This is a genomic window from Stenotrophomonas sp. GD04054, from assembly GCF_029836955.1.
Lineage (GTDB): Bacteria > Pseudomonadota > Gammaproteobacteria > Xanthomonadales > Xanthomonadaceae > Stenotrophomonas > Stenotrophomonas maltophilia_A.
Genome location: NZ_JAOECR010000007.1, coordinates 1 through 101,455 on the forward strand (window position 1 = coordinate 1; position 101,455 = coordinate 101,455).

At 67.1% G+C, this 101,455-nt stretch carries 85 protein-coding genes and 1 pseudogene; 37 read left to right on the top strand and 49 right to left on the bottom strand.

Annotated elements, in window-relative coordinates; translation table 11 throughout:
• On the bottom strand, nt 1-1,171 hold a 1,171-nt coding region (locus tag N7573_RS05730; protein WP_279943100.1), incomplete at its 3' end, for a DUF4785 domain-containing protein.
• Nucleotides 1,172-1,182: 11 nt separating this feature from the next.
• Nucleotides 1,183-2,061, bottom strand: coding sequence for a hypothetical protein (locus tag N7573_RS05735; RefSeq protein WP_134951576.1), 879 nt, complete (start codon nt 2,059-2,061; stop codon nt 1,183-1,185).
• Between the two features lie 262 nt (nt 2,062-2,323).
• Between N7573_RS05735 and N7573_RS05740 the strand changes: the two genes are divergently transcribed.
• Nucleotides 2,324-3,163 (top strand): phosphatase PAP2 family protein, encoded by an 840-nt coding sequence (locus N7573_RS05740; RefSeq protein ID WP_197617061.1) that lies wholly within the window; start codon nt 2,324-2,326, stop codon nt 3,161-3,163.
• A 112-nt stretch (nt 3,164-3,275) separates the two neighbouring features.
• Here the strand turns inward: N7573_RS05740 and N7573_RS05745 are convergent, their stop codons facing one another.
• Nucleotides 3,276-5,549 carry a TonB-dependent receptor gene (locus N7573_RS05745; RefSeq protein ID WP_071228650.1) on the bottom strand — a complete coding sequence of 758 codons (2,274 nt, stop codon included), beginning with the start codon at nt 5,547-5,549 and terminating at the stop codon, nt 3,276-3,278.
• Between the two features lie 159 nt (nt 5,550-5,708).
• Between N7573_RS05745 and N7573_RS05750 the strand changes: the two genes are divergently transcribed.
• Together N7573_RS05750 and N7573_RS05755 are read left to right on the top strand one after the other, a co-directional pair.
• Nucleotides 5,709-6,725, top strand: coding sequence for a TIGR00266 family protein (locus tag N7573_RS05750; protein ID WP_279913442.1), 1,017 nt, complete (start codon nt 5,709-5,711; stop codon nt 6,723-6,725).
• A gap of 233 nt (nt 6,726-6,958) precedes the next feature.
• On the top strand, nt 6,959-7,951 hold the full coding sequence (locus N7573_RS05755; RefSeq protein ID WP_049399033.1) for a patatin-like phospholipase family protein: 993 nt from the start codon (nt 6,959-6,961) through the stop codon (nt 7,949-7,951).
• A gap of 40 nt (nt 7,952-7,991) precedes the next feature.
• Here N7573_RS05755 and N7573_RS05760 read toward each other — a convergent pair whose 3' ends face one another.
• Together N7573_RS05760 and N7573_RS05765 are read right to left on the bottom strand one after the other, a co-directional pair.
• The gene (locus N7573_RS05760) at nt 7,992-9,992 is read right to left on the bottom strand and encodes a hypothetical protein (RefSeq protein ID WP_279913441.1); all 2,001 of its coding nucleotides are present in this window, start codon (nt 9,990-9,992) and stop codon (nt 7,992-7,994) included.
• 87 nt (nt 9,993-10,079) lie between these two features.
• The gene (locus N7573_RS05765; RefSeq protein ID WP_004153377.1) at nt 10,080-10,562 is read right to left on the bottom strand and encodes an Lrp/AsnC family transcriptional regulator; all 483 of its coding nucleotides are present in this window, start codon (nt 10,560-10,562) and stop codon (nt 10,080-10,082) included.
• 125 nt (nt 10,563-10,687) lie between these two features.
• Between N7573_RS05765 and phhA the strand changes: the two genes are divergently transcribed.
• On the top strand, nt 10,688-11,581 hold the full coding sequence (gene phhA, locus N7573_RS05770) for a phenylalanine 4-monooxygenase (RefSeq protein ID WP_049462434.1): 894 nt from the start codon (nt 10,688-10,690) through the stop codon (nt 11,579-11,581).
• A 105-nt stretch (nt 11,582-11,686) separates the two neighbouring features.
• Here phhA and N7573_RS05775 read toward each other — a convergent pair whose 3' ends face one another.
• Complete coding sequence (locus N7573_RS05775; protein WP_032129266.1) at nt 11,687-12,742, bottom strand: LacI family DNA-binding transcriptional regulator; 1,056 nt, start codon at nt 12,740-12,742, stop codon at nt 11,687-11,689.
• A gap of 239 nt (nt 12,743-12,981) precedes the next feature.
• Between N7573_RS05775 and N7573_RS05780 the strand changes: the two genes are divergently transcribed.
• The 4 genes from N7573_RS05780 (at nt 12,982) to N7573_RS05795 (ending at nt 16,009) form a co-directional block, all read left to right on the top strand.
• A complete protein-coding gene (locus tag N7573_RS05780) occupies nt 12,982-13,572 on the top strand; it encodes a cysteine dioxygenase family protein (protein WP_279913440.1) in 591 nt (196 codons plus the stop codon).
• Between the two features lie 115 nt (nt 13,573-13,687).
• Nucleotides 13,688-14,326, top strand: coding sequence for a bifunctional 4-hydroxy-2-oxoglutarate aldolase/2-dehydro-3-deoxy-phosphogluconate aldolase (eda, locus tag N7573_RS05785; protein WP_132808674.1), 639 nt, complete (start codon nt 13,688-13,690; stop codon nt 14,324-14,326).
• Nucleotides 14,327-14,421: 95 nt separating this feature from the next.
• The gene (gene adhP / locus N7573_RS05790; RefSeq protein WP_279913439.1) at nt 14,422-15,450 is read left to right on the top strand and encodes an alcohol dehydrogenase AdhP; all 1,029 of its coding nucleotides are present in this window, start codon (nt 14,422-14,424) and stop codon (nt 15,448-15,450) included.
• A gap of 166 nt (nt 15,451-15,616) precedes the next feature.
• Entirely contained in the window at nt 15,617-16,009 is a 393-nt protein-coding gene (locus N7573_RS05795) for a hypothetical protein (protein ID WP_032129269.1), read from the top strand.
• A 71-nt stretch (nt 16,010-16,080) separates the two neighbouring features.
• On the opposite strand, the gene ligD is transcribed toward N7573_RS05795, so the two are convergent.
• From ligD to N7573_RS05810, 3 genes are all read right to left on the bottom strand, one after another.
• Nucleotides 16,081-18,567, bottom strand: coding sequence for a DNA ligase D (ligD, locus tag N7573_RS05800; protein ID WP_279913903.1), 2,487 nt, complete (start codon nt 18,565-18,567; stop codon nt 16,081-16,083).
• A gap of 3 nt (nt 18,568-18,570) precedes the next feature.
• Nucleotides 18,571-19,491: a Ku protein gene (locus N7573_RS05805; protein WP_062606457.1), complete on the bottom strand. Its 921-nt coding sequence runs from the start codon at nt 19,489-19,491 to the stop codon at nt 18,571-18,573.
• A 157-nt stretch (nt 19,492-19,648) separates the two neighbouring features.
• A complete protein-coding gene (locus N7573_RS05810) occupies nt 19,649-20,047 on the bottom strand; it encodes a hypothetical protein (RefSeq protein ID WP_032129272.1) in 399 nt (132 codons plus the stop codon).
• Between the two features lie 146 nt (nt 20,048-20,193).
• Here N7573_RS05810 and N7573_RS05815 point away from each other — a divergent pair, with 146 nt between their 5' ends.
• Nucleotides 20,194-20,538, top strand: coding sequence for a hypothetical protein (locus N7573_RS05815; protein WP_032129273.1), 345 nt, complete (start codon nt 20,194-20,196; stop codon nt 20,536-20,538).
• 153 nt (nt 20,539-20,691) lie between these two features.
• Here the strand turns inward: N7573_RS05815 and N7573_RS05820 are convergent, their stop codons facing one another.
• A complete protein-coding gene (locus N7573_RS05820; RefSeq protein ID WP_279943101.1) occupies nt 20,692-22,782 on the bottom strand; it encodes a TonB-dependent receptor in 2,091 nt (696 codons plus the stop codon).
• 171 nt (nt 22,783-22,953) lie between these two features.
• Here N7573_RS05820 and N7573_RS05825 point away from each other — a divergent pair, with 171 nt between their 5' ends.
• The 3 genes from N7573_RS05825 (at nt 22,954) to N7573_RS05835 (ending at nt 26,409) form a co-directional block, all read left to right on the top strand.
• Nucleotides 22,954-24,156 (top strand): aspartate/tyrosine/aromatic aminotransferase, encoded by a 1,203-nt coding sequence (locus N7573_RS05825; RefSeq protein ID WP_279913868.1) that lies wholly within the window; start codon nt 22,954-22,956, stop codon nt 24,154-24,156.
• Nucleotides 24,157-24,576: 420 nt separating this feature from the next.
• Nucleotides 24,577-25,593, top strand: a complete 1,017-nt coding sequence (locus tag N7573_RS05830) for a class 1 fructose-bisphosphatase (protein WP_014035428.1) — start codon at nt 24,577-24,579, stop codon at nt 25,591-25,593.
• A 108-nt stretch (nt 25,594-25,701) separates the two neighbouring features.
• A complete protein-coding gene (locus N7573_RS05835; RefSeq protein ID WP_065724008.1) occupies nt 25,702-26,409 on the top strand; it encodes a 2OG-Fe(II) oxygenase in 708 nt (235 codons plus the stop codon).
• A 54-nt stretch (nt 26,410-26,463) separates the two neighbouring features.
• On the opposite strand, the gene N7573_RS05840 is transcribed toward N7573_RS05835, so the two are convergent.
• The 15 genes from N7573_RS05840 to dnaA form a co-directional block, all read right to left on the bottom strand.
• Nucleotides 26,464-27,555, bottom strand: a complete 1,092-nt coding sequence (locus N7573_RS05840; RefSeq protein ID WP_279943102.1) for a PA0069 family radical SAM protein — start codon at nt 27,553-27,555, stop codon at nt 26,464-26,466.
• A 101-nt stretch (nt 27,556-27,656) separates the two neighbouring features.
• The gene (locus N7573_RS05845; RefSeq protein WP_279912603.1) at nt 27,657-28,400 is read right to left on the bottom strand and encodes a pyridoxine 5'-phosphate synthase; all 744 of its coding nucleotides are present in this window, start codon (nt 28,398-28,400) and stop codon (nt 27,657-27,659) included.
• 9 nt (nt 28,401-28,409) lie between these two features.
• Nucleotides 28,410-28,679: a hypothetical protein gene (locus tag N7573_RS05850; protein ID WP_032129280.1), complete on the bottom strand. Its 270-nt coding sequence runs from the start codon at nt 28,677-28,679 to the stop codon at nt 28,410-28,412.
• Between the two features lie 40 nt (nt 28,680-28,719).
• On the bottom strand, nt 28,720-30,180 hold the full coding sequence (gene cls / locus N7573_RS05855; RefSeq protein ID WP_032129285.1) for a cardiolipin synthase: 1,461 nt from the start codon (nt 30,178-30,180) through the stop codon (nt 28,720-28,722).
• Between the two features lie 101 nt (nt 30,181-30,281).
• On the bottom strand, nt 30,282-30,695 hold the full coding sequence (locus N7573_RS05860) for a biopolymer transporter ExbD (RefSeq protein WP_005411740.1): 414 nt from the start codon (nt 30,693-30,695) through the stop codon (nt 30,282-30,284).
• Nucleotides 30,696-30,698: 3 nt separating this feature from the next.
• Nucleotides 30,699-31,124 (bottom strand): biopolymer transporter ExbD, encoded by a 426-nt coding sequence (locus N7573_RS05865; RefSeq protein WP_005411739.1) that lies wholly within the window; start codon nt 31,122-31,124, stop codon nt 30,699-30,701.
• Nucleotides 31,125-31,186: 62 nt separating this feature from the next.
• The gene (gene exbB / locus N7573_RS05870) at nt 31,187-31,948 is read right to left on the bottom strand and encodes a TonB-system energizer ExbB (RefSeq protein WP_004132614.1); all 762 of its coding nucleotides are present in this window, start codon (nt 31,946-31,948) and stop codon (nt 31,187-31,189) included.
• Between the two features lie 94 nt (nt 31,949-32,042).
• Nucleotides 32,043-32,600 carry an energy transducer TonB gene (locus N7573_RS05875; RefSeq protein WP_177179516.1) on the bottom strand — a complete coding sequence of 186 codons (558 nt, stop codon included), beginning with the start codon at nt 32,598-32,600 and terminating at the stop codon, nt 32,043-32,045.
• Nucleotides 32,601-32,854: 254 nt separating this feature from the next.
• Nucleotides 32,855-34,042: a tetratricopeptide repeat protein gene (locus tag N7573_RS05880; protein WP_049462891.1), complete on the bottom strand. Its 1,188-nt coding sequence runs from the start codon at nt 34,040-34,042 to the stop codon at nt 32,855-32,857.
• 132 nt (nt 34,043-34,174) lie between these two features.
• On the bottom strand, nt 34,175-34,981 hold the full coding sequence (locus N7573_RS05885) for a M48 family metallopeptidase (RefSeq protein WP_032128510.1): 807 nt from the start codon (nt 34,979-34,981) through the stop codon (nt 34,175-34,177).
• Nucleotides 34,982-35,052: 71 nt separating this feature from the next.
• Complete coding sequence (locus N7573_RS05890; protein WP_049399023.1) at nt 35,053-35,898, bottom strand: CPBP family intramembrane glutamic endopeptidase; 846 nt, start codon at nt 35,896-35,898, stop codon at nt 35,053-35,055.
• Between the two features lie 67 nt (nt 35,899-35,965).
• Nucleotides 35,966-38,425: a DNA topoisomerase (ATP-hydrolyzing) subunit B gene (gene gyrB / locus N7573_RS05895; RefSeq protein WP_032128508.1), complete on the bottom strand. Its 2,460-nt coding sequence runs from the start codon at nt 38,423-38,425 to the stop codon at nt 35,966-35,968.
• Between the two features lie 112 nt (nt 38,426-38,537).
• Nucleotides 38,538-39,632, bottom strand: a complete 1,095-nt coding sequence (gene recF / locus N7573_RS05900) for a DNA replication/repair protein RecF (protein ID WP_032128507.1) — start codon at nt 39,630-39,632, stop codon at nt 38,538-38,540.
• A 990-nt stretch (nt 39,633-40,622) separates the two neighbouring features.
• On the bottom strand, nt 40,623-41,723 hold the full coding sequence (gene dnaN, locus N7573_RS05905; protein ID WP_005411731.1) for a DNA polymerase III subunit beta: 1,101 nt from the start codon (nt 41,721-41,723) through the stop codon (nt 40,623-40,625).
• A 275-nt stretch (nt 41,724-41,998) separates the two neighbouring features.
• Nucleotides 41,999-43,330, bottom strand: coding sequence for a chromosomal replication initiator protein DnaA (dnaA, locus tag N7573_RS05910; RefSeq protein ID WP_005411730.1), 1,332 nt, complete (start codon nt 43,328-43,330; stop codon nt 41,999-42,001).
• Between the two features lie 255 nt (nt 43,331-43,585).
• On the opposite strand from dnaA, the gene rpmH reads away from it, so the two are divergent.
• The 6 genes from rpmH (at nt 43,586) to N7573_RS05940 (ending at nt 51,503) form a co-directional block, all read left to right on the top strand.
• Entirely contained in the window at nt 43,586-43,726 is a 141-nt protein-coding gene (gene rpmH / locus N7573_RS05915; protein WP_005411729.1) for a 50S ribosomal protein L34, read from the top strand.
• 5 nt (nt 43,727-43,731) lie between these two features.
• Nucleotides 43,732-44,226 carry a ribonuclease P protein component gene (gene rnpA, locus N7573_RS05920; protein WP_021203275.1) on the top strand — a complete coding sequence of 165 codons (495 nt, stop codon included), beginning with the start codon at nt 43,732-43,734 and terminating at the stop codon, nt 44,224-44,226.
• Nucleotides 44,226-45,941: a membrane protein insertase YidC gene (gene yidC / locus N7573_RS05925; protein WP_279912605.1), complete on the top strand. Its 1,716-nt coding sequence runs from the start codon at nt 44,226-44,228 to the stop codon at nt 45,939-45,941. The genes rnpA and yidC overlap by 1 nt, the downstream gene beginning before the upstream one ends.
• Nucleotides 45,942-46,091: 150 nt before the next feature.
• Complete coding sequence (locus N7573_RS05930) at nt 46,092-48,764, top strand: polysaccharide deacetylase family protein (RefSeq protein ID WP_279912606.1); 2,673 nt, start codon at nt 46,092-46,094, stop codon at nt 48,762-48,764.
• 3 nt (nt 48,765-48,767) lie between these two features.
• Nucleotides 48,768-50,117 (top strand): tRNA uridine-5-carboxymethylaminomethyl(34) synthesis GTPase MnmE, encoded by a 1,350-nt coding sequence (gene mnmE, locus N7573_RS05935; protein WP_049399027.1) that lies wholly within the window; start codon nt 48,768-48,770, stop codon nt 50,115-50,117.
• Between the two features lie 270 nt (nt 50,118-50,387).
• Nucleotides 50,388-51,503: a glycerophosphodiester phosphodiesterase gene (locus N7573_RS05940; protein ID WP_279912607.1), complete on the top strand. Its 1,116-nt coding sequence runs from the start codon at nt 50,388-50,390 to the stop codon at nt 51,501-51,503.
• Nucleotides 51,504-51,648: 145 nt separating this feature from the next.
• Here the strand turns inward: N7573_RS05940 and N7573_RS05945 are convergent, their stop codons facing one another.
• Nucleotides 51,649-52,419 carry a rhomboid family intramembrane serine protease gene (locus N7573_RS05945; protein WP_279912608.1) on the bottom strand — a complete coding sequence of 257 codons (771 nt, stop codon included), beginning with the start codon at nt 52,417-52,419 and terminating at the stop codon, nt 51,649-51,651.
• Between the two features lie 106 nt (nt 52,420-52,525).
• Nucleotides 52,526-53,488 (bottom strand): TerC family protein, encoded by a 963-nt coding sequence (locus N7573_RS05950; RefSeq protein ID WP_164090401.1) that lies wholly within the window; start codon nt 53,486-53,488, stop codon nt 52,526-52,528.
• Between the two features lie 407 nt (nt 53,489-53,895).
• Between N7573_RS05950 and N7573_RS05955 the strand changes: the two genes are divergently transcribed.
• Nucleotides 53,896-55,065, top strand: a complete 1,170-nt coding sequence (locus N7573_RS05955; protein ID WP_049400342.1) for a class I SAM-dependent rRNA methyltransferase — start codon at nt 53,896-53,898, stop codon at nt 55,063-55,065.
• A 124-nt stretch (nt 55,066-55,189) separates the two neighbouring features.
• Nucleotides 55,190-56,431: a dipeptidase gene (locus N7573_RS05960; RefSeq protein ID WP_182266965.1), complete on the top strand. Its 1,242-nt coding sequence runs from the start codon at nt 55,190-55,192 to the stop codon at nt 56,429-56,431.
• A gap of 92 nt (nt 56,432-56,523) precedes the next feature.
• Here N7573_RS05960 and N7573_RS05965 read toward each other — a convergent pair whose 3' ends face one another.
• The 5 genes from N7573_RS05965 to N7573_RS05985 form a co-directional block, all read right to left on the bottom strand.
• Entirely contained in the window at nt 56,524-57,951 is a 1,428-nt protein-coding gene (locus N7573_RS05965) for an amino acid permease (protein WP_032128498.1), read from the bottom strand.
• 177 nt (nt 57,952-58,128) lie between these two features.
• The gene (locus N7573_RS05970; protein ID WP_219629534.1) at nt 58,129-58,818 is read right to left on the bottom strand and encodes a suppressor of fused domain protein; all 690 of its coding nucleotides are present in this window, start codon (nt 58,816-58,818) and stop codon (nt 58,129-58,131) included.
• A 5-nt stretch (nt 58,819-58,823) separates the two neighbouring features.
• Complete coding sequence (locus N7573_RS05975; RefSeq protein ID WP_279913704.1) at nt 58,824-59,252, bottom strand: hypothetical protein; 429 nt, start codon at nt 59,250-59,252, stop codon at nt 58,824-58,826.
• A complete protein-coding gene (gene leuE, locus N7573_RS05980; protein ID WP_005411716.1) occupies nt 59,249-59,878 on the bottom strand; it encodes a leucine efflux protein LeuE in 630 nt (209 codons plus the stop codon). The genes N7573_RS05975 and leuE overlap by 4 nt, the downstream gene beginning before the upstream one ends.
• Nucleotides 59,879-59,893: 15 nt before the next feature.
• The gene (locus tag N7573_RS05985; RefSeq protein ID WP_279913703.1) at nt 59,894-60,865 is read right to left on the bottom strand and encodes a LysR family transcriptional regulator; all 972 of its coding nucleotides are present in this window, start codon (nt 60,863-60,865) and stop codon (nt 59,894-59,896) included.
• 91 nt (nt 60,866-60,956) lie between these two features.
• Between N7573_RS05985 and N7573_RS05990 the strand changes: the two genes are divergently transcribed.
• Nucleotides 60,957-61,964, top strand: coding sequence for a zinc-binding alcohol dehydrogenase family protein (locus N7573_RS05990; RefSeq protein ID WP_049420932.1), 1,008 nt, complete (start codon nt 60,957-60,959; stop codon nt 61,962-61,964).
• 121 nt (nt 61,965-62,085) lie between these two features.
• Here the strand turns inward: N7573_RS05990 and N7573_RS05995 are convergent, their stop codons facing one another.
• The gene (locus N7573_RS05995) at nt 62,086-62,691 is read right to left on the bottom strand and encodes a glutathione S-transferase N-terminal domain-containing protein (RefSeq protein ID WP_071228676.1); all 606 of its coding nucleotides are present in this window, start codon (nt 62,689-62,691) and stop codon (nt 62,086-62,088) included.
• Nucleotides 62,692-62,736: 45 nt separating this feature from the next.
• On the opposite strand from N7573_RS05995, the gene rmuC reads away from it, so the two are divergent.
• The 3 genes from rmuC (at nt 62,737) to N7573_RS06010 (ending at nt 65,425) form a co-directional block, all read left to right on the top strand.
• Nucleotides 62,737-64,272 carry a DNA recombination protein RmuC gene (gene rmuC, locus N7573_RS06000; RefSeq protein WP_049400349.1) on the top strand — a complete coding sequence of 512 codons (1,536 nt, stop codon included), beginning with the start codon at nt 62,737-62,739 and terminating at the stop codon, nt 64,270-64,272.
• Nucleotides 64,273-64,343: 71 nt separating this feature from the next.
• Nucleotides 64,344-64,742, top strand: coding sequence for a hypothetical protein (locus tag N7573_RS06005; protein ID WP_049462906.1), 399 nt, complete (start codon nt 64,344-64,346; stop codon nt 64,740-64,742).
• 137 nt (nt 64,743-64,879) lie between these two features.
• Nucleotides 64,880-65,425 carry a glutathione peroxidase gene (locus N7573_RS06010; RefSeq protein WP_010487473.1) on the top strand — a complete coding sequence of 182 codons (546 nt, stop codon included), beginning with the start codon at nt 64,880-64,882 and terminating at the stop codon, nt 65,423-65,425.
• 84 nt (nt 65,426-65,509) lie between these two features.
• Here N7573_RS06010 and N7573_RS06015 read toward each other — a convergent pair whose 3' ends face one another.
• The 6 genes and pseudogenes from N7573_RS06015 to N7573_RS06040 form a co-directional block, all read right to left on the bottom strand.
• Entirely contained in the window at nt 65,510-66,523 is a 1,014-nt protein-coding gene (locus N7573_RS06015) for a VacJ family lipoprotein (RefSeq protein ID WP_279912946.1), read from the bottom strand.
• A gap of 1 nt (nt 66,524) precedes the next feature.
• Nucleotides 66,525-66,836: an STAS domain-containing protein gene (locus N7573_RS06020; RefSeq protein ID WP_032128488.1), complete on the bottom strand. Its 312-nt coding sequence runs from the start codon at nt 66,834-66,836 to the stop codon at nt 66,525-66,527.
• Nucleotides 66,826-67,488 (bottom strand): ABC transporter substrate-binding protein, encoded by a 663-nt coding sequence (locus N7573_RS06025; RefSeq protein ID WP_010487479.1) that lies wholly within the window; start codon nt 67,486-67,488, stop codon nt 66,826-66,828. Before N7573_RS06025 ends, N7573_RS06020 begins: the two co-directional genes overlap by 11 nt.
• Before the next feature lie 56 nt (nt 67,489-67,544).
• Nucleotides 67,545-68,009 (bottom strand): annotated as a pseudogene (mlaD, locus tag N7573_RS06030) (outer membrane lipid asymmetry maintenance protein MlaD); the annotation flags it as partial.
• Nucleotides 68,010-68,068: 59 nt separating this feature from the next.
• Nucleotides 68,069-68,818 carry an MlaE family lipid ABC transporter permease subunit gene (locus tag N7573_RS06035; RefSeq protein WP_005414955.1) on the bottom strand — a complete coding sequence of 250 codons (750 nt, stop codon included), beginning with the start codon at nt 68,816-68,818 and terminating at the stop codon, nt 68,069-68,071.
• A complete protein-coding gene (locus N7573_RS06040) occupies nt 68,818-69,606 on the bottom strand; it encodes an ATP-binding cassette domain-containing protein (RefSeq protein ID WP_279912945.1) in 789 nt (262 codons plus the stop codon). Before N7573_RS06040 ends, N7573_RS06035 begins: the two co-directional genes overlap by 1 nt.
• 189 nt (nt 69,607-69,795) lie before the next feature.
• Here N7573_RS06040 and recC point away from each other — a divergent pair, with 189 nt between their 5' ends.
• Genes recC through recD form a run of 3 tightly spaced genes read left to right on the top strand, consistent with a single transcriptional unit; the run spans nt 69,796 to nt 78,694 of the window.
• Complete coding sequence (gene recC, locus N7573_RS06045) at nt 69,796-73,143, top strand: exodeoxyribonuclease V subunit gamma (RefSeq protein ID WP_279912944.1); 3,348 nt, start codon at nt 69,796-69,798, stop codon at nt 73,141-73,143.
• A complete protein-coding gene (gene recB, locus N7573_RS06050; protein WP_279912943.1) occupies nt 73,140-76,817 on the top strand; it encodes an exodeoxyribonuclease V subunit beta in 3,678 nt (1,225 codons plus the stop codon). The genes recC and recB overlap by 4 nt, the downstream gene beginning before the upstream one ends.
• A complete protein-coding gene (recD, locus tag N7573_RS06055; RefSeq protein WP_279912942.1) occupies nt 76,814-78,694 on the top strand; it encodes an exodeoxyribonuclease V subunit alpha in 1,881 nt (626 codons plus the stop codon). Before recB ends, recD begins: the two co-directional genes overlap by 4 nt.
• A 128-nt stretch (nt 78,695-78,822) precedes the next feature.
• Here recD and N7573_RS06060 read toward each other — a convergent pair whose 3' ends face one another.
• From N7573_RS06060 to N7573_RS06085, 6 genes are all read right to left on the bottom strand, one after another.
• Entirely contained in the window at nt 78,823-79,221 is a 399-nt protein-coding gene (locus N7573_RS06060) for a hypothetical protein (RefSeq protein ID WP_164115801.1), read from the bottom strand.
• Nucleotides 79,222-79,315: 94 nt separating this feature from the next.
• Nucleotides 79,316-81,355 carry an FUSC family protein gene (locus tag N7573_RS06065; RefSeq protein WP_279912941.1) on the bottom strand — a complete coding sequence of 680 codons (2,040 nt, stop codon included), beginning with the start codon at nt 81,353-81,355 and terminating at the stop codon, nt 79,316-79,318.
• Between the two features lie 3 nt (nt 81,356-81,358).
• Entirely contained in the window at nt 81,359-82,819 is a 1,461-nt protein-coding gene (locus N7573_RS06070; protein ID WP_279912940.1) for an efflux transporter outer membrane subunit, read from the bottom strand.
• Nucleotides 82,816-83,733: an HlyD family secretion protein gene (locus N7573_RS06075; protein ID WP_279912939.1), complete on the bottom strand. Its 918-nt coding sequence runs from the start codon at nt 83,731-83,733 to the stop codon at nt 82,816-82,818. Before N7573_RS06075 ends, N7573_RS06070 begins: the two co-directional genes overlap by 4 nt.
• Nucleotides 83,730-83,939: a DUF1656 domain-containing protein gene (locus N7573_RS06080; protein WP_010487502.1), complete on the bottom strand. Its 210-nt coding sequence runs from the start codon at nt 83,937-83,939 to the stop codon at nt 83,730-83,732. The genes N7573_RS06075 and N7573_RS06080 overlap by 4 nt, the downstream gene beginning before the upstream one ends.
• 102 nt (nt 83,940-84,041) lie before the next feature.
• Nucleotides 84,042-84,497: a MarR family transcriptional regulator gene (locus N7573_RS06085; protein ID WP_012481667.1), complete on the bottom strand. Its 456-nt coding sequence runs from the start codon at nt 84,495-84,497 to the stop codon at nt 84,042-84,044.
• Between the two features lie 766 nt (nt 84,498-85,263).
• Between N7573_RS06085 and folE the strand changes: the two genes are divergently transcribed.
• From folE to N7573_RS06105, 4 genes are all read left to right on the top strand, one after another.
• Nucleotides 85,264-85,875: a GTP cyclohydrolase I FolE gene (folE, locus tag N7573_RS06090; protein ID WP_004141296.1), complete on the top strand. Its 612-nt coding sequence runs from the start codon at nt 85,264-85,266 to the stop codon at nt 85,873-85,875.
• 112 nt (nt 85,876-85,987) lie between these two features.
• Nucleotides 85,988-87,457 carry a DUF3375 domain-containing protein gene (locus N7573_RS06095; RefSeq protein WP_121504949.1) on the top strand — a complete coding sequence of 490 codons (1,470 nt, stop codon included), beginning with the start codon at nt 85,988-85,990 and terminating at the stop codon, nt 87,455-87,457.
• On the top strand, nt 87,444-88,145 hold the full coding sequence (locus N7573_RS06100; protein ID WP_005411692.1) for a DUF4194 domain-containing protein: 702 nt from the start codon (nt 87,444-87,446) through the stop codon (nt 88,143-88,145). The genes N7573_RS06095 and N7573_RS06100 overlap by 14 nt, the downstream gene beginning before the upstream one ends.
• 16 nt (nt 88,146-88,161) lie before the next feature.
• Nucleotides 88,162-91,542 (top strand): SbcC/MukB-like Walker B domain-containing protein, encoded by a 3,381-nt coding sequence (locus N7573_RS06105; RefSeq protein WP_049446864.1) that lies wholly within the window; start codon nt 88,162-88,164, stop codon nt 91,540-91,542.
• A gap of 279 nt (nt 91,543-91,821) precedes the next feature.
• Here the strand turns inward: N7573_RS06105 and N7573_RS06110 are convergent, their stop codons facing one another.
• The gene (locus N7573_RS06110; RefSeq protein ID WP_071229494.1) at nt 91,822-92,601 is read right to left on the bottom strand and encodes a TSUP family transporter; all 780 of its coding nucleotides are present in this window, start codon (nt 92,599-92,601) and stop codon (nt 91,822-91,824) included.
• Nucleotides 92,602-92,703: 102 nt separating this feature from the next.
• Here N7573_RS06110 and N7573_RS06115 point away from each other — a divergent pair, with 102 nt between their 5' ends.
• Nucleotides 92,704-93,096, top strand: coding sequence for a YchJ family protein (locus tag N7573_RS06115; RefSeq protein ID WP_197616442.1), 393 nt, complete (start codon nt 92,704-92,706; stop codon nt 93,094-93,096).
• 3 nt (nt 93,097-93,099) lie between these two features.
• On the opposite strand, the gene N7573_RS06120 is transcribed toward N7573_RS06115, so the two are convergent.
• A complete protein-coding gene (locus N7573_RS06120; RefSeq protein ID WP_279913238.1) occupies nt 93,100-94,380 on the bottom strand; it encodes a GGDEF domain-containing protein in 1,281 nt (426 codons plus the stop codon).
• 150 nt (nt 94,381-94,530) lie between these two features.
• Here N7573_RS06120 and egtB point away from each other — a divergent pair, with 150 nt between their 5' ends.
• From egtB to N7573_RS06145, 5 genes are all read left to right on the top strand, one after another.
• Complete coding sequence (gene egtB / locus N7573_RS06125; RefSeq protein WP_279913240.1) at nt 94,531-95,802, top strand: ergothioneine biosynthesis protein EgtB; 1,272 nt, start codon at nt 94,531-94,533, stop codon at nt 95,800-95,802.
• Nucleotides 95,799-96,773: an L-histidine N(alpha)-methyltransferase gene (gene egtD, locus N7573_RS06130; RefSeq protein WP_279913237.1), complete on the top strand. Its 975-nt coding sequence runs from the start codon at nt 95,799-95,801 to the stop codon at nt 96,771-96,773. Before egtB ends, egtD begins: the two co-directional genes overlap by 4 nt.
• 84 nt (nt 96,774-96,857) lie before the next feature.
• Nucleotides 96,858-98,126 carry a lytic murein transglycosylase gene (locus N7573_RS06135; RefSeq protein WP_279913236.1) on the top strand — a complete coding sequence of 423 codons (1,269 nt, stop codon included), beginning with the start codon at nt 96,858-96,860 and terminating at the stop codon, nt 98,124-98,126.
• A gap of 40 nt (nt 98,127-98,166) precedes the next feature.
• Entirely contained in the window at nt 98,167-99,033 is an 867-nt protein-coding gene (locus N7573_RS06140) for a D-hexose-6-phosphate mutarotase (protein WP_132811064.1), read from the top strand.
• Nucleotides 99,034-99,082: 49 nt separating this feature from the next.
• Nucleotides 99,083-99,856 carry a DUF2628 domain-containing protein gene (locus tag N7573_RS06145; protein ID WP_279913235.1) on the top strand — a complete coding sequence of 258 codons (774 nt, stop codon included), beginning with the start codon at nt 99,083-99,085 and terminating at the stop codon, nt 99,854-99,856.
• A 6-nt stretch (nt 99,857-99,862) separates the two neighbouring features.
• Here the strand turns inward: N7573_RS06145 and N7573_RS06150 are convergent, their stop codons facing one another.
• Nucleotides 99,863-101,050, bottom strand: coding sequence for a benzoate/H(+) symporter BenE family transporter (locus N7573_RS06150; protein ID WP_279913239.1), 1,188 nt, complete (start codon nt 101,048-101,050; stop codon nt 99,863-99,865).
• A gap of 123 nt (nt 101,051-101,173) precedes the next feature.
• Nucleotides 101,174-101,455: hypothetical protein (locus N7573_RS06155; RefSeq protein WP_279943104.1), on the bottom strand; the 282-nt coding region annotated here is incomplete at its 5' end.

The following is a 101,455-nucleotide window of genomic DNA, read 5'->3' on the forward strand; positions in this document are numbered from 1 at the left end:
TCGGTGCCATCCGGCTCTGGTCCTGCAGCTGCAGGTCGCGCAGCTCGTACGGCGCACCGAATCCGGCCGGCAACGCCGCCTGGTCGAACGGCAGCACCAGCTGGCCTGCGCCCGGGCCATCGAACCACGCGGCCGCATGTGCCTGTGCGACCGGCTTCAACTGGCCATCGCGGGCCGTGGCGTACAGCGTGCCCCGCGCCTCATAGCGGCCGGCGGCGGCCACCTGCAGCGGCAGCGCCACCTGCCGACTGGCCGGGTCCGGCGCGGCCTGTCCACTGAAGCGGGCAGTCGGCCGTGCCACCGCAAAGGCGACCTTGCCATCGCGCAGCACACCGTCGGCCTGGGCGAACACCTGCAATTCCCACAGCCCCTGCACGCTGCCGACATCGGCGGGGATCCGCACCTGCGCGCGCAGGCTGCCATCAGTGGTTCGCAGCAACCGCTGCGGCCAGCTGCGGCCATCCGGTGCGACCAGCAGGGCTTCACCGCCCAGCCCACCACGACGCGATGCCAGCTGCGCGGTGGTGGCGCCGTCTTCCAGCAGGCGTGCCTGCAGCTGCATGTTACCGCCGGCCAGCACCTGCGCCTGGTTGGCCTGCACCTCCAGCCGCAGCGGGCTGTTCGGCTCCAGCACCTGCACCACGTAGCGGCCCTGGGCCTGCGCGCTCTGCAGCGTGTAGGCACCGACAGCACTGGTCGCGCCGGTACGCAGCATGCTGCTGCCATCGCTGACCGGCATGCCGGCGTCCTGCAGCGCGCGCGCATCGACACTGCGCGCCACGCTGCTGCGGCCGGCCGGGTCGCGCACCTGTAGCGTGTTGGCCGGCAGCGCGCGGGCACCGTCGGCCGGGCTCAGCTGGATCACCGCATCCGGCGCCGTCAGTGGCAGGTCCAGGCCTCGCTGCAGCTGCGTGCCATCAACCTGCTGCCAGTAGCTGCGGCTGACCGCGGCATACGGTGTGGTCGCCTGCAGCGGCTGTGCCGGGTCCAGCGCCCAGGCAAAGGCCAGTGGCGCGTGTTCGCTCTCATCGGCGGGAAGCGGCGCGGCTACCAGGGCGGCAGGCACCTGATCGCCCGCACGGGCGGCCTGCAGCGGCTGCGCGGCCTGCGCTACGGAAAGGGACAGCACTGCCAGGGTGGCGCCGGCCAGCAGGGTGGATTGAATCGTCATGGTCGTCTCCCTCACTGGGTCAGGTCGTTGCGCAGCAGGGTGCCGAGGCCGAAGCACTCGCGGCGGCTCTGGTTGTGGCTGAGCGGTTCTGCACCCTGGGTACGCGCCTTGTCGGTGAACCAGGTGGTGCCGGCGGCCTTCTGGCTGCTGCACTCCAGGAAGCCATCGGAGCAGGACGACAGCCAGTTCTGGGTGAACTCCAGGCCGACGTTGGCGGCATAGCCACCACAGTAGCTGTTGCTGTCCCATACCGCCGATTCCACATCGCTGCCCACCACCGCACGGAACGGTTTGGGCAGCGCCGGGCGGCCAGCGGTGCCGTAGAGGTTCTGCGCGTTGTAGGTGGCCATGCTCGCCACCTGCTGCTGGCGCACGGCGTCGTTCTTGTAGCCCAGCAGCCAGCCCAGCGAGGTTTCAAAGGTGTTGCCGTTGAGCACCGCATCGGCCAACGGCGTACCGGCCGAAGACGGTGCCAGCGCGTTGACCTTGCGCACCGTGCGGATGATCTTCGGATAGCGGCTGTCATAGGTCGGGTTGGACAGGATCCAGCGCATCACGTTGCCGCCGTTGGAGTGGGTGATCACCACCAGCTGGGTGATGCCACGGCTGTCGATGAAGCCGGTCAGCTGATTGGCCAGGCAGCCGGCCGCTTCCGGCTTCCACATGTACTGGGTGAAGTCACAGTTGATGACGACGTAGTTGCTGCTGTTCGGCAGGCCCTGGCGCACGGTGTTGATGATCGCCGGCTGCCAGTAGTCCTGGGTGGCGTTGGTCTGTGCGCCGGTGCCATGCACGAAGGCCACGCCGACCACGTCGGCCGCCTGTGCCGGCGCGGCTGCCAGCCCGAGGAGCAGGGCCAGGACGGTACTTCCTGTTGCGGTGCTGCGCATCGCTTCTCTCCCTCTGTCAACGGATCCCCCCGACCCGGCTGGAACTGGACGGCCCCTGGTGCTTGCCGTTGTGCCGATGCTCGCGGCGCGGCCGCGTGAAAGTCCGTGCGCTGCGCCCGGATTCAGGAGACTGACGTCACTCGATGACGCTTTTCATATCGCCGGGATGACCATGCCGGGTCTGGCCGTATGACCGATGGCCACTGCGGTGTCGTATACGGGCTGCGATCATGGCGCGATGTTTTTCCTCCGGAGCCTGTCCATGTCGCTGATTTCCCACCCTGCCCGCCCGCTGCTCGGCCTTGCCGTCATCGCGGCCCTGGCCGGTTGTGCCGCCACCGCCGCCAAGCCGACCGCCGTCGAAGCCAACATCACCACCAAGGCGGTGGGCTATCTGGACAAGAGCGCGGTACCGGCCAGCCTCGACCTGGTGCCAGCACCGCCGGTGGCCGGTTCGGCCGCCCTCGCCCTCGACGAACAGGTCAGCCGTGAAGCCCGCGCGCTACGTGGCAGCCCGCGCTTCGCCCAGGCCGGTGTCGATGCGGAACTCGGCTTCCCCGAAGGCGCCAACCACTTCTCCTGCGCCGCCGACATCGACGTCGATGCGGTGAAGACCCCGGCGCTGTACCGCCTGCTGGAGCGCAGCCGGATCGACGCCAGCGCCGCCACCAAGGCCGCCAAGAACCACTACCAGCGCCCGCGCCCGTTCATGGTCAATGGTGAACCGACCTGCTCGCCGAAGGACGAAGAAGGCCTGCGCAAGAACGGCTCGTACCCGTCCGGCCACACCTCGATCGGCTGGGCCTGGGCCCTGATCCTGTCGGAGATCGCACCGGATCGCGCCGATGCCATCCAGGCGCGCGGCCGCAACTACGGCGAGAGCCGCCTGGTGTGCAACGTGCACTGGCAGAGCGACATCCTCGAAGGCCGCTTCATGGGCGCCGCCGCCGTGGCCCGCCTGCATGACAACACCGCGTTCAACAAGGACCTGCTGGCCGCACGCAAGGAGATCGCTGCCGCGCGCAAGGCCGGCCTGCACTCCAGCCGCGACTGCGCGGCCGAGGAAGCGGTGCTGAAGGTGCGCCCGCAAAGCGCGCTGTAAGCGCCTGGCGGTTCAATTGTTGCCGGCCAGCGGCCGGCACTACCGATGGGTGTAAAGCAGAAGGGCCGGCATTGCGCCGGCCCTTCTTCATTGCATCAACGCGGTCACCGCATCAGAACTTCGCGGTGAACTCCACGCCCCAGGTACGCGGCTCGTTGAGGAAGCCGGTCAGGTTGTTGAAGTCGATCGCACCGACCACGCGGGTCTGGTTGGTCAGGTTGCGGCCGAACACCGCCACGTCGTACTGGCCGTAATCCCAGTTGTAGCCCAGGCGCAGGCCGCCTTCCAGCGAACTACGGCCGCGGAATTCCGGCGACTCGTAGATGAAGAAGTTCACCGCGCTGCGGTAGGCCCAGTCGGTGTAGGCATACAGCTCGCTGCCATCGCTGAGCGGGAAGCCGACACGCAGGGTCGCGTTGTGGATCCACTTCGGCGCCTGCGGCAGCGGGTTGCCGTTCACCAGCGCATAGGTGCCACCGTTGATGACGGTGGTCGGGTCGTTGATGGTGCAGCCACCGCCGCAGATCGCTACCGCCAGATCCTTGTCCTTGATCTCGGTGTCGTTGTAGCTGCTGCCGAAGGTCAGCAGCACGTTGTCAGCCAGATAGGCTTCCAGGTCCAGCTCCACGCCCTGGCCGATGGTCTTGTCAGCGTTGAGCAGGGTGGCGGTGTTGTTGGTGCCGCCCACCGCGATCAACTGCTGGCCGTCAACGTTGTAGCGGAACACGCTCAGGCCCAGGCGCGCGCGGCGCTCGAACAGGTCGGCCTTGATGCCGGCTTCGTACGAGATCACCTTCTCCGAATCGGCTTGCGACAGGCCCGGCGCGAAGGCCAGGCGGCCCTGGATCGACGGCGCACGGAAGCCCTTGGCCACGCGGGCGTAGGCATTCACGTTGTCGGTCAGCTTGTACACGCCGCTGACATCCCAGCTGACGTCGTTGACGTCGGTGTTGGCCAGGTACGGGCCACTGACCGGGGTGCCGAACGGAAGGACGGCCTGCAGCACGCTGGCGTTGAAGTCCTTCTTGTCCTGGGTGTAGCGCACGCCGGCGCGCAGCTTGAAGCGGTCGGTGACATCGAAGTCACCCGAGGCGAACACCGCCCAGGCCTTGTTGCGCTGGTTCTGCACCACGTGGCCGGTCTGCGGATTGCCCGGCTTCAACGAGTTGTAGTTGAAGTTGTTGATGGTCACGTCTTCGTCGAAATAGAAGACGCCGGCCTGCCAGTCGAAGCGGCCCCATTCGTTGGATTCAACGCGGAATTCCTGCGTCCACTGGCGATGGTGCGGCAGGCCGTCGGCCGACTCCGACGAGAACGGGATGAAGCCCGGCCCATAGTTGCCAGCGCCCAGCGATGCGTCGCCGTAGCCACCGTCGATGTCACCACGATTGAGCGATTCGGCGGTTTCATAACCGGTGATCGAGTGCAGGGTCACCGAACCGAGGTTCCACTGCAGGCGCGCACTGCCGCCCCAGGTCTCCAGGTCGGAGAAGTTGACGCCATCGTTGGCCACCTTGTCGCGATCGAAGTTCTCGACCAGGCCGTTGCCACCCTTCTGGATGATGTTGGCGCGGAACAGGCGCGCGGTACCGTTGAGCTTGCGCTTGTGCAGGTTGAACAGCGCTTCGAAGTCGTCGCCTTCGTACAGGAACTGCACGCGGCCGGCAGCTTCGTCATAGCCTTCGAAACCGCTGTTGGGCGCGCCGGCACGGGTGTTGTCGACCCAGTCGTCACGGCGCTGGTAGATGGCCGACACGCGTGCCGACCAGCGGTCGGTCAGCGGGCCGCCGTAGGCGCCCTGCACGTTCCAGCTGTTGTAGCTGCCATAGCCCACGCGCACGTAGCCGTCGGCATCCTGCGACGGGCGCGCCGAGTCGAACTTGACCACGCCGGCCGGGGTATTGCGGCCGAACAGCGTGCCCTGCGGGCCGCGCAGCACTTCCACATTGGCCAGGTCGAACAGCGGGAAGCCCTTCAGCAGCGGGCTTTCCTGCACCACGTCGTCGTACACCAGCGACACCGGCTGCGACGCATTGAGGTCGAAATCGGTGTTGCCCAGGCCACGGATGTAGAAGCGCGGGAAGGCACGGCCGTAGGACGACTCGATGTTGAGGCTGGGCACGCGCGCGGCCAGGAAGCGGATGTCATCGCCCGCCGAACCCAGCACATCGAGCTTCTCGCCCTGGATCGCGCTGATCGCGACCGGCACGTCCTTGGCGTTCTCGACGCGGCGCTGCGCGGTCACCTGCAGGGCATCAAGGGCAACCGGATCCTTGGCAGCGGGAGTTTCCTGGGCGGCTGCTACCAGCGGCAACAGGGCGGAAAGAGCGGCAACGAGGGGGCGCGCGACCGGAAGGCGGCCACGGGAAGTGCGGGTCGGAGACATGGCGGTAGGCTGTGTTTGGAGGGGTGGTAAAACGGCGCTACCAGATAATTGTTGCAATACAGCACCTGCCCCGCAAATGCCTGCCGTTCATGGCCGCGTCGCTCCGGCCCCCGCGCCCTCGCTAGACTCGGGGTTTTCCAGCCCTGCAGAGCCGCCGCGATGACCCAGTGGTACTTCCATGCCTCCGCCCAGGCCGAGCGTATCGGCCCGCTTGATGACGAGGCCGCGCGCCGTTATGCGCAGGCCAACCCGCGCGCCCTGGCCTGGTGCCAGGGCATGAGCGGGTGGACCTCGATTGCCGAGGTGCCCGAACTGCAGTCCGCGGCCCCGGGCATGCCGAACACCCCGCCGCCGGTCCCCGCCGCGGCCAGCGGCCGCGCCGACGACATCGAGTTCCGCATCGTCGGCCATGAAATGCAGTTCGTGGAGATCGAGCTCGACCCCGGCGAGAGCGCCATTGCCGAGGCCGGCGCATTGATGTTCAAGGATGCCACCGTGCAGATGGACACAGTGTTCGGCGCCGCCAACGGCGACCAGGGCGGCGGCTTCATGGGCAAGGTGATGGCCGCCGGCAAGCGCGTGCTGACCGGCGAGAGCCTGTTCGCCACCGTCTACACCCAGAGCGGCCACGGCAAGGGCAAGGTCGCCTTCGCCGCGCCCTACCCCGGCACCGTGCTGGCAATGAAGCTGGACCAGCATGGCGGCCGCCTGATCTGCCAGAAGGACAGCTTCCTGGCCGGCGCGCGCGGCGTGCAGATCGGCGTGCAGTTCCAGCGCAAGATCATGACCGGCCTGTTCGGCGGCGAAGGTTTCATCATGCAGAAGCTGGAAGGCGACGGCTGGGTGTTCATCCATGCCGGCGGTTGCGTGGTGGAGCGCGAGCTGGCCGCGGGCGAGCGCCTGGACGTGGATACCGGCTGCGTGGTGGCCTACCACCCGACCGTAGACATGGATGTGCGCCGGGTGGCCGGCATCAAGAGCATGCTGTTCGGTGGCGAAGGCGTGTTCCTGGCCACGCTGACCGGTCCGGGCAAGGTCTGGCTGCAGTCGCTGCCGTTCTCACGCCTGGCCGGCCGCATGTGGATGGCCGCGCCGCAGGGCGTTGGCCAGAACCGCGGCGAAGGCTCGGTGCTGGGCGGCCTGGGCCGGATGCTGGACGGCGACAACCGGTTCTGACCGCCCCCGGTCGTGCCGGCCGCTGGCCGGCAGCCTCATGGACCTTGGCGCGCATCCCGGTAGTGCCGGCCGCTGGCCGGCAGCCCCATGAACCGCTGCCAGGTTCCCAATGATTGCCGGCCAGCGGCCGGCACTACCTTTATGAATGGGCGATGTTTCCTACCCTGCCCGCCCCGCCACGGCTTCGGTATGCTGGCGCCCTTTCCTGAATCCGGCGCCGCGAGCGCACTGCCATGAGCCTGTTCCGCCCCCGCATGCTGCTGTCCGTCGCCCTGATCGGCCTGCTGGCCGGCTGCGGTGGCGACCCGGTCCGCCCCACACCGCCGCCGGCACCGACCGTGGTGCCGCAGGCCAAGCCGGTGAAGATCGGCATCGCCCTCGGTGGCGGCGCAGCCAAGGGCTTCGCGCACATCGGCGTGATCAAGATGCTGGAGGCCAACGGCTTCGAACCGGCCGTGGTGTCCGGCACCAGCGCCGGCAGCGTGGTCGGTGCGCTGTACGCCAGCGGCATGGACGCGTTCCAGATGCAGAGCAAGGCAGTCGCCCTGGACGAAGCCAGCATCCGCGACGTGCGCCTGTTCTCCGGCGGCCTGGTGCAGGGCCAGAAGCTGCAGGACTACGTCAACGAGCAGGTTGCCAACCGTCCTGCCGAGCGCCTGAAGAAGCCGTTCGCCGCCGTCGCCACCCAGCTCGAAACCGGCGAGCGCTCGATCTTCGTGCGCGGCAACGTCGGCCAGGCGGTGCGCGCGTCCAGCAGCATTCCCGGTGTGTTCGAACCGGTGAAGATCGGCGGCCGCAACTACATCGATGGCGGCGTGGTCAGCCCGGTGCCGGTGGATGCCGCGCGCCAGCTCGGCGCCGACTTCGTGATCGCCGTGGACATCTCCAGCAAGGCCAGCGGCAAGGCGCCGACCGACATGCTGGGCATCGTCAACCAGTCCATCTCGATCATGGGCCAGCGCCTGGGCGAGCAGGAACTGGCGCGCGCCGACATCGTCATCCGCCCGAAGGTGCTGGACATCGGCGCCGCCGATTTCAGCCAGCGTGGCACCGCAATCCTGGAAGGCGAAAAGGCCGCGATGGCAGCCATGCCGCAGATCCGCGCGAAGATCCAGCAGCTGCAGCGCGCACGTGCCGCGGCGGCCGCACCGGCACCTGTGGCCGCACCGAAGTGCGAGGAAGCCTCGCGCCTGGGCAAGCTGATGGGCCGCAAGGACAAGTGCTGACCTGAGCCGGCGTGTCGCTGCCAGACAGCGACGCTGCGTGCTAGCGCGCGGGCCGGTAACCGCTGGCCTGCTGCCGCTCGCGCCTGCGCTTCTGGCGTGCCTGCTCCTGCAGTGTCGCCGTGTGCTGCAGTTGTTCCATGCCATCGCCCGGTACGTGCAGCTGGCGTCGCGCACGGGTCAGCGCCAGATAGACCGCGCGCACCGGGTTGTGCCAGATGCGCCCGCCCTGCCCCGCACTGAAGCAACCGGGTGACAGCGAGACCACGTCGAACTGCAGGTTCTTCGCGTGTTCGGCCAGGCACAGCGCCACCCGCCCTTCAGCGGGCGTGTCCTGGTCATCAAGCGCCAGCAGCAGTGACTGCACCCGATCGGCAGACGCAAACAGTTCGACCAGCGCGCCCTGCCCTTCGTCGGCCTGCGTGGCCAGGAAGCGCTCCCATTCCTGGTCCGATGCGCTGTCGCGGCGCCGGCGCCACGCATCCAGTGGCCGCTGCAGCACGCTGCGCAGCGCGCGCAGCGATGCCGGATGCAGGTAGGGCCGCAGCCCGAGTGCGTGCAGCTGTGCCGCGTCCAGGGCCAGATCGGCGACGCTGCCATGGATGCGCAGGCCCTCGCTCGGCACCTGCGCCCAGTCGCGGTAATGCAGCACACCGGTGGCGCGGTCGGTGGCACCGACGAACGGCCCACTTTCCTGGCCCAGTCCATCCAGTGCCAGGGTCTGGTTGACCAGACCCTCGACCTGGTTGCCCTGGCGCACCGACTGGTGCATTTCCAGCACCTTCGACGCGGCCCAGCGCGGCACCGTACCGGTCAGGCACTGGTGCGGATCACCCAGGCTGACCACGCCAGGCGCATGGCCGGCCAGCAACTGCTTCCACGACGGGCTCAGGTCATGCGCCTCGTCCACCAGCAGCATGCCCATGTCCAGCGGCGGGGTGACGCCGCGCAGGGCCAACCACTTGCCGATGTGCGCCGGGCTGAGGCTCAGCAGCGTGCCCCGCTGCAGTTCGGCGTCGAACATGCAGCGCCAGACGTGCTCGGCGGCCGCCATGTACGGCGACACATCGAGCATCGCGGCAGGCACCGAACGGTCGAAATGCTGGAAGGCCATGCGCGGCGCGGACGAGGCGCACCAACGGTTGATGGCCTCGAACGCGGTCAGCAGCACCTGCTCCGGGCTGCGCCCACCGATGCCCTGCAGTCCGATGCGGCCGGCAATCTCGCGCGGCGTACGGGTGCTGCGCCGGTAGCTGGCAACGAAGCCACCGGTCTGGCCGCCGCGCGCGGCGTGCTGGGCCACGCGGTTGGCGAATTCGATCTGGGTCAGTAGGCGCACCGCAGTGCTGGCCGGCACGCGGGCGCGGAAGGCTTCCACCTGCCCACGCGAGGGCGCCACGTAGGTGTAGCGGCCCGGCCGCGCCTCCATCAGCGCCAGCACCAGGTGGCCCTTGCCGGTGCCGGCATAGCCATCGAGGTCGATCAGCTCATCGGGATTCGCGGCGATGGCGCGCAGCACGCGGGCCTGCTCGGAGGTGTACAGGCCATGGTGCTCGGCCGACCGCGCATCCGCGGCGGCGACGTCATCCAGCGTGGCCTCGTCGTCGTCACTGGAAAAGGTGGCGGGAAAGCGGATCTCATGTTCGACCAGGGTTTCCTGACAGGCCTGCTGCAGGGCCAGGCCCGGATACTCCCGTGGCGACTGCGCGATGACGTCCTGCAGGATCTCCGCCGGAGCCAGCAGCACGCCGTGGCCGGCCAATGCGCTCAGCCAGGCATCCAGCTCCGGTTGGCCACCGCCACCGGGCCCGGCCAGCTGTGCAGCCGCGCCTTCGTTGCCGGCAAACAACGCGCAGGCATCATGCAGCAGTCGCTCGATCTCGGCCGCCGGATGCAGGCGCGTCCGGCACAGCTGCGCGGCCATCAGCCCGGCCTGCTCCACTGCGGTCTGCGGTGGCGTGCCATGGGCAACGTAGCGCGCCAGCGACTTGCGCTGCAGCGGCAGGAACGTGGCGGTAAGCACCGGGTGCTGGAGTTCGGGCATGCGTGGAACCGGAAAGGAACGCTGCGACGCGCGCAGGGCGGAGATGCTCGGCTACCCGCCCGGCGCCGTCAAATCGCAGCGGCGCGTTCATTCCAGCTGCGACAGCGGCAATGCCTGGAAGCCCTTCACCGTGCGCAGCACGAAGCTGGAATTGGCATCGGCCACGCCACCGGCATTGAGCAGCCGGTCCAGCAGGAAGTGCGAGAAGTGCTCCAGGTCGCGCACGTAGACGTGCAGCAGGTAGTCCATGTCGCCGGTCAGTGCATGGCAGGCCACCACTTCATCCCAGCCCTGCACGCTGTCGACGAAGTGGCCGATGGCGGCCTGGTCGTGCTTTTCCAGCTGCACGCGCACGAAGGCCTGAAGGCCCAGGCGCAGCTGGCGCGGTTCCAGCCGCGCGCCATAGCCGACGATCACGCCCTCGCTTTCCAGCCGCTGCAGGCGCCGCAGGCAGGCCGAGGGCGAGAGATTCACCCGCGTCGCCAGCTCGGCGTTGGTGGCGCGCCCATCCCGCTGGATTTCAGCCAGCAGACGTATATCCGTGCGATCGAACTGGACTTCTCCGGCCATTGTTGCCCCGCAACATGGTGAGTACGCAAGGATATTGCGCCAACAAGGCCAATCGGCGCAACTTTTGCAACCCTGTTGCGCGCGCCCTGCCCTAGCATCGTGGGTATCCCGTCAAGGAGTGCCCCATGGACCTCGCCCAGCCCCGCCGCGTCGAACACCAGCAGACCGACAAGGGCTACGTGCCGGTGTATACCACCGCGCTCGTCGAGCAGCCGTGGGACACCTACAGCGCCGACGACCACGCCACCTGGAGCACGCTGTACCAGCGCCAGCGCGAACTGCTGGTCGGCCGTGCCTGCCAGGAATTCCTGGATGCGCAGGACGAGATGGGCATGAGCGCGCACATGATTCCGCGCTTCGACCAGCTCAACGAAGTGCTCGGCGCCGCCACCGGCTGGACCCTGGTCGGCGTGGAAGGCCTGCTGCCGGAACTGGACTTCTTCGACCACCTGGCAAACCGTCGTTTCCCGGTGACCTGGTGGATCCGTCGCCCGGACCAGATCGATTACATCGCCGAACCGGACCTGTTCCACGATCTGTTCGGCCATGTGCCGCTGCTGATGAACCCGGTGTTCGCCGACTACATGGAGGCGTACGGCCGTGGCGGCGTCAAAGCCCACGCGATCGGCCCGGATGCGCTGCAGAACCTGACCCGCCTGTACTGGTACACGGTGGAGTTCGGCCTGATCGATACGCCCGACGGCCTGCGCATCTACGGCGCCGGCATCGTGTCGTCGAAGGGCGAATCGCTGTACTCGCTGGAATCGGCCGCGCCCAACCGCATCGGTTTCGACCTGCAGCGGATCATGCGCACGAAGTACCGCATCGACACCTTCCAGAAGACCTACTTCGTCATCGACAGCTTCGAACAGCTGATGCAGGCGACGTCGCCGGACTTCACCCCGATCTACGCGGCGCTGTCTGATCAGGCGCATCTGCCGGCGGGCGATGTGCAGGCCGATGACCGCGTGTTCCAGAAGGGCACCGGCGAAGGCTGGGCCGACGGCGGCGACGTGTAGGCGAACGGCACACACCGCTTCGTACTGAAAACGGCGCACCTGGATGCGCCGTTTTCGTTGCTGCCTGCCTGCACCGTCACGGCAGTGCAGGCGATGGCAGGGCGATCAGGCGTCCACGGCCCGGCAGGAACCGCGCACCATCAGCTGCGGATGCACGCTGGTTGCGGTCGGCGCATCCGGCACGTCGGCCTGCACCAGCATCGCCGCCGCCATGCGCCCGATGTCGGACACATGGCGGCGCACCGAGGTCAGCGGCGGCCACAGCCGCGACGCCAGCGGGCTGTCGTCGTAGCTGACGATCGACAACTGCTGCGGCACCGCGATGCCCGCACGCAACGCCACCTGGTACACGCCGGCAGCCATTTCGTCGTTGCCGGCAAAGATCGCACTGGGCCGCTGTCCGCCCATCAGCAGCCGTTCGGCGGCATGCACGCCCGACTCGAACGTATCGCCCGCTTCCAGCACGCGTTCACCCGGCAGGGTCAGGCCCACCTGCGCCAGCCGATCGAGGAAGCCATGAGTGCGCTCGCGTGCGGTACGGCGGTCACCCGGACCGGCAATCACCGCGATATCGCGGTGGCCGAGCGAGAGCAGGTAGCCCGCTGCCGCGGCTGCACCGTCGCGATCATGGGTGACCACGGCCTGTGCCTCGTCATCCGACACATGCGCGTTGATGCGGACGTAGCGGCATTCAATGCCGTCGAGCATCTCCGTCAACGCAGCCGACTCGGAGGCACGCGGGCCCAGGATCACGCCGTGCAGCTTCTGCTGCTGCACGAAGCGCCGCACGCCGTACGCACAGTCCGGAGCCAGGCTGTCGCAGGGATGCACGACCAGTTCATAGCCGGTGCCGCGCAGCGCTTCCAACGCGCCGTGCTGCAGGTCGACGATGCATTGGGCGCCCGGGTCGTCATACACCAGGCCGATCAGGAAGGAGCGGCGGAACGCGAGGCCGCGCGCCAGGGGGTCGGGCACGTAACCGACCTCGCGCATCAACGCCTCGACCTTGTCGCGGGTGTCTTTGCGCACCAGCGGCGAGTTGTTGATGATTCTTGAAACCGTTTTCTTGGAAACTCCCGACAGTCGTGCGATGTCGTTGATCGTGGCAGCCTTGCCCTTCGATGCCGGCAACGCGGCATCGCTAATAATTCGCACTGACATGTATAGAACCAGGTAAGTCGGAGAATTCTAGCCTTGCGCCCGTGGGGCGCGAAGTTGCGGAATGTCGCAGCGAAGATGGATCGCGTCGTGTTCGACCGCTTCTGCTGCGCGAGGTTCCATTGTGATCGCTCTACTTGATGTCCATCTGAACCGTTCTTCCGCGCGTGTTCACCTTGAATGCGGGCGCGACGCGCGCGAACGCCAACATTCCCTTAACCAGGCTCCGCTACAGTCGGGGCATGGACCTGCAGACTTCTCCGTTTCCGGTGTTCCGTGGCCGCGACCGGTTGATCGCTGCGGTCGACGCAGCGATGACCTCCGGTAACCCCGAGCGCATCACCGCCGACCTGCAGCTGGCGCTGCAGGAAGCCATCGCGGACAGTCGCATCGAATTGCCCGAGTGCGTACACCGTCCGGTCAGTGATCATTACGCGCGACGCCCGCTGTACCACAGCCGCGAACACGGCTACAGCGTGATTGCCATGAGCTGGGGCCCAGGGCAGGGCACGCCGCTGCACGACCACGATGCCATGTGGTGTGTGGAGGGAGTGTGGTCAGGCGAGCTGGAGATCACCCGCTATGAACTGCTGGAGCGCAACGGTGAGCGCTGCCGCTTCCGCCGCCACGCCGTGCTGCGCGGGGGCTGCGGCAGTGCCGGCAGCCTGATTCCGCCGCACGAGTACCACACCCTGCGCAACGCCAGCAACGAAGCGCTGGCGATCTCGGTACACGTGTACGAGGCGCAGATGGAGCGCTCGGCGGTGTTCGATCCGCTCGGTGGCGACTGGTACCAGCGTCGCATCCAGGCATTGCAGGCCGACCCGGCCTGAGCCGGGGGCAGGGCGGGCACCACCAGCACCGTCGTGAGCCACGTGGCATCATGCGCCGCTGCGCTGCCGGATCCGGCGGCGATCCGCGATGCCCGGTCGGGCAAGGAGCAAGACGATGTCCAGCGCTGATCCGCGCCTGCGCGCGCTGTTGAAGCTGGCACCGGTGATTCCGGTGTACACCCCCGAAGATGTGAATGAAGCGGTCGAAGTGGCCCAGGCGCTGTTCCGCGGTGGCCTGCCGGTGATCGAAGTGACGCTGCGCACGCCGCAGGCGCTGGATGCGATCAAGGCGATGGTCGAGGCCGTGCCCGATGCGGTAATCGGTGCCGGCACCGTGCTCAACGCCGCGCAGATGCAGGCAGCCAAGCAGGCCGGTGCGCGTTTCGCGGTGTCCCCCGGTGCCACCCCGACGCTGTATGCCGCCGCGCGTGATGCCGACCTGCCATACCTGCCCGGTGCCGCCACTGCCTCCGACCTGATCCTGGGCCTGGAGCACGGCCACGACACCTTCAAGTTCTTCCCGGCGGTGCAGGCCGGTGGCGCTGCGCTGCTGGCGGCCTGGCACGGCCCGTTCGCCGATGTGCGCTTCTGCCCGACCGGCGGCATCAGCGCGCAGACCGCGCCGCAGTTCCTGCACCTGCCCAACGTGCTGTGCGTGGGCGGCTCGTGGCTGACCACCCCGGCGCTGCTGCAGACCCGCGACTGGGATGCGATCGAGCGTCTGGCCCGCGAGGCCTCGGTACTGGCCGGCTGAACCGCTGCACGAATCGTCAAAGGTTTGATCGTGATCAAAGCGCCGGCCTCGAGCCGGCGTCATTCTGTGGGCAAGCGCACTACGGAGATCCGAACATGAATTCGACCATGAAGGCCGCCGTGGTGCGTGAGTTCGGCAAGCCACTGGTGATCGAGGAAGTCCAGGTACCGCGCCCGGGGGCGGGCGAAGTACTGGTCAAGATCGAGGCCTGTGGCGTCTGCCACACCGACCTGCACGCCGCCGAGGGCGACTGGCCGGTGAAACCGAACCCGCCGTTCATCCCCGGTCACGAGGGCGTGGGGCACATCGTGGCCGTGGGAGGCGGGGTAGGGCACGTCAAGGAAGGCGACAGGGTCGGCATCCCCTGGTTGTACTCGGCCTGTGGCCATTGCGAACACTGCCTGGGGGGCTGGGAAACGCTGTGCGAGACACAGCGCAACACCGGCTACTCGGTCAACGGCGGCTTCGCCGAGTACGCACTGGCCGATGCCAACTATGTCGGCCTGCTTCCGAAGGACGTGGGCTTCGTCGAGATCGCGCCGGTGCTGTGCGCCGGCGTGACCGTCTACAAGGGCCTGAAGGTGACCGACACCAAGCCCGGGGACTGGGTCGCCATCTCCGGCATCGGCGGCTTGGGCCACATGGCGGTGCAGTACGCCCGCGCGATGGGCCTGAACGTGGCCGCGGTGGATGTGGACGACAACAAGCTGGCATTGGCCCGGCAGCTCGGCGCGCAGATCACCGTGAACGCGCGTACCACCGATCCGGCCGCCTTCCTCAGGAAGGAAATCGGCGGCGCGCACGGCGCGCTGGTCACTGCGGTGTCGCCGAAGGCCTTCGAGCAGGCGCTGGGCATGGTCCGCCGTGGCGGTACCGTCTCGCTCAACGGCCTGCCGCCGGGCAACTTCCCGCTGGACATCTTCGGCATGGTGCTCAACGGCATCACCGTGCGCGGCTCGATCGTCGGCACCCGCCTGGACCTGCAGGAGTCGCTGCAGTTCGCCGCCGAAGGCAAGGTCGCGGCCACGGTCAGCACCGACCGCCTGGAAAACATCAACGACGTGTTCGCGCGCATGCATGCGGGCACGATCGAAGGCCGCGTGGTGCTCGACTTCGCCGCCTGACCGCCTGTGCATGGCCGCCGTCGCTCCGTCCCCCTCTCCCACGGACGCGGCGGCCATGCCTATCCCCCGGTGGTGCCGGCCGTTGGCCGGCAAACCCCAGTCGGTTCGGTAGTGCCGGCCGCTGGCCGGCAACCCGGGCACTCTGTGGCAGCCGTACAATGCGCGCATGCCCGGCCTGCTCAAGACCCTGTTCCTGTCCCTCGTCGCCCTGATCGGCGGCGTGCTGTCGCTTGCGCTGGTCAGCAGCGTCGCCAGCTGGCTGCCCCCGCTGGTGGGCATGTCGCCGGACAACAACAGCGTGCAGCTGGGGTGGGACCTGGCCTTCAGCGTGCTCGGCGGCGTCGCTGGCATTTCCTTCGCCACCTACTACGCACCGTGCTGGCCGCGTTCGCATGGTTTTTCGATCTGGTCGTTGATCGCGCTCGGCTGCGCCTACGCAATGTGGACCGCAGGCGCGGATTTCCCGCTCTGGTTCGTCATTTCGCTGCTGGCATCGCTGCCGTTGCAGCTGCTGGCCGGCTGGTGGTTCGGCCGCCGCGCGTCGCGCGATCCGCGCTGAGCGCATCCAGGTAGTGCCGGCCGCTGGCCGGCAACCTCGCCCATGCTACAGGTGCCGGCCAGCGACCGGCACTACCGCTTCAGCGACGGCAGCGTCTGCTTCAATCGCGCGATGCCCTGCCATGGGTCACCCTTCAGCCGCTTGGCACGCGCCAGCGCCTTGGCCATCGGAAACGCGTCGGCCGCGCTCACCCGCGCCAGTTCTTCCCAGCGCAGCGGCACCGCCACGCCGCCAGAATCGCGTGCACGCAGCGACCACGAGCACACGCTGGTGGCGCCTCGGGTGTTGCGCAGCCAGTCGATGAAGATGACGCCATTGCGCTTCGCCTTGCTCATCGTCGTCACGTAGCGGTCCGGCGCCTGCTCCGCCATCGCCTGTGCGAACGCCTCGCAGAATGCCTTGGCTTCGTCCCAGCCAGCCTTGGGCTGCAGTGGCACCACCACGTGCACGCCCTTGCCGCCAGACAGGCGTACGAAGCTCTCCAGACCCACCTGCTGCAGGCAGTCACGCACGTCGCGCGCACCGGCTTTCACCTGTGCCCAGCTGACGCCGTCACCAGGGTCGAGATCGAACACCAGTCGGTCCGGATGCTCCGGGTCGGCCACGGTCGCACCCCAGGGATGCAGCTCCAGCGTGTTCATCTGCACCAGTTGCAGCAGGCCCCGCGCATCGTCGATGTAGACGTAATCCTCGCGGCCGCTCTTCTGCAGGAGGGGCACCGCATGTACCGCATCGCCCAGGCCGGGGCCATGATGCTTCTGGAAGAAGCAGGCCTTGCCGACGCCATCCGGACAGCGCAGCAATGACAGCGGACGTCCGGCGATTTCGGGCAGGATCCAGCGCGCCATGCGCTGGTAGTAGTCGGCCACGTCGCCCTTGCTCAGTTTCTGCTTTGGAAACACCGCCCGCTCAGGATGGGTGATCTGGACCTCACCTCCGGCTTCGGCATCTGCGCTGCTCATTCCCAGGTCCTCCTTCTGCTTGTCGCTGCGCAACCGCTTGAAACTGGCCTGGCGCAGCAGGCCTTCCTTGCCCCAGCCACGGAACGCCACCTCCGCCACCGCCACCGGCTTCACCCAGCGTACGCTGGCAGCGCGGAACGGCACATGCGCCGGCAGCTGCAGCACGGGCGTCTTCACCGCCAACGGCTGCAGTGCCTTGAGCAGCGCGCGCAGGCTTTGGTCGTCGAAACCGGTGCCAACGCGGCCCACATAGCGCAAGCCGCCCTTGTCCGGCGTCGCCAGCAGCAGCGAGCCGAACCCCACCCGTGAACCCTTGGGTGCCGTGTAGCCGACGATCAGGAACTCGTCGGTGTCTTCGTGCTTCACCTTCCCCCAGCTGCGCGCGCGGGTATTCACGTACGGGGCATCCACCTGCTTGCTGACGATGCCTTCGAATCCGGCCTTGCCACTGGCAACGAACACCTGCGGGCCATGGTCGATCACGTGCTCGCTGAAGGCCAGGGTGCCAGGCGCCGGCCCAATGAGCTCTTTCAGGAGTGCTTTGCGCTCCAGCAACGGCGCACGACTGATATCCGCTCCAGCCAAGCCCGGAAGATCGAACACGATGTAGCGCAGCGGTTGCTTCGAACTGCCGTCGATCACCCGCTGCAACGCTGCGAAGTCACTGCGCCCTTCCTTGTCCAGCACCACCAGTTCGCCGTCCAGGCGTGCATCGCGCACCGGCAGCGCCTGCACGGCCTGCACCACTTCGGGAAAATCATCGGTCCAATCCAGACCATTGCGGGAGCGCAGCCTGACCTCGCCATCGTGCAGATCAGCCAGCAGGCGATAGCCATCCCACTTGATTTCGTGAAGCCAGCGGTCGCCGTCCGGCGCACTGTCGCGATGATCGGTCAACTGCGGTTTGAATGCATGGGGGTAGGGTGCGTCACGTGCGCCGTGCAGTTGCAGCGCGCGTGCATGCCAGCGCACATCGGCCTTGCGTGTGGTCGTGCGTGCGACGGGTGCAGCTCGCGCCGTCTTGTCCGCGGAACGCTTCTTCGCCGCAGGTGTTCGTTTGGGCATCGGTGCCGTCAGCAGGTCATCCGCCTCCGCGTCGCGCGCTTCCCCGTCACCGCGCTTGATCAACAGCCACTGCACCTGGCGTCCTTTCATCGCGGTCCGCACCAGCTTCCAGCCACCGGCCAGGCGTTGTCCATGCAGCACGAAGTCGATCTTGCCCGCCGCCAGTGCCTGCAGTGGATCGCCTTCACAGGCCCAGGTGCCGTGATCGAAGACTTCCACGTGGCCCGCACCATAGTGGCCTTCAGGAATGTCTCCCTCGAAACCGGCGTAGGACAGCGGATGGTCTTCCACTTCCACGGCCAGCCGCTTTTCACCGACGCGTAGGGAAGGCCCCTTGGGCACAGCCCAGCTCTTCAGTACGCCGTCCATTTCCAGGCGGAAGTCATAGTGACGCGAGCTGGCATGGTGCAGCTGGATGACAAAGGTCGGCCGCCGCTTCGGGTCGCCCGGTGCGGGCGTGTCGTCGGGCTCCGTTGTCTGCCCGGCGCCACCGCCAAGCCGGCGTTTGCGCCGATACTGGTGCAACGACATGGCTCACCCCGCCTTGCGTCGGGGTGCGGTCTTCTTTGCAGCCTTCTTGGTTGTCTTCTTTACGGCCTTCTTCACTGGCGACTTGGCGGCTGCTTTGCGCGTTGCGGCCTTCTTCGCTGGCGTTCGCTTGTTCGCATCCAGGCTCTTCTGCAGCAGCGCCATGAAGTCGACCACATTGGTACTGGCGTCCTCGCGCGGTGCCGGCTCATCGTCCACCCGCGTGGTGCCGCCCTTGGACTTGATGCGCTTGTTCAACACCTGCTGCAGGCGCTCGCGGAATTCATCGTGGTACTGCGACGGATCCCAGTCGCCGGCCATCGACTCGATCAACTGCTCGGCCATCGCCGTTTCCTTGCTGGTGATGCGATAGTCGGACAGTTTGCCGGTGGGCAGCTTGTAGTCCTCGGGATCCACCAGCTCCTGCGGATAGCGCAGGATCATCAGCACCAGCGCGTCCTCATGCGGCATCACCGCGCACAGGTATTCGCGCGTACGCACCACCACCCGCGCGATGCCCACCTTGCCGGTGCTGCGCAACGTTTCGCGCAGCAGCACATAGCCCTTTTCGGCCTTCTTGCCGGGCACCAGCAGGTACGGTTTCTCGTAGTAGCGTGGGTCGATCTGCGCCGCATCCACGAACGATTCCACCTCCACCGCTTCGTGGCTTTCCGGCGCCGCCGAACGGATATCACCTTCCTCCAGCACGACATAACTGCCCTTGTCGTACTCATAAGCTTTGACGATGTCCTTCCAGGGCACTTCCTCACCGGTGTCGGCGTTGACCCGTTCGAAACGGATCGGCTTGCGATCGCGGGAGTCGAGCATGCGGAACTGCAGATCGACCTTGCGTTCGCCGGACATCAGTGACACCGGCACGTTGAGCAGGCCAAACGACAACGTGCCGGTCCAGATCGGGCGGGCCATGGGCGCACCTTTGGCGGGGCAGGGTGCCCAGCGTGGGCCGGAGGGCGTAAACCAGCCGTGTCCATGCCGTGCACGTGGGTTTTACGGTGGTGCCGGCCGCTGGCCGGCTGAGGCTCGCGGACTGAAGTTTCCTAGGGTTGCCGGCCAGCGGCCGGCACTACTGCAGCAACGGCCTCACCGCCGCCGCCGGAATATGGTCCAGTGCGCGCCAGGCGTCCTCCACCACCGGCCTCGCCTGCGACCAGCTCAACCGCGACTGCCCGCGCATCTGCTCCCAATGCTCGGCCAGTTCCTCGCAGGTATCGGCGGCATCACCGCGCGGCCAGTCGGCGGCATGCGTGGTCAGCGCGAAGGCGTAGACCGGGCAGAGGTCGCGCCAGTTGCGGTGGCTGTGGCCACGGCGCTCTTCGTAATCGCTCAGCATGTACTGCAGGTAGTCCTGCGCCACCGCCTGCGGGTCCTCGTGGCGACGCGTGCGGCGCTGCGCGGTGCGTTGGCCGAGCGGATCGAGCAGGGCGTTGAACACGGACGGTGCGGGTCGTTCAAGACGGGGCATGGCCGGCTCCTGCAGCGGGGGCGGGTGGGCAGGAATACGCGCGGTCCCGTTACCGGGGGGTGAGCGAGATGTTCATGACGCCAGGTTCGCAGCGGCTTTACCTGCAGGGCGGTGTAGTGGGAGCCCCCGAGTGCAGGTACCAGACCATGAGCCGAGAGACCTCACGAGACCCGCTGCGCGAAAACCACCCGCCCATTCCCGGCGAGCAGCGCGGCAAGCGCGATGCCGACAATGCCGACTACCGCGGCACCGGTGCACCGTTCTTCGATGCCGAGCATGCCGGAGAGCATCTGCCGGTGAAGCACGAGTCTGAACAGGCCGCGCTGGACCGCAAGGACGGCGGCGACCGCCATCGTGGCGGCCAGGAAAGCCCGCTCAAGCGGCGTGAGCGCAAGCAGCGCGCCAGCGACAACCAGGATGAGGCGCTGGAGGAGACCTTCCCGGCCAGCGACCCGACCTCGCCGTTCGTACCAGCCAAGGCCCCCGACTGACGGTAGTGCCGGCCGCTGGCCGGCAACCTCCTGACATCCTGCACAGCGCGATGCCGGCCAGGGCCCCCGACTGACCGGTAGTGCCGGCCGCTGGCCGGCAACCTCCTGACGTCCTGCACGGCGCGATGCCGGCCAGCGGCCGGCACTACCACTTCAACGCCACGACCACTGCAGGCCGACGTTGGCCCGCCGTCCCGGTCCCGGCTCGTAGAAGCGGCCATTGCCGTCATTGACGATCACCGAGCCGATGTAGGCCTGGTCCAGCACGTTCTCCAACCGTGCGAAGACCCGCAGCTCGCCACCCGGCAGGTTCCAGCGACGCCCGCCTTCCAGATGCAGCAGGGCGAAACCGGGCGCACGTTCGGTCGCCACGTCGTTGACCACGGTATCGCTACTGGCGGACGCCTCCAGCGCCCATTGCCAGTCGGCGGGGGTCCACTGCAGCCTGGCGAAGGCCTGCTGCTGCGGCACACCGGGCAGGCGGCTGCCCGCGGCGACCACGCTGTTCGAGGTCAGGTACGGCGAGCGCACCTGCGCCTGCAGCCATGTCCATGCCAGCTGCAGTTCCAGCTGCTCGGCCAGCGGCTGTCGGTACTGCAGTTCCACACCCTGGCGGCGGGTGCGGCCGATGTTGCGATAGGTGCTGCGCCCACCAGAGTTGCTCGCAACTGCCAGCTCATCGTCGGTATCTGCGCGGAACAGGCTGATATCAAGCTGGGTTCCGTCCTGTGCGTGCCATTTGCTGCCTATCTCCAGATTGCGGCTGCGCGCGGCCGCCAGATCCAGTGCCAATCCCGCGTGGCCGTCGGCGCGATACCCCAGCTCATTGAAGGTAGGCGTCTCGAAGCCCCGGCCCACGGCGGCGTGCAGCCGCCACTGCGGGCTTGCCTCGAAGCTGACACCTGCCACCGGCGTGGTTGCCTGATAGCGACGGTGGCCGCTGTCGTCCGGATTGCGCCCGGTGATGTAGCGGTCATTCGATTCGAATCGCACGGCGCTGTGGCGCAGCCCGGCCAGCAACGACCAGCGCGGGCTCCACTGCCACCAGGCCTGGGCGAACTGGTCCACGTTCTGCACGACGTCGATCTGGTCACGACGCAGGCGCCCACGCACGCCCAGGGTGCTGCCGATGAAGTTCTCGTAGCCGGTGCGATGCTGGCGCTGGCGGTCGGCGCTGAGCCCGGCCACAAGATCCAGCGGTCGGCCGGCGAGGTCGCCGTGCCAGCCCCAGCGCGCGTCCAGTCCGCCGTAGCCCGCGTCCAGATCGATCACGCCGCCCGCATGCAACGGGTTGGCCTGTGCGGTCGGCGGAATCGGCAGGTACTGGGTGACCTCACGCTGCCCGGCATAGCCCATCAACTGCCAGCGCTGGGTGTCGGTTTCCCGGGTCCAACGCAACCCAGCCTGCTGCTGGCGCACCGATTTGCGGGTGTTGTACTGGTGAGCCACCGCCGTGGCCTGGCGCGGATCGGCCGCCACCTGGGAACGGCTCAGGCCCAGCGGATCCTGCGCATCGGGGGCATCGAGCGCGTTGAGCAGCAGCTCGAGCCGTCCACCGCCCAGATCGCCGCCGATACGCGCATTGAGCGATTCGCGGCGCGCGCGGCTGTGTTCGCGCCAGCCATCGGTGCGGAAGTGATTGGCGGCGATGTTGTAGTCCAGCGCTTGGCCGGCACCCTTCAGTTGCGCGCCGACACTGAGCGTGCTGTCGGCGCCGGCGTTCACGCGCAGCCGCCACGGGTCGCCGGCCTGGCCCTGCGCGCTCCAGACCTGCAGCACGCCGCCGGAGGAATTGCCGTACAGCGCCGAGAACGGCCCGCGCAGCACCTCGATGCGTTCGGCGCCCAACAAGCTGGCGTGCGACAGCTGGCCCTGGCCATCGGGCATGGTCGCCGGCACCCCGTCGATCAACACCCGCACCCCGCGCACACCGAAGGTCGAGCGCGCGCCGAAGCCACGAATCGACAGCTGCGTGTCCTGGGCGAAGTTCTGCCGATCGCGCGCCAGCAGTCCCGGCACCCCGGCCAGTGCCTCGGACAACTGCACGCTGTTTCCGGCCCGGCCGGCGTCGATCCAGACCGTGTCCTGGCTGGCCGGCAACGCGAACGGGTCGATGCCCGGCACCCGCGCCGCCTGCACCTGCACGGCAGGCAGGGCGGTGGGCGCAGGCTCGGCCATGGCCGCCAGTGGCGACAGCAGCAGGGCGGACAACGGCAGGCAGTGGCGTCGTGCGGCGGGATTCATGATTCAGGTTGATGGATCGGGCGGCAACGCACGCCATGGTACGGGGCTGCGGATGACGATGGCGGCGGCCAGCCCCGGCAGGCTTTGTTACGATGGGCTGTTTCCGGCCGAAAAGCCGCAGACCGCGTGGCGCAATTCCTCCCCCTTTCCGTCTACCGAACGAGTACCGCCGTGTCCTTCTTTGCAAACGTGGAACTGGTCCCAGGCGACCCGATCCTGGGCCTGACCGAGGCGTACAACGCCGACAGCCGCCCGACCAAGGTCAACCTGGGTGTGGGCATCTACTACGACGAGAGCGGCCGCATTCCGCTGCTGCGCGCCGTCAAGCAGATCGAGCAGCAGCTCGCCAACGAGGCCAAACCGCGCGGCTACCTGCCGATCGATGGCCTGCCGGCGTACACGCAGGCGACGCGTGAGCTGGTGTTCGGCAAGGACTCGCCGCTGCTGGCCGCCGGCCGCGTCACCACCGCACAGACGGTCGGTGGCAGCGGTGCGCTGCGTGTCGGCGCCGATGTGCTGAAGAAGCTGCTGCCGCACGCCACCGTTGCACTGAGCAACCCGAGCTGGGAAAACCACCGTGCGGTGTTCAGCGCCGCTGGTTTCGACGTGCTGGATTACACCTACTTCGACCCGAGCACCCATGGCGTCGATTTCGACGGCATGCTGGCCGACCTGGGCAAGCTGGACACCGGCACCGTGGTGCTGCTGCATGCCTGCTGCCACAACCCCACCGGTGCCGACCTCACGGTCACCCAGTGGAAGCAGGTCGCGCAGCTGCTGAAGGACAAGCAGCTGTTCCCCTTCATCGACATGGCCTACCAGGGCTTCGACAAGGGCATCGAGCAGGACGGCGCCGCCGTGCGCATCATCGCCGAAGCCGGCATCGACAGCTTCATCGTCGCCAACTCGTACTCCAAGTCGTTCTCGCTGTACGGCGAGCGCGTGGGTGCGCTGTCGATGGTGGCACCGACTGCCGCTGACGCCAAGGCGGTGCAGTCGCAGGTCAAGCGCGTGATCCGCACCATCTATTCCAGCCCGTCCACCCACGGTGCCGCGCTGGTGGCCGGCGTGCTGACCAACCCGGAACTGCGTGCGATGTGGGAGCAGGAGCTGACCGAGATGCGCGAGCGCATCCACGCCCTGCGCCAGGGCCTGGTCGAGAAGCTGGCTGCCGCTGGCGCGCCGCAGTTCGGTTTCATCAACGAGCAGGCCGGCATGTTCTCCTACTCCGGCCTGAGCCGTGAGCAGGTCGAGCGTCTGCGCGACGAGTTCGGCATCTACGCCGTCGGCACCGGCCGCATCTGCGTGGCCGCGCTGAGCCAGAACAACCTGGAGTACGTCGCCAAGGCCGTGGCCACCGTCGCCAAGGCCTGAAGCAACACTGCACTGGTTTGAGAACAAAGGCGCCGAAGGGCGCCTTTGTTTTTGCTCCTGCTTTGCCTTTGCCACACTCTCCGCGCTCGCGGCGAACCCTGAAGCGCAGGGCGAGGCACACCGTGGCCAGGACCGTGAGGCGCATGGATGCGCCGATCGAGCCCCCATGGGTGAGGGCGCTTTGCCTGCGAAGCACTGCTTCGCAAGCGCCCGAACGCCCTGCCGCCAGGGGCTGGGCCGGACCCCGGAGGGGGGGTTTACGGCGTGTCCTGGTCACGGTGTGCCTCGCCCTGCGCCTCCATGAAGGAGTGCGCCGACAGCGCAACGCATCTGGAAACGATTACGCCTTCCCTCGCTCACGCACGGCCCCGCCATACGGGCGACAATAGGCGTTTTCCCGCTGCCGAGACCTGCCCGCTCATGTCCCGTACTTCGTTGACCCGCTTCCTGATCCAGGAACAGCACGCCGGCCGCATCAATGCCGACCTGCGCCAGCTGATCGCGGTCGTCGCCCGCGCCTGCACCAGCATCTCCATCGCCGTCAGCAAGGGCGCCCTCGGTGGCGTGCTCGGCGACGCCGGTACCGGCAACGTGCAGGGCGAAGCGCAGAAGAAGCTGGATGTGATCAGCAACGAGATCCTGCTCGAAGCCAACGCCTGGGGCGGCCATCTCGCCGCCTGCGCCTCGGAAGAAATGGACCACAGCCAGCCGGTGCCGGACATTTATCCGCGCGGTGATTTCCTGCTGCTGTTCGATCCCCTCGATGGCAGCTCCAACATCGACGTCAACGTCTCCGTCGGCACCATCTTCTCGGTGCTGCGCTGCCCGACCAACGTCGAACTACCGGGCGATGATGCCTTCCTGCAGCCGGGCAGCAAGCAGATCGCCGCCGGCTACTGCATCTACGGGCCCAGCACCCAGCTGGTGCTGACCGTCGGCCACGGTACCCATGCCTTCACCCTGGACCGCGAGAAGGGCGAGTTCGTGCTGACCACCGAGAACATGCAGATTCCGGCGGCCACCCAGGAATTCGCCATCAACATGTCCAACCAGCGTCACTGGGAAGCGCCGATGCAGGCCTATGTTGGTGATCTGCTGGCGGGCAAGGAAGGCGCGCGCGGCAAGAACTTCAACATGCGCTGGATCGCCAGCATGGTCGCCGACGTGCATCGCATCCTGACCCGCGGCGGCATCTTCATCTACCCGTGGGACAAGAAGGATCCGTCCAAGGCCGGCAAGCTGCGCCTGATGTACGAAGCCAACCCGATGGGCCTGCTGGTCGAACAGGCCGGTGGCGCTGCCTGGACCGGCCGCGAGCGCATCCTCGACATCCAGCCCGACCAGCTGCACCAGCGCGTGCCGGTGTTCCTGGGTTCGCGCGAGGAAGTGGCTGAAGCCGTGCGCTACCACCACGCACACGACGACGCGCAGGGCTGACGGCCTATCGCCTGACAGCGGTCATGGCAGTTCGATGACATGACCGTGGGGTGACACCGAGGGCGGCAAACGGCACCATCAAGCCGTTGCCGCCTAAGGAATGCACGCATGCACGAGCAGGGCCCGGTCGATTTCATCGAAGTCATCCACAACGCCGTCCCCAGCGAGGTCTGCGCGGCCATCGTTGAGCGCCTGCGCGCTACGCGTGGCCTGCAGCCCGGTGCGGTGGGCAGTGGCGTGTTCCCGGAACTCAAGCACAGCAAGGATCTGCGCATCAGTGGCCTGGACGGCTGGCAGGATGTCGATCAGCAGCTGCAGATCGCGGTGTTCAACGGCCTGCTGACTTATCTACGCCGTTATCCACAGGCGTTGATTGCGCCGCTGATGTTGCAGATCCAGGACAGCAACGGCCAACCGCGACGCCTGTCTGCCGAGGACTTCCCCGACATGCCGCAGCAGCAGCTGGCCGATCTGGCCCGCACCTGCCTGCGCCCGGGTGCGATCAACCTGCAGTGGTATGCGGCAGGCGAGGGCGGCTACCCGTACTGGCATTGCGAGCTGTACCCGAAGGATGCGCAGGCCGAGACCCTGCACCGGCACGTGCTGTGGACGCTGTACCTCAACGACGACTTCGAAGAGGGCGAAACCGAGTTCCTGTTCCAAGGGCGAAAGATCGCGCCGCGCACCGGCAGCCTGCTGATTGCGCCGACTGCGTTCACCCACACGCATCGTGGCAACCGGCCGCAGGGTGGGGACAAGTTCATCGCGACCAGCTGGATCCTGTTCCAGAGTGCGCAGAAGTTGTTTGGAGGGTAGAGTCGAGCTTGCTCGACTGCTTTTCCGTCTCCAGTCGAGCAAGCTCGACTCTACTCAGAACAACGACCCCTGCGGCGAATCCTTCTTCGGCGGCAGCGGCTTCTGGAACCGGCTGCAATCCAGCTTCGGCCAATGGCTGTTCTGCGCATTGAAGCCCAGACGTTTGCGCGCCAGCTTGAAGCGGTTGTTCAACAGATCGGCATACACGCCTTGGCCCCGCATGCGCGTGCCGAACTGGCTGTCGTAGTCCTTGCCGCCGCGCAGCTGCTGGATGGTACTCATCACATGTGCGGCGCGATCTGGATGATGGGTGTCCAGCCACTCGCGGAACAGCGGTGCCACTTCCAGCGGCAGGCGCAGCAGCACATAACCGGCGGTGCTGGCACCGGCATCGTGTGCAGCCTCCAGCACCGCTTCCAGCTCGCTGTCGTTGATCCACGGAATCACCGGCGCCACCATCACACCCACCGGAATGCCCGCTTCATGCAGGCGCTTCATCGCACGCAGCCGTGCATGCGGCGCCGACGCGCGTGGCTCCAGCTTCGCGGAGAGATGCGGGTCCAGCGAGGTCACCGAGAAATGCACGCTGACCAGGTTCTCCGCCGCCAGCGGTGCGAGCAGATCGATGTCACGTTCGACCAGTGCGTTCTTGGTGATCAGCGAGAACGGATGCTTGGTTTCCAGCATCACTTCGATCAGCTGGCGGGTGAGCTTGAACTTGCGTTCGATCGGCTGGTACGCATCGGTGTTGATGCCCAGCGCGATCGGTTGCGGCACGTAGCCCGGCTTCGACAACTCCTTGCGCAGCAGCTGCGGCGCATTGGACTTGGCGAACAGCTTGGTCTCGAAGTCCAGGCCTGGCGACAGGTTCAGATAGGCGTGCGAGGGGCGCGCGAAGCAGTAGGAGCAGCCATGCTCACAACCGCGGTACGGATTCACCGATTGGCTGAAGCCGACGTCCGGTGAGGTGTTGCGGCTGATGATGCTGCGTGCGGTCTCGGCACGTACTTCAGTGCGCAGACGTGGGGCGAGGAATTCCTCGCTCTCATCGACCGCCCAGCCGTCGTCCACCGCCTCGCTGACGGTGCTTTCAAAGCGCCCGGCAAGGTGGGACGTGGAACCTCGGCCCTTGATCGCGATACCCATTGCGGCAGGTTACGCCGCAGCCGTCTCAATGGCTGCGACGGCTGCCTGAAGGGTTCAGCGCGGTGCTGCGTCGAGCATGGCTCAACGCTACAGGAGAGCGGTCAGAGCAACGCCAGGTACCCGTGCACGGTGGCATCCAGGCCGTCGTACAGCGCCTCACCGATCAGCGCGTGGCCGATCGACACCTCCAGCACGTCCGGCACGTGGGCCAGGAAATCGCGCAGGTTGTCCTGCGACAGGTCGTGCCCGGCGTTGACGCCCAGGCCCACCGCCTGCGCCCGCCGCGCCGCAGTGGCGAACAGTTCCAGCATCGCCGCAGCGTCGCCGGCCGCGTGTGCTTCGGCGTAGGGGCCGGTATACAGCTCGACACGATCTGCACCGACTTCGGCCGCCTGCTCCAGCAGTGGGTTGCCAGCATCGACGAACAGGCTGACCCGGCAGCCCATCGCCTTCAGTTCGGCGACCAGTGGTCGCAGCCGCTCGGCATCCCGCTCGAAGTCGAAGCCATGGTCGGAGGTGATCTGTCCATCGCCATCCGGCACCAGCGTCGCCTGCGCCGGGCGGGTCTGCGCGCACAGCGGCAGCAGGCCTGGGTAGCCCTCGCGCGGCGGTGCGAACGGGTTGCCTTCGATGTTGAATTCCACGCCACGCGCGCGGGTCAGCGTGGACAGCGCCAGCACGTCCTCGGCGGTGATATGGCGGCGGTCCGGCCGCGGGTGCACGGTGATGCCATGTGCACCGGCATCCAGGCAGGCCTGGGCGGCGCGTACCACGTCCGGTTCGGCACCGCCGCGCGAATTGCGCAGGACGGCGATCTTGTTGACGTTGACGCTGAGCTGGGTCATGGAACGAAACTACTTGGAAAGAGGGGATGGATCGTGATCGTTGGGGTCGTCACCGCGGCGGGCCTGGGCCTGTTCGCGCAGGCGGCGCAGTTCTTCGGCATCGACCAGTGTGGACGGATCGCGCTGTGGATCACCGAAACGGGCCACATAGCGGCCGCGTACCCAGGCCAGCAGGAAGGCGAGGGCGGCCAGCAGGCACAGGGTCATCAGCCCGGGGCTGGGGGTCTTCAGCGCGAAGGCGAAACAGCCCAGCGCCAGCAGCAGGTACAACCAGTACATAGTCGGGCTCCCCGGATGATCGGCGCAGTGTAGCGCTGCGTCAGAGCAGCGGCGAGGCCAGCCGGGCGAAGGCCTCGGGCAGGCGGTGCAGCCACAGCGAACGACCGGCCTGGTCGTGCACCCGCGTGGAACGGTCGAATTCGCCCTGCAGCAGTTCGGCCAGCGCAGCCACCCGGTCACGGTCGCTGATCATCATCGACAGCTCGAAGTTCAGCCGGAAGCTGCGGTGATCGAAGTTGGCACTGCCGACGATGCAGACGTCGTCATCGGCGATGAAGGCCTTGGTATGCAGCATGCGTGGGCCGTACTCGTAGATCTTCACCCCGGCATGCAGCAGCTCGTCGAAGTAGGAGCGGGCGGCCTGGGTGACGAACCAGGAATCGCTCATCTTCGGCACCAGCAGGCGCACGTCCAGCCCGCCCAGCGCGGCCGAGGTCAGTGCCATCCGCGCCGCTTCGCCCGGCACGAAGTAGGGCGTGACCAGCCAGACGCGCTCGTGCGCTTCCTGGATCGCCGCCACATGCAGGCGATGGATCGTTTCCCAGCCCGAGTCCGGGCCGGAGACCAGCACCTGGGCGTTGATCGCACCATCGCCGCGCAGCGGCATGTCAGCTGGCCACAGACGCGCGATGTCCATGCGCGAGGGATCCTGTCCACTGGCGTAGAGCCAGTCCTCGGCGAACACCAGCTGCAGGCTGCGCACCACGTGGCCGCGGATGCGCATGTGCAGGTCGCGGTAGGCATCCGCCCTGCGGCTTTCATCCTCGTCGTCGGTGATGTTGATGCCGCCGGTGAAGGCGAGGCGGCCGTCGACGATCACCAGCTTGCGGTGGGTACGCAGGTTCAACCACGGGCGCTTGAATGGCTTCAGCAGCTGCCGTGGGTGGAACCAGATCGCTTCGCCACCGGCGTCGAGCAGCGGCTGCAGGAAGCGGCGGGGCAGGGCCGACGAACCCACCGCGTCGAGCAGCAGGCGCACCTGCACACCCGCGCGGGCGCGCTCGACCAGGGCGTCGCGCAGCGCGGTGCCGGCATGGTCCGGGTTGAAGATGTAGTACTCCAGGTGCACGTGATCGCGGGCCTGCGCGATGGCGTCCAGCAGGGCCGCGTAGGTTGCCGCGCCATCCACCAGCCAGGTGACTTCGGTGGCGCTGCTCGGCGCGAGCCCGGTCGTGGCCTGTGCGACCTTGGCCAGCTCGGTGCAGTCGGCGTCGGGTGGGCAGACATCGCTGTAGTGCTCCATCCCCGAGCGGGCACGGCCACGGCGCAGGCGCTGCCGCTTCACCTTCTGCGGGCCCAGCAGGTAGTAGATGAAGAGACCCAGGTAGGGCAGCAGCGCCAGCGACAGGATCCAGCTCAGCGTGGCCACCGGCTCGCGCTTCTGCAGCATGATCCAGCCCGCCAGCGCGAACAGGTACAGCAGATAGGCGACCGCCAGGATCGTACCAAGGTGGGCGATGCCGTCGAGCCAATGGCGCAGGGAGTCGAAGAGGGCGAGCATCCGCCGATCATAACGGTCCAGACCGTCAGGCATAAAAAAGACGCCCCTGTTTCCAGGGGCGTCTGCAGTCGCGTCATGACTGTTGTGTTGCGGTGTAGCGTTTACTGCTGCACAAAACCGATCTTCTTCATCTGAGCATTCTTCGCGGCGGCCAGAACCTTGGCCATCACGTCGTACTCGGAATCCGGGCTGGCGTCGATGCGCAGTTCCGGCTGGTTGGTCGGGTCACGCTGGACCTCCTGCTCCATCCGCTGCTGCAGCTCGCTGGTATTGATCGGGCTGTTGTTCCACGAGACCTGGTTGCTGGCGTCGATCTTGAGTTCGATCGGCGGCGGCGGTTCGACCAGCTGCGGCGGTGGGTTGAGCACGCGCTGCGGCAGGTCCACGGCGATCGGGTACGTCATGATCGGCGCGGTCACGATGAAGATGATCAGCAGAACCAGCATCACGTCCACGAGGGGCGTGACGTTGATGTCTGCCATGGGGCCCTTGCCACCACCACTACTGAATGCCATGGCTTATTGCCCCTTTTCTTTGGTCGCGACGAAGCCGACGTCCAGCATGCCCTGCTCCTGCGCGACCTTGGTCAGGTCGTTGATGACGCGCATCTTGGTGGTGCGGTCACCACGCAGGTTCAGCGGCGGCTGCGGGGTCTGCTGGGCGGCGGTCGCCAAGCGCGACTCGAGAGTCTGCTTGTTGATTTCTTCGTCGTTCCAGTAGATCGAGCCGTCTTCCTTGACTGCCAGGGTGATCGGTCCGGAACGCTTTTCAGCATCTTCCGGCTTCTGGATCAGGTTGGCTTCCGGCAGATCCACCTTGACCTTGTGGGACATCAGGGGCGCCGTGATGATGAAGATGATCAGCAGCACCAGCATCACGTCCACGAGGGGCGTAACGTTGATGTCGGCCATGGGGCCGCCGCTGTTACCACTACTGAAAGCCATAACGGGCTCCGTCTAGATCTTGGTGACTACTTACGTTCGTCGCTGGGTGACGCGCGCCGCAATTAGCGGACGCGCGAGCCGGTGGCGAAGAAGTCGTGCAGGTCGTGCGCGAAGGTATCGAACTTGCTGATGGTCGCGCTGTTGATCTTGCTGAAGAAGTTGAAGGCGAACACGGCCGGGATCGCGACGAACAGACCGATCGCGGTCATGATCAGCGCTTCACCCACCGGGCCTGCAACGGCGTCGATCGAAGCGGAGCCGGTGGCACCGATCTTGATCAGCGCGCCGTAGATGCCCCACACGGTACCCAGCAGACCGACGAACGGAGCGGTCGCGCCGACGGTGGCCAGCAGGGTCATGCCCGACTGCAGCTTGTTGCTTTCGCGGGTCACGGCCTGACGCAGAGCGCGGTCGACGAACTCCGAACGGCTCAGGTTCTCACCCACGCCGCCGGTGGCGCCGCCTTCAGCGCGCTGGTGGTGGGCAGCCGCCTGGGCAGCGTCCAGGGCGATCTTGGAGAACGGCTCGGAAGCCGGCTGTTCTTCCATCGCACGGATGGCGTCCTGCGCGTTCGGGGTATCCCAGAACAGGCTGACGACGCGATCAGCGGCGCTCTTCAGGCGGGTGGCGCGGAAGATGTTGATGACGGTCCAGTACCAGGACATGGCCGACATGACGACCAGGGTCAGCAGCACGACCCAGGAAACCGCGAAATCACCCGGCTTGGTGGTCATTTCGTGGATCAGGTGCTCGAAGCCCATCTGCGACAGGGCGTTGGACGGATTGCCCCCGGCAGCAGCGGCGATGAAAATTTCCTGCAGCATGACGCTTACCTTTGTTGTGTGTGGTGATAAAGGGTGTAGCTAAGCTAAACAATCGAACTGGGAGCGGGGGTGGCCAGGTGGCCACCCGGACGCATCAGTTCAGCGCAAAGTTGACCGGGACGCGAACGCGACCTGCCGCCTTCTTACCGCCAGATTCAGCGGCGTTGAAGCGCCACTTGCGAGCTGCTTCCATCGCAGCACGGTCCAGGTCGCGGTTACGGCTGGACTTTTCCACCGTGACATTGGTGACGTTGCCGTTGGCATCGACATCAATGATCAGGATCACTTCGCCCTGGATACCCGCGCGGAAGGCTGCCGGCGGGTAACGCGGCGGATTCATGGCCTTCGAGGAGATATCCACGCTGGCCTCGATCGAGGTCGGCGGAGCCGGCGGCGCGGGCGGCGACGGCGGGGTGACGATATCGTTCGGACGCGGTTCCGGCACGTCCACGACCGGCGCCTGCGGCGGCGGCGGGACCGGCGACGGCTTCGGCGGCGACAGATTCTTCACCGGCGGTGGCGGAGTATCCTGCGGCGGCGGCGGCGGCGGCGGCGGTGGGGGCGGCGGCGGCGCGTCGACGATGGTCACCATGACGTTGCGCTCCTTCTCAGCCACGGCCTTGGGAGCCACGGCGGGGATCAGGAGCATCATGAACGCGGCCAGATGCAGGGCAATTACAAACGCGATGCCGACGATGCGAGGCCAGCTCAGCCCCTTGTCATCGGGTTGTTCGTACCGGTGAACGACTAGTTGTTCCGTCATGCGCCAAGAGCTCAATAGTGGGGCCGGGATGCCGGGGGCGGAATCCCTGATCAGCGGTGCATGACACCGCAGGAACCTCCAAGCTTATACCAATCCTGAGCGCCTGCGCATCAACTGAGCAGGCATTCAGGCGTTATTCCTACTTACTTCAGGTTGATGATTTTTTTTGCATCAGCCTGGTTCTTCACACCCTTCGCCAGCGCCTGCTGGGCGGCCTGCTTGGCCTCCGGGATGCGACCTTCGGCATGCAGGACGCGTGCCAGGTTCAGGTAGGTCTCACCGTCCTTGGACAGCGGGGCAGCCTTCTGCCACGCATCGATCGCCTGCGGCACCTGGTCGGAGTAGTAGTAGGACTGGGCCAGCGCCAGGTAGACCTGGTAATCCGGCTTCAGGATGCCCTTCTGCAACCCTTCGTTGATGACCGCGATGACGTCCTTTTCCTTGTGTTCGGTGTTGGCATAGATCGAGTACAGCTGCTTGTACTCGCGCTCTTCGGTGAGCTGGCCGCTGCTGCGCAGCTTGTCCATCACCGCAGCCGCCTTGTCCATCTGGTCGGCCTGCATGTACATGCTGGCCAGGTTCAGCTGGGCCTTCTTGTCGTTCGGGTTCTTGGCAGCCAGGGCCTCGGCTTCCTTGACCGCTTCACCGGACTGGCCGGCTTCGGACAGAGCCGCCATCAGCAGCTGGTTCCAGTTGTCCTTCGGTTCGGTCGAACCGGCGATGGCCTGCTTCAGCACCGGGATCGCTTCCTGGTAGCGCTCCAGCTGGTACAGCGCCTGGCCCTTGGCGATCAGCTCTTCCGGCTTGGTCGACTTGCTCTCGGCGAAGTACTTGTCCAGGGTCGCCAGGCCTTCGGCGGTCTGGTCTTCCTGCAGCTGCAGCTGGCCCAGCATCAGCATCGACTGGAAGTGCCCGTTGTTGTCCAGGCCGTTGAACTGCAGGACCTGCTTCAGGTAGGCCACGGCAGCCGGGGTGTCGTCGGTCTGGTAGGCGGCCTGCGAGGCCAGCTGCGCGGCCAGCGACTTGTCGTACTCGTTCGCGGCGCTGTCAGCCAGGATCGCGTCGGCCTGCGTGCGCGTCTCCGGGAACTTTTCCTTGTTGTAGCTGTCGATCATCTTCTGCAGCTTGCTGCCCAGCTTGGCCGATGCCTTGACGGTCGGCTCCTCGCGGGTCGCGTTCGGGTACAGCGCTTCGGCCTTGGCCTGCTTGCCGCCGCGGTTGCCACGCTCGGAGGAACGCGAGGACTGCGCGAAGGCATCGGTGACCACGGCGCCGGTCAGGGCGGTCGCGACGAGGACGGAAAGCACAGCTTTGTGGTTACGGAAAATCATCGTTCACCTCGATCGAACCGCCGGATAGCGGCAAAGTCGGACTGTCAGAAAAATCTGAGCCGCCAAACGTATCAGAAACAGATGGCGTGAGAAATCGTTTTATGTGCTGCAATACAGCATAGAACTGCGCACTCATCCGCACTTTGGCCGCAGCCCGGCCGCCTGCGCCTGCTGATAGACCGGCGTCAGTCCCGGTGCATCGCGTCGCAGTTCCTGGATACGGTTGGCTGGATCGGGGTGGGTGGACAGCCATTGCGGGCTGCGGCCGCCACTGGCGGCCATCATGTTCTGCCACAGGTCGACCGCCTGCGCCGGGTTGAAACCGGCCTGGGCCATCAGTCGCTGGCCAATCACGTCGGCCTCGCTTTCCTGGGTGCGTGAACCGGGCAGCAGGAAGGCGGTCTGCGCGCCCATGCCCCCGAGCTGGTTGACGGTGCTGGCAGCGCCTTCTCCGTAGGCCGCGCCGGCCAGCGCACCAAGCACGGCCAGCCCGGTCTGCGCACCCATCTGCCGGGTGATGCGCTCTTCGTGGTGGCGGGCGATGACGTGGCCGATTTCATGGCCGATTACGGCAGCCAGCTGATCCTGGTTTTTGGCGACGGTGAAGATGCCGGTGTTCACGCCGACCTTGCCACCGGGCAGGGCGAAGGCGTTGGGCTCCTTGTCGACGAACACGGCCGTCTCCCACCGTACGCCACGGTATTGAGGCGGCAGCTGCGCGACCAGGGCGTTGACCACGCACTGCACGTAACCGTTCTGGCGGCCGTCGGTGCTGATCTTTTCCTTCTGCTTGGTTTCGGCGAACGCCTGTGCGCCGAGCTGGTCCAGCTGCGCCTGCGACACCCCGCCCACCATCTGCCGACGGCCGGTAGGAGAGGTCGTGGTCGCGCAGGCACTGACCAGGGTGGTGATGACAAGGGCCAGCAGCAGTTGTTTCATGGATCCACCCCCGTGTTCATATGCGCAGTGTGTAGCGTAGCGGCTTAATCTTTCGTCAAGCGGACACGGCGTTACGTTGCCCCGAAGAACACAAGCGCGGCAAGCGCCACGCCGTTGTTCAGCGCGTGCGCGGTGATCGCGGCCCAGAGTGTGCCGGTGCGCTGGTACAGCCAGCAGAACGCGGCACCCATGCCGCCATAGACCAGCCACAGCTGCGCGATCTCGGCCGGGCCGTTGGCACTGGTGCCAGGGATTTCATGGATCAGGGCGAAAGCAAGGCTGCTCAGTACCACGCCCAGCCACGGGCGCCCGGCCTTCCACAGGCGGCCAAACAGCACGCGGCGGAACAGCAGCTCCTCGTAGGCCGGTGCCAGTACCACCGCGAACAGCACCAGGAACAACGGGAAGCGCGCGATCGCACTCTGCATCAGCGCCAGATTGGTGGGAACCGGCTCGATGCCGAACTGCTTGGCCAGGAAGGCGATGCCATTGCTGCCGAGCACGATCAGGGTCGCCACCAGCAGGGTCCAGCCCCAGGTGGAGGGACGGCGCAGCGCCTGGCGCGACGCGTGGCGCTCGGCGGCATTGGCCGGCCGTCGCCAGAAGTACAGCAGCAGCGCGGCGCCGCCGGTGGCAAACAGCGCCATGAGAATCTGCGCAAGCGCGCCCGGCTGGCCCAGTGACGCCGCTACCGAACTGGCGTCGGGGGCACCAGCGCCGGCCTGCGCGTTCGCGTAACCGACCACCACGCCACGGTACAGGCCCCATAGCAGGCCGCTGATCAGGCTCAGGCCAAACAGGGTGACAGCGGCGATACCCAGGTCGATGAAAAACCCCGCCAACGGCGAAACGGCACGCGGCGCGGCAGAAGCCGGCGGAACCGGGGGCGGAGCGGAAACCGGGGCGGATGCGGACATCAGGTACCTGCGTTCAAGAGTCGAAGGCCGGCGCGCCTCCCCGCGCACCGGCCGTGTCCCGATTGTGTCAGATATCCAGGTTTGCGACCTTTAGCGCGTTGTCTTCGATGAAGTCGCGACGCGGTTCGACGACATCGCCCATCAGCGTGCTGAAAATCTGGTCGGCAGCGACAGCATCTTCGATGCGCACCTGCAGCAGTCGACGGGTTTCCGGATTCACCGTGGTGTCCCACAACTGCTCCGGATTCATTTCACCCAGACCCTTGAATCGCTGGATCTGGCGGCCGCGCTTGGCCTCCTCGAGCAGCCAGTTCTGTGCCTTGGCAAAGCTGTCGACTTCGATCGACTTGGCACCGCGGGAAATGGTCGCGCCTTCGCGGACCAGACCGTGCAGCAGCTTCGATGCCTGGTGGATCGCGCGCAGTTCGCCGCTTTCGAAGGCCGACATCGGCAGCACCTGGATGTGCTGTTCGCCCATGTGGCGACGGGTCACCAGCACAGCGGCCGGGCGCTCATCGTTGGCGTCCTGCAGTTCCAGCGTGAAACGCGGGCTGCCCAGGCTGCCCTGGTTGAGACGCTTGGCCAGTGCATCCAGGCCCTCGCCTTCGCCGGCAGCGCGCAGGCTTTCCAGGTCCATCGGGACGAAGTCGACCAGCGCTTCAAGCAGGTTGCGGTCATAGCGGTGTGCGTTGCGCTCGATCGAATCCAGCGCCGCCGCGTAGGCCAGCAGCAGCTTCTCCAGCGCCAGGCCTTCGATGCCGGGCTCGCCGGTGGCCGGCACCAGTGCAGCGTTTTCCACTGCGCTGCTGGCCAGGTAGCTGTCCAGCGCCGGGTCGTCCTTCAGGTACAGCTCCTGCTTGCCCTGCTTGATCTTGTACAGCGGCGGCAGGCCGATGTAGACGTAACCGCGCTCGATCAGCTCCGGCATCTGACGGTAGAAGAACGTCAGCAGCAGGGTGCGGATGTGGGCGCCGTCGACGTCGGCGTCGGTCATGATGATGATCTTGTGGTAACGCAGCTTGTCCGGGTTGTACTCGTCACGGCCGATGCCGGTGCCCAGCGCGGTGATCAGCGTACCCACCTGGTCGGAGGACAGCATGCGATCGAAACGCGCGCGTTCCACGTTGAGGATCTTGCCGCGCAGCGGCAGCACCGCCTGGTTCTTGCGGTTGCGGCCCTGCTTGGCCGAACCACCTGCCGAGTCACCCTCGACGATGAACAGTTCGGACAGCGCCGGATCCTTTTCCTGGCAGTCGGCCAGCTTGCCCGGCAGGCCCGCGATGTCCAGCGCGCCCTTGCGGCGGGTCAGGTCGCGGGCCTTGCGCGCGGCTTCACGTGCACGTGCGGCATCGACGATCTTGCCGGCGATCGCCTTGGCTTCGTTCGGGTTTTCCTGCAGGAACTCTTCCAGGCGCGCACCGAAGGCATTTTCCACCGCCGGGCGCACGTCGGAGCTGACCAGCTTTTCCTTGGTCTGGCTGGAGAAGCTCGGGTCCGGCACCTTCACCGACAGCACTGCGATCATGCCTTCGCGCATGTCATCGCCGGTCAGGTTGATCTTGGCCTGCTTGGCGATGCCGTTCTGCTCGATGTAGTTGTTGAGCACACGGGTCAGCGCACCGCGGAAACCGGCCAGGTGGGTACCGCCGTCCTTCTGCGGAATGTTGTTGGTGAAGCAGTACATCGTCTCCTGGTAGGAGTCGGTCCACTGCAGCGCCACGTCGACGACGATGCCGTTGTGCTCGCCGGTGACTGAAATGACGTTCGGGTGCAGCGGGGTCTTCAGCTGGGCCAGATGCTCCACGAAGCTGCGGATGCCGCCTTCGTAGTGGAAGTCATCGCGACGGCCATCGCCACGCTCGTCGGCAAGGACGATCTTGACGCCGGAGTTCAGGAACGACAGCTCGCGCAGGCGGCGGGCCAGGATGTCGTAGTGGAATTCCACGTTGTCGTGGAAGGCGACGGTCGACGGCCAGAAGCGCACGGTGGTACCGCGCTTGGTGGTGGCTTCCAGCTTGGCCAGCGCAGTCACGGCTGCGCCGTTGCTGAATTCCTGCTGGTAGTGGGAGCCATTCTGGAACACGTCCACCAGCAGCTTCTGCGACAGCGCGTTGACCACGCTGACGCCGACGCCGTGCAGGCCGCCCGAAACCTTGTAGCTGTTGTCGTCGAACTTGCCGCCTGCGTGCAGGACGGTCATGACGACTTCGGCCGCAGACACTTCGCGACCGAGCTTGGCGCTCATCTGCTCGTGCTTGCCGGTCGGAATACCACGGCCGTTGTCGGACACCGAGACCGAGCCGTCGGCGTGGATCGTCACTGCAACGTGGTCGGCGTGGCCGGCCAACGCTTCGTCGATCGAGTTGTCGACGACCTCGAACACCATGTGGTGCAGACCGGTACCGTCATGCACGTCGCCGATGTACATGCCGGGACGCTTGCGGACAGCCTCCAGGCCTTCCAGGGCGGTAATGCTGTTGGCGTCGTAATTGCCGTTGTTTGCCGGGGTGTTCTGTTCGTCGCTCATTGCGCTTGCCGTAGGCTCCGCAGGTCGGGCACCGCTTGGGGCGATGCGCCGAGAATGAAAGGATTCCAACCCGAATTATACCAGCCGGGGTCGAGCGGCCCTGGTGTGCCCACTATGGCACAGCCACGATCTGTGCATGTTCCACGTGGAACCGGGCGATGTGGGTCAGTTCCTGCAGCGCCGCCGGGGTTTCGGTGGCGGTGATGAAGATCTGTGCGGGCCCATTGAGCAGACGCTCCAGTACCCGCGCCTGATGGGTACGATCCAGCTCCGAGGCCAGATCGTCCAATGCGATCACCGGCCATTCGCCTCGCTGTTCCGCATAGTCCTCCGCCTGTGCCAACAGGCACGCCAACGCCGTCAGCTTGGCCTGGCCGCGGGACAGCGCATCACGACCTGGAATGCTGTGGAAATCCACACTCCAGTCCGCGCGGTGCGGGCCCACCGAGGTATACCCGGCCTGCCGGTCACGTTCCCGGGCCAGAAGCAGGGCATCGGCCAAGGGAAGCTCATGCCGCCGCCAGCCGGGGCTCAGCTCCAATCCCTGGATACCGAGCTGTGGAGCGAGGCTGGCGGCCAAGGCGACCGTGCGCTGCTGCAGACGCTCCAGGTAGTGCTGGCGGCGGCTGGTCAGTGGTTCTCCTGCCTCGGCCAGCTCGTGATCCCAGGTATCGAGCATCCGCGACGGCCCGCCCTGCTTGAGCAGGGCATTGCGCTGCTTCAGCGCCCGGGAGTAGCGACGCCACAGGGACAGAAAATCCGGTTCCACGTGGAACAAGCCCCAATCGAGGAAGCGGCGGCGGGGTTCACCACCACCACTGACCAGTGCATGGCTCCCGGGCTCGAACGTCACCACGGCCAGCGCTGCGCAGAGATTACCCAGCTGTGCGACATCCTCGCCGTCCAGTCGCCCCTTCCAGTCCTGACCACTGTGGCGCAGGCCGGCTTTTCGGCGGTGGGGCGGGTGATGGGCACGCTGTTCGTCCCATTCCACGAAGATTTCCAGCGCTTCCTGGCCCTGGCGTACCAGACCGTCGCGCACCCGGCCACGGAAGCTGCGGCCATAGGCCATCAAGTGCAGGGCTTCGAGCACGCTGGTCTTGCCTGCACCGTTGTCGCCGGTCAGCAGGTTCAATCCCGGCTGGGGCGACAGGTCCACCGCACTGAAACGACGCAGTTGATGCAAGGCGAGGCGGCGGATCTGCATGGGGCGCGAAAGACCATCCGCACAAGGCGGTAGAGGGGCAGGGAATCCATCAGCTTACTGCATCGGTCAAGCCAGCCGTGCCGCCCCAGACATCGCCACTGTGCTGAAGCTTCCGTCTGGCAACCCTACGCGTGTTCCACGTGGTGGCGCTTCCTCACCTGGGCTCGCCTGGGTCTGGATACGCCCGGGAATCCTTGAATTCTGAGCGGCGGCGCAGGGTACCGGCCCTCAGATTTCAGCGATTTCAGCCTCATTCCGCGAGCATCGCCAGGTGCCCCGACGGTGGTTTGCGCGAACACCGCGCAGATTTCTTGAAATCTACGATGCGATCCCTGGAGGGTTCCACAGATTTCAAGGAATTCGAGCCCGCCGTTTCACACTGTCCACAGCAGGTCTGTATGACTTATACACAAGATATGGGCAAACTGTGGATAAAAAAGCCCTTTTGCCCGACCTGCGAAACTATCCACAGGTTCCCCCCCAGCCTGAGGGGCCTCTATACAGGGGGTTTCAGGTGCATAAATCTCTTCAAAATCAACTAGATAATGCATTTCTCCACGAAATCTGGGCCTACCATCACCACCATGCTTTAGATTTATACCCAGATTTAGAAGCTAGGCCGGCCCCGATCCGAACCCAACGAGACCTGTGGACAGTGGCGTCTGCAGATGAAGCAACCGCAGCGTTGCGACCCACGATCTGCTTCACCCCTCCCGCAAGTTCGGGGAACGTGCATCAGGCCGAAGACCCGGAACTGCGTACTCGACCGAAGTTGGCTGGGCAGCGCCCAAGTCAGCAACCTGGATTCCTACCGCGCAGGGCCGATTGCATCGGAGGGGCAACCAAGAACAATCGGCAAGCAGCAATCTCGAGCAAGGCATTCACCCAGACGTAGAGATTCGGCGATCTCCGATGCTCCACGTGGAACCTGCAAAAAAAACGCCCGGGAATATCCCGGGCGTCTTTGGTTCCACGTGGAACAGGCTGCTGTCAGAGACGCAGCGGCATCACCACGTGGCGCGACTTCTCGCTGCTGGATTCACGCACCAGCGCTGAGGAGTTGGAATCACGCAGCTGGATGATGACTTCCTCATCGCGCAGCGCGGAGAGGGCGTCCAGCAGATAGTTCACGTTGAAGCCGATGGCCAGATCGCTGACCGTGGTGTCGGCTTCGATCTCTTCCTGGGCTTCTTCCTGTTCCGGGTTGTGCGCGCTGATCTTCAGGTTGCCCGGCGAAACTTCCACGCGGATGCCGCGGTACTTCTCGTTGGACAGGATCGCGGCACGCTGCAGCGAGGCACGCAGCGCTTCGCGATCAACCTTCACTTCGCGGTCGGCGCCGATCGGAATCACCGCTTCGTAGTCCGGGAAGCGGCCGTCGATCAGCTTGGAGGTGAAGGTGACATCGTCGCGCTTGACGCGAACGTGGCTGCGGCCGACTTCCAGCTCGATCTCGCGATCGCCGCTCTCCAGCAGGCGCTGCAGTTCGGTCACGCCCTTGCGCGGCACGATGATCTGGCGCTTGGAACCGCTGGGCTTGGCCAGATCGGTTTCACACAGTGCCAGGCGGTGGCCGTCGGTGGCGACGGTACGCAGGGCATCGCCGCGCAGATCGAACAGCAGGCCGTTGAGGTAGTAGCGCACGTCCTGCTGGGCCATCGCGAACGCGGTGCGCTCGATCAGTTCCTTCAGGGTCGCTTCGCCGATGGCCACGCGCTCGGTGGCTTCCACTTCGTCAACCGACGGGAAGTCATTGGAGGGCAGGGTGGCCAGGGTGAAGCGGCTGCGGCCTGCCTGCACGGTGATCTTGTCACCGGTCTGCGAGACGGTGATCCGGCTGCCGTCGGGCAGGGCGCGGATGATCTCGAACAGCTTGCGGGCGGGGATGGTGGTTTCGCCGTCCTGGGCATCTTCAACCGCGATCCGCGACACCATCTCCACTTCCAGGTCGGTACCGGTCAGCGACAGCTGGCCGTTCTGCACCTGGACCAGGAAATTGGCCAGAACCGGAAGGGTCTGGCGGCGTTCGACCACGTTGACGACCTGTGCCAACGGCTTGAGAAAGGCTTCGCGCTGCAGTGTGAAACGCATGTGGTTCCGTGCCCCTATGCTTTAAAAAATGTGGAATAAATCAAAAGCTTGGTGGTGCTGGTAGAGACAGAATCGCTGGAAAACAACGCTAAGTCTTTGTAAGTAAAAGGATTTCATACCTCGAAACCCTCTGTATTACCGACCCCCAGGGGGTGGGGAAAGCTGTGGATAAATTCGACGCGATTTCAGAAGCCATTTTTATCCACAACGTGTCCCGCGCTTGCTACCGGATTCTGCACCGTTTTGTGCGATGACGCCTCATCGGCATCCGTGCATCATTCGCTCAGCTTCCGGATCAGCTTGTCCCAGTCCTCGCGGAGCTTGCCGTCGGTTTCCATCAGGGTCCGGATCTGGCGGCAGGCATGCAGCACCGTGGTGTGATCGCGACCGGCAAAGGCGTCGCCGATCTCGGGCAGGCTGTGCTCGGTCAGTTCCTTGGTCAGGGCCATGGCGACCTGGCGGGGGCGGGCCAGCGAGCGGGTCCGACGCTTCGACAGCAGATCCTTGATCTGCAGGCCGTAGTAGTCGGCAACGGTTTTCTGGATGTTGGGAATGCTGATCGCCTGCTGCTGGGCGCGCAGCAGGTCGCGCAGGGTTTCCTGGGCGAATTCGGTGGTGATCGCGCGGCCGGTGAAATTGGCGCGGGCGGTCAGGGTATTGAGCGCACCTTCGAGGTCGCGCACGTTGGAGCGCATCTTCTTGGCGATCAGGAACGCAACATCATCGGGAATCTCGGCACCGCGTTCGCGTGCCTTGGCCAGCACGATCGCGGCGCGGGTCTCGAAGTCCGGCGGTTCGATCGCGACCGACAGGCCCCAGGCAAGCCGCGACTTCAGGCGTGCTTCCAGGCCTTCAACCTCGCGCGGATAGCGGTCGCAGGTCAGGATGATCTGCTGCTTGCCATCGAACAACGCGTTGAAGGTGTGGAAGAACTCTTCCTGGGTGCGGTCCTTGCCGGCGAAGAACTGGATGTCATCGATCAGCAACGCGTCCACCTGCTGGAACTGGCGCTTGAACTGATCCATGGTCTTTTCCTGCAGAGCCCGGATCATCGCGCTGAAGAACTGTTCCGAACGCAGGTACAGCACCTTCGCACCCGGATTGGCCTGGCGCATGGCATTGCCGGCGGCGAACATCAGGTGGGTCTTGCCCAGGCCCGTGCCTCCGTACAGCAGCAGCGGGTTGTGCGCGCGGTCGCCCGGCTTCTGCGCTGCCTGGAAGGCGGCGGCCAGGCCCAGCTGGTTGCTGCGGCCTTCGACGAAGTTGGCGAACGTGTAGTGATTGTCCAGGTTGCCGGCAAACGGCACCTGCGGTTCGCTGGACACATGCGCCGACGGCGTGGAAACGGGCGCGTTCTGCGCCTCCACGGGACGCGGGCGCGAGCCGATTTCAAGAAAAACGTCGCTGAAACCGGCGAAATGGGCCAGCAGTTCGCGGATCCGGGCCAGGTACAGCTCGCGGACCTGGTCGACGATGAAGGCATTCGGTGCATACAGCACCAGGCTGTCCACGCGCAGATCGGCCTGCAGCGGCTTCAACCAGGTATGAACGTCTTCCGGCGGGAACTCCGCTTCGAGGCGCTCGAGACTACGGGACCAGGCATCCATCAGCAATAATCGTCCGGTGGCCGGGGCATGGACGCGACAAGGCGCCCAAACACAGGCCGGAAAGGGGGGAAATGGATGGCTCAGACTACCACCGAGCGCCCGCCTTCGGAATGCTTGTCCCCTACTTATTCACAAAAACATCCACAGCTATTGCACAGCCCGGTGAATTCGCGTAGCTGCCAGGGGTTGACTTGGGGCGGGGTACCTCTTTAGAATTTCCGGTTCTTTCCGTCCCATTCATACGAGAGGCCCCCAATGGCCACGAAGCGCACCTACCAGCCCAGCAACCTCAAGCGTAAGCGCGACCACGGCTTCCGTGCCCGTATGAAGACCGCTGACGGCCGCAAGATCCTGTCGCGTCGCCGCGCCAAGGGCCGCAAAGTCCTGAGCGCCTGATTGCCATGCCGCACATCGCGGCAGACGCAATCCCTTCGACAGTGAATACTGCAGACCCGCGCAAGCGATTCCCTCGCTCTGCGCGGGTTCGCACGCGTGCCGAATACTCAACGGTCTTCAACGGCGCCCGCCGTGTGTCCGATCCGCTGATGACCCTGCACTGGCTGCCGGCTGACCGGCCGGCCAGGCTGGGTCTGGCGGTTTCCCGCAAGGTTGATCCGAACGCCGTCGGGCGTAACCGGATCAAGCGCGTCCTGCGCGACATCCTGCGTCAGACACGTACCGATATCCAGCCAGGCGACTTTGTCGTCGTGGCTCGTAGTGCTGCGCGTTCCGCCAGCAACGACGAGATCCGCCAGGCCTTCCTGCGCCTGCTGCGTCGCCTGCGTGCATTGCCCACGCCGGGCGTGGACGGCACAATGCCGCCGCCTGATGGCATCGCAACTCCTTCTTTGACCGAGCCGGCATCGCGTCCCGGCCCCGCCGAGCCTGTCCGCTGATGAACCAGACCCGCGTATTCCTCATTTTTGCCTGGCTGATGGTGGCCGTGCTGCTGTGGATGGAGTGGAGCCGTGAAAAGGCTGCTCCGACCCCGGCACCGACGACCACGTCGGCCCCGGCCGCCGCACAGAGCGTTCCGGGCGCAACCCCGGGCGCCATCCCCAGCGCCCAGGTGCCGGGTGCCCCCGGCCTGGCCGCCGTGCAGGCCCAGGCCAGCGCCACCCCGGCCAGCCAGCGCGTGACCGTCACCACCGACGTGCTGCGTCTGGTGCTCGACGGCGGCCGCGTGCTCGATGCCGAGCTGCTGCAGTTCCCGCAGACCAAGGACGAAGGCAGCCCGCCGGTCCGCCTGCTGACCGAAGACCCCGCGCACCCGTACAGCGCGATCAGTGGCTGGGCCAGCGAAGACAAGAACACCCCGGTCCCCGGCGCCGACGGCTTCAAGCTGGTCGGTGACACCAAGGACTTCGTGCTGGCCAAGGGCCAGAACGAGCTGCAGATCCCGTTCGTGTGGACCGCCGACAACGGCGTGACCATCAAGCGCACGCTGACCGTCTCGCGCAACGAGTATGCCGTGCGCTTCAAGGATGAAGTCAGCAACGCCGGCGCCGCGCCGTGGAACGGCTACGTCTACCGCACCCTGGACCGCACCCCGACCATCCTGTCGCGGAGCATGACCAACCCGGATTCCTTCAGCTTCAACGGTGCCACCTGGTACGACAACGACAAGAAGTACCAGCGTCGTGCGTTCAAGGACTACCTGGAAGACGGCACGCTGAACCAGAACATCACCGGCGGCTGGCTGGCGATGCTGCAGCACCACTTCTTCACCGCCTGGATCCCGCAGAAGGACCAGACCGCACACTACGTGCTGTCGCAGGTGGCCGGTCGTGACCTGATCGAAGCGCGTGGTCCGGCCTTCACCGTGGCCCCGGGCCAGTCCACCAGCACCGAAGCCCGCCTGTGGGTCGGCCCGAAGCTGGTCAACCTGATCGCCAAGGAAGACGTGCCGGGCCTGGACCGCGTGGTCGACTACAGCCGCTTCTCGATGATGGCGGTGATCGGCCAGGGCCTGTTCTGGGTGCTGAACCAGGTGCACAAGCTGGTCGGCAACTGGGGCTGGGCGATCGTCGGCCTGGTGGTGCTGCTGAAGCTGGTGCTGTACCCGCTTTCGGCGACCCAGTACAAGAGCGGCGCCAAGATGCGTCGTTTCCAGCCGCGCATCGCGCAGCTGAAGGAACGCTATGGCGATGACCGCCAGAAGTTCCAGACCGCGATGATGGAGCTGTACAAGAAAGAAAAGATCAATCCGATGGGCGGCTGCCTGCCGATCCTCATCCAGATGCCGATCTTCTTCGCCCTGTACTGGGTGCTGGTGGAATCGGTCGAACTGCGTCAGGCGCCCTGGTTCGGCTGGATCCAGGACCTGACCGCACGCGACCCGTACTTCATCCTGCCGGTGATCAACGTGGCGGTGATGTGGTTCACCCAGAAGCTGACCCCGGCACCGGGCATGGACCCGATGCAGCAGAAGATGATGCAGTTCATGCCGCTGGTGTTCGGCGTCATGATGGCCTTCATGCCGTCCGGCCTGGTTCTGTACTGGGTGGTCAACGGCGGCCTGGGCCTGCTGCAGCAGTGGTGGATGACCAAGCGCCATGGCGGCGAGCCGGTCCCGGCCACCACCGCCCCGGCCCCGGTCAAAAAGAAGTAATCCGACCGGCAGGTCGCCGGCTTTGTAGAGTCGACCTTGGTCGACTGCCATTGAGCCCCGACCGACCCGCAGAAGCCCGCCGCAAGGCGGGCTTTTCGCATGCGGCGTTAGAATCGCCGGCACACCGTTCCTCCATCCATCGAGTCCGCCATGCCGCGTGCGTCGTCGTTCCGCCTGTTCCTGCCCTCGCTGTTGTTGACCCTGGTCGTTGCCGGCTGTGGCGACAAGGACGCGAAGGCACCGGTAACCGGCGTGACACAGCCCAGCGCGCAGGCCGCGGCCGCCGCCGACCCGGCCGCCGCGCCGTTGCTGGCTGCGCTGCAGAAGCAGCTCGACGGTTACCGTCGGATCATCGTGCTGCTGGCCGACGAAGAACAGCAGTCGGCCGCCGACCGCGGCACCTCCACGCGCGTGGGACAGCAGCTGTTCCACGATGGCCTGGAACAACGCTCGGCGATCGCCGCGCAGTTCGACACCCTGCTGCGCGGTACCAGCCCGCAGCGCTTCGCCATCCTCGGCACCGTGCTGGACTACATCGAGTCGGCGCCGGAACTGTTCGACGCTGACCGCCTGGCCTTCCGCGAAGTGCTGCGTGATCTGCATGAGCGCATTGGCACGGATTCGTCGCTGCCGGCGGTGAAGCTGCATCAGCGCGTCGGCGAGGACCTGGAGGCGCTCGACGAGATCGAGCGCAACTACAACCAGGAACTGACCCGCATCTTCAGCCGCTTCGAGCGCACCCGTGCCATCGAGCTGAAGCGTGAGAAGTGGGACGACTACATCGCCCACCTGCACAAGGACTACAGCCGCGAAGCGATCCTGCGCGACTATGGCGTGATCGAGCCGTACCCGATGTCGATGAAGGACAGCGACCGCGAGATCTTCGGCCGCGACCTGCCGGCAAAGACCGTGGTGCTGACCTTCGACGATGGCCCGCACAAGGCCTACACCGATGAAGTGGTGGCCATCCTCAAGCGCTATGACGTGCCGGGCGTGTTCTTCGAGGTAGGTCGCAACCTGGGCAAGGTCGAGGCCGACGGCAAGGTCAGCCTCGGCCCGATGGCGAAGATCAGCCGCAACCTGATGGAAGAGGGCTATGCGGTCGGCAACCACAGCCTGACCCACGCCCAGCTGTCGCGCACCACCGGGGATGCGCTGCGCCAACAGGTACTCGACACCGACACGCTGCTGAAGGACGTCGACAGCAAGCGCGCGCCGCTGTTCCGCTTCCCGTACGGCGCGCGCAACGCCGAAGGCCTGCAGTTGCTCAACGAGGCCGGGCTGAAGTCGATCATGTGGAACATCGACTCGATGGACTGGGCCGACCCGGTACCGGAGTCGATCGTGCAGCGCGTGCTCGACCAGGTGAACAAGGAACAGCGCGGCATCATCCTGTTCCACGACATCCACGACCGTGCGGTGAAGGCGCTGCCGCAGATCCTCGACCGGCTGATCGCCGATGGCTACCAGTTCGCCGGCTGGAATGGCCGCGAGTTCACCGTTGCCCGCGCGCGCAAGGGCGAGGCCAGTGCTGCCACCGTCACTACCGGCTACGAGAAGTCCTGGGCGATCGTGGTCGGCATCGACACCTACGCCAAATGGCCGAAGCTGGAGTACGCCAGCCACGATGCGCAGGCGGTGGCCGATACCCTGACCGGGCAGTTCGGCTTCCCGTCCTCGCAGGTGATCGTGCTGAAGAACGAGCAGGCCACCCGCAACAACATCCTGGCCGCCTTCCACGACCGCCTGGCCGACGACCGCACCGGCAAGAACGATCGCGTCTTCGTGTTCTTCGCCGGCCATGGCGCGACCCGCCAGCTCGCCTCCGGGCGCGACCTCGGCTACATCATCCCGGTCGATTCGGATCCGAAGGAATTCGCCACCGACGCGATCGCGATGACCGACATCCAGAACATCGCCGAAAGCATGCAGGCCAAGCATGTGATGTTCGTGATGGATGCCTGCTACAGCGGCCTCGGCCTGACCCGTGGCGGCCCGTCGTCGTCGTCGTTCCTGCGCGAGAACGCGCGTCGCAGCGCGCGGCACATGCTGACCGCCGGTGGTGCCGACCAGCAGGTGGCCGATGCCGGCCCCAACGGCCACTCGGTGTTCACCTGGGTGCTGCTGCAGGCGTTGGCCGGCAAGGGCGACCTCAACGGCGATGGCCTGATCACCGGTACCGAACTGGCCGCCTACGTGGCGCCGGCGGTCTCGGCGGTCTCGCACCAGACCCCGGCCTTCGGCAGCCTGCCCGGTTCGCAGGGCGGCGAGTTCGTGTTCCAGGTGCCGGACAGCCAGGAATTCCTCAACGCCGATACGTGGCAGCTGACCGCCGATGCGATCGCGCTGAACAACAAAGTGGATGCCGCCAGCGAAGCCAAGGGCAGCCAGGCACCAGTGACCGTGGCCGACCTGCAGGGCGGCAAGGCCAAGCTGGTGGTGCCCACCGCCGGACCTGCCTCCGACCGCCAGCGCGCACAGCAGGCCAATGACCGTGGCCTGCAGCTGTACCGCGAGAAGCAGTACGACGAAGCGGTGGCGCAGTTCACCGAAGCGCTGAAGCTGCGCCCGGACTTCGCCCAGGCCGCTAACAACCTCGGCTTCGTCTACTACCGCCAGCAGCGCTATGCCGAAGCGGCGCGCTGGCTGGAGAACACGCTGAAGATCGACCCCTCGCGCGCCGTGGCCTATCTCAACCTGGGCGACGCCTACTTCAACGCCGGCGACAAGGCCAAGGCCAAACAGGCCTACACCACCTACCTGGCGCTGCAGCCGCAGGGCAGCGGCGCGGCCCAGGCGCGTGCGCAGCTGGAGAAACTCTGAGCCATGAACGACGCGATCCGCACCGACACCATCGTGGCCATCGCCAGTGCGCCCGGCGCGGGTGGTGTCGGCCTGCTGCGCCTGTCCGGCCCGCGTGCCGCAGCGATTGCCAATGCGCTGGGTGCACCTGCACTGCGTCCGCGCCACGCGCACTACGCGCGCCTGCGTGATGCCGACGGCGAGGTCATCGACGATGGCATCGTGCTGTGGTTCCCGGCACCGAACAGCTTCACCGGCGAAGAGGTGGTGGAACTGCAGGGCCATGGCAGCCCGGTGCTGCTGCAGCAACTGGTCGCGCGCTGCATCGCGCTCGGTGCGCGCCAGGCGCGCCCGGGTGAGTTCAGCGAGCGCGCGTTCCTCAACGGCAAGCTCGACCTGGCCCAGGCTGAGGCCATCGCCGACCTGATCGCCGCGGGTGACAACCGCGCCGCACGCGCTGCACGCCGTTCGCTGGATGGTGTGTTCTCGCGCCGCATCGACGCGGTGGTCGAGCAGTTGGTGCTGCTGCGCATCCATGTGGAAGCGGCCATCGACTTCGCCGACGAACCGCTGGATACCCTCGGTGGAGCACAGGTGCGCCGTGGCCTGGAACAGGCGCGCAGCGACCTGGCCCTGCTGCGGCGGGATGCCGAGCGCGGCCGACGCCTGCGCGATGGCCTGCATGCAGTGCTGATCGGGCCGCCGAATGCCGGCAAGAGTTCATTGCTCAATGCGCTGGCCGGCAGCGAACGCGCCATCGTCACCGACATCGCCGGCACCACCCGCGACACCCTGCGCGAGACCATCCGCCTGGACGGCCTGGAGCTGACCCTGGTCGACACCGCGGGCCTGCGCGACGGCGGCGACGCCATCGAACGCGAAGGCATGCGCCGCGCGCACGTGGAAATCGAACGCACCGACCTGGCGCTGATCGTGCTGGATGCGCGCGATCCGGCTGCGGGTGAAGCGGCGCTGGGCGATGCCGTGGCGGCGGTGCCGCACAAGGTCTACATCCACAACAAGTCAGACCTGCTGACGGCGCTGCCGACACTGGACGATCCGGATCGGGTGTTCGTTTCGGCGGCCACCGGCGCCGGACTCGAAGATCTGCATGCGCGCCTGCGTTCGATTGCCTCGGCCGGGGCAGGCGAGCAGGTGGACGGCGAGTTCTCCGCACGCACCCGCCACGTCGATGCGATCGAGCGCGCGCAGGAACACGCGCAGCGCGCCGATGGCGAGCTGGCGCATGAGCACCTGGAACTGGCCGCCGAGGAACTGCGGCTGGCGCATGACGCGCTGGGTGAGATCACCGGGCAGATGAGTGCCGATGACCTGCTGGGAAGGATCTTCTCCAGCTTCTGCATCGGCAAGTAAGGTCGGGGCCAGATCCCCGAAGGGATCTCTGACCCCGTCATCGATCAATCGCTCGGCTCATGCTCTGGCAGGCGCCAACCTTCGCCCTGGCAGGTGCCAACCTTCGCTCTGGTAGGTGCCAACCTTGGTTGGCACAGGGCGTCCGGGGTCATGGACGCCGGCTGGCAGAGCGCCGACCAAGGTCGGCGACTACCGGATCCATGGGGTCCCCCGCCTGTCACATTGCCGCCGCATACTGACGCCCATCACATACCGCTTGGGGAAGTCGCAGTGAAGTCGTGGGGTTGTGCGTTGCTGTTGTCGCTGGCCGTGGCACCATCGGTGGCCATGAGTGCTGAATCCTCCACCCCGGCCGCGCACAATGTGTCGGTCTATGGCCACCGCGGGGCAAGCGCACTGCTGCCCGAGCACACCCTGGCGGCCTATGCGCAGGCCATCGCCGATGGCGCCGACTACATCGAACCGGACCTGGTGATGACCAAGGACGGGGTGATGGTGGCCCGCCACGAGAACGAGATCAGTGGCACCACCGATGTCGCCTCGCATCCGGAATTCGCCAGCCGCCGCACCAGCAAGGTCATCGACGGGCAGAAGGTCGATGGCTGGTTCACCGAAGACTTCACCCTGGCCGAGCTGAAGACGCTGTACGCGCGTGAGCGCCTGCCGGAACTGCGCAGCACCGCCTACGATGGCCAGTTCCGCATCGCCAGCCTCGACGAGATCCTTGCGTTCCTGGTGCAGCAGGCCGGCCGCGCCAACCGCGGCATCGGCCTGGTGCCGGAGATCAAGCATCCGACCTACTTCCAGTCGATCGGCCTGCCGATGGAAGACAAGCTGCTGGCCGCGCTGCGCGGCAATGCCTATACCAACGTGGGCCCGGTCACCATCCAGTCGTTCGAGACCGCCAACCTGCGCTACCTGCGCGGCAAGATCGGGCGGGGCAGCAACATCCGCCTGCTGCAGCTGCTGTGGAAGGGCGATACCCAGCCGGCCGACATCGCCAAGGCCGGCGGCACGCTGACCTATGCGCAGATGATGACCCCGGCCGGACTGAAGGACATTGCCAGCTACGCCGACAGCATCGGCCCGGAGCTGCGCTCGATCATTCCGCTGGACGCCAAGGGTGCACTGGGGACACCGACCACGCTGGTACAGGACGCACATGCAGTGGGCCTGATGGTGATTCCGTATACCTTCCGCCCGGAGAATCATTTCCAGGCCAGCAACCTGCGCAAGGGCGCCGACAACGCGCGCAATGCCGAGGGGTCGGTTGCCGAGATGCGCGCCTATCTGGCCACCGGCATCGATGCCTTCTTCACCGACGACCCGGCACTGGGCCGGCAGGCGGTGGATGGCATGGGCGCGGCGGGGAATGCGGCGAACTGACCGGCCAATGCCGCCGGGCATTGCCCGGCGCTACCGGATGTGACGGAATGCTCTGGTAGTTGCCAACCTTGGTTGGCATGCAGCAGGAGCGCCGACCAAGGTCGGCCACTACCGGGTCATGAAGATGCCGGACCCCGTCACCCGCTCAACCGCGGGGGTCTTCCGGCCGACGGAACGGGATCACCACGTAGTCCTGGCCCTCGCGCGGCTGCCACAGCACCGGCACGCGCTGCGGTGACGGCGGTTCCAGCTCGTCGTCGGCCAGCGGTTCGACGTCTTCTTCTTCGTCTTCCCAGCTGTAGCGCGGGCGCGGCGGCAGCGGGTCGGCGTTGCGGAACAGCAGCGCAGCAATGATGCCGGCGAAGGCGCCGCCCATGTGCGACTGCCAGGACACACCATCGGCGTGCGGCAGGATGGTTATCAGCATGCCGCCGTAGAACAGCATGCCGATCAGGCCGGTGGCGATGGCCGCGCGATCGCGGCGCAGCAGGCCCAGGCTGGCCAGCAGGAACATCAGGCCGTGGGTCACGCCACTGGCGCCCAGGTGCACGCTGCCCGGATTGCCCAGCATCCACGCACCGATGCCCGAGCCCAGCCACAGCAGGGGCAGGGCGCGCACGGTGGCTTTCGGGTAGACGCTGCCAGCCAGCGTGCCGAGGATCAGGATCGCGATGCTGTTGGCGGCGATGTGCTCGACCGAGGCATGCAGCATCGGGCCGCCGATCAGGCCAAGCAGGCCCTTGGCTTCCAGTGGCGCGACCGCCCACGGTCGCCAGTCGAACGTGCCCTGCAGGGCGAACACGGCCACCAGCACCAGCACGGCGGCCAGGCTGACATTGAACGCCCGCAGGATGCGCGAGCGGTCATTGCGGGGGGCCGGCACGTCGCCAGCGGGCAGGGGCGCGTTGTTGTTCATACCTCAGCAATGGCGGTGGTTGGCGCGAAACCAAGGCCACCGCCGCGGGAGAGTGGAAACGGCCGGCGGGACAATCCCACCGGCCGCGCCATCCAGCGGGTCAGGCTCAGGCCTGGCCTTCGCCTTCCTTCGGCGGGTACTTCAGGCTCAACACCACGGTAGCGGCGATGATCACCGCTACCACGCCCAGCGAGATCGGGGTCGGGATCTTGAACAGGTCGATGATCATCATCTTGATGCCGATGAAGCCCAGCACCAGCGCCAGGCCGTACGGCAGCAGGTGGAAGCGGTCGGCCATGCCGGCCAGCAGGAAGAACATCGCACGCAGGCCCAGCACCGCGAACACATTGGAGGTGAGCACGATGAACGGGTCGGTGGTGATCGCGAAGATCGCCGGGATGCTGTCCACCGCGAAGATCACGTCGGTCACCGCGATCAGGATCAGCACCGCGAACAGCGGGGTGAACCAACGCACGCCGTCGCGCTTCACGCTCATCGCGTTGCCGGCGTAATCCGGCAGCAGGCGCAGGTGCTTGCGCATCCAGCGCAGGGCGGGGTTGGCCTCCAGGTCCGGCTCCTGGCCGGCGGCGAACCACATCTTCCAGCCGGTGAACAGCAGGAAGGCGCCGAACACGTAGAGCAGCCAATGGAACTGGGTGATCAGCACGCTGCCGGCGAAGATCATGACCGTACGCAGCACGATCGCGCCCAGAATGCCGATGATCAGCACCTTCTGGCGCTGCTCCTCCGGCACCGCGAAGTAGCTCATGATCATCAGGAAGACAAAGATGTTGTCGACCGCCAGCGCCTTCTCGACCAGGTAGCCGGTCAGGAATTCGAGGCCGACCTTGTTGGCCACCACCTGGCCCGCGGTCTCATTCAGGTAGTACCAGAGGCCCGCATTGAACAGCAGGGCCAGCGCGACCCAGCCGATGGACCACCACAGGGCCTCCTTGAAGGTGACCTTGTGCGGCCCACCATGGCGCATCAACACGAGGTCGACCAGCAGGGCGATGACCACCACCGCTGCGAAGCCGCCCCACAACCACACGTTACCGATCGTCTGCATTGGGAATGTCCGTTGGAAAGATGAATGCCAGGCCGGACGGCGAGGATCTGCAACGGAGGATCGGGAGGGGGATCCAGGGACAGAGCTTCGCCAGTACGGCGAAGGTCTCGCTCGCAGTTCCAGTCGGCTGGAACTGCCGTTGCACCGGAGCCTGCGGGCTCGAAATGACGGCGACAACGTCTGGGAGCTACTCCCCTTCTGGCGCCGATTCTGCGGCCTGGCCGGGCTGCCGTCAAATGCCGGGTGGCCGGGGCCCCCGCTCTGGTAGATGCCAACCTTGGTTGCCATGCCGGCCGGCCCGCCCTGGTAGGTGCCAACCTTGGTTGGCACGCCTTGCCCGGGCCGTTCAGCAACGCCCGTCGAGCCAGCTCGACTCTACGAAAGCGCCCCCCGGCTACAATAGGTGGATGAATACCCCCCTTCCGATTGTCCGCCTCAAGAACGCGTGGCGTTCCAGCCACCCGTGGATCTTCCAGAAACTGGTCGAGAAGCCGACCGTCCGGCCCAAGCCCGGTTCCATCGTCGACGTGGTCGGCGTGGACGGGGAGTTCATCGGCCGCGGGTTCTACAACGGGCACTCGCGCATTGCCGTGCGCATCCTCGAAACCGACCAGAACGTGCCGGTCGATGCTGGCTGGTTCTCGCGCAAGATCGCCCAGGCGGTGTCGCTGCGCCGTGAGGTGCTGAAGCTCGACGCGGTGTCCGACGCCTGGCGCGTGGTGCACAGTGAGGGCGATGGCTTGTCCGGCCTGGTGGTGGACCGCTACGGCGATCTGGTGGTGGTCGAATTCTTCGCCGCCGGTATGTTCCGCCACCGCGAGTGGATCTACGACGCCCTGCGCGAGCAGTTCCCGGGCTGCCGCTTCCACAGCTTCGCCGACGAGCACGTGCAGAAGCAGGAAAGCTTCGACTTCCACGGCAACACCACCACCGAAGCGGCGGTGATCACCGAGTACGGCATCAAGTTCCGCGCTGACCCGGCCGGTGCGCACAAGACCGGCTTCTTTGCCGACCAGCGCGAGAACCGCGAGTGGCTGAGCCAGCAGGTGGAAGGCAAGAGCGTGCTCGACCTGTGCTGCAACACCGGCGGTTTCGCCGTGTACGCGGCGGCGCGTGGTGCCACTGAAGTGGTCGGCATCGACATCGATGAAGACGTCATCCAGATCGCCAAGGGCAATTCGCGCCTGAACAACGTGCGCCCGAAGTTCGTCCAGTCCGACATCTTCCCGTGGCTGCGCGACGCCGCCAACCGCGGTGAGCAGTACGACGTGGTGATCCTGGACCCGGCGAAGATGACCCGCGACCGCGACCAGGTGATCACTGCGCTGAAGAAGTACCTGGACATGAACAAGCTGGCGCTGGGCGTGGTGAAGCCGGGCGGCCTGTTCGCCACGTTCTCCTGCACCGGCCTGGTGGCCGAGGACCAGTTCCTCGACATGCTGCGCCGCGCGGCCTATTTCTCCGGCCGCACGATCCAGATCCTGAAGGTGGCCGGCGCCGGCCCGGATCATCCGTTCATGGCCCACGTGCAGGAATCGCGTTACCTCAAGGCCGTGTTCTGCCGCGTGGTGGACTGATTTCCAGATGCAGAGTCGAGCGATGCTCGACTCGCGGTGCCTGATCAGTCGAGCACAGTTCGACTCTACAAATCCGCGGTCCGCAGCGCTATGGTCGGGCTCTTCCCATTGCCGGTGAGAGCCCATGCCATCGTTGCGCCACCTGTCCGTCGTGCTTGCCCTGGCGCTGTGCGCGCCGCTGTCGGCTCATGCCATCGAGTTCAGCGCACAGGAGCTAGCGCGCGCCAAGGCCCTGCAGCAGCGCCTGGTCACCCTCGACAGCCACCTGGATACGCCGGCCAATTTCGGCCGAACCGGCTTCGACATCGAGCAGCGTCACGACCGCAATGCGCTTTCGCAGGTCGACTACCCGCGCATGGTCGAAGGTGCGCTGGACGGCGGTTTCTGGGCGATCTACACCGATCAGGGCGACCGCAGCCCCGCTGCGCACCTCGCCGAGCGTGACCATGGCCTGCAGCGGCTGCTGGAGATCCGCGAAATGCTGGCGGCCAACCCCGAGCGCTTCGCGCTGGCATTGACCGCCGATGACGCGGCGCGGATCAAGGCCGCCGGCAAGCGCGTGGTCTACATCAGCATGGAAAACGCCAGCCCGCTGGTGGAAGACCCGAGCCTGCTGTCGTTCTACCACCGCGCCGGCCTGCGCCTGCTCAGCACCGTGCACTTCGCCAACAACGAGTTTGCCGATTCGGCCACCGATCCCAAGGGTGCGGAGTGGAAAGGCCTGAGCCCGGCCGGCAAGGACCTGGTGCGGCAGGCGGTGAAGCTGGGCATCGTGATCGACCAGTCGCATGCGTCCGACGCGGTGTTCGACGACCTGCTGGCGATGATGCCGGTGCCGTTCGTGCTGTCGCACAGCTCGGCCAAGGCGGTCTACGACCACCCGCGCAATCTGGATGACGCGCGCCTGCGCAAGCTGGCCAAGGCCGGCGGCGTGATCCAGGTGAACGCCTATGGCGGCTACCTGATCGACACCGCAAAGACGCCCGAGCGCAAGCAGGCCGAGGAAGCGCTGAGCAAGCAGCTGGGTGGCTGGGAAGGCATGGGCATCGAACAGGGCGTTGCCCTGCTGAAGGCCGAGCAGGCGCTGGACCACGAGCACCCGGTGCGCCATGCCAGCCTCGATGACTTCTTCGCCCACTTCGAGCACATCCTCAAGGTGGTCGGCCCCGAGCACGTGGGCATCGGCCTGGACTGGGATGGCGGCGGTGGCCTGAGCGACCTGCCCGATGTCAGCCAGCTGCCGAAGATCACCGCGTGGCTGCTGCGCAAGGGCTATACCGAGAAGCAGATTGCCGGCATCTGGGGCGGCAACCTGCTGCGGGTGATGCGGCAGGCGCAGGACTACGCTGCAAAGCAGGGCGGTTGACCGCCCTGCGGAAGTGCCGGCCGCTGGCCGGCATTGCCCGTATCAACAGGATGCGAGGTGCCGGCCAGCGGCCGGCACTACCGGTGATCCGGTTATTTCGCGATCAGCGCGTGGCGGCGGCTGTACAGGAAGTACAGCACCAGGCCGGCCAGGTTCCACAGCAGGAAGTACAGCTGGGTGCTGTGCGGCAGGCTGAGGAACAGATAGATGCAGCCCAGCGCGGCCAGCGGACCAACCACGAAGGCCAGCGGGGTACGGAAGGTACGTTCGCGGTTCGGCTCGCGCAGGCGCAGCACCACCAGGCAGATGCCCACGGCGGTGAACGCGGCCAGGGTGCCGGCATTGGCCAGCGCCGCGATCTCGTCCAGGCGGGCCACGCCGGCCAGCGCCGACACCACCACCGCGGTGAACAGCGTGGTCGCCACCGGCGTGCCGGTACGTGCGTTGACCTTGGACAGGCCACGCGGCAGCAGGCCATCGCGGCTCATCACGAAGAAGATGCGGCTCTGGCCGTACAGGAAGGCCAGCAGCACCGTCGGCAGCGCGATGATCGCGATCACGCCGATCACCATCGCCGCGGTCGGATGGCCCAGCTGGCGCATGATCAGGGCCAGCGGCTCGGCGCTGTGGCCGAACACCGCGTAGCTCATCGCACCGACCGCGGCCAGCGCGACCAGCACGTAGACGATGGTGCAGCCGATCATCGAACCGATGATGCCGATCGACAGGTCGCGGCCTGGGTTCTTGGTTTCTTCGGCGGCGGTGGAGATCGCATCGAAGCCGTAGAAGGCGAAGAAGATGATCGCTGCCGCCGCCATTACGCCGTGTTCGACGCCATCAGGGCCCATCGACTTGGCAAAGCCATACGGCATGAACGGCTGCAGGTTGGCGCTGTCGAAGGCGGGCAGGGCCACGGCCACGAAGATGGCCAGCGCGATCAGCTTGAACACCACCAGGATGGCATTGAGGGTGGCGCTTTCCTTGGTGCCGGCCATCAGCATGCCGGCCACCAGCCAGGTGATGACGATCGCCGGCAGGTTGATCATGCCGCCTTCCACGTGCGGGCCGGCTGCGAGCCACGCTGGCAGGTGCACGTTCCAGCCGAACTGGGTGTGGACCCATTCGAGGAAGCCGACGAAGTAGCCGGACCAGCCCACCGCCACCGTACTCACCACCAGCGAGTACTCCAGGATCAGGCTCCAGCCCACCACCCAGGCAAACACTTCGCCCAGCGCGCTGTAGCTGTAGGTGTAGGCACTGCCGGCGGCCGGCATCATCGTCGACAGCTCGGCGTAGGACAGTGCCGCACAGGCACAGACCGCACCGGCGATGGCGAAGGAGATCAGCACCGCCGGGCCGGCCAGGTTGGCACCGACGCCGATCAGCGTGTAGATGCCGGTACCGACGATGGCGCCAATACCCAGCGCGATCAGGTGCGGCCAGCTGAGCGTCGGGATCAGGCGCCTGCCGGCTTCGTGGACGGTGACGGAATCTAGGGACTTGCGCCGGAACAGGGACATGCAGGCCTCGGAAGGGGTGACTAAGAACGACAAGTTCCCGAGTGTGACCGAACGCAGCGCAGCATTACCACTGACGGGGGTCATACGAGGGTCAGATGCGTCACCGGCGCGGCTGTACTCCGAGCATTCTGCCGGAATCGGCACAAATGCCGACAGGATTCGAAATGATTCGATCCCTCAAGGCGAGCCGGGAGGCGCTTGAAGCGTGAGAGCAGGGGCCAGATCGATGCTGACCCGCTGCGGATCGACCACCGGCGCCGCACCTTGGGTTCTCAACTGGGCCACCAGCACTTCGAAGCCCTGGGCGCGGCCGAACGCATGCTCGTCCAGGGTCAATGGCAGCAGCTGCAGGAAGTCGAATCGTCCCGATGGCAGTTGCTGGGGTCCAGGAAAATGCAGTGACGGAACGAAGACGGCCGCCTGCAGCATGCTCCCTGCGTGATCCACCGGCCCCCCCAGCTTCAGCCGGTCCCATGGCGCCAACGGATTGCCGGGCATGCGTGAGTGGCACAGCAGCAGGTGGTACGCGGTGAACCAGCGCAAGGTGGTCAGTGCCCAGGTCGCTTCTTCCTGCGTCTCAAGCATCAGTTCGATGCCCAACCCCGAATCGCCATCTTCGTGCCGCCCTTCCCAGGGGTTGGACAGGCCGGAGCTGACATAGATCCAGTGCCTTCGATCACCGTGCGGAGGGCAGGCATTGACGCCGACATGCAGCCAGCGCGGGTCGATCTGGTCCTGCTTGAAGACGTTGCGCAGCAGATCCATGTCGATCGGATAGATCCCCGGCCCGGTATCGCCGAACAACCGCCGGTACAGCGTCTCCTCCCGATATTCCCAGCTGCGCTCCAGCAGGGTGTCGTCGTCCATGGTGCTCACTCGGCCACCTTGCCGGGCCAGCGGCAGCCGTCTTCCTGCCAGGCCTCGACGTCATCGTGGAAGGTGGTGCGACGTCCGTCGCGGCTACGCTCGTAGCTCAGGTCCAGCACCAGCGCGCCCTGCGTGCTCAGCAGGTAGCGGCCGTTGAGGCGCCCGTTGATGTGCTCTTCCCAGACGCTGTCGAACTGGTAGGGGCGGTCTTCGGCCAGCACCGTGGTCTCCATTGAAACCCGGCGCAGCAGCAGGCGTTCGCGCTGCCCGGCATAGCGAACGTCGGCCTGGCCGTCATCCAGCCAACGCCATTCCAGATGGATGCCGTCATTGCGGCCGCCGCTCAGGCAGCGATGATCCTGTCCGGTGGCCGCCGGGGCGGTCGTGTTGGCCAGAAGCAGCAGGGCGCCCATCGCCGTCGGCGAGGGTTTCATCCGTTCAGCCCCAACCGGATGCCGAACCCCACCAGGAACAGGCCGGCCACGCGGCGCAGCGCGTCGCTGATCCGCGGATGCTGGATCAGCCGGCGACGGGCCAGGTTGCCCACGCCGATCAACATCGAGCAGTAGGCGATGCTGACCACCAGGATGATGCCCGCCAGCGCAGCGAAGGTGGCGATGCCCTGGTGTGCCTTCGGATCGATGAACAACGGCAGGAAGGCCATGTAGAACAAGATCGCCTTCGGATTGAGCAGACTGACCAGGATCGCCTGCTGGAAGTAGCGCCCCGGCTGCATGCGGATCGGGCCGGCGTCGCCGCCCTCGTGCTTCGGCGTGCGCAGCAGGCTGATGCCGACCCACACCAGGTAGGCCGCACCCAGGTACTGCACCGCGTGGAACACCAGCGGGTTGGCCTTGAGCAGCGCCGCCACGCCCGCCAACGCCAGCCACATCAGGATCTGATCGCCGACCAGCAGGCCGGCCAGCGCGGTATAGCCACCACGCACGCCGCCACGGCCTGTGGCGGTCAGCAGCGTGAAGGTGCCGGGGCCGGGCAGGGCGAGAAACACCAGCACAGCGACCAGAAACGTCCACAGGTCCTGGATGCCCATCCACGGCATGGCGGCGTTCTCTTGTTACGGGGGGCCGCCATTGTCGGCCAGTGCCGCCGTTGGCGACAGGGGGCGGGTGAGGCCAGTGGGCATGCCAGACAGCAGCGGTTGCAGGTGCTGGCGCAGCTGCGCATGCAGTTGCCGTACCGCGGGCGAGAACTGCTTGCGGTGCGGACATACCAGCTGCAGCGGGATGCTGCTGCCAACACCATCGAGCAGCAGCTGCAGGCGCCCGGCCAGCACGTCCTCGCGCAGGTCCAGCCAGGACTTGTAAGTGATGCCTTCGCCGGCCACGGCCCAGCGTCGCACTACATCGGCGTCGTCGCAGACCAGCGGACCGCGCACCGGAATCACGCTGCGACGCCCGTCGACCTCGAATGACCAGCGATCGTAGGCGCGGCCGTTGAGTTGATAGACCAGGCAATCGTGCTCGCGCAGATCCTCCAGGCGGGGGGGCGTGCCACGCCGCTGCAGGTAGTCGGGCGAGGCGGCCAGCACGCGTCGATTGCCTTCCAGCAGCGGCAGGGCGACGTAGTTGGCGTCGTCGAAGTGGCCGATGCGGATGGCCACGTCGACCGGGTCGCGGAATACATCGGCCACCTCGTCGGACAGGCGCAGGTGCAGGCGCAGCCGCGGGTGCGCAGCGCGGAAGGCGCTCAGCCAGGGCAGCAGCAGGTTGCGGCCGAGGTCCGAGGGCGCCGACAGCTGCAGGGTGCCGTGCAGCTCGGTGTCCTCGCCCTGCACGCGGGCCTGTCCCTCGCGCAGGGTGGCCAGTACCTCCTGCGCATACGGCAGGTACAGCGCACCCTCGCCGGTGAGGCGCAGGCTGCGGGTGGTGCGCACGAACAGGCGCAGGTCCAGCTCGCGTTCCAGCCGCGCCACCGCCGCGGCGACCTGCCCGGGCAGCAGGTCGGCCTCGCGCGCCGCCTGCGAGAAGCTGCCCAGTGCGGCAGTGCGAACGAACAGCTGCAGATCGTCGAAGCGGATCATCTTCATTGCCAGAGTGAAAGTGCTGCCCGATTCTGCGCCTTTCTGCGGGAGCGCGTGCGGCGCAACCTGTCGCCTCCTTCCCCACTGGACCGCTGCCATGCGCGCCATTGCCTACACCCAAGCCGGCCTGCCGATCGATGATGCCCAGGCCCTGATCGACATCGAACTGGAGCTGCCGCAGCCTGGCCCGCGTGACCTGCGCGTGGCGGTACGTGCGGTGGCGGTGAACCCGGTCGACACCAAGGTCCGTCGCGGCGTGGCCACCGATGGCCCACGCGTGCTGGGCTGGGATGCGGTCGGCATCGTCGACGCGGTGGGCAGCGAGGTGACCCTGTTCCAGCCCGGCGATGCGGTCTACTACGCCGGCGTCATCGATCGCCCGGGCAGCAACGCCGAGTACCAGCTGGTGGACGAACGCAGCGTCGGCCGCAAGCCGGCCAGCCTCGACGATGCCGCCGCCGCCGCGCTGCCACTGACCGCGATCACCGCCTGGGAACTGCTGTTCGACCGCCTGCGCATCCCCGAGGGCGGTGGCGAAGGCCAGACCCTGCTGGTGATCGGCGCTGCCGGCGGTGTCGGTTCGATCCTGGTGCAGCTGGCGCGGAAGCTGACGAAACTGACGGTGATCGGCACCGCCTCGCGTCCGGATACCCAGGACTGGGCGTACGCAATGGGCGCACACCATGTGATCGACCACAGCCTGCCGCTGGCCGAGGGCCTGGCGCGGCTCGGCATCAGCGAGGTGCAGCACGTGGCCAGCCTGACCCACTCCGACCAGCACTACGCGCAGATCGTGGAACTGCTGGCGCCGCAGGGCCAGCTGGGGCTGATCGATGATCCCGGCCAGGTCGACGTGATGGCGCTCAAGCGCAAGGCGTTGTCACTGCACTGGGAGTCGATGTTCACCCGGCCGCTGTACAAGACCGCCGACATGCAGCGCCAGCATGACCTGTTGAACCGAGTGGCCGAGCTGATCGACACAGGCGTGCTGCAGACCACCCTGGGCGAGCATTTCGGGCGCATCGACGCGGCCAACCTGCGGCGTGCCCACGCGCTGCTGGAGAGCCACCGCGCCAAGGGCAAGATCGTGCTGGAAGGCTGGTAAGGCCCGGTTTTTCCTGTGGAGCCGAGCCTGCGCCCGGCTCTACAGCGCTTCATCCACGCATGGCGTGGATCAGCCGTGTCGACCAAGGTCGACACCTGCCAACAGCTGCAGAAGCCACTGCTCAGGCCACACCGTTGTCGACGTACTCGGCGAAACCGGGCTGCTGGCGCAGGCGTTCGAACCAGGCATCTACGTGTGCCAGTACCGGCTTGCTGCCCGGCGTGCTGCACCAGCGTTGGGTCGACAGCCCGAGCACGATGTCGGCCAGAGTGAAGGTGTTGCCCGCCACGTAGCCGTCGGTAGTGGCCAGCTGTGCATCAAGGACGCCCATCAGCCGGTTCCACTGCGCCAGGCTGGCCTCGGCACGGGCGTCATCCGGATAGTCCGGATGCTGGCGCACGCGCGCCATGAACACATGGCGCCATGCGCTGTTGAGGTCGCTGGCCTGCCAGTCCATCCACTGCTCCACCCGGGCCCGGTCCTTTGCTGCATGTGGCAGCAGATCCTCGCGACCGGCGCGTGCGGCCAGGTAGCGGCAGATGCTGTTGGATTCCCACAGCACGAAGTCGCCATCACGCAGCACCGGCACCTGCCGGTTGGGGTTCAGCGTGGCCAGCAGGTCCGGCGAGGGGGCCGGTTCGTGGTGCAGGGGCAGATCCAGCCCCGCGCACAGCCACAGCACTTTACGCACATTGATGGAGGTGGGCTTTCCGTAGAGGACGACCATGGTCCTGACGCAGCAGTTGAGACTCGGCCAGCCTACACTTGCCCCATGCAAACCGAATATCTGCTCATTGGCGGCCTTCTATTGGCCGTGCTCATCCTGCAGCTGGTCGCCCTGCTGCGCCGCCCGCCGCATGACCGCCTGGAACAGGCGGTGCGCGAGGAGGCGCGGGCCGGGCGCAGCGAGCTGCGCGAACAGCTCGATGGCTTCGCCCGCGCGCTGACCGATCTGTCCACCCGCACCGACCAGCGCCTCGACCTGCTGCGCGAAGCGCTGGGCGAAGATGCCCGCAAGGCGCGCGCCGAAGCGGCCGAGAGCCAGCAGCGCGGCGCGGCGTTGATGGGACAGCGGCTGCAGGAGCTGCGCGGCCAGCTGGAGACCTTCGGCCAGCAGCAGGAAGCCCGCATCCATGCGTTTGGCCAGCAGCTGCAGGAGCTCACCGGGCGTACCGATACCCAGCTCGGCGCGCTGCGGCAGACCCTGGTGGACGATGCACGCAAGGGCCGCGAGGAGGGCGCGCAGTCGCAGCAGCGCCTGACTGAAAGCCTTGGCCTGCGCCTGCAGGAACTGACCCAGCGCAACGAGCAGCGCATCGCCGAGATGCGCACGACGCTGGAAGAGCAGCTGCGCGCGCTGCAGAGCGACAATGCGCAGAAGCTGGAACAGATGCGCGTGACGGTGGATGAGAAGTTGCAGTCCACCCTGGAAACACGCCTTGGCCAGTCCTTCAAACTGGTCTCGGAGCGCCTGGAGCAGGTGCAGCGCGGCCTCGGCGAGATGCAGCAGCTGGCCACCGGCGTGGGTGACCTCAAGCGCGTGCTGACCAACGTCAAGACGCGCGGCAGCTGGGGTGAAGTACAGCTGGAGAACATCCTCGAGCAGACCCTGATCCAGGAGCAGTACGCGCGCGGGGTGAAGGTACGCCCGGATAGTGGCGAAATGGTCGACATCGCCGTGCGCCTGCCGGGTCGCAGCAGCGATGACACGCCGGTGTGGCTGCCGATCGACTCCAAGTTCCCACGCGAAGACTACGAGCGCCTGCTGGACGCACAGGAGCAGGGTGATGCCGAACTGGTACGCGTGCAGGGTGCGCAGCTGGAGCGTGCGGTGAAGGTGCAGGCCAAGTCGATCTGCGAGAAGTACATCGTGCCGCCGCACACCACCGACTTCGCGGTGATGTTCCTGCCTACCGAAGGCCTGTATGCCGAGGTGATCCGGCGCCCCGGCCTGGTCGATCTGCTGCAGCGCGACCACCGCGTGGTGGTCGCCGGGCCGACCACGATCACCGCACTGCTCAACAGCCTGCAGATGGGTTTCCGCACGCTGGCCATCGAGAAGCGGTCCAGCGAGGTGTGGAGCCTGCTGGGTGCGGTGAAGACCGAGTTCGGCAAGTTCGGTGATGTACTGGACAACGTGAAGGCCAAGCTGGACCAGGCCAGCAAGCAGATCGACCAGACCGGGGTGCGCACCCGCGCGATCGCCCGCAAGCTGAGGGATGTCGAGTCGCTGCCGGTTGAGCAGAGCCGCCAGTTGCTGCCGGACGCGCTGCCAGCAGAGGAAGGCAGTGACGGCGACGAGGCCTGAGCCACGCTGACACGCCGCCTGCATCGCCGATGCGTATGCTGGCGGCCTGTCCGCCTCGATCAGGTATCGTCATGCGCCTGCGCCGCTTCACCAGCCTTGTCCTGACCGCGCTGCTTGCCGCCTGCAGCAGCGCACCACCGGCTGCCGATACGACCGCGGCACCTGCCGCAGCCACCAGCCCTGAAGCGGCCGAGGCGTATCGCGAAGCGCGCGACGTCGACTGCCAGGCCGCCGGCGGCAGCCTGCAACGGCTGGGCCGGCTGCAACGCGAGCAGTGCGTGATTCCCTATGCCGATGCCGGCAAGGCCTGCAGCCGCAAAAGCGACTGCACGGGCCAGTGCCTGGCCGGTCCCGAGGTTGGCGCTGGCAGCGCCGCTACCGGTACCTGCCAGCGCGATGTGCGCCAGAACTTCGGCTGCCGCCAGCGCATTGATGACGGCAAGGCGCAGGGCACGATCTGCGTGGACTGATCGTAGTGCCGGCCACTGGCCGGCAACCGCATGAACCCTTGCGAACGGTCGCACGATTGCCGGCCAGCGGCCGGCACTACCGCCATCGCGCGGCGCTATGCTGGTGGGCCATTCCCCGCTGTTGCCGGAGCCCCCGCGTGAGCACCCCGATCCAGGACATTTCCCTCACCACCATCGACGGCCAGCCGTCCTCGCTTGCCGACTACCAGGGCAAGGTACTGCTGCTGGTCAACGTCGCCTCCAAGTGCGGCCTGACACCGCAGTACGAAGGCCTGCAGGCGCTGTATGCGGAAAAGCACGCGCAGGGTCTGGAAGTACTGGGCTTCCCCGCCAACAACTTCCTCGGCCAGGAGCCGGGCAGCGAGGCGGAGATCCAGCAGTTCTGCCAGCTCACCTACGACGTCAGCTTCCCGATGTTCTCCAAGATCAGCGTGGCCGGTGACGATACCCATCCGCTGTACCAGCAGCTGACCGCCGCCCAGCCGCAGTCGATCGGCGAAGGCCCGCTGCGTGAGCGCCTGGCCAGCAAGGAGATCCCGATCCACGCAGCACCGGCGGTGCTGTGGAACTTCGAGAAGTTCCTGGTTGGCCGCGACGGCAAGGTCATCGCGCGTTTCGCCCCGGACGTGGCTGCCGATGACGCGCGCCTGCGCGAGGCCATCGAGGCAGCGCTGGCAGCCTGAGGAAAGCGTGCCAACCAAGGTTGGCACCTACCGGAAAAGAAAAACCCCGCCGAGGCGGGGTTTTTCATGCGCTGCAGGCCGGACTCAGTGCGTCCACTGCGGCATCGGCATCGCATCGACCGGGATCGGCGAATTGGCATCGTCATGGCCACGGTCGCGCTTGCTGCGCAGATCGTTCTCGATCTGGTAGTTGCGGCGCTGCATCCACGCATCGCGTACCAGCGAGTACTCGTCCACGGCGGTGTCACGCAGGTCGTCGATTGCCAGCAGCTGCGCGCGGGTATCGACCAGCTGCATGCCCTGCAGGCCGATGCGGATCTTGTCCTCTTCGATGCGGCGGATCGGCGACAGCGGAATGTCACCGGCCAGGCCGAACACATCGCGCACGGTGCGAGGGCCGAAGAACGGCAGTTCCACGTAGCGCGAACGACGCCAGCCCCAGGCACCCAGGGTCTGCCCGAAGTCCTCATTGCGACGCGGCACCATCGCCTTGCTGGCCGGATCGAACAGGCCGCCGATACCCAGCGTGCTGTTCATCAGGAAGCGGCCGAGGCTGTCCCACGCATCGGCACCGCGGCCCTGCAGCAGCTGGTTGGTGATGGTCACCGGTGCGCGCAGGTTGCTGAAGAAGTTGCTGACGCCGGTGCGGGCGAAGCGCGGCACCACGTGGGTGTAGGCCGTGGCCAGCGGGCGGGCGATGCCACGGTCAACCGCGTTGTTGAACGTGTGCACCTTGCGGTTGAACGGTTCCCACGGATCGTAGGCTGCCGCGCTGCCAGTGTTGCCGGCACCGCCGTAGAGGGCATCGAAGTCGTCGTCACCACCGGGGGCGGTCGCCGCCGCGGCCCTGGCCGCATCGGTGTCGGCGCTGCGGGCCGGTGCGGATGGCGGCGTGGCCGGCGCAGGTGCGGCAACCACGGCTGTTGCCGGTGCGGCATCGACCGTAGCTGTATCGGCGGTGGCGGCAGAGGCCTCGGTGATGGTGCTGGCCGGGACCACGGTGCTGGCTGCGGGCGCATCGCTGCGTGCGGGCTTGCCGGCGCAGGCGGTCAGGGCGGTGGCCAGGACGATCAGGGGGAAAGTGCGTACGACGTTCATGTCAGCTCGCAGCAGAAGTAGCGTTGAAATCCAGGTCGGGCGACAGCCGGTAGGCTGCGCTCAGCTCGTTGTAGCCGGCCGGCGCGCCGGAGACTGCCAGCGGGTGACCGCTCTTGCGCGCACGTGCGGCCAGCTCGGCCAGCAGCGCCAGGCCGGCGCTGTCCACGCGTTCGACCTCACCCAGCTCCAGCCGTGACAGCTTTGCCGGCAGGGCCTGCAGCTGCGGCCACAGCGCGATCACCGCGGCACGGTCGAGCACCCCGCGCAGGCGCAGGGTGTCGCCTTCCAGCAGCGCCAGTGCGTTACTTGCCATTGCCCGCGGGCCCGGCCTGCATGCTGCCGCTGTGCAGTTCGTTGGCCACCTGCTTGATGCCCTTCTGGCGCAGCGGGGTGTCGAACTGGTTGCGGAAGGTCTGCACGTAGGAAATGCCTTCGATGTTGACGTCGAAGATCTTCCACTGGCCGTTCACGTTGCGCATCCAGTACTCGACCGGGGTCGGTTCGTTGCCGGCGCGCACCAGTTCGGTGCTCACGCGCACGCCACGATTGCCCGGCAGCGGGCTTTCACCCTTCAGGCGGAAGCTCGGCTTGCCCTGGATGTTGAGCAGGGTGGAGCCGTAGCGCTGCATCAGGCTGTCGGCCATGGCATCGGCGAACAGCTTGATGTCGGCGTCGGAGGCGCCGCGGGCGTGCGGGCCCAGCACCAGGCGCGCGGCGTAGTCGCGGTCGAAGGTGCGGGTCAGCTCGCTGTCGATGTAGCTGCGCAGGCTGGCCGGGTTGCTGGTGAACTCGCTCTTGCGCTGCTGCAGCGTGGACAGGATGCGGCTGCTGGCATCGATCACCACCTTGCCGGCCTGGCTCTGCGTTGCGGCAGCGGCCGGCGCAGCGGCCTGGGCCTGGGCCAGGAACGGGGTGGCCGCCAGCAGCGCCGAGGCGAGCAGGGCCGGGATCAGTTTCATCTTCATGGTTGCGGTTCCGTTGCAGGCGCCTGCGCGCCATCGTTGGGCTTCTGAGCAGCGCCGCCACCGGCACCGCCACTGAACATGTACTTGCCGACCAGCTGGATCAGGTCCACCGCCGGCTGGGTGAAGACGATCTCGTCACCGGCCTTCAGCACGTCCGGATCACCGCCCGGCTGCAGACCGATATAGCTCTCGCCGAGCAAACCGCTGGTGAAGATGCCGGCCGAGGTGTCCGCCGGCAGGTCCTTGACCTTGCTGTCCATGCGCAGGGTGACGATCGATTCGAACTTCACCGGGTCCAGGTCGATCGAAGCGACCTGGCCGACAGTGACGCCGCCGATCTTCACTGGCGCCTGCTTGCGCAGCTGGCCGACCTGGGAGAAGCGTGCCTTCAGGTCGTAGCCTTCGCTGCCCCAGCTCCAGCGCTGGTTGGTCGAGGCCACGGCCAGCACCATCAGCGAGGCCAGGGCCAGCAGCAGGAAGGCGCCGACGGAAAATTCGAGTCTGGGACCGCGGATGGCCATGTGGATTACCTGATCGAGTCGTTGTGGCCGCGCGCGCCTGCGCACCGCCGGTGGAGGGGTTAGGTGAACAACATTGCCGACAGCACGAAGTTGAACATCAGCACCAGCAGTGAAGCGTTGACCACCGCACGGGTGGTCGCCACCGAAGTGCCTTCAATGGTCGGCTCGGCGTGGAAACCCACATAGGCGGCAACCAGCGCGGCAGTGCCGCCGAAGATCGCCGACTTCAGCATTGCCACGCCGAAGTCGTCCCAGAAGTCCACGCTGTTGCGCAGCGCCGACCAGAACACGCCATTGTCCAGGCCCAGCACGTGCACCGCTTCGAAGTAGCTGGCACTGATTGCAAGCGAACAGAAAATGCCGGTCAGCAGCGGCACCGTCAGCACCGCCGCCCAGAAGCGCGGCGCCACCGCCTTGGCCACCGGGTCGATCGCCATCAGCTCCAGCGCCTTGATCTGGTCGGTGGCACGCATCAGGCCTAGCTCGGCGGCGATCGAGCTGCCAGCGCGGCCAATGAACAGCAGCGCGGTCAACACCGGTGCCAGTTCGCGGTACAGCGACAGCCCGAGCAGGGTCGACAGTGCGTCGGCCGCACCGAAGGTGGTCAGCGTGCGGTAGCCCTGCAGGGTCAACACCAGGCCGACGAAGGCACCGCCGACGGCGATGATCGGCAGCGAGCGCGCACCGATCTTGTAGATCTCGCGGGTCAACTCGGCCAGGAAATCACGGGTCGGCAGCGAACCGCGCAGCACGGTCAGCGAGAACAGGCCGGCACGACCCAGCGAGCGGGTGGCTTGAACGAACGGCATCAGGCGACCCTCGCGCGCGGCGCGGCATCGAACGGGATGGGGCCATCGGGCTGGCCGTGCAGGAACTGCCGCAGCAGCGGGTCCTGGCTGGACTGCAGTGCCTCGGGCGTGCCCTGGAACACGATGCCGCCATTGGCGATCGCGATCACCTGGTCGCAGATCGGCAGGGTCTCGTGCACGTGGTGGCTGACGATGATGCTGGTCAGGCCCAGGCTGTGGTTGAGGCGCTGGATCAGGCTCATGATCACCCCCGAGGCGATCGGGTCCAGCCCGGTCAGCGGCTCGTCGTAGATCATCAGCGGCGGGTCCAGCGCCAGCGCACGGGCCAGCGCCACGCGGCGCGCCATGCCACCTGACAGCTCGCGCGGCCAGGTATCGGCGGCGGCCAGCAGGCCCACCGAATGCAGCTTCATCTGCACCAGCCGCCGCAGCACGGCGGTCGGCAGGCGGGTGTGCGTACGCAGCGGCAGCGCCACGTTCTCGGCCACGGTCAGGTCGGTCAGCAGGCCGTTGCCCTGCAGCAGCACGCCCACGCTCTTGCGCATTTCCAGCAGCGCGCCGCTGTCATGCGGAATCGGCTTGCCGAACAGGGTGACCTCGCCGGCGACCGGGCGCAGTTCGCCGGTCAGCGCCGCCAGCAGGGTCGACTTGCCGCTGCCGGACGGACCCAGAACGGCGGTGATGCTGCCCTTGGGCACCTGCAGCGACACGTCGCGCAGGATCGTGCGTCCGCTCCGGTCGATGCGGACGTTGGATAACTGCACCAGACTGGAGGTGGAAGCCGACATGGGCACCATTAACGTTTTTTAGACATCGAAGGATCGGGCCCGTCGGCTGAACATAAGCAGACTGGACGGTGCAGTATTGTTGCACGACAAGCCTCGGCAGAGGCCGGGACAATCGGCTGGCGTCCCGGAACAATCCGTACCGCTCGCGGCCCAACCATTGAATACTGCCTGCCGTCCTGCACACTGTGCATGATGAGTGACCCAGGCAGCGATTTCCGCCTCTACCATTCCAACTCCCTGGACGTGCTGGCCGCGCTGCTGGCGCGCAATGTGCGTGCGCCCGTTCCTGGCCAGCCGCTGCTGGCACCGGAAGTGGTGCTGATCCCGCAGGTAGCGATGCGGCGTTGGCTGCAAGCGACACTGGCCGCCGAGTTCGGTGTGGCTGCGAACCTCGAATTCCTCACCCCGGGTGAGTTCGTGGCGCGCGCGCTGAAGGCCAACGTCAGCGGCGAGCAGGACGACCTGGACGCGGCCGGCCTGCATTGGAAGCTGTACCAGGCCCTGCGCGACCCGGCGTTGCTGGCGCAGCCACCGATGCGCGCGCTGCAGTCCTATCTTGCCGCCGATGACGCATTGAAGCCGTGGGCGCTGGCTGGCGAGCTGGCCTCGGTGTTCGAGAAGTACCAGGCCTGGCGCCGCGACTGGCTGCTGCGCTGGGCCGCCGGTGCCGATCCAGCCGACCCGCAGGCGATCCTGTGGCGCACCATCACCCACGGCCACGACTATCGCGCGCGCCGCATCCAGGAGTACCTGGACCGCTTCGAGGGTGCCGGTAAGCCGCTGCCGCAGGGCTTGCCGCTGCGCATGTCCGCGTTTGCGACGCTCAACATCTCGCCCGACGTGCTGCGGGTGATGGCCACCCAGGCACGTGTTGGCGAGCTGCATTTCTATATGCCCACCCCGGTGCAGTCGTACTGGGGCGATCTGCAGACCCTGGCCGAGCGCCTGCGCAGCGGCGCGCCCGATCCCTTCGGCGAAGCAGCCGGCGAAAACCGCCTGCTGGAAGCCTGGGGCGCGGCCGGGCGCGACTTCATGGCGGTGCTGGGCAGTTACGAGGTGGTGCACCCGGCCGGCGAAATCGCCGCCTATTCCGATCCGGAGGACGACACCCGGCCGACCCTGGACGAAGGCGGCCTGTCCGACAGCCTGCTGCATCGCCTGCAGCGTGACCTGTTCCACCGCCGCGCACTGCCCTCGGGTGAGCTGTGTGACGGGCTTCGCAGCGACGACCCCAGCCTGCAGGTACACGCCTGCCATACCCGCCTGCGCGAGTTGCAGGTGCTGCACGACCAGCTGCGCAGCCTGCTGCAGGACCCGCGCTTCGACCCGCCGCTGCAGGCGCGCGAGATCGCGGTGCTGGCGCCGGACATCGATCCCTACGTGCCTTACCTGGAAGCGGTGTTCGGCGGCCGTGGTGGCGAGGAGGAGCACATCCCCTATGCGCTGGCCGACAGCAGCCCGCTGGCCGGTGAACCGCTGGCCGATGTGTTCGTGCACTTGCTGGGCCTGCCGGTCTCGCGCTTTGGCCTGAATGAAGTGCTGGACCTGCTGGCCAGTGCACCGCTGGCCGAAGCGGCCGGGCTGGAAGCGGTGGACTTCGACCGCCTGCATGGCTGGCTGCAGCAGGCCGGTGCACGCTGGGGCCTGGATGCGAAGCACCGCCACCAGCACCAGGCGCCGGCCGACGACGCCTACACCTGGCAGTTCGCGCTGGATCGCCTGGTGCTCGGCCATGCCACCGGCAGCGAGGCCGACCTGGCCGGTGTCGCACCGTGGATCGAACTGGAAGGCGGCGCGCTGGACGCGCTGGACCGGCTGCTGCGCCTGCTGCGCGTGCTGGCGATCTACCAGCGTCGCCTCGGCGAGCTGCTGACCCCGGCGCAATGGCGACAGCGCCTGCTGTCGTTGCTGGATGCACTGCTGCCCACCGCGCCGAGTTCACCCAACAGCCAGCGTGCCCTGGAGCGCCTGCGCAAGCTGCTCAACCAGTTCGCCGAGGATGCTGCCAAGGCCGGCTTCGCGGAAGGCGTGCCGCCGGAGGTGGTACGTGCGCACTTCGCCGGCGCGCTGGGCGAGGCCGATACGCGCGCACCGCTGCTGACCGGTGGCATCAGTTTCGGCCGCATGGTGCCGATGCGACTGCTGCCATTCCGGGTGATCTGCGTGCTGGGCCTCAATGATGGCGATTTCCCGCGCCGTGACCCGGCGGCCGGTCTCAACCAGCTCACCGCCGAACTGGACACGCCGCGCCGCCGACCGGGCGACCGCTCCACCCGCGAAGACGACCGTTTCCTGTTCCTGCAGCTGTTCGCCGCCGCGCAGGAGGTGTTCTACCTCAGCTACCTCGGTGCCGATCCGCGCGATGGCAGCGTGCGCGAGCCGTCGGTGCTGGTCAGCGAACTGATCGATGCCGCCGCTGCTTATCACCTCGATCCGCCTGCGGCGGTCCGCGACTTCACCGTGCGCCATGCCTTGCAGCCGTTCTCGCCCGCCGCGTTCGGTGACGGCGACCCACGCCGCTTCAGCTATCGCCGCCAGTGGCATCCGGCGGCCGGTCGCCTCACTGGCCAGCGCGGTGGACTGCAGCCCTGGTTCGACGCACCGCTGCCACCGCCGCTCGACGATGCGGTGGAAGACGACGTCGCACTCGATACCCTGCGCCGTTTCCTGTGCGATCCGGCCGGGCAGTTCCTCGCGCAGTCGCTGGGCCTGCGCCTGGCCGACGATGTCGAGGAGGTCGATGACCTGGAACCGCTGGTGCTGTCATCGCGCGGCCCGGAAAAGCGCAGCGTGCAGGCGGCGGTGGTCCGTGCCACGCTCAGCGGCGATACCGAGCCGTTGTACCCGCGGCTGCGCGCGCGCGGCCTGCTGCCGTCCGGCCCATTGGGCGAGCGCCAGTTCGAGGGGGAGCAGTTGAAGACGCGCCCGTATGCCAGTGCGTTGCTGGGCTGGATGCAAGGCGAACCGCTGGAAAGCCGTCGCTACGAAGTGGACATCGACGGCGTGCGCCTGCACGGGCGGGTGGCGGACCGACATCCCGAGGGCCTGGTGCGCCTGCGCGCCGGTACCCTCAATGGCAATGCAGTGATCCGCCAGGGCCTGGACTGGCTGCTGGCCAACGCCGCCGGCGATGCGTTGCCGCTGGTGCAGTTCCACGATGGCGGTGACGCCGGGCCCGGCCCGCATGTGCTGCCAGCACTGAGCGCCCCCGCTGCACGCGCCGCGCTGCGCGCGCTGCTGCAATTGCGCCAGCGCGGCCTGCGTGAGCCGCTGCGCTTTGCCCCGTATACCGGTTGGGTGCTGTACAACGCGCCGGCAGAAAAACAGCGTAGCGAAGGCTGGAAGCAGTGGCATGGCAGCGACCGCAGTTGGGGTGAATCCAGCAGCGACGCCTGGCAGCTGCTGCTGCGCGGTGCCGACCCGTTTGCCACCGATGCCAGCTATGCCGAGCTGCTGCGCAACAGCCAGGTGGTCTTCAGCGCGGTGCGCGAAGGCCGCACTCTCGGTACCGAAACACGCCAGGAGGGCAACGCATGAACACCGCCATCGCTGATCAGGAAACCCAGCGTATGGCGGGCGATCCCTACCTGGCCCTGCCGCTGAACGGCATCCGCCTGATTGAAGCCAGCGCAGGCACCGGCAAGACCTTCACCCTGGCCACGCTGTTCACCCGCCTGGTGGTGGAGCAGGGCCTGCGTATCGGCCAGATCCTGGCAGTGACCTTCACCGATGCCGCCACCCAGGAACTGCGCAAGCGCATCCGCGAGCGCCTGGCGCTGGCCGCGCGCCTGGTCGATCTGGAACCGGCCGAGGGTGAAGCACCCGACGCGAGATTGACCCGCGACGTGCTGCAGCGTCATCTGCAGGGCGGCTCCGAGAGCGCCTCTGCATTGAAGCGCCGCCTGCAGGTGGCTGCCGACGAAATCGACCTGGCATCCATCTTCACCATCCACGGCTTCTGCACCCGCGTGCTGCGCGAGCATGCACTGGAAAGCGGCCATACCTTTGATCCGCCGGAACTGCTGGCCAGCGATCGTGAACTGCTGGAGGAGCTGGCCGCTGATCTATGGCGCGTGCATGCCAACGACCCGGCCACGCTGGAGCCGCTGACCTGGCTGTGGTCCAACCCGGACGCGCTGGCCGCAGATCTGCGCGCGCTGCTGGGCACGCCGCCCCTGCACCCGTTGCCACAGCCGGTGGCACTGGCCGATCCACACCCGGCCTTGTACAGTGCGGCGGAAGCACTGTCCGCAAGCGTGCGCGAGCATGGCGAGCAGTTCTTCATCGATCTCTGCGATGCGGTCGACAACAAGTGGCTCAACGGCGTGTCCTACAAGCTGGGCTGGCTGCATCCGCTGGGCCGGCAGATGCTGGCCTGGGCCGAGCGCGGCGACCCGCGCGAGCTGCTGGCCAGCGAGCGCCTGCCGGCACTGCTGCCGGCGGTGCTGGCCGACAAGACCAACAAGAAATTCCCCGATCGCACGCCATCGTCGCCATTGCAGGCGCCGTTGGCGCGCTATGTCGCGCTGCTGGCCGAACGCGATGCCTGGTTGCGTGGTACCGCGCTGAATTTCCTGCACACGCTTCGCGCCGAAGCCATGCAACGCCTGCAGGCGCTGAAGCGCACGCGCCGGGTACAGACCTACGACGATCTGATCGATGGCGTAGCGCTCGCCCTGGAAGGCCCGCAGCGTCTGGCGCTGGTCAGGCAGCTGCGCGCGCAGTACCGCATCGCGCTGGTCGATGAGTTCCAGGACACCGATGACCGCCAGTGGGGCATCTTCCACACCGTGTTCGGTGATTCGCCGGAGGTGCGCGAGCTCGGCCTGGCACCGGCGCTGTTCCTGATCGGCGACCCCAAGCAGGCGATCTACGGCTTCCGCGGCGGTGACATCCACACCTACCTGAAGGCCAAGCAGGTGGCGCAGCAGGCGCCGGTGCTGGACCAGAACTTCCGCTCGCGACCGGCGGTGCTGCGTGCGTTGCAGGCGCTGTACGACAACGGTGGCGAAGACGCCTTCCTCGAACGCGACATCCAGTTCGAGCCGGTGCGGCCCGGTGGCGTGCGCATCGACGAGGACTACCAGCGTGATGGCCATGCCGCCACGGCACTCACCCTGCGCGTGCTGCGCAGTGGCGGTGACAAGGCGATGAGTGCGGACGCCTCGCGTGATGCCGCGACCCAGGCCTGCGTGGCTGCGATTCACCAGATCCTGGTCGAGGCGCGTGCGGGCAATGCCGTGTTGCGTGGGCGCCCGGTTCAACCCGGTGATATCGCGGTGCTGGTGCGCTCGCATCGCGAGGCCACGCTGGTGCAGCGCGCGCTGGCAGCGGTCGGCATTCCCGCCGTGGCGGCCGGCAAGCAGAGCCTGTTCGCCACCAGCGAAGCGCGTGATCTGCGCGCGCTGCTGCTGGCACTGCTGCAACCCGCCGACGAAGGCCGCCTGCGTGCGGTGCTGGCCACCGTGCTGCTTGGCCAGCGGGCCAGTGCGATCGCCGCGATGGAGCGCGAGGGCGACCTGCAACGCGAGTTCCAGGCACAGCTGCTGCACTGGCGCGAGCGCTGGCAGCGCGGCGGACCGTTCGCAGTGATCGCCGACGTCTGTGCCGCACAGGGCGAACGCTTGCTGGCGCTGATCGATGGCGAGCGCCGCCTGACCAACTACCTGCAGCTGGGCGAACTGCTGCAGGAAGCCTCGGCGCAGACGCTGGGCATGCATGGCCTGCTGGACTGGCTGCAGGGGCAGATGGCCAGCGCTGATCAGGATGACGAGCAGCAGCTGCTGCGCCTGGAATCGGATGCGCGGCGCGTACAGATCATCACCCTGCACAAGAGCAAGGGCCTGGAGTATCCGCTGGTGTTCCTGCCCTTCGTCGGCATCGACGGCGGCGCACCGAACACCGCCTCGCACTGCACGGTGCACGTCGGTGGCCAGCGCCAGCTGCATTGGAAACTGGACAAGGACGAGGCCTGGGAAGCGGCCAGCAACCAACGTGAGCGCGAGCAGCGGGCCGAGGATGCGCGCCTGCTGTATGTGGGACTGACCCGTGCCGAGCATGCGCTGTGGATCGCCGTGGGTGATCTGGCCGGGCTCGGCAAGACGCGGCTGGCGCCGCTGCTTGACCTGCAGGCGCTGCGCGCGCACGCCGATGTGCACATCGATGACAGTGAGGCAGCGGCCGCGCTGCCGCAGCTGGCGGCCGAAGTGGAAGGCGACCTTCCGGCGGTGCGTGCCCTGACCCGGCGCGTCCCGCACGACTGGTGGGTGTACAGCTTCACCCAGCTGGCCCACGCCGATGCCGGCGCGGGCAGTGATATCGAAGCCGCCGCCACCGAGCTGCCGGCGCCCGCTGCCGACGAACCCGCTGGCCCGGAACTGCCACTGGAACCGGCGCTGCCGGAGCCCGCTGCGGCGGCCGAGGACAGCACACCGGTCGACCCGCGCTTCATGGGCAGTCGCTTCGGCAACGTGCTGCACGAAGCGATGGAGAACGTCGACTTCGCCGCATGGGGTGACTGGCAGCCAGGTCTGCAAGCTCCTGAGGGCCAGGCCCAGGTGCTGCGCAAGGCACTGCACGACGAAGGCTATGCCGACGTCGACCTGGACGATGGCGTGGCGGTGCTGGTGCCGCTGGTGGGCCACACGCTCACCGTGCCGCTACCCGAAGGCGGCGCGCTGCACAGCCTGGGTGAAGGCGAGCGTCGCGCGGAAATCGACTTCCATTTCGCCATCGAACCGACCACGGTGCCGGCGCTGTTGCAGGTGCTGCATGCACATGGGGTTTCCAGTACGCGTCGCGGCTTCGGCCAGCGCCGCCGCCTGGAAGGGCTGATGACCGGCATGATCGACCTGACCTATGTGCGCGATGGGCGCTGGTACGTGCTCGACTACAAGTCCAACCGCCTGCCTGGTTACAGCCCGGACCTGCTGGCCATTGCCATGCGCCACAGCGAGTACGACCTGCAGGCGCTGATCTACACCGTGGCCCTGCATCGCTGGCTGCGTTTCCGCCTGGGTGCGGCCTACGACTACGAGCGCGACATGGGCGGCATCCGCTATCTGTTCTGCCGCGGCCTGGATGCCGCCGGCAACGGTGTGCATGTGGACCGCTTCCCGTTGGCGCTGGTGGATGCCCTGGATGCGTTGTTCGCCGGTGGCGAACAGGCCCAGGCCGAACTGGCTGCGCGTGCCCGTGGAGCCAGTGCATGAGCCTGCTGAAGGAACTGCACCAGAAGGGCCTGCTGCGCACCCTCGACCATGCACTGGCGACCAGCCTGCAGCGGCTGCGCGACGACACGCCCGAGAGCGTGGCGCTGGCGGCTGCGCTTGCGTCGCTGGCGGTATCGCAAGGCCATGCTGCGTTCGATCCGGCGCAACCGCAGCGGTTGCTGGAAGGCGTACCCGAGTGGCCTGCCGCGCAGGACTGGCTGGAGCAGCTGCGCGCATCGCCGTGGGTCGCGGCACCCGAGCAGGCCGATGCCATCGCCGAGGATGCGCCGCTGGTGCTGGAAAACGGCCTGCTCTACCTGCGCCGCTACCGCGAGTACGAGCGGCAGCTGGCGGCCGGCCTGCAGCGTATCGGCCGGCATCCGCTGCCGGCGCCGGATATGGCGGCGCTGGCACCGTTGTTCGCGCAGCTGTTCCCGCAGGCATCGGGCAGCGAGGATCACCAGGCACGCGCTGCCGGCGTGACCCTGCGCCATCCGCTGGCACTGGTCACCGGCGGCCCCGGCACCGGCAAGACCACCACCATCGCGCGCCTGTTGCTGCTGCTGGCCGCGCAGGCCGGGCACGCCGGCCAGCCGCTGCCTGAGGTGGCATTGGCCGCGCCCACCGGGCGCGCCGCCGAGCGCATGGCCGAGAGCCTGCGTGTGGCTGTGCAACGCCTGCAGGAACAAGGACTGGACCCGGCGCTGTGCGCGGCGCTGCCCAGTACCGGCACCACCCTGCATCGCCTGCTCGGGGTGATTCCTGATTCACCGCGCTTCCGTCACCACGCCGACAATCCGCTGCCGGTGGACGTGGTCGTAGTCGATGAAGCCTCGATGATCGATCTGCCGATGATGGCCAAGCTGGTCGATGCGATCGCCAGCGGCACCCGGTTGATCCTGCTCGGCGATCCCGACCAGCTGCCGTCGGTCGAGGCCGGTGATGTGCTCAGCGCGATCCTGCGTGCCAGCGGCGACGGCATCGGCACCCGTGCCGACGACGCGCAGGCGCTGCACGGCCTGCTGGCGCCGGCCACCTTGCAGCCACAGGCCGCACCACGCGCCTTCGCCGGCCGTCGCGTACAGCTGCAGCGCGGCTACCGGCAGAGCAATGCGCTGGACCTGGCACCGCTGGCCCATGCCGTGCGCGAGGGCGACAGCAGCACCGCGCTGCAGCTGCTGCGCAGTGGTGAACTGGCCGGCGTGCATTTCCACGAAGGCGAAGCCGATCCGCTGCGTGGCCAGCGCGAGCATCTGCTGGGCCACTGGCGTGCACTGGCCGACGCGGCCGATCCAGTGCTTGCCCTGCAGCAGGCCGGGCGCCTGCGCGTGCTGACCGCACTGCGCGAAGGCCCGCAGGGCGCGCGCGGGCTCAACAGCCGCATCGAACAGCTGCTGGCCGGCAACACCCCCGGCTACTTCCAGGGCCGCCTGCTGCTGGTCACCGAGAACAGCTACCGGCATCGTCTGTTCAACGGAGATATCGGCATCTGCCTGCGCGATGGCAGCGGCGCGATGGTGGCCTGGTTCCCCGGAGACAGCGTCGACCAGCCACGCGCCTTCCACCCGGCGGCACTGCCCGCGCACGAAAGCGCCTTCGCGATGACCGTGCACAAGGCACAGGGCTCGGAGTTCGATGAGGTGTGGTTGCAGCTGCCGCGCCAGGACAGCCGCGTGCTGTCGCGCGAACTGGTCTATACCGGCCTGACCCGCGCCCGCCAGGTGCTGCATGTGGCGGGCAGTGCGGACGTGCTGCAAGCGGCGTTGAAGCGCCATGCCAGCCGGTTGGGTGGGTTGGCGTGGCGGCTGGGTGCGGAAGCAGTGGCCGAAGCACCGGCGCGCATTGAACAGCCCACGGTGCAGGGCACGTTGTTCTGAAACGGGGTCGGATCCCGTTTGAAACGGGGTCGGATCCCGTTCCCAACGGGAGCGGGCTCTGACCCTCGTCGCCGAGGCACGCATGCTCCGGGTCAGAGCCCTCCCTCCGGGAGGGATCCGACCCAGCGTCATTCAGCGATCAGTACCAGGCCATCCGGGAACACGATGGCCGCTTCATCAGCACTCACGTCGAAGAAGCCCACGCCGTGCTTCTCGGCCAGGTCCTGCACCCGCCCGTGCGCGCGCTCGGCCACCGAATAGGCGAATGCACCGTAGATCACCTGACTACCGATGCTGTACTCGGTCACCTCGGCACGATCATCGTCGTCATTGCTCAACGGCCCGTTCATCGGCGGGAACTCCTGCGCCATCTCCGCGAACCACGCCTGCAGCGCCGGGCTGCTGACCGCCGGGTCGTCGTATTCGTGGCGCTCGTTCCACTGTGTCTGCTTCTCGAACCAGGCGATGAAGGCCGCCGCCTCGCGCGGGGCCGCACTGGCCTCGAACACCATCATGTCGTAACTCATTGAGCCGTCCTGTTGCAGGGCCAGGGTCGGATCCCTCTCCGCAGGAGAGGGCTCTGACCCCTGCGCGGAGTCTGTGGACGCACAGGGTAGCGCGCTACGGCTGCGTCGCTGTGCGCATCGCCAGCCCCGGCGCCAATGCCTTCGCCTCCGGGAACAGCGCGAAGCGCAGGCCGATCAGGCCCATCAGGGCTTCATCGCGGGCCTTGCAGGCGGCCACGCTGCCGACCCGGCCCAGCGAGGTTTCCAGCCGCTCGCGCAGCGCTTCGGCCGCCACAATCGGTTTGCGCGCAGCGATCTGCCGGCGGTAGTGCACGGCGATCTCTTCCAGGATGTGCTCGACTGCTTCGCGGCTGCGTTCGGGCAGTTCCAGCCGTGCGCGACGCAGCTGCAGGATGTTCAGGCCGATGCGCGCCTCGTTGAGCATGTCCACCGAGGCGATGTCGCTGCCCTCGGGCGTCGCTGCCAGGCGCGGTGCGAGCAGGCCCAACAGGTCGAGCATGCGTGCGGCGAAGCGCTGGCGGTCCTGCTGGCCGCGGCCTTCGGCGGCTTCGGCCAGCGTCGTCCAGCCCTGCCGCACCAGGCGGCGCGCGGTCCACTCGGCACCTACCGAACGGAACAGGCGGGTCATCACCACCGCAAAGCCAATGCCGATGAACATCGCAATCGACGAGTTGAGGAAGGTCTGGATGTTGGCGCTGTAGGTGTTCTGCAGGCTCAGCAGTGCGGCCAGGTTCACCGTCAACGGCAACGCGAACAATGCGCTCTTGGGGTGGTGCAGCATCAAGCCCAGCGGCAGGAACGCCACCGCCAGCACCAATGCCAGCAGGCCGAAGTCGTGCACCGCAGGGAACACGCCGAACAGGTACACACCGGCCACCACCGAGGCGACCATCGCCCACACCAGGAACGACACCATGCTCGGTGCCGGGTCGTCCTGTGCAGCGAAGAATGCAGCGGTCACCGCGGCCATCATCGCGCCGTTGCCACCACCTTCCCAACCCAGCGCGATCCACAGCACGCAATAGCTCATCAGCGCCACGCCGGCACTGAGCGCGGAGAACAGCGCCATGCCGTAGTCGACGTGCTTGTCGGCGGCCACGCGTTCGGTGCGGATGCGGTAGTGCGCGCGGTCCAGCGGCGCGGTGCCGTGGTCGATCGCGTGCTGCAGGGTGCGGCAGTCCTGCCACAGGTCCACCAGTTCCTCCAGGCGCAGCAGCAGGCTGGCCAGCTGCAGGTGCTGCAGGTCGCGGTCCACCTGCGGCTTCAGCGCGCTGATGCGCGCGCGCAGGCGGGCGTATTCGCTGGCGTTGGTCGGCCCGTCCAGCCAGTCATGGATATCGTCGACCAGTGCCGGCAGCCCTTCCGGCAGGGCCTGGCCATCGCTGCGCAACGCGCTCAGGCGATCGGCAATCGAGGACAGCACCGGCAACAGCAGCAGCATGCGCTCGCGCAGGCGCTCCATCGACACCGCCGAACCGGCATGGCGTGGATCATCGCGGCGCAGGAACTCGATCAGCGCCTCGAACTGCACCAGGTCGGCGGCCAGCCGGTTGCGCGGCGCATGCGCGCGGCCACGTTCAAGGATCTGCCGGCACCACTGTGCGGCGTCCTCCATCCAGTTGCCGATGCGCGCGCGCAGCATCGGGCGTACCGAGGCCGGGAACAGCAGCGATGCGAACAGTACCGCCACCACCGTGCCGAGGATGATCTCCTCGCTGCGTGCCACCACCGTGTCGAAGATGGTTTCCGGCGAGGTCACGGCCGGGAAGCCGATGAAGGCCGTCGTGTAACCGGCCAGCAGGAACGCGTAGCCGCGCGGGCCGCGGTTGAGCAGGGCCATGAACAGGCAGCCGGCCAGCCAGATCGACATCGCCGCGCTGAGCACCAGCGGCGTTTCCACCAGCGCCGGCAGCACCAGCAGGGTGGCCAGGCCGGCCACCAGGGTGCCGACGATGCGGTACACGCCCTTGGCGCGGGTCGGGCCCAGCAGCGGCTGGCTGACGATGTAGACCGTGCCCATCGCCCAGTACGGGCGCGACAGGTTGCCGGCCATGGCGATGTACAGCGCGGCCACCGCAGCCAGGTAGGTCTTGATCGAGAACAGCCAGGCCTGGCGGTCGGTCAGCGCGTTCATGGCTTACTTCGCGGCAGTCGTGGCGTTGGGCGCGGCGGCGCTGGCCTGCCAGCCCCCACCCAGTACCAGGAACAGATGGATCTGGTCGCGCGAGACCTGCGCTTCGGCGGCGGCCAGAGTGGCGTCGCTGGTGGCCAGGCTGCGGTCGGCATCCAGGCTGGACAGGTACGGCGTGCGGCCGCCCTGGTACAACCGGCGGTTCTGCTCGGCGGCCAGCGCGGCCTGCTCCTGCGCGATGCGCAGCGACTGCAGGCGGCGCAGGTCCTGTGCGTAGCGGTCCAGTGCGGTCTGGGTCTCGCGCAGCGCCTGCAGCACGGTGTGGTCGAACTCGGCCAGGGCCGCATCGGCACCAGCCTCGGCGGCGTGGATGCGCGCGTGGGTGCCCGAGGACGGCAGCGTCCACGAGATCAGCGGGCCGATCGACCACTGCTGGGTCATCGGCGTGCCGAAGTCTTCCAGCAGGCCGGCGGCACCGAGCGAGGCCCCCAGGCGGATGTCCGGATACAGCTCGGCGGTGGCCACGCCAATCCGCGCGGTGGCCGAGGCCAGCTTGCGCTCGGCCTGGCGCACGTCCGGGCGACGCTGCAGCAGTGCACGGCCATCACCGACCGGCAGCGGCTGCGCCAGGCTGGGGGCATGTGCACAGTCGATCACACCGGCCGGCAGCTGGCCCGGGGTCTGCCCCAGCAGCGCGGCCAGCGAATAGGCGGCGGCCGAGCGCTGCGCCTGCAGCGGCGGGAGTGCAGCTTCCAGCAGCGCCACCTGGGCATTGGCGCGGGCCAGTTCCGGCGGCGTGCCGCGGCCGGCCGCGATCAGGCGCTCGGTGACCGTGCGGCTGCGCTGCTGCAGCTGCAGCGAATGCTCGGCCACGTGCAGCTCGTGGTTGGCGTGGCAGATTTCCAGATAGCTGTCGGCCACCTGCGCGACCACGCTGACCTGGGCCAGGTCGCGTGCTGCGGCGACCGACTGCTCGTCGGCACGGGCCGCTTCGGCGCCGCGCTTGAGCTTGCCGAACAGGTCGAACTGGTAGCTGACCGCGAACTTGCCATCGGCCAGGTTGATCACCGGCAGCTCGTGTTCCTGCAGGAACGATTCGGCCGACAGCTGCGCGCGGCTGACCCCGGCCTCGGCCTCGTACTCGAAGCCACCGGCGTCCAGCGCCTGTTCGTACACCGCCGCCGCACGACGCAGGTGCGCATCGGCGGCTTTCAGTTCAACGTTGTCGCGCAGCGCCTGGGTGATCAGGCCATCCAGCATCGGGTCGTTGTACAGCGACCACCAGCGGTCGGGCAGTGCCTGGTTGGCGGCCACCTGCGGGTTCTGGGTATCGATGAAGGCCGCATTGGCCTGCGGGCGCTTGAATGCCGAGCCTTCCGGCAGCGCGTAATCGGGGCCAACGGTCCTGCATGCGGCCAGGCTGGCCAGCGCGACGATCAGGCCGAGACGGGGCAGGGCGGCGTTCACAGGCCCGCCTGTGTCGGTGCGGTGCCGGCCTTGTCGTTGTGCGGATGGCGGCTGGTGTCCACGGTCACCGTGGCGGTGCGGCCGGCGATCAGTTCCACGCCCCTGGGTACTTCGTCGATGGCGATGCGCACCGGGATGCGCTGGGCCAGCCGCACCCAGTCGAAGGCCGGGGTCACGTTCGGCAGCAGGGTGCTGCCATTGCTGCGGTAGCGGTCCTCGATGCCGGCGGCGATGCTTTCGACATGGCCACGCAGCGGGGTCGATTCGCCCATCAGGCGGATGTCCACGGCTTGTCCCGGGGCCACGCCACGCAGGCGGGTTTCCTCGAAATAGCCATCGATGCGGAACGAGCCGGTATCCAGCAGCGCCAGCACCGGCTTGCCGGCCACCACGTAGTCGCCCACGCGCATGGTGCGGTCGTTGACCCGGCCATCGGCCGGTGCGCGCACCTCGGTGCGCCCCAGGTTGAGCTCGGCCAGGTCGACCGCCGCCTGTGCGGTGGCCAGCGCGGCCTGTGCGGCCTGCAGCTTGGCGTGGCGTACTTCGGCGTCCTCCGCGGCGACCAGGTCCTGCAGGCTGCGGTCACGGCCGATCTCGCGGCGCAGCTGTGCCACCGAGGCCTGGCGCTCGCCCAGGCTGGCCTTGGCCTGTTCCAGCGCGATGCGGTAACGGGCACGGTCGACCACGAACAGCAGGTCACCCTTCTTCACCGCCTGGTTGTCGGCCACCTGCACTGTTTCCACCAGCCCGGATACGTCCGGCGCCACCTGCACCACGTCGGCGCCGACATGGGCATCGCGGGTCCACGGCTCATCCATGTAATAGACCCACAGCTGGCGCAGCACCAGCAGGGCGACGATCACGGCTGCGCTGGTGAGCAGCACCGGCAGGGTCTTCTTCACGATCTTGTTCACGATTGCATCCAACGCAGGAGGTGGAACAGCAGGCCCAGCACGATCCCGTACAGGGCCAGGTTGAACAGCGCCGGGTGCCATACATGGCGATAGGCGCCGGCACGCTGCAGCAGCGCGTGCAGGCCGCTGTTGACCAGATAGGCCAACAACATCAACCCGAGCAGGGTCGGGACGAACACTCCGTGGAGACTGAATTCACCGGGCATCGGTAGGGGCGAGGTGGGGGAGGGGAGGAACAACGAAACAACAGCAACGGGCAAAAGCCGCTGGCGTGTGCACGGCAGCGGCGGTATTCGGGGGCAGCGGTCTTACGTGATGCGGTCGGCGGCCTCGGCCAGCAGGCGCCATGCCTTCAGCACGGCGTGCAGTTCATCCATGGAAAGCTCGCCGAACACGTCTTGGCGCAGGCCGATCAACTGGTCTTCCAGCTCGCTGACCAGCGCGTGTCCCGCGTCGGTCAGCCACAGCAGGTTGGCGCGGCGGTCGCTGGCGTCGCTCTCGCGGCGGACCAGGTCGCTGGCGCACAGCTTGTCCAGCAGGCGGACCAGGGAAGGCCCTTCCATGCCCAGCTGCTGGGCCAGCGCCACCTGGCGGATGCCACCGCCGGAGCGGCCGATCATCAGCAGGGGCATGGTGCAGGCGGTGGAGATGCCGTAGCTGCCGAGCCGGCTGTCGGCCAGGCGCTGCCACTGCCGCCCTGCGTACAGCAGGCCGGAGCTGAGCTGCATCTGCAGCACGGTGCGCTCGTCGAGGGGTCGGTCCATAAGAGATAGATAGGATACTACTAATTTCATTCCTATCAATGGGTTTTTCTGAATGGGCGGGGTGTAGTGAGGAAAGCGTTGCGCCACGTTGCTACGGGTAGGGCAGCGGGGGCCGGGCGGGGCAGGACACGCCGTGAACCCCCCTCCGGGGTCCGGCCCAGCCGCTGGCGGCTGGGCGTTCGGGCGCTTGCGAGGCATGCCTCGCAAGCAAGCGCCCTCACCCTTGGGGGCTCGGCCGCGGCTTGCTCGTGTGCGCGTCCTGCGCACACGGCAAGACCGGCGTTGGGCGTCCTGCCCAACCCGCCCGAGGCATGCCTCGGGCCCATGCCGCGGACGGTCCTGCCCCGCCCGGCCCCCGCTGCCTTCCCATCCCCCCGCGAGCGCGGTGGGTTGGCTCTTGGAAGCAAGAGCAGAAGCAGTGCGGACCAACGGTCCGCACCCACCAAAGCACAAAACACCACAGCAGCGGCGCGCCGCTTCCGAAGCCATGAACCCCCGCTTTTGCCCCCGCTTTCGGGCGGTCCGGTCGCGCCCGCAGGACACCGCCAGGGAGTGGGAGAGGGGGCTGCGCAGGACCGTTGGCGCCATGGATGGCGCCATCGAGCCCCCATGGACGGGTTTACGGCGTGTCCTGCGCTGCCCCCTCTCCCACTCCAAACCGATAGCAACGACGCGCCAACAACGACCCCCGATGAACCGTCCCAACAGGACGACCCACCCCCCGGTCGGGTACGATGCTCGCCCCCCGTTCGGGACGCTGTACGCAATGAGCAAGAACAACGAAAAGGCCGCCCCGCAGGGCGACGTGACCCAGGACCAGGCCGAGGATGCCGTGCGCACCCTGCTGCGCTGGGCCGGTGAGGACCCGTCCCGTGAAGGCCTGCTGGATACCCCCCGCCGTGTCGCCGAAGCCTATGGCGACTGGTTCAGCGGTTACCGCGACGACCCGCGCGCCTACATGGAGCGGACCTTCGAGGAAGTGGCCGGCTACGACGAGCTGATCGTCCTGCGCGACATCGAGTACGAAAGCCACTGCGAGCACCACATGGCCCCGATCATCGGCCGCGTGCACGTCGGCTACCTGCCGGCCGGCAAGGTGGTGGGCATCAGCAAGCTGGCCCGCGTCGTCGAAGCCTACGCCCGCCGTTTCCAGGTGCAGGAGAAGATGACCGCGCAGATCGCCCAGTGCATCCAGGATGTGCTGCAGCCGATCGGCGTCGGCGTGGTCGTCGAAGGCGCCCACGAATGCATGACCACCCGCGGCATCCACAAGCGCGGCGTCAGCATGGTCACCTCGAAGATGCTGGGCAGCTTCCGCGACGACGCGCGGACCCGCGCCGAGTTCCTGCGCTTCATCGAAGTGGGCGGCAAGCGCTGAGCCGCTTGCCCGCACCCCGCCGGCCCTTGGTGGCCGGCATGCCCACGGCTGCCCGCACGGCCGCCGTGCGCGGCTGCTCGTCCCCGCCAGCCCTCATGACTCCTTTCGCTGCATGAAGCATCGCGAACGCATCTCCCGTTACCGCCATCTGCGCGAACAGCCCCAGTGGAAGCTGCTCGCCGCCGACCACGCTCCGGAAATCATCGGCCTGCTGCAGGGGCTGCTGATGGACGGCGAGCGCACGCTGTCGTCGTCGGTGCTCAACGAGCGCCTGCAACGTGCGCTGGACCAGCTCAACGGCGACGAACTGTCGCGCGACCTGCCGCGTACCGCGCAGGCTTACATCGCGCACTGGCTGGCCCAGGGTTGGCTGGAACGCCGTTTGCCCGAAGGCGCAGACCAGGAGCAGTACGAGCTGTCGACCGCGGCACTGCAGGCGATCCGCTTCGCCGATGGCCTCGAGCAGGCCCGCGTGGCCGCCACCGAAAGCCGGCTGGCGCTGGTCATCGAACAGCTCTCGCAGCTGGCCGCGCAGACCGAGTCCGATCCGGATGCGCGCCTGTCGGCGCTGCGCGACGAGCGCGACCGCATCGACGCCGAGATCGCCCGCGTCGGCGCTGGCCGCGTGATCGCGCTGGATGGCAAGCGCGCGCTGGAACGTGCGCGCCAGATCATCGGCCTGGCCGACGAGCTGACCGAGGACTTCCGCCGCGTGCGCGACGACTTCGAGCAGCTCAACCGCGATTTCCGCGAACGCATCATCGACGATGAGGGTGAGCGCGGCGACGTGCTGTCGCAGCTGTTCGAAGGCGTGGATGTGATCGGCGAGAGCGATGCCGGCCGCAGCTTCCAGGCGTTCTGGCGCCTGCTCAACGACGCCGAACAGAGCGCACAGCTTGATGCTGCGCTGGAAGCGGTGCTGGCGCGTGGCTTTGCGCGCCGCCTGGACCGCAACGAGCGCAACTTCCTGCGTGGCTTCACCAGCACCATGCTCGAGCGCGGTGGCCAGGTACACGATGTGCTGCAGAACTTCGCGCGCAGCCTGCGCGGCTTCGTGCAGAGCCGTGGCTACCTGGAACAGCGCCGCCTCAACCAGCTGCTGAAGCAGGCGCAGTCCGAAGCACTGGCCCTGCGCGACGAGTTCCCCGCACAGCGCGGCATCGGCCGTGACCTGCAGCTGACCACCAGCCGCCTGCGCTCGTGGTCGCAGTGGAGGCTGCACGATCCACGCAGTGCCCAGGTCGATGGCAACGTCGAGTACAACGACGCGGCCGCGATCAGCCTGGAAAGCGTCGGCGATCTGGTCGCTTCGTCCGAAATCGACTTCCGCACCCTGCGCCGTGACCTGCACGACCTGCTCGATGCACAGCCGCGGCTCAGCATCGCCCAGGCCCTGTCGCAGCGCGAGGCGCCGCAGGGTCTTGGCAGCGTCATCGGCTATCTGTCGCTGGGCACGCGCTTCGGCAACGTGGTCGCCGGCGAGCAGGAGCTTGCCGAATGGCGTGGTGGCGACGGCCAGATCCGTCGCGCCCGCATCCCGCTGGTTTGGTTTACCCAGGAGAGACGCCATGAGCTGGCATGAAGATCCCATCGACGCAGCGCAGGCCGACGTGGCGGAAGACGCCTACGAAGCCGAGCCGGTGGCGGCCGTGGCGCAGCCCCGCCGTGGCAACGACGTGTACTACCTCGGCGATACCGGGCGCCTGCCGCTGGATGCACGCCGCGCGCTGTGCCAGCTGCTGATCGGCCCCAGCATCGACCAGCTGCGCCACGCCAAGCTGTGGCCGGCGCTGATCCGCAGCGAGGCGGCCATCCGCTCGTCGCTGGCGGACCTGTTCCTGGAACTGGTGCTCGACCGTGACAGCGGCGTGGCGTTCACCCGCCAGGCCGATACCGAAGACGTGGATGCGCCGGTGCTGCTGCGCACCTCGCCGCTGACCTTCATCGATTCGGTGCTGCTGCTGTATCTGCGCCAGCAGCTGGCCGAGGCCGATGCGCGCGGCAACCGCGCGGTGGTCGCCGACGCCGAGATGGCCGAAGCGCTGGCCATCTACGAAAAAAACCTGTCCACCGACCGCGCCGGCTTCAACCGCCGCGTTGCTTCGGCAGTGCAGAAGATGAAGGACAACCACATCCTGACCCGCCTCAGCGGCCAGGAAGACCGCCACGAAGTCTCGCCGGCGCTGAAGCTGCTGTTCTCCGCCGAAGACGTGTCCCAGCTTTCGGCGGTGTACCGCCAGCTGCGCGAAACCCCGGCCGCCGAGGCCTGAGAGACCCGACCATCGCATGGCTATCTCCAAGCACACTCCCGCACTGTTCAACGAAGGCCTGCCGGACCCGCGCCTGCAGCAGTTCCGCATGCGCCGCCTGCAGGTGCACAACTGGGGCACCTTCAACGGCCTGACCGAAGTGCCGATCGCCGAGCGCGGCTTCCTGTTCGTCGGCCGTTCCGGCTCGGGCAAGTCGACCCTGCTCGATGCCATGTCCGCGCTGCTGACGCCGCCGGCCATCGTCGACTTCAACGCCGCCGCGCGTGAAGCCGAGCGCAGCGGCCGCGACCGCAACCTGGTGTCCTACGTGCGTGGCGCGTGGGCTGACCAGCAGGACAGCGGCACCGGCGAAATCGCTACCCAGTACCTGCGCAAGGGCGCGACCTGGACCGCACTGGTGCTGGAGTACCGCGCCGGCGATGGCCGCGTGGTCAGCCTGGTGCGCCTGCTGTGGATCTCCGGCAACGGCACCTCGGCCGGCGACGTGCGCAAGCACTACATGATCGCCGAGCGTCCGTTCGACATCGCCAAGGATCTCGGCGGCTTCGACCTGGACCTGCGCAAGCTCAAGCAGAAGCTGTCCGACCTGCACCACTTCGACACCTTCTCCGGCTACGCCGAGCGCTTCCGCGACCTGCTCGGCATCGACAACGAGATGGCACTGCGCCTGCTGCACAAGACGCAGTCGGCGAAGAACCTGGGTGACCTCAACGTCTTCCTGCGCGACTTCATGCTCGACACGCCGAAGACCTTCGACGCCGCCGAGCGCCTGGTCAGCGACTTCGCCGAGCTGGATGGCGCGCACCAGGCCGTGGTCACCGCGCGCCGCCAGGTGGAAACCCTGCTGCCGGCACGCGCCTACTACAACGACCTGAAGGAAATGCACCGCCAGCGCGGCGACGACGAAGCACTGAAGCTCGGCGTCGACAGCTTCCGCGAAAGCCGCCGCCAGGCGCTGATCGAAGCGCGCCTGCGCGAGATGGACGTGCGTGACCGTGGCCTGCTCGGCGAAGAGGCCCAGCGCCGCGCCGCGCTCGACAACCACACCGAGCGCCTGGCCGAACTGGAACTGCAGCGCCGCCAGCAGGGCGGTGAGCGCATCGAGGAACTGGAACGCGAGCAGGGCCGCGCCGAAGCCGAGCGCGACCGGCGCAAGGCCAAGCGTGACCAGGCCCAGGAAGCGGCACAGCAGCTGCAGGCCGAACTGCCCGACGATGCCCATGGTTTCGCCGAGCTGGTCGAGCGCGCGCAGAACGAACTGCAGGACCGCCAGCGTGCCTCGGCGGCACTGGACGATGCGATCAGCGATCGCCTCGGCGGCAAGCGCGATGACGAGCGCCGCTTCGGTGAAGTGCGCAGCGAACTCGAAGCGATGCAGCGCACGCCGTCCAACATTCCGGCGCCGATGCAGAAGCTTCGCGCGCGCCTGGCCGAGGAAACCGGCATCGCCGAAGCGGCGCTGCCCTTCGTCGGCGAGCTGATCCAGGTCCGCTCGGAAGAGCAGGGCTGGCAGGGCGCCATCGAACGTGTGCTGGGCGGCTTCGCGCTGTCGCTGCTGGTCGATGACAAGCACTACAACGACGTCGCCGAGTGGGTGAACCGTACCCACCTGGGCATGCGCTTCACCTACTACCGCGTGCGCCGCAACGATGATGCGTTCGCGCGCGAGCCGTCGGCGAAGTCGCTGCTGCACAAGCTGGAGCTGCGCGAGCATGTGTTCGAAAGCTGGCTGCGGCGCGAGCTCGGCAAGCGCTTCGACTACGAGTGCGTGGATGCCAAGCAGCTGCGCAACGTCGACCGCGGCATCACCCGCGAAGGCCAGGTCAAGCATCCGGGCGACCGTTTCGAGAAGGACGACCGCAGTGCGGTGGGCGACCGCCGCCGCTGGATCCTCGGCTTCAACAACCACGACAAGGTGGGCGCCTTCGAGCGCGAGGCGCAGGAACTGGCCAAGCGCATCGCCAGCTGCGAGACCGACATCGCACGCTTGCGCGGCCAGCGCGACCGCGACAACGAGCGCCGCCTGGCCTGCCACGAACTGGTCAGCATCAGCTGGAACGAGATCGACATCGCCGCTCCGCAGCAGCGCCTGAGCGACATCGAGGCCACCCTGCGCGACCTGCGCGAAGGCAATGCCGATCTGGCCAAGCTGGCCAAGCAGATCGACGCCGTGCGCGCCGACATCGAGCAGTCCCGCCGCACCTATGAGGACGTCCGCGTCGAGCGCGGCCAGCTGGTCAAGGAGCGCGATCGCCTCGACCGCGCCCGCCAGCAGAGCCGTGCGCTGGTGCTGCCGAGCCTGGCCCAGGAGCAGGAAGCCGGCCTCGCCGAGCGCCTGCAGGAGCAGGGCCCGCTCAGCCTGGAAACGCTGGAAGCGCACATGCGCCAGGTCAGCAACGCGCTGAACGAGCAGCTGTCGTCCTCGCAGCAGGACCTCAACCGCATCGAGAACCAGCTGATCGGCTGCTTCCGTCGCTTCATCCAGCAGTGGCCGGAGGAATCGGGCGACTTCACAGTATCGGTGGCCTCGGCCGAAGACTTCCTCGCCCGCCTCGAACGCCTGGAGCGCGACGGCCTGCCGCAGCACGAAGAGCGCTTCTTCGATCTGCTGCAGAACCAGAGCAAGAACAACCTGCTGGCCCTGCAGCGCCACAGTGCAGAGGCCCGCAAGTCGATCGGCCAGCGCCTGGACGAAGTGAACGCCAGCCTGGAGCAGGTGCCGTTCAACCGTGGCACGCTGCTGACCATCGAACTGAGCGACCGCCGCCTGCCGGAAGTCGGCGAGTTCCACCTGCAGCTGCGCGAGGTGCTGTCGCAGCAGCAGACCGAGCAGCGCGAGCTGGCCGAATCGCAGTTCACCGTGCTGCGCCAGCTGGTCAACCGCCTGGGTTCGCAGGAAGGCGAGGACAAGCGTTGGCGCGAGCTGGTGCTGGACGTGCGCATGCACGTGGAGTTCATCGGCGTCGAGCTGGATGCGGAAACGCGCCAGCAGGTCGAGATCTACCGCAGCGGTGCCGGCAAGTCCGGTGGCCAGCGCCAGAAACTGGCCACCACCTGCCTGGCTGCGGCACTGCGCTACCAGCTCGGCGGCGCCGACAGCCAGCTGCCCAGCTACGCCGCGGTCGTGCTCGACGAAGCCTTCGACAAGGCCGACAACGAGTTCACCGCGCTGGCGATGAACATCTTCGACAACTTCGGCTTCCAGATGGTGGTCGCCACCCCGCTGAAGTCGGTGATGACGCTGGAGCCGTTCATCGGTGGCGCCTGCTTCGTCGAAATCAGCGGCCGCCACGACTCCGGCGTGCTGCTGATCGAGTACGACGAAGAAGGCAAGCGCCTGAAGCTGCCCGAGCGCAGCCGCCAGCAGGCCAACGAACCGGAAGAAGCCGAGGCCTGACCGCCTCGGTCCAGCGACCTGTAGAGCCGAGCCATGCTCGGCTGCTCTTCGCGCTCGGAAACAGTGTGCCGACCAAGGTTGGCACCTACCGGAAGTCGCTCTGCTCTTGCCCTTGCTCCCAGCTTCCGCGCTCGCGCAGAGGCCGGGTAGCGGTTGGGTGAGGGGGCATGGCAGGACCGCGAGCGCCATGGATGGCGCTCACGAGCCCCCATGGACGGGTTCACGGCGTGTCCTGCCATGCCCCCTCATATGGGAGTCAGGCGCCAGCGACGCGGTGGATCACGCTCCGCGCAACGTATCCCACGCCATCCGCGCGATCAGCACCACCACCAGCCCCACGAACAGCTTGCGGATGAACGGCGTGCCGCCCTTCAGCGCCAACCGCGTGCCCACCACCGAACCGATGATGTTGGCCGCCGCCATCGGCAGCGCGAACAGCCACAGGATGTTGCCGGTCGGCACGAAGAACGAGATCGCCGCCACATTGGTCGCCAGGTTCACCACCTTCGACGCGGCCGACGCGCGCAGAAAATCCAGGCCGAAAAAGCGCACGAACAGGAAGATCAGGAAGCTGCCGGTGCCCGGCCCGAAGAAACCATCGTAGAAGCCGATCGCCGCACCAATGGCCAGTGCGATGGTCAGCTCGCGGCGGCCGATCTCCTGCGGCCGGTGCAGCGCGCCGAAGTCCTTTTTCCACAACGTGTAGGCCAGCATCGCGATCAGCAGCACCAGCACCAGTGGGCGCACCGCGTCCTTGGGCAGCAGGCTCACCGCGGTGGCCCCGGCGAAGGAGAAGATGAAGGCGGTGCCGGCCGCGAACAGCACCGGCTTCCACGGGAAGCGCACGTTGCGCGCATAGCGCCAGGCAGCCGCACCGGTGCCGAACATCGAACTGAACTTGTTGGTACCGAACAGCATCGCCGGCGTCTGCTGCGGCAGCACCGTGAACAGGCCGGGCAGCTGCACCAGGCCACCGCCACCCACGGCGGCATCCACAAGACCGGCGATGAAGGCGATCACCACCAGCCACCACAACTCAGGGGGAACCAGTTCCAGCACGGCGATCAATCAAGGTGGGGGCGCGACAGCATACGCCTGTCCTGCTTCAGCTGGCCCGTGCCGCGCGTGGATCAATCCGCGCAACCCGGCGACAATGCCGGCATGAGCCGAAAACCCGCCGATCCCTGTCCCTGTGGCCTTCCCGCCGACTATGCAGCCTGCTGCGGCCGTTTCCACGCCGGCGAAGCCGCGCCCGATGCCGAGCGCCTGATGCGTTCGCGCTATAGCGCCTACGTGCGCGGTCTGGCTGACTACCTGCGCCAGAGCTGGCATCCGGACACGCGTCCGGCCGAGTTGTCGCTGGATGATGCGCCCGGCCAGCGTACCCATTGGCTGGGCCTGACCGTGCACGAGCACACCGTCACCGGTGCTGACAGCGCCGATGTCCGCTTCACCGCGCGCTATCGCGTCGGCGGCGGCAGTGCGGTCAAGATGACCGAGCACAGCCGCTTCCAGCGCATCGACGGCCGCTGGTACTACCTCGACGCGGTCTGAGCCCTACACGCTGCGCGCAGCCAGCACGCGCTGGCCGCCGTGCGCGTGCACCTGGTTGCGGCCGCCGTCCTTGGCCACATACAGGGCCTGGTCGGCGGCCTTGACCACTGCCATCGGGCGCGGATCCACATGGCTGTCGGCCAGGCCGATGCTCACCGTCACCTGTACCACCTGGCCGCTGCCACCGCGTCCGCGCTGCTGGCGGCCGGCTTCGTCATCGCGGCTGCGGGTGCTGCGGTCGCGCAGCTGCATGCGGGTCTCCTCGATGCTCTGCCGCAGCGCCTCCACGGCATCCATGCAGGCCGCCGCAGGGCGGTCCAGGAACACCACCGCGAACTCCTCACCGCCATAGCGGAATGCACGGCCACCGTCGCCCACCCGCGCCAGCCGCGAGGCCACCAGGCGCAGTACATCGTCTCCGGTGTCGTGGCCATGGGTGTCGTTGAATGACTTGAAGTGGTCCACGTCCACCATCGCGATGCTGTAGGTGCCGCGTGCCCGCTGCAGGGTCTCGTTGAATGCCCGTCGCCCCGGCAGGCCGGTCAACTCATCGCGGAAGGCCATGTGGAAGGACTCCTGCAGCATCGCGCCCAGCATCAGCAGCAGGGCGGCGCTGCTCAGCGCCGGCAGCAGCACCGGCTGCAGGAAGATCCGCGGCAGCATCCACCACAGGCACAGCAGGGCCAGCAGCATCGCCGTGTGCAGTGGCCGAGGATGCCGCCACGCCTGCCAGCCCAACGCTGCGGTCGCCAGCAGGAACAGCAGCGCCGGCAGCTGCGCCAGCGCGTTCCAGTCGGCGGGAATCCAGGCCCAGTGACGGTTCGACAGCAGATCGTGCATGCCGCGCGGCTGCTGTGTGGCTAGCAGCAGGAAGATCATCACCGCGGTGCCGATGGCAATACCGCGCAGCAGCAGGTCCTGGCGCCGCCGTCCGCGCTCCGGCCACAACGCAAGGCCGGCAGACAACAGCGGCAACCAGGCCGAGATGGCGTGGAAGCGCAGCGGTGTCAGCGTGGTGACATGGCCATTGCGCAGGTAGCCAGCGACGTCCTGGTGCAGCAGCGCGAACGTCACCGCCACAACCATCAGCAGGCACAACGTGCGCACCTGGTGGTAGAGCAGGGCCAGGCCGGCACCGAGGCAGGCCAGCAGCCAGGGCAGGATGCGCTGCGCCGGGCTGGCCACGTCTGCGGTATCCAATGCGGTCCACACCACCACGGCAACCAGCACGGCAGGCAGCACGAACAGGTAATGCGCAGGCTGGCGGAGCGGATGCAGGGGCAAGCAGGAATTCCAGCGCGGTGACGACGCGGCCGCAGCATTGCCGTTAGCGGCGTTCGTGGTGGCTTCTTGAATGCGGCAGGCTCATCCATGTGAACGAAGTGACGCCGAACCATGACGTCGCACTCACCGTCCAGCGCCGATGCTGCCCACATGGACAGCGTACCCGCCGCCGTCGCTGCCCCGCAGCACGATCTCGCCCGCCAGTTCGCCCATGTACGGACGCGCAGCCTGCAGCTGGCCGCGCCGCTCAGCGCCGAGGACGCCATGCTGCAGAGCATGGCTGACGCCAGCCCGAGCAAATGGCACCTGGCCCACACCACCTGGTTCTTCGAACGCTTCGTGCTGGCGGGTTTCGGCACCGCGCCAGCGCATGACCCGGGCTGGGACTACCTGTTCAACAGCTACTACAAGAGCATCGGCCCGGCGCATGCGCGGCCACAGCGCGGGTTGCTGTCGCGGCCGTCGCTGCAGCAGGTGCGCGACTACCGCCAGCAGGTCGATGCGCAGGTGCAATCGCGGTTGGCGGCGGGCGATCTCGATGAACAGGCACTGCAGCATCTGCAGCTGGGCCTGCAGCACGAGCAGCAGCACCAGGAACTGCTGCTCACCGACATCAAGCATGCGTTCTGGTGCAACCCGCTGCAGCCCACCTACCGCGAGGACCTGCAGCCTGCCACCAGCGCTGCCAGTGCGCAGGGCTGGATCGAATCACCCGAGCGCATCGTCACCGTCGGCGCCGCGGCATGGCCGCAGCAGGCCGCGTTCGCCTACGACAACGAATCGCCAGCGCACCGCGTGCTGCTCCCCGCGCACGCATTGGCCGAGCGTCCCGTCAGCAATGCCGAGTATCGGGCCTTCATCGACGCCGGCGGCTACCGTGAACCGCGCTGGTGGCTCAGCGAAGGCTGGGCGCTGCGCGAAGCCGAGGGCTGGCAGCACCCGCTGTACTGGGATGACGCCCTGCAGCGCGAGTACACCCTGGGCGGTTGGCGCGAACTGGATCCGCACGCGCCGGTCTGCCACCTCAGCTACTACGAGGCCGATGCCTGCGCCCGCTGGTCCGGCGCGCGCCTGCCCAGCGAGTACGAATGGGAAGCCGCCGCTGCGTCGCAGCCGCTGCGCGGACATTTCGCCGATGACGACCGGCTGCACCCGCTGGTAGCGCAGGGCAGTGGAATACGGCAGCTGTTCGGCGATGTCTGGGAGTGGACCCACAGCGCGTATGGCGCCTATCCGGGCTTCCGTCCCTTCGCCGGCAACCTCGGTGAGTACAACGGCAAGTTCATGTGCGGGCAGTGGGTGCTGCGTGGCGGCAGCTGCGCGACACCCCGCGGCCATGTGCGCGCCAGCTACCGCAACTTCTTCATGCCGCAGGCGCGCTGGCAGTTCTCCGGGCTGCGCCTGGCCAGGGACCTCACATGAGCACCGTGCATGACGCGCTGCAGGCATTGACCGATCTCACCCCCGGGCGGCAGCAGATCCTCTCCGACGTAGTGGCCGGACTCTCACGTACGCCGCGCCAGCTGCCGTCCAAGTACTTCTACGATGCGCGTGGCTCGCGACTGTTCGAGCAGATCACGCAGACCCCCGAGTACTACCCCACGCGCACCGAGCTGGCCCTGCTGAAGAGCGTGCTGCCGGACATCGCCCGCAGCGTTGGCCCGCGTCTGCACGTGGTGGAGCTGGGCAGCGGCAGCGGACGCAAGACCGCGCTGCTGCTGGCCGCACTTCACGACCCGGTGGCCTATACGCCGATTGAAATCTCGCGGGCCGCGCTGCTGTCCAGCATCGATCATCTGGCGCCGGCGTTGCCGGAGGTGGAGATGCTGCCGGTCTGTGCCGACTTCACCCGCCCCGTCGCCGTTCCCATGCCCGAGCGCGAACCCGCGCGACGGCTGCTGTTCTTCCCCGGTTCCACGCTGGGCAACTTTGAAGGCGAAGACGCGGTCGCACTGCTGCGGGCGATGCGCCAGACGATGGGCCGCGACGGCCTGGCCCTGGTCGGCATCGATCTGCACAAGGACCCGGCTCTGATCGAAGCGGCCTACAACGACGCGCAGGGCGTCACCGCCGCGTTCACTCTCAACCTGCTGGCCCGGCTCAATCGCGAGATCGGCAGCGACTTCGACCTCGACGGCTTCCACCACCGTGCCTGCTACAGCACCGCGCGGCTGCGCATCGAAACCGATCTGGTCAGCCGCTGGGCGCAGGATGTGCATCTGGACGGCCGCACCTTCCACTTCGCCGCCGACGAACCAATCCGTGTGGAGTACAGCCACAAGTACACCGACGACAACTTCGAGGCGCTGCTGCAGCAGGCGGGCCTGCAGGTCACGCAGCGCTGGAATGCCGACAGTCCCGCCTACGGCCTGCGCCTGCTGCGTGCCATCTAGGGCGGCCGGCCAGCCGGTACCCCTTCAGGTTCTGCAGCACCGCTACCCCTAAGATGGCCGTGCAACGGCAACACGGAGGACGCCATGCCCATTCTGACCACCCTCGGCCTGGCGGCCGCTCTCGCCTCGCCCCCCGCGCTGCCTGCAGCACCGGATGCCAGCGTCGATCCGGCCTTCAGCCGCTGCCTTTCGGGCCTGCAGGCCACGGCCGCCAGCCAGGGCATCAGCGCCGAGCGCTTCAACGAAATCACCGCCGGCCTCACCCCGGACCTCAGCGTGCTCAGCCTGCTCGACGCGCAGCCGGAATTCACCACGCCGATCTGGGACTACCTGGCCGCGCTGGTCGATCGCCAGCGCGTGGCTGATGGTCGCGCCATGCTGCAGCAACATCGCGATCTGCTTGATCGCGTCTCCGCGCAGTATGGCGTCGATCCGGCCACCATCGTCGCGGTCTGGGGGGTGGAGAGCGACTATGGCCGCGTATTCGGCAAACGCCCGCTGCTGCAGTCGCTGGCCACGCTGTCCTGTGCCGGCCGCCGCCAACCCTTCTTCCGCGGTGAATTGCTGGCACTGCTCAAGCTGATCGACCGCGGCGACCTGCAGGCACAGGGGCTCACCGGTTCCTGGGCCGGTGCCTTCGGGCATACGCAGTTCATGCCCAGCACCTACGCACGCATCGCCGTGGACGGTGATGGCGATGGCCGCCGCGATCTGGTCGGCAGCATTCCTGACGCGCTGGCCTCCACCGCCAACTATCTGAAGCGTGCCGGTTGGCGCAGTGGCGAACCGTGGGGCATGGAAGTCCGTGTTCCCGCCGGCTTCAACGCCAGCCAGGCCGGCCGCACCCAGCGTCGCGCCCTGGCCGACTGGCGTGCGCAGGGCGTGACTGCGCTGGATGGCAGCGTGTTGGCTCCGGCCAACCTGCCGGCGGATGCGCGCGCCGCGCTGCTGCTGCCGGCCGGCAACAAGGGCCCGGCATTGCTGGTGTTCCGCAACTACGACGCGATCTACAGCTACAACGCCGCCGAAAGCTATGCGCTGGCGATCGCGACGCTGGCTGACCAATTGCGTGGCGGCAACGGGTTGGCCACCGCCTGGCCGACCGATGACCCGGGCCTGGGCCGCGATGAGCGCCGCCAGCTGCAGACCCTGCTGCTGGCCCGCGGCCACGATATCGGTGCCGCCGACGGCATGATCGGTACCGCCACGCGCCGCGCGATCCAGGCCGAGCAGCAGCGCCTGGGCTGGAGCGAGGTGGACGGCCGCGCAGGCCAGCGCATCCTGCGCACGCTGCAGGAAGAGGCGACCGCCATCGCACCCGCTGCGCAGAAGGCCTTGCCCCAGGCACGCTGACCGCGACATCATCGCCGCGGTCTTCAAGGAGCGTCATCGCATGCAGTCGGATCCGGACATCAGCAGCGGCCTGTATCACGGGCTGGAGGCCTGGCACGTGCGCACCCCCAGCGCGACGGCGGTCATCAGCGTGTTCGGCGGACAGCTGCTGTCGTTCATTCCCGATGGGCAGCCCGATGTACTGTGGCTTTCGCCCACGCGCGCCGAGCTGCCCACGCCCATCCGCGGTGGCGTCCCGGTGTGCTGGCCGTGGTTCGGCCGCCAGGGCCAGAACAATGATGTGCCCGCGCATGGCCTGGTGCGCACCGCGCGTTGGGAGCTTCTGCAGGCCAGCCAGAGCGATGACGGTGAGGTCGAGCTGCAGTTGGCACCTGCACCCTGCGCCGATCCCGGCCTGCGCCTGCAGATGCAGTTGCGCATCGGCCGCCAGCTGCGTCAGCAGCTCGTCACCGAGAACACCGGAACCTCGCCGGTGACCTTCACCCAGGCCCTGCACAGCTATTTCCGGGTGGGCGATGCCAACCAGGTCGAGGTCGAGGGCCTTGATGGCCTGCAGTACCTGGACAAGTACGAGGACTATGCGCAGCTTCGCCTGCAACAGGGACCGTGGTCATTGCGCGATCCGCGTGACCCCGGTCGCAGCGATCGCATCTATACCGGTGCCGGCGGCCATTACGTGCTGCGTGATCCCGTACTGCAGCGGCGGATCGAGATCCGCAGCGAAGGCAGCCAGACGCTGGTGGCCTGGAATCCCGGTGCGGAGGCGGCAGCGAAAATGGCCGATGTCGGCGATGGCTGGCACGATTACGTTTGCCTGGAAGTGGCCAACGCAGGCCCGGAGCAGATTACGCTTGCGCCGGGTGAGCGCCATCAGCTGGTGCAGACCCTGGCCAGTACCGGGCTGTAGGCGCTGGCAGCGGTTTCAGTTTGTCGATGCAGTAGCAAGGACGGAAAACATGCAGGAAGCACAATGGTGGTACGCCAATGGCAGGCAGAGCAGTGGGCCGGTGGATCTGGCCGGTCTTCGCCAGCTGCAGCGGGAAGGGACGGTCACGGCGCGAACGCTGCTCTGGTGCGAGGGCATGCCCTCGTGGCGGCCGTTGGCGGAGCTGGATCAGGCCTCAACGCAGGTCGAGGTGGCTCCGGTCCTGGATATCGACGCAGCGCCTGCGGCCGAGGGCATTGCGCCGAGCGTCGGCGATCCGTCCGACCCCTATCGTGCGCCGGTCGCTGCACCGGGTGTGGCTGCGGCTGCCGGGCTGGAGGGCGAGATGGCCTTGTACGCCAGCGTGGTCGGTGGCAACTTCCCGATCTATCGCCAGCGCTGGCGGCTGGATCAGGGCATCGCCACGGGCAGTGGCACCTGGCACTGGCCGGCATTCCTGCTCGGCCTGATCTGGATGATGTACCGCAAGATGTACCGCCTGGCGGCGATGTGGGCTGGCCTGCTGCTGCTGATCAGCGTGGTCGAGACCTTGCTGGATGTGCCGGATGGCCTGTCACTGGTCATCACCTTCGCGCTCAGCATCACCACCGGCATCTTCGGCAACAGCTGGTACCTGGCACACTGCCAGCGACTGATCGCCCAGGCCCGTGCCGTCACCGGCGGCGATGACGCACGGCTGCGCAGCGAGCTGACCGCGCGCGGCGGCACCAGCGTGGTCGCCACACTGATCGCCATCGTCATCGCGGTGGTGCTGAGCACCGTCGGCGCCGCATTGGCGGGGTAGGGCAGGTCAGCGTCCCTGGCGGGGCCGCAGCACCAGCAGGCACAGCGCACCGGCCACCAGGCCCCAGAACGCCGAGCCGATGCCGGCCAGTGAGACGCCCGAGGCGGTCACCAGGAAGGTGACCAGTGCCGCCTCGCGGTCCCGCTCTACTGCCAGCGCACTGGCCAGGCTGTTGGCGATGGTGCCGAACAGCGCAATACCGGCCACGCAGGCCACCAGCTCTTTCGGGAACGCCGCGAACAGTGCGGCCACGGTGGCACCGAACAGTCCGATGACGATATAGAAGGCACCTGCCGCCATGGCGGCGGTATAGCGTCGTGCCGGGTCCTCATGGGCATCACGGCCCATGCAGATCGCGGCGGTGATTGCCGCCAGGTTCAGCGCGTACGCACCGAACGGCGCCAGTAGTGTATTGACCACACCGATCCAGCCGATCAGCGGCGACACCGGGGCGTCGTAGCCGGATGCCCGCATCACCGCCACGCCCGGAATGTTCTGCGAGGCCATGGTGACCACGAACAGGGGCAGGGCGATGCCGGCCACCGCGGTCCAGGACAGGGATGGGGTCACCCATTGCGGTACCGCCAGTTGCAGCTGCACCTGCTGTGCGTGCAGCAGGCCACGGCTGGCCGCAACCGCGATGCCGACCAGCAGGGTGGCGATGACCGCATAGCGCGGGAACAGGCGGCGTCCGGTCAGCCACGTGGCGAACATGGCCAGCGCCAGTACCAGCTGGGTGTTCATGGCCACGAACACGTCCAGACCGAAGCGCAGCAGCACCCCGGCCAGCATGCCGGCGGCCAGCGCCATCGGCACCCGTTGCATCAACCGGGCGAAGATGCCGGAGAAGCCAGCCAGCATGCCCAGAACCGCAGCGAGCAGGAATGCACCGGTGGCCTCGGAAAGAGATGCGCCGCCGGCACCGACCACCAGCATCGCCGCGCCCGGTGTCGACCATGCGGTCACCACCGGTACCCGATAGCGCAGTGACAGCCCGATGCAGGTGACACCCATGCCCAGTCCCAGTGCCCACATCCATGAGGCGATCTGCGCCTGGTTGGCACCGACAGCTTGTGCAGCCTGGAACACGATGACGGCCGAACTGGCGAAGCCGACCAGCACAGTAATGAAGCCGGCAACGAGGGCCGGTACTGAAAGGTCGCGCCACCACGCTTGCCGCACCTGCATGTTCATTGCCGTCTCTCCACTGTGCATCCGTGCATTGATAGCCCTTGTGGCGTTGACCGCGCAACGCGCGGTCAACGCCACAGTGATCTTCGAGCGTATGTCATGCGTGACGTTGCCTTGGTTCTGTCATCACCCTGCAAAAAAATGCTTGACGAAATCTGCAGGATCTCTAGAATTCGCTCCCTTGCTGCAGCGCACCGCTTCTTCGGAAACGGCACGCAAACAGCAACGCCACCACCGACGAACGAGATGATCGAACGAAGGTGTTGACGGACTCGAAAAGTCCGGCATAATAGGCGGCTCGCAACGACGAAAGGCCTTCGGGTCCAACGACGAAGCAGCATCGGCAACAACGTCCACCCCGGTGAGACGGCCTTGAAAAAAGGTGTTGACGAAGCGGAAAGGCCGGCT

Excerpts from the sequence above, each read along its gene's own strand:
- N7573_RS05735 (WP_134951576.1), bottom strand. The coding sequence starts at position 2,061 with ATGCGCAGCACCGCAACAGGAAGTACCGTCCTGGCCCTGCTCCTCGGG.
- N7573_RS05740 (WP_197617061.1), top strand. The coding sequence starts at position 2,324 with ATGTCGCTGATTTCCCACCCTGCCCGCCCGCTGCTCGGCCTTGCCGTC.
- N7573_RS05745 (WP_071228650.1), bottom strand. The coding sequence starts at position 5,549 with ATGTCTCCGACCCGCACTTCCCGTGGCCGCCTTCCGGTCGCGCGCCCC.
- N7573_RS05750 (WP_279913442.1), top strand. The coding sequence starts at position 5,709 with ATGACCCAGTGGTACTTCCATGCCTCCGCCCAGGCCGAGCGTATCGGC.
- N7573_RS05755 (WP_049399033.1), top strand. The coding sequence starts at position 6,959 with ATGAGCCTGTTCCGCCCCCGCATGCTGCTGTCCGTCGCCCTGATCGGC.
- N7573_RS05760 (WP_279913441.1), bottom strand. The coding sequence starts at position 9,992 with ATGCCCGAACTCCAGCACCCGGTGCTTACCGCCACGTTCCTGCCGCTG.
- N7573_RS05765 (WP_004153377.1), bottom strand. The coding sequence starts at position 10,562 with ATGGCCGGAGAAGTCCAGTTCGATCGCACGGATATACGTCTGCTGGCT.
- phhA (WP_049462434.1), top strand. The coding sequence starts at position 10,688 with ATGGACCTCGCCCAGCCCCGCCGCGTCGAACACCAGCAGACCGACAAG.
- N7573_RS05775 (WP_032129266.1), bottom strand. The coding sequence starts at position 12,742 with ATGTCAGTGCGAATTATTAGCGATGCCGCGTTGCCGGCATCGAAGGGC.
- N7573_RS05780 (WP_279913440.1), top strand. The coding sequence starts at position 12,982 with ATGGACCTGCAGACTTCTCCGTTTCCGGTGTTCCGTGGCCGCGACCGG.
- eda (WP_132808674.1), top strand. The coding sequence starts at position 13,688 with ATGTCCAGCGCTGATCCGCGCCTGCGCGCGCTGTTGAAGCTGGCACCG.
- adhP (WP_279913439.1), top strand. The coding sequence starts at position 14,422 with ATGAATTCGACCATGAAGGCCGCCGTGGTGCGTGAGTTCGGCAAGCCA.
- N7573_RS05795 (WP_032129269.1), top strand. The coding sequence starts at position 15,617 with ATGCCCGGCCTGCTCAAGACCCTGTTCCTGTCCCTCGTCGCCCTGATC.
- ligD (WP_279913903.1), bottom strand. The coding sequence starts at position 18,567 with ATGTCGTTGCACCAGTATCGGCGCAAACGCCGGCTTGGCGGTGGCGCC.
- N7573_RS05805 (WP_062606457.1), bottom strand. The coding sequence starts at position 19,491 with ATGGCCCGCCCGATCTGGACCGGCACGTTGTCGTTTGGCCTGCTCAAC.
- N7573_RS05810 (WP_032129272.1), bottom strand. The coding sequence starts at position 20,047 with ATGCCCCGTCTTGAACGACCCGCACCGTCCGTGTTCAACGCCCTGCTC.
- N7573_RS05815 (WP_032129273.1), top strand. The coding sequence starts at position 20,194 with ATGAGCCGAGAGACCTCACGAGACCCGCTGCGCGAAAACCACCCGCCC.
- N7573_RS05820 (WP_279943101.1), bottom strand. The coding sequence starts at position 22,782 with ATGAATCCCGCCGCACGACGCCACTGCCTGCCGTTGTCCGCCCTGCTG.
- N7573_RS05830 (WP_014035428.1), top strand. The coding sequence starts at position 24,577 with ATGTCCCGTACTTCGTTGACCCGCTTCCTGATCCAGGAACAGCACGCC.
- N7573_RS05835 (WP_065724008.1), top strand. The coding sequence starts at position 25,702 with ATGCACGAGCAGGGCCCGGTCGATTTCATCGAAGTCATCCACAACGCC.
- N7573_RS05840 (WP_279943102.1), bottom strand. The coding sequence starts at position 27,555 with ATGGGTATCGCGATCAAGGGCCGAGGTTCCACGTCCCACCTTGCCGGG.
- N7573_RS05845 (WP_279912603.1), bottom strand. The coding sequence starts at position 28,400 with ATGACCCAGCTCAGCGTCAACGTCAACAAGATCGCCGTCCTGCGCAAT.
- N7573_RS05850 (WP_032129280.1), bottom strand. The coding sequence starts at position 28,679 with ATGTACTGGTTGTACCTGCTGCTGGCGCTGGGCTGTTTCGCCTTCGCG.
- cls (WP_032129285.1), bottom strand. The coding sequence starts at position 30,180 with ATGCTCGCCCTCTTCGACTCCCTGCGCCATTGGCTCGACGGCATCGCC.
- N7573_RS05860 (WP_005411740.1), bottom strand. The coding sequence starts at position 30,695 with ATGGCATTCAGTAGTGGTGGTGGCAAGGGCCCCATGGCAGACATCAAC.
- N7573_RS05865 (WP_005411739.1), bottom strand. The coding sequence starts at position 31,124 with ATGGCTTTCAGTAGTGGTAACAGCGGCGGCCCCATGGCCGACATCAAC.
- exbB (WP_004132614.1), bottom strand. The coding sequence starts at position 31,948 with ATGCTGCAGGAAATTTTCATCGCCGCTGCTGCCGGGGGCAATCCGTCC.
- N7573_RS05875 (WP_177179516.1), bottom strand. The coding sequence starts at position 32,600 with ATGATGCTCCTGATCCCCGCCGTGGCTCCCAAGGCCGTGGCTGAGAAG.
- N7573_RS05880 (WP_049462891.1), bottom strand. The coding sequence starts at position 34,042 with ATGATTTTCCGTAACCACAAAGCTGTGCTTTCCGTCCTCGTCGCGACC.
- N7573_RS05885 (WP_032128510.1), bottom strand. The coding sequence starts at position 34,981 with ATGAAACAACTGCTGCTGGCCCTTGTCATCACCACCCTGGTCAGTGCC.
- N7573_RS05890 (WP_049399023.1), bottom strand. The coding sequence starts at position 35,898 with ATGTCCGCATCCGCCCCGGTTTCCGCTCCGCCCCCGGTTCCGCCGGCT.
- gyrB (WP_032128508.1), bottom strand. The coding sequence starts at position 38,425 with ATGAGCGACGAACAGAACACCCCGGCAAACAACGGCAATTACGACGCC.
- recF (WP_032128507.1), bottom strand. The coding sequence starts at position 39,632 with ATGCAGATCCGCCGCCTCGCCTTGCATCAACTGCGTCGTTTCAGTGCG.
- dnaN (WP_005411731.1), bottom strand. The coding sequence starts at position 41,723 with ATGCGTTTCACACTGCAGCGCGAAGCCTTTCTCAAGCCGTTGGCACAG.
- dnaA (WP_005411730.1), bottom strand. The coding sequence starts at position 43,330 with ATGGATGCCTGGTCCCGTAGTCTCGAGCGCCTCGAAGCGGAGTTCCCG.
- rpmH (WP_005411729.1), top strand. The coding sequence starts at position 43,586 with ATGGCCACGAAGCGCACCTACCAGCCCAGCAACCTCAAGCGTAAGCGC.
- rnpA (WP_021203275.1), top strand. The coding sequence starts at position 43,732 with ATGCCGCACATCGCGGCAGACGCAATCCCTTCGACAGTGAATACTGCA.
- yidC (WP_279912605.1), top strand. The coding sequence starts at position 44,226 with ATGAACCAGACCCGCGTATTCCTCATTTTTGCCTGGCTGATGGTGGCC.
- N7573_RS05930 (WP_279912606.1), top strand. The coding sequence starts at position 46,092 with ATGCCGCGTGCGTCGTCGTTCCGCCTGTTCCTGCCCTCGCTGTTGTTG.
- mnmE (WP_049399027.1), top strand. The coding sequence starts at position 48,768 with ATGAACGACGCGATCCGCACCGACACCATCGTGGCCATCGCCAGTGCG.
- N7573_RS05945 (WP_279912608.1), bottom strand. The coding sequence starts at position 52,419 with ATGAACAACAACGCGCCCCTGCCCGCTGGCGACGTGCCGGCCCCCCGC.
- N7573_RS05950 (WP_164090401.1), bottom strand. The coding sequence starts at position 53,488 with ATGCAGACGATCGGTAACGTGTGGTTGTGGGGCGGCTTCGCAGCGGTG.
- N7573_RS05955 (WP_049400342.1), top strand. The coding sequence starts at position 53,896 with ATGAATACCCCCCTTCCGATTGTCCGCCTCAAGAACGCGTGGCGTTCC.
- N7573_RS05960 (WP_182266965.1), top strand. The coding sequence starts at position 55,190 with ATGCCATCGTTGCGCCACCTGTCCGTCGTGCTTGCCCTGGCGCTGTGC.
- N7573_RS05965 (WP_032128498.1), bottom strand. The coding sequence starts at position 57,951 with ATGTCCCTGTTCCGGCGCAAGTCCCTAGATTCCGTCACCGTCCACGAA.
- N7573_RS05970 (WP_219629534.1), bottom strand. The coding sequence starts at position 58,818 with ATGGACGACGACACCCTGCTGGAGCGCAGCTGGGAATATCGGGAGGAG.
- N7573_RS05975 (WP_279913704.1), bottom strand. The coding sequence starts at position 59,252 with ATGAAACCCTCGCCGACGGCGATGGGCGCCCTGCTGCTTCTGGCCAAC.
- leuE (WP_005411716.1), bottom strand. The coding sequence starts at position 59,878 with ATGCCGTGGATGGGCATCCAGGACCTGTGGACGTTTCTGGTCGCTGTG.
- N7573_RS05985 (WP_279913703.1), bottom strand. The coding sequence starts at position 60,865 with ATGAAGATGATCCGCTTCGACGATCTGCAGCTGTTCGTTCGCACTGCC.
- N7573_RS05990 (WP_049420932.1), top strand. The coding sequence starts at position 60,957 with ATGCGCGCCATTGCCTACACCCAAGCCGGCCTGCCGATCGATGATGCC.
- N7573_RS05995 (WP_071228676.1), bottom strand. The coding sequence starts at position 62,691 with ATGGTCGTCCTCTACGGAAAGCCCACCTCCATCAATGTGCGTAAAGTG.
- rmuC (WP_049400349.1), top strand. The coding sequence starts at position 62,737 with ATGCAAACCGAATATCTGCTCATTGGCGGCCTTCTATTGGCCGTGCTC.
- N7573_RS06005 (WP_049462906.1), top strand. The coding sequence starts at position 64,344 with ATGCGCCTGCGCCGCTTCACCAGCCTTGTCCTGACCGCGCTGCTTGCC.
- N7573_RS06015 (WP_279912946.1), bottom strand. The coding sequence starts at position 66,523 with ATGAACGTCGTACGCACTTTCCCCCTGATCGTCCTGGCCACCGCCCTG.
- N7573_RS06020 (WP_032128488.1), bottom strand. The coding sequence starts at position 66,836 with ATGGCAAGTAACGCACTGGCGCTGCTGGAAGGCGACACCCTGCGCCTG.
- N7573_RS06025 (WP_010487479.1), bottom strand. The coding sequence starts at position 67,488 with ATGAAGATGAAACTGATCCCGGCCCTGCTCGCCTCGGCGCTGCTGGCG.
- N7573_RS06035 (WP_005414955.1), bottom strand. The coding sequence starts at position 68,818 with ATGCCGTTCGTTCAAGCCACCCGCTCGCTGGGTCGTGCCGGCCTGTTC.
- N7573_RS06040 (WP_279912945.1), bottom strand. The coding sequence starts at position 69,606 with ATGTCGGCTTCCACCTCCAGTCTGGTGCAGTTATCCAACGTCCGCATC.
- recC (WP_279912944.1), top strand. The coding sequence starts at position 69,796 with ATGATGAGTGACCCAGGCAGCGATTTCCGCCTCTACCATTCCAACTCC.
- recB (WP_279912943.1), top strand. The coding sequence starts at position 73,140 with ATGAACACCGCCATCGCTGATCAGGAAACCCAGCGTATGGCGGGCGAT.
- recD (WP_279912942.1), top strand. The coding sequence starts at position 76,814 with ATGAGCCTGCTGAAGGAACTGCACCAGAAGGGCCTGCTGCGCACCCTC.
- N7573_RS06060 (WP_164115801.1), bottom strand. The coding sequence starts at position 79,221 with ATGAGTTACGACATGATGGTGTTCGAGGCCAGTGCGGCCCCGCGCGAG.
- N7573_RS06065 (WP_279912941.1), bottom strand. The coding sequence starts at position 81,355 with ATGAACGCGCTGACCGACCGCCAGGCCTGGCTGTTCTCGATCAAGACC.
- N7573_RS06080 (WP_010487502.1), bottom strand. The coding sequence starts at position 83,939 with ATGCCCGGTGAATTCAGTCTCCACGGAGTGTTCGTCCCGACCCTGCTC.
- N7573_RS06085 (WP_012481667.1), bottom strand. The coding sequence starts at position 84,497 with ATGGACCGACCCCTCGACGAGCGCACCGTGCTGCAGATGCAGCTCAGC.
- folE (WP_004141296.1), top strand. The coding sequence starts at position 85,264 with ATGAGCAAGAACAACGAAAAGGCCGCCCCGCAGGGCGACGTGACCCAG.
- N7573_RS06095 (WP_121504949.1), top strand. The coding sequence starts at position 85,988 with ATGAAGCATCGCGAACGCATCTCCCGTTACCGCCATCTGCGCGAACAG.
- N7573_RS06100 (WP_005411692.1), top strand. The coding sequence starts at position 87,444 with ATGAGCTGGCATGAAGATCCCATCGACGCAGCGCAGGCCGACGTGGCG.
- N7573_RS06105 (WP_049446864.1), top strand. The coding sequence starts at position 88,162 with ATGGCTATCTCCAAGCACACTCCCGCACTGTTCAACGAAGGCCTGCCG.
- N7573_RS06115 (WP_197616442.1), top strand. The coding sequence starts at position 92,704 with ATGAGCCGAAAACCCGCCGATCCCTGTCCCTGTGGCCTTCCCGCCGAC.
- egtB (WP_279913240.1), top strand. The coding sequence starts at position 94,531 with ATGGACAGCGTACCCGCCGCCGTCGCTGCCCCGCAGCACGATCTCGCC.
- egtD (WP_279913237.1), top strand. The coding sequence starts at position 95,799 with ATGAGCACCGTGCATGACGCGCTGCAGGCATTGACCGATCTCACCCCC.
- N7573_RS06135 (WP_279913236.1), top strand. The coding sequence starts at position 96,858 with ATGCCCATTCTGACCACCCTCGGCCTGGCGGCCGCTCTCGCCTCGCCC.
- N7573_RS06140 (WP_132811064.1), top strand. The coding sequence starts at position 98,167 with ATGCAGTCGGATCCGGACATCAGCAGCGGCCTGTATCACGGGCTGGAG.
- N7573_RS06145 (WP_279913235.1), top strand. The coding sequence starts at position 99,083 with ATGCAGGAAGCACAATGGTGGTACGCCAATGGCAGGCAGAGCAGTGGG.
- N7573_RS06150 (WP_279913239.1), bottom strand. The coding sequence starts at position 101,050 with ATGAACATGCAGGTGCGGCAAGCGTGGTGGCGCGACCTTTCAGTACCG.